The organism is Methylibium petroleiphilum PM1 (assembly GCF_000015725.1).
Classification (GTDB): Bacteria; Pseudomonadota; Gammaproteobacteria; order Burkholderiales; family Burkholderiaceae_C; genus Methylibium; species Methylibium petroleiphilum.
Map to the genome: position 1 here is coordinate 113705 of NC_008826.1, position 105221 is coordinate 218925.

The 105221-nt window shown below is 65.9% G+C and carries 147 protein-coding genes and 2 pseudogenes (2 of these 149 running past the window's edge); 122 read left to right on the forward strand and 27 right to left on the reverse strand.

Going from position 1 to position 105221, the window contains the following annotated elements:
• From MPE_RS24350 to MPE_RS20085, 35 genes are all read left to right on the forward strand, one after another.
• A protein-coding gene (locus MPE_RS24350; RefSeq protein WP_011831519.1) for a hypothetical protein crosses the window boundary here: on the forward strand, positions 1-74 show its 3' portion. The gene continues 97 nt to the left of window position 1, outside the view; the window shows 74 of its 171 coding nt (coding positions 98-171); the start codon falls outside the window, past its left edge; its stop codon occupies positions 72-74.
• Between the two features lie 4 nt (positions 75-78).
• The gene (locus tag MPE_RS19920) at positions 79-510 is read left to right on the forward strand and encodes a DUF6283 family protein (RefSeq protein ID WP_011831520.1); all 432 of its coding nucleotides are present in this window, start codon (positions 79-81) and stop codon (positions 508-510) included.
• 11 nt (positions 511-521) lie between these two features.
• Positions 522-1310, forward strand: a complete 789-nt coding sequence (locus tag MPE_RS22970) for a hypothetical protein (protein WP_011831521.1) — start codon at positions 522-524, stop codon at positions 1308-1310.
• A gap of 23 nt (positions 1311-1333) precedes the next feature.
• Positions 1334-1744, forward strand: a complete 411-nt coding sequence (locus tag MPE_RS19930) for a hypothetical protein (RefSeq protein WP_011831522.1) — start codon at positions 1334-1336, stop codon at positions 1742-1744.
• 23 nt (positions 1745-1767) lie between these two features.
• Entirely contained in the window at positions 1768-2340 is a 573-nt protein-coding gene (locus tag MPE_RS22975; protein WP_011831523.1) for a hypothetical protein, read from the forward strand.
• 43 nt (positions 2341-2383) lie between these two features.
• Positions 2384-3103 carry a hypothetical protein gene (locus tag MPE_RS22980; protein WP_011831524.1) on the forward strand — a complete coding sequence of 240 codons (720 nt, stop codon included), beginning with the start codon at positions 2384-2386 and terminating at the stop codon, positions 3101-3103.
• Between the two features lie 82 nt (positions 3104-3185).
• Complete coding sequence (locus MPE_RS19945; protein WP_011831525.1) at positions 3186-3473, forward strand: YlcI/YnfO family protein; 288 nt, start codon at positions 3186-3188, stop codon at positions 3471-3473.
• The gene (locus MPE_RS19950) at positions 3470-3781 is read left to right on the forward strand and encodes a type II toxin-antitoxin system RelE/ParE family toxin (protein WP_011831526.1); all 312 of its coding nucleotides are present in this window, start codon (positions 3470-3472) and stop codon (positions 3779-3781) included. Before MPE_RS19945 ends, MPE_RS19950 begins: the two co-directional genes overlap by 4 nt.
• Positions 3782-3930: 149 nt before the next feature.
• Positions 3931-5511, forward strand: a complete 1581-nt coding sequence (locus tag MPE_RS19955; RefSeq protein WP_011831527.1) for a methyl-accepting chemotaxis protein — start codon at positions 3931-3933, stop codon at positions 5509-5511.
• A 22-nt stretch (positions 5512-5533) separates the two neighbouring features.
• Positions 5534-6154: a hypothetical protein gene (locus MPE_RS19960; RefSeq protein WP_011831528.1), complete on the forward strand. Its 621-nt coding sequence runs from the start codon at positions 5534-5536 to the stop codon at positions 6152-6154.
• A 4-nt stretch (positions 6155-6158) separates the two neighbouring features.
• The gene (locus tag MPE_RS19965) at positions 6159-6605 is read left to right on the forward strand and encodes a hypothetical protein (protein WP_011831529.1); all 447 of its coding nucleotides are present in this window, start codon (positions 6159-6161) and stop codon (positions 6603-6605) included.
• Positions 6602-6868, forward strand: coding sequence for a hypothetical protein (locus tag MPE_RS19970; protein ID WP_011831530.1), 267 nt, complete (start codon positions 6602-6604; stop codon positions 6866-6868). The genes MPE_RS19965 and MPE_RS19970 overlap by 4 nt, the downstream gene beginning before the upstream one ends.
• A 41-nt stretch (positions 6869-6909) precedes the next feature.
• Positions 6910-7881, forward strand: coding sequence for a thymidylate synthase (gene thyA, locus MPE_RS19975; protein ID WP_148211107.1), 972 nt, complete (start codon positions 6910-6912; stop codon positions 7879-7881).
• A gap of 671 nt (positions 7882-8552) precedes the next feature.
• A complete protein-coding gene (locus MPE_RS19980) occupies positions 8553-8840 on the forward strand; it encodes a hypothetical protein (RefSeq protein ID WP_049820947.1) in 288 nt (95 codons plus the stop codon).
• Positions 8841-8916: 76 nt separating this feature from the next.
• Positions 8917-9258 carry a type II toxin-antitoxin system PemK/MazF family toxin gene (locus MPE_RS19985; RefSeq protein WP_011831532.1) on the forward strand — a complete coding sequence of 114 codons (342 nt, stop codon included), beginning with the start codon at positions 8917-8919 and terminating at the stop codon, positions 9256-9258.
• Between the two features lie 99 nt (positions 9259-9357).
• Entirely contained in the window at positions 9358-9552 is a 195-nt protein-coding gene (locus MPE_RS19990) for a hypothetical protein (RefSeq protein ID WP_011831533.1), read from the forward strand.
• An 8-nt stretch (positions 9553-9560) separates the two neighbouring features.
• Positions 9561-9809 (forward strand): hypothetical protein, encoded by a 249-nt coding sequence (locus tag MPE_RS19995; RefSeq protein ID WP_011831534.1) that lies wholly within the window; start codon positions 9561-9563, stop codon positions 9807-9809.
• 12 nt (positions 9810-9821) lie between these two features.
• Complete coding sequence (locus MPE_RS20000; protein ID WP_011831535.1) at positions 9822-10337, forward strand: hypothetical protein; 516 nt, start codon at positions 9822-9824, stop codon at positions 10335-10337.
• Positions 10338-10399: 62 nt separating this feature from the next.
• The gene (locus tag MPE_RS20005; RefSeq protein ID WP_011831536.1) at positions 10400-10981 is read left to right on the forward strand and encodes a thermonuclease family protein; all 582 of its coding nucleotides are present in this window, start codon (positions 10400-10402) and stop codon (positions 10979-10981) included.
• On the forward strand, positions 10978-11250 hold the full coding sequence (locus MPE_RS20010; protein WP_011831537.1) for a hypothetical protein: 273 nt from the start codon (positions 10978-10980) through the stop codon (positions 11248-11250). Before MPE_RS20005 ends, MPE_RS20010 begins: the two co-directional genes overlap by 4 nt.
• 1 nt (position 11251) lies before the next feature.
• Positions 11252-11857, forward strand: coding sequence for a hypothetical protein (locus MPE_RS20015; RefSeq protein ID WP_011831538.1), 606 nt, complete (start codon positions 11252-11254; stop codon positions 11855-11857).
• A gap of 8 nt (positions 11858-11865) precedes the next feature.
• Positions 11866-12138, forward strand: a complete 273-nt coding sequence (locus MPE_RS20020; RefSeq protein ID WP_011831539.1) for a hypothetical protein — start codon at positions 11866-11868, stop codon at positions 12136-12138.
• Positions 12135-13058: a hypothetical protein gene (locus MPE_RS20025; protein ID WP_011831540.1), complete on the forward strand. Its 924-nt coding sequence runs from the start codon at positions 12135-12137 to the stop codon at positions 13056-13058. The genes MPE_RS20020 and MPE_RS20025 overlap by 4 nt, the downstream gene beginning before the upstream one ends.
• Positions 13055-13396: a hypothetical protein gene (locus MPE_RS24115; RefSeq protein ID WP_041930361.1), complete on the forward strand. Its 342-nt coding sequence runs from the start codon at positions 13055-13057 to the stop codon at positions 13394-13396. The genes MPE_RS20025 and MPE_RS24115 overlap by 4 nt, the downstream gene beginning before the upstream one ends.
• On the forward strand, positions 13393-13590 hold the full coding sequence (locus MPE_RS24120) for a hypothetical protein (RefSeq protein ID WP_148211108.1): 198 nt from the start codon (positions 13393-13395) through the stop codon (positions 13588-13590). Before MPE_RS24115 ends, MPE_RS24120 begins: the two co-directional genes overlap by 4 nt.
• Positions 13591-13690: 100 nt before the next feature.
• Entirely contained in the window at positions 13691-14074 is a 384-nt protein-coding gene (locus MPE_RS20040; RefSeq protein ID WP_011831542.1) for a hypothetical protein, read from the forward strand.
• A gap of 2 nt (positions 14075-14076) precedes the next feature.
• Positions 14077-14304, forward strand: coding sequence for a hypothetical protein (locus MPE_RS20045; RefSeq protein WP_041930363.1), 228 nt, complete (start codon positions 14077-14079; stop codon positions 14302-14304).
• A 169-nt stretch (positions 14305-14473) separates the two neighbouring features.
• Positions 14474-14665: a hypothetical protein gene (locus tag MPE_RS20050; RefSeq protein WP_041930364.1), complete on the forward strand. Its 192-nt coding sequence runs from the start codon at positions 14474-14476 to the stop codon at positions 14663-14665.
• Complete coding sequence (locus MPE_RS20055) at positions 14665-14898, forward strand: hypothetical protein (protein ID WP_011831543.1); 234 nt, start codon at positions 14665-14667, stop codon at positions 14896-14898. The genes MPE_RS20050 and MPE_RS20055 overlap by 1 nt, the downstream gene beginning before the upstream one ends.
• 10 nt (positions 14899-14908) lie before the next feature.
• Positions 14909-15103, forward strand: a complete 195-nt coding sequence (locus MPE_RS20060) for a hypothetical protein (RefSeq protein ID WP_041930365.1) — start codon at positions 14909-14911, stop codon at positions 15101-15103.
• A gap of 142 nt (positions 15104-15245) precedes the next feature.
• Positions 15246-15803 carry a hypothetical protein gene (locus MPE_RS20065; protein ID WP_041930366.1) on the forward strand — a complete coding sequence of 186 codons (558 nt, stop codon included), beginning with the start codon at positions 15246-15248 and terminating at the stop codon, positions 15801-15803.
• On the forward strand, positions 15796-17556 hold the full coding sequence (locus MPE_RS22985) for a DUF2135 domain-containing protein (RefSeq protein ID WP_011831545.1): 1761 nt from the start codon (positions 15796-15798) through the stop codon (positions 17554-17556). Before MPE_RS20065 ends, MPE_RS22985 begins: the two co-directional genes overlap by 8 nt.
• A gap of 288 nt (positions 17557-17844) precedes the next feature.
• On the forward strand, positions 17845-18561 hold the full coding sequence (locus MPE_RS20075) for a hypothetical protein (protein ID WP_011831546.1): 717 nt from the start codon (positions 17845-17847) through the stop codon (positions 18559-18561).
• A complete protein-coding gene (gene rnhB, locus MPE_RS20080; RefSeq protein ID WP_011831547.1) occupies positions 18561-19157 on the forward strand; it encodes a ribonuclease HII in 597 nt (198 codons plus the stop codon). The genes MPE_RS20075 and rnhB overlap by 1 nt, the downstream gene beginning before the upstream one ends.
• 7 nt (positions 19158-19164) lie before the next feature.
• Entirely contained in the window at positions 19165-19494 is a 330-nt protein-coding gene (locus tag MPE_RS20085) for a DUF4031 domain-containing protein (RefSeq protein ID WP_011831548.1), read from the forward strand.
• A 3-nt stretch (positions 19495-19497) separates the two neighbouring features.
• On the opposite strand, the gene MPE_RS20090 is transcribed toward MPE_RS20085, so the two are convergent.
• Positions 19498-19698, reverse strand: a complete 201-nt coding sequence (locus tag MPE_RS20090; protein WP_041930367.1) for a hypothetical protein — start codon at positions 19696-19698, stop codon at positions 19498-19500.
• Positions 19699-19948: 250 nt separating this feature from the next.
• Here MPE_RS20090 and MPE_RS20095 point away from each other — a divergent pair, with 250 nt between their 5' ends.
• From MPE_RS20095 to MPE_RS20175, 17 genes and pseudogenes are all read left to right on the forward strand, one after another.
• Entirely contained in the window at positions 19949-20209 is a 261-nt protein-coding gene (locus MPE_RS20095) for a hypothetical protein (RefSeq protein ID WP_041930368.1), read from the forward strand.
• Positions 20210-20722: 513 nt separating this feature from the next.
• Positions 20723-21730, forward strand: coding sequence for a hypothetical protein (locus MPE_RS20100; RefSeq protein WP_011831551.1), 1008 nt, complete (start codon positions 20723-20725; stop codon positions 21728-21730).
• 250 nt (positions 21731-21980) lie between these two features.
• Positions 21981-22787 carry a hypothetical protein gene (locus MPE_RS20105; protein WP_011831552.1) on the forward strand — a complete coding sequence of 269 codons (807 nt, stop codon included), beginning with the start codon at positions 21981-21983 and terminating at the stop codon, positions 22785-22787.
• Positions 22788-22947: 160 nt separating this feature from the next.
• The gene (locus MPE_RS20110; RefSeq protein WP_011831553.1) at positions 22948-23655 is read left to right on the forward strand and encodes a L5-gp82 domain-containing phage-derived protein; all 708 of its coding nucleotides are present in this window, start codon (positions 22948-22950) and stop codon (positions 23653-23655) included.
• 287 nt (positions 23656-23942) lie between these two features.
• On the forward strand, positions 23943-25067 hold the full coding sequence (locus tag MPE_RS20115) for a hypothetical protein (protein ID WP_041930369.1): 1125 nt from the start codon (positions 23943-23945) through the stop codon (positions 25065-25067).
• Between the two features lie 11 nt (positions 25068-25078).
• Positions 25079-25720 (forward strand): hypothetical protein, encoded by a 642-nt coding sequence (locus tag MPE_RS20120; RefSeq protein WP_011831555.1) that lies wholly within the window; start codon positions 25079-25081, stop codon positions 25718-25720.
• Positions 25720-26658, forward strand: a complete 939-nt coding sequence (locus tag MPE_RS20125) for a hypothetical protein (protein ID WP_148211109.1) — start codon at positions 25720-25722, stop codon at positions 26656-26658. The genes MPE_RS20120 and MPE_RS20125 overlap by 1 nt, the downstream gene beginning before the upstream one ends.
• The gene (locus MPE_RS20130) at positions 26655-27044 is read left to right on the forward strand and encodes a hypothetical protein (protein WP_158304637.1); all 390 of its coding nucleotides are present in this window, start codon (positions 26655-26657) and stop codon (positions 27042-27044) included. The genes MPE_RS20125 and MPE_RS20130 overlap by 4 nt, the downstream gene beginning before the upstream one ends.
• A gap of 116 nt (positions 27045-27160) precedes the next feature.
• A complete protein-coding gene (locus MPE_RS20135; protein ID WP_011831558.1) occupies positions 27161-27709 on the forward strand; it encodes a hypothetical protein in 549 nt (182 codons plus the stop codon).
• Between the two features lie 102 nt (positions 27710-27811).
• Positions 27812-28348 (forward strand): hypothetical protein, encoded by a 537-nt coding sequence (locus tag MPE_RS20140; protein WP_011831559.1) that lies wholly within the window; start codon positions 27812-27814, stop codon positions 28346-28348.
• Positions 28349-28371: 23 nt separating this feature from the next.
• A complete protein-coding gene (locus tag MPE_RS20145; protein ID WP_148211110.1) occupies positions 28372-29028 on the forward strand; it encodes a hypothetical protein in 657 nt (218 codons plus the stop codon).
• A gap of 29 nt (positions 29029-29057) precedes the next feature.
• A pseudogene (locus MPE_RS20150) lies at positions 29058-29417 on the forward strand (dCTP deaminase); the annotation flags it as partial.
• Positions 29418-30167: 750 nt separating this feature from the next.
• Positions 30168-30950 carry a hypothetical protein gene (locus tag MPE_RS20155; protein WP_011828776.1) on the forward strand — a complete coding sequence of 261 codons (783 nt, stop codon included), beginning with the start codon at positions 30168-30170 and terminating at the stop codon, positions 30948-30950.
• A 10-nt stretch (positions 30951-30960) separates the two neighbouring features.
• On the forward strand, positions 30961-31512 hold the full coding sequence (locus tag MPE_RS20160; RefSeq protein ID WP_041929559.1) for a hypothetical protein: 552 nt from the start codon (positions 30961-30963) through the stop codon (positions 31510-31512).
• Between the two features lie 105 nt (positions 31513-31617).
• Positions 31618-32553: a DUF4007 family protein gene (locus MPE_RS20165; protein ID WP_011828778.1), complete on the forward strand. Its 936-nt coding sequence runs from the start codon at positions 31618-31620 to the stop codon at positions 32551-32553.
• A 4-nt stretch (positions 32554-32557) separates the two neighbouring features.
• Positions 32558-35890 (forward strand): hypothetical protein, encoded by a 3333-nt coding sequence (locus MPE_RS20170; RefSeq protein ID WP_011828779.1) that lies wholly within the window; start codon positions 32558-32560, stop codon positions 35888-35890.
• Complete coding sequence (locus MPE_RS20175; protein ID WP_011828780.1) at positions 35890-36732, forward strand: phosphoadenosine phosphosulfate reductase family protein; 843 nt, start codon at positions 35890-35892, stop codon at positions 36730-36732. Before MPE_RS20170 ends, MPE_RS20175 begins: the two co-directional genes overlap by 1 nt.
• 286 nt (positions 36733-37018) lie before the next feature.
• Here the strand turns inward: MPE_RS20175 and MPE_RS20180 are convergent, their stop codons facing one another.
• Genes MPE_RS20180 through MPE_RS20195 form a run of 4 tightly spaced genes read right to left on the reverse strand, consistent with a single transcriptional unit; the run spans position 37019 to position 48185 of the window.
• A complete protein-coding gene (locus MPE_RS20180) occupies positions 37019-39358 on the reverse strand; it encodes a DUF262 domain-containing protein (protein WP_011828781.1) in 2340 nt (779 codons plus the stop codon).
• A gap of 12 nt (positions 39359-39370) precedes the next feature.
• On the reverse strand, positions 39371-44794 hold the full coding sequence (locus MPE_RS20185; RefSeq protein ID WP_011828782.1) for an FtsK/SpoIIIE domain-containing protein: 5424 nt from the start codon (positions 44792-44794) through the stop codon (positions 39371-39373).
• A complete protein-coding gene (locus MPE_RS20190) occupies positions 44791-46308 on the reverse strand; it encodes a methylation-associated defense system protein MAD7 family protein (protein ID WP_011828783.1) in 1518 nt (505 codons plus the stop codon). The genes MPE_RS20185 and MPE_RS20190 overlap by 4 nt, the downstream gene beginning before the upstream one ends.
• Complete coding sequence (locus tag MPE_RS20195; protein WP_011828784.1) at positions 46305-48185, reverse strand: DEAD/DEAH box helicase family protein; 1881 nt, start codon at positions 48183-48185, stop codon at positions 46305-46307. Before MPE_RS20195 ends, MPE_RS20190 begins: the two co-directional genes overlap by 4 nt.
• Before the next feature lie 384 nt (positions 48186-48569).
• Between MPE_RS20195 and MPE_RS20200 the strand changes: the two genes are divergently transcribed.
• The 3 genes from MPE_RS20200 to MPE_RS20205 all read left to right on the forward strand — a co-directional run bounded on the left by MPE_RS20200 (position 48570) and on the right by MPE_RS20205 (position 50315).
• Entirely contained in the window at positions 48570-49151 is a 582-nt protein-coding gene (locus MPE_RS20200) for a hypothetical protein (RefSeq protein ID WP_011828785.1), read from the forward strand.
• Between the two features lie 89 nt (positions 49152-49240).
• Positions 49241-49615 carry a hypothetical protein gene (locus MPE_RS23525; protein ID WP_148210900.1) on the forward strand — a complete coding sequence of 125 codons (375 nt, stop codon included), beginning with the start codon at positions 49241-49243 and terminating at the stop codon, positions 49613-49615.
• A 55-nt stretch (positions 49616-49670) separates the two neighbouring features.
• Positions 49671-50315, forward strand: coding sequence for a class I SAM-dependent methyltransferase (locus MPE_RS20205; protein WP_011828787.1), 645 nt, complete (start codon positions 49671-49673; stop codon positions 50313-50315).
• Here MPE_RS20205 and MPE_RS20210 read toward each other — a convergent pair.
• Positions 50312-51340, reverse strand: coding sequence for a hypothetical protein (locus MPE_RS20210; RefSeq protein ID WP_148210901.1), 1029 nt, complete (start codon positions 51338-51340; stop codon positions 50312-50314). The two genes, MPE_RS20205 and MPE_RS20210, sit on opposite strands and share 4 nt — an antisense overlap.
• Here MPE_RS20210 and MPE_RS20215 point away from each other — a divergent pair.
• Entirely contained in the window at positions 51324-54080 is a 2757-nt protein-coding gene (locus MPE_RS20215; RefSeq protein ID WP_237706375.1) for a DNA phosphorothioation-associated putative methyltransferase, read from the forward strand. The two genes, MPE_RS20210 and MPE_RS20215, sit on opposite strands and share 17 nt — an antisense overlap.
• 36 nt (positions 54081-54116) lie before the next feature.
• Here MPE_RS20215 and MPE_RS20220 read toward each other — a convergent pair whose 3' ends face one another.
• The 6 genes from MPE_RS20220 to MPE_RS23530 all read right to left on the reverse strand — a co-directional run bounded on the left by MPE_RS20220 (position 54117) and on the right by MPE_RS23530 (position 59989).
• Positions 54117-54626: a hypothetical protein gene (locus MPE_RS20220; protein ID WP_041929561.1), complete on the reverse strand. Its 510-nt coding sequence runs from the start codon at positions 54624-54626 to the stop codon at positions 54117-54119.
• Positions 54627-54709: 83 nt separating this feature from the next.
• Positions 54710-55902 (reverse strand): IS3-like element ISMpe1 family transposase gene (locus MPE_RS20225; RefSeq protein ID WP_085984391.1). Its coding sequence is split into 2 segments (ribosomal slippage): positions 54710-55647 and positions 55647-55902, totalling 1194 coding nucleotides; the frame shifts between segments, so codons are not numbered across the junction.
• Positions 55903-56029: 127 nt separating this feature from the next.
• Positions 56030-56908: a plasmid partitioning protein RepB C-terminal domain-containing protein gene (locus MPE_RS20235; protein ID WP_011828790.1), complete on the reverse strand. Its 879-nt coding sequence runs from the start codon at positions 56906-56908 to the stop codon at positions 56030-56032.
• Positions 56905-57804: a ParB/RepB/Spo0J family partition protein gene (locus MPE_RS20240; protein WP_011828791.1), complete on the reverse strand. Its 900-nt coding sequence runs from the start codon at positions 57802-57804 to the stop codon at positions 56905-56907. Before MPE_RS20240 ends, MPE_RS20235 begins: the two co-directional genes overlap by 4 nt.
• Positions 57801-59366 (reverse strand): recombinase family protein, encoded by a 1566-nt coding sequence (locus tag MPE_RS20245; RefSeq protein WP_011828792.1) that lies wholly within the window; start codon positions 59364-59366, stop codon positions 57801-57803. The genes MPE_RS20240 and MPE_RS20245 overlap by 4 nt, the downstream gene beginning before the upstream one ends.
• 197 nt (positions 59367-59563) lie before the next feature.
• Positions 59564-59989, reverse strand: a complete 426-nt coding sequence (locus MPE_RS23530) for a hypothetical protein (protein WP_011828793.1) — start codon at positions 59987-59989, stop codon at positions 59564-59566.
• Positions 59990-60059: 70 nt separating this feature from the next.
• On the opposite strand from MPE_RS23530, the gene MPE_RS20250 reads away from it, so the two are divergent.
• Positions 60060-60986 (forward strand): HNH endonuclease, encoded by a 927-nt coding sequence (locus tag MPE_RS20250; RefSeq protein ID WP_011828794.1) that lies wholly within the window; start codon positions 60060-60062, stop codon positions 60984-60986.
• Between the two features lie 110 nt (positions 60987-61096).
• On the opposite strand, the gene MPE_RS20255 is transcribed toward MPE_RS20250, so the two are convergent.
• The 3 genes from MPE_RS20255 to MPE_RS20265 all read right to left on the reverse strand — a co-directional run bounded on the left by MPE_RS20255 (position 61097) and on the right by MPE_RS20265 (position 63159).
• The gene (locus MPE_RS20255) at positions 61097-61288 is read right to left on the reverse strand and encodes a hypothetical protein (RefSeq protein WP_041929562.1); all 192 of its coding nucleotides are present in this window, start codon (positions 61286-61288) and stop codon (positions 61097-61099) included.
• A gap of 51 nt (positions 61289-61339) precedes the next feature.
• A complete protein-coding gene (locus MPE_RS20260) occupies positions 61340-61630 on the reverse strand; it encodes a hypothetical protein (RefSeq protein WP_011828796.1) in 291 nt (96 codons plus the stop codon).
• A 629-nt stretch (positions 61631-62259) separates the two neighbouring features.
• Positions 62260-63159: a replicative DNA helicase gene (locus MPE_RS20265; protein WP_011828798.1), complete on the reverse strand. Its 900-nt coding sequence runs from the start codon at positions 63157-63159 to the stop codon at positions 62260-62262.
• 223 nt (positions 63160-63382) lie between these two features.
• Here MPE_RS20265 and MPE_RS23540 point away from each other — a divergent pair, with 223 nt between their 5' ends.
• Positions 63383-63616, forward strand: coding sequence for a helix-turn-helix domain-containing protein (locus MPE_RS23540; protein ID WP_011828799.1), 234 nt, complete (start codon positions 63383-63385; stop codon positions 63614-63616).
• 175 nt (positions 63617-63791) lie between these two features.
• Complete coding sequence (locus tag MPE_RS20270; protein ID WP_011828800.1) at positions 63792-64355, forward strand: deoxycytidylate deaminase; 564 nt, start codon at positions 63792-63794, stop codon at positions 64353-64355.
• Here the strand turns inward: MPE_RS20270 and MPE_RS23545 are convergent.
• From MPE_RS23545 to MPE_RS23555, 4 genes are all read right to left on the reverse strand, one after another.
• A complete protein-coding gene (locus MPE_RS23545; RefSeq protein WP_148210903.1) occupies positions 64300-65541 on the reverse strand; it encodes a site-specific integrase in 1242 nt (413 codons plus the stop codon). The two genes, MPE_RS20270 and MPE_RS23545, sit on opposite strands and share 56 nt — an antisense overlap.
• A 73-nt stretch (positions 65542-65614) precedes the next feature.
• Entirely contained in the window at positions 65615-66253 is a 639-nt protein-coding gene (locus MPE_RS23550; protein WP_011828802.1) for a hypothetical protein, read from the reverse strand.
• 1 nt (position 66254) lies between these two features.
• Entirely contained in the window at positions 66255-68414 is a 2160-nt protein-coding gene (locus MPE_RS20280) for a hypothetical protein (RefSeq protein WP_011828803.1), read from the reverse strand.
• A 43-nt stretch (positions 68415-68457) separates the two neighbouring features.
• Complete coding sequence (locus MPE_RS23555) at positions 68458-70347, reverse strand: hypothetical protein (RefSeq protein WP_011828804.1); 1890 nt, start codon at positions 70345-70347, stop codon at positions 68458-68460.
• Positions 70348-70414: 67 nt separating this feature from the next.
• Here MPE_RS23555 and MPE_RS20295 point away from each other — a divergent pair.
• The 30 genes and pseudogenes from MPE_RS20295 to MPE_RS23000 form a co-directional block, all read left to right on the forward strand.
• Positions 70415-70642, forward strand: a pseudogene (locus MPE_RS20295) (dCTP deaminase); the annotation flags it as partial.
• A gap of 12 nt (positions 70643-70654) precedes the next feature.
• Entirely contained in the window at positions 70655-71119 is a 465-nt protein-coding gene (locus MPE_RS20300) for a hypothetical protein (protein ID WP_011831566.1), read from the forward strand.
• A gap of 6 nt (positions 71120-71125) precedes the next feature.
• Entirely contained in the window at positions 71126-71353 is a 228-nt protein-coding gene (locus tag MPE_RS20305) for a hypothetical protein (protein ID WP_011831567.1), read from the forward strand.
• Positions 71354-71360: 7 nt separating this feature from the next.
• Positions 71361-71717, forward strand: coding sequence for a hypothetical protein (locus MPE_RS20310; RefSeq protein ID WP_011831568.1), 357 nt, complete (start codon positions 71361-71363; stop codon positions 71715-71717).
• On the forward strand, positions 71710-72147 hold the full coding sequence (locus MPE_RS20315; RefSeq protein WP_011831569.1) for a hypothetical protein: 438 nt from the start codon (positions 71710-71712) through the stop codon (positions 72145-72147). The genes MPE_RS20310 and MPE_RS20315 overlap by 8 nt, the downstream gene beginning before the upstream one ends.
• A 6-nt stretch (positions 72148-72153) precedes the next feature.
• Positions 72154-72483: a hypothetical protein gene (locus MPE_RS20320; protein ID WP_011831570.1), complete on the forward strand. Its 330-nt coding sequence runs from the start codon at positions 72154-72156 to the stop codon at positions 72481-72483.
• 372 nt (positions 72484-72855) lie between these two features.
• Complete coding sequence (locus MPE_RS20325; protein WP_041930370.1) at positions 72856-73122, forward strand: hypothetical protein; 267 nt, start codon at positions 72856-72858, stop codon at positions 73120-73122.
• Positions 73122-73514: a hypothetical protein gene (locus tag MPE_RS20330; RefSeq protein ID WP_011831572.1), complete on the forward strand. Its 393-nt coding sequence runs from the start codon at positions 73122-73124 to the stop codon at positions 73512-73514. The genes MPE_RS20325 and MPE_RS20330 overlap by 1 nt, the downstream gene beginning before the upstream one ends.
• Positions 73511-73831: a hypothetical protein gene (locus tag MPE_RS20335; RefSeq protein WP_011831573.1), complete on the forward strand. Its 321-nt coding sequence runs from the start codon at positions 73511-73513 to the stop codon at positions 73829-73831. Before MPE_RS20330 ends, MPE_RS20335 begins: the two co-directional genes overlap by 4 nt.
• Before the next feature lie 32 nt (positions 73832-73863).
• Positions 73864-74484, forward strand: a complete 621-nt coding sequence (locus tag MPE_RS22990; protein ID WP_158304638.1) for a DUF3850 domain-containing protein — start codon at positions 73864-73866, stop codon at positions 74482-74484.
• 4 nt (positions 74485-74488) lie between these two features.
• Positions 74489-75352 (forward strand): transposase, encoded by an 864-nt coding sequence (locus MPE_RS20345; RefSeq protein WP_011831575.1) that lies wholly within the window; start codon positions 74489-74491, stop codon positions 75350-75352.
• A gap of 11 nt (positions 75353-75363) precedes the next feature.
• Positions 75364-75633 carry a hypothetical protein gene (locus tag MPE_RS20350; RefSeq protein WP_011831576.1) on the forward strand — a complete coding sequence of 90 codons (270 nt, stop codon included), beginning with the start codon at positions 75364-75366 and terminating at the stop codon, positions 75631-75633.
• The gene (locus tag MPE_RS20355) at positions 75630-75830 is read left to right on the forward strand and encodes a hypothetical protein (RefSeq protein WP_011831577.1); all 201 of its coding nucleotides are present in this window, start codon (positions 75630-75632) and stop codon (positions 75828-75830) included. Before MPE_RS20350 ends, MPE_RS20355 begins: the two co-directional genes overlap by 4 nt.
• On the forward strand, positions 75824-76228 hold the full coding sequence (locus MPE_RS20360; RefSeq protein WP_011831578.1) for a YoqU family phage-derived protein: 405 nt from the start codon (positions 75824-75826) through the stop codon (positions 76226-76228). Before MPE_RS20355 ends, MPE_RS20360 begins: the two co-directional genes overlap by 7 nt.
• The gene (locus MPE_RS24125) at positions 76228-76719 is read left to right on the forward strand and encodes a hypothetical protein (RefSeq protein WP_041930372.1); all 492 of its coding nucleotides are present in this window, start codon (positions 76228-76230) and stop codon (positions 76717-76719) included. Before MPE_RS20360 ends, MPE_RS24125 begins: the two co-directional genes overlap by 1 nt.
• Entirely contained in the window at positions 76716-77384 is a 669-nt protein-coding gene (locus MPE_RS20370; protein WP_049820949.1) for a hypothetical protein, read from the forward strand. Before MPE_RS24125 ends, MPE_RS20370 begins: the two co-directional genes overlap by 4 nt.
• Positions 77385-78236: a transposase gene (locus tag MPE_RS20375; protein ID WP_011831580.1), complete on the forward strand. Its 852-nt coding sequence runs from the start codon at positions 77385-77387 to the stop codon at positions 78234-78236.
• Positions 78233-78559, forward strand: a complete 327-nt coding sequence (locus MPE_RS20380) for a hypothetical protein (protein WP_041930373.1) — start codon at positions 78233-78235, stop codon at positions 78557-78559. The genes MPE_RS20375 and MPE_RS20380 overlap by 4 nt, the downstream gene beginning before the upstream one ends.
• Positions 78556-80229, forward strand: a complete 1674-nt coding sequence (gene pyrG / locus MPE_RS20385; RefSeq protein ID WP_011831581.1) for a CTP synthase — start codon at positions 78556-78558, stop codon at positions 80227-80229. The genes MPE_RS20380 and pyrG overlap by 4 nt, the downstream gene beginning before the upstream one ends.
• A complete protein-coding gene (locus tag MPE_RS24355) occupies positions 80229-80405 on the forward strand; it encodes a hypothetical protein (protein WP_158304639.1) in 177 nt (58 codons plus the stop codon). The genes pyrG and MPE_RS24355 overlap by 1 nt, the downstream gene beginning before the upstream one ends.
• Positions 80406-80473: 68 nt before the next feature.
• A complete protein-coding gene (locus MPE_RS20390) occupies positions 80474-80725 on the forward strand; it encodes a hypothetical protein (RefSeq protein WP_041930374.1) in 252 nt (83 codons plus the stop codon).
• Complete coding sequence (locus MPE_RS20395) at positions 80722-80970, forward strand: hypothetical protein (protein ID WP_011831583.1); 249 nt, start codon at positions 80722-80724, stop codon at positions 80968-80970. The genes MPE_RS20390 and MPE_RS20395 overlap by 4 nt, the downstream gene beginning before the upstream one ends.
• On the forward strand, positions 80967-81389 hold the full coding sequence (locus MPE_RS20400; RefSeq protein WP_041930375.1) for a hypothetical protein: 423 nt from the start codon (positions 80967-80969) through the stop codon (positions 81387-81389). Before MPE_RS20395 ends, MPE_RS20400 begins: the two co-directional genes overlap by 4 nt.
• Positions 81390-81393: 4 nt before the next feature.
• Positions 81394-82173 carry a dihydrofolate reductase gene (locus MPE_RS23560; RefSeq protein ID WP_011831584.1) on the forward strand — a complete coding sequence of 260 codons (780 nt, stop codon included), beginning with the start codon at positions 81394-81396 and terminating at the stop codon, positions 82171-82173.
• Positions 82174-82289: 116 nt separating this feature from the next.
• A complete protein-coding gene (locus MPE_RS22995; protein ID WP_011831585.1) occupies positions 82290-83645 on the forward strand; it encodes an SAM-dependent methyltransferase in 1356 nt (451 codons plus the stop codon).
• A gap of 130 nt (positions 83646-83775) precedes the next feature.
• Positions 83776-84123, forward strand: a complete 348-nt coding sequence (locus tag MPE_RS20415) for a hypothetical protein (protein ID WP_011831586.1) — start codon at positions 83776-83778, stop codon at positions 84121-84123.
• 14 nt (positions 84124-84137) lie between these two features.
• The gene (locus tag MPE_RS20420; RefSeq protein WP_011831587.1) at positions 84138-84416 is read left to right on the forward strand and encodes a hypothetical protein; all 279 of its coding nucleotides are present in this window, start codon (positions 84138-84140) and stop codon (positions 84414-84416) included.
• Positions 84417-84529: 113 nt separating this feature from the next.
• Complete coding sequence (locus MPE_RS20425) at positions 84530-84874, forward strand: hypothetical protein (RefSeq protein WP_011831588.1); 345 nt, start codon at positions 84530-84532, stop codon at positions 84872-84874.
• 11 nt (positions 84875-84885) lie between these two features.
• Positions 84886-85113: a hypothetical protein gene (locus tag MPE_RS20430; protein WP_011831589.1), complete on the forward strand. Its 228-nt coding sequence runs from the start codon at positions 84886-84888 to the stop codon at positions 85111-85113.
• Positions 85114-85247: 134 nt separating this feature from the next.
• Complete coding sequence (locus MPE_RS23000) at positions 85248-85751, forward strand: hypothetical protein (RefSeq protein ID WP_011831590.1); 504 nt, start codon at positions 85248-85250, stop codon at positions 85749-85751.
• A 7-nt stretch (positions 85752-85758) separates the two neighbouring features.
• Here the strand turns inward: MPE_RS23000 and MPE_RS24130 are convergent, their stop codons facing one another.
• Positions 85759-86676 carry an XF1762 family protein gene (locus tag MPE_RS24130; protein ID WP_049820950.1) on the reverse strand — a complete coding sequence of 306 codons (918 nt, stop codon included), beginning with the start codon at positions 86674-86676 and terminating at the stop codon, positions 85759-85761.
• Positions 86673-86987, reverse strand: a complete 315-nt coding sequence (locus MPE_RS20445; RefSeq protein WP_011831592.1) for a hypothetical protein — start codon at positions 86985-86987, stop codon at positions 86673-86675. The genes MPE_RS24130 and MPE_RS20445 overlap by 4 nt, the downstream gene beginning before the upstream one ends.
• Positions 86988-87046: 59 nt before the next feature.
• Between MPE_RS20445 and MPE_RS24360 the strand changes: the two genes are divergently transcribed.
• From MPE_RS24360 to MPE_RS20500, 12 genes are all read left to right on the forward strand, one after another.
• Positions 87047-87208 carry a hypothetical protein gene (locus MPE_RS24360; RefSeq protein WP_158304640.1) on the forward strand — a complete coding sequence of 54 codons (162 nt, stop codon included), beginning with the start codon at positions 87047-87049 and terminating at the stop codon, positions 87206-87208.
• 54 nt (positions 87209-87262) lie between these two features.
• Positions 87263-87421 carry a hypothetical protein gene (locus MPE_RS20450; protein ID WP_310733890.1) on the forward strand — a complete coding sequence of 53 codons (159 nt, stop codon included), beginning with the start codon at positions 87263-87265 and terminating at the stop codon, positions 87419-87421.
• Between the two features lie 2 nt (positions 87422-87423).
• A complete protein-coding gene (locus tag MPE_RS20455) occupies positions 87424-87960 on the forward strand; it encodes a hypothetical protein (protein WP_011831594.1) in 537 nt (178 codons plus the stop codon).
• Between the two features lie 9 nt (positions 87961-87969).
• The gene (locus MPE_RS20460) at positions 87970-88257 is read left to right on the forward strand and encodes a hypothetical protein (RefSeq protein WP_011831595.1); all 288 of its coding nucleotides are present in this window, start codon (positions 87970-87972) and stop codon (positions 88255-88257) included.
• A 9-nt stretch (positions 88258-88266) separates the two neighbouring features.
• A complete protein-coding gene (locus tag MPE_RS20465; RefSeq protein WP_011831596.1) occupies positions 88267-88584 on the forward strand; it encodes a thioredoxin family protein in 318 nt (105 codons plus the stop codon).
• A gap of 18 nt (positions 88585-88602) precedes the next feature.
• Positions 88603-89400 carry a 5'-3' exonuclease gene (locus MPE_RS20470; RefSeq protein WP_011831597.1) on the forward strand — a complete coding sequence of 266 codons (798 nt, stop codon included), beginning with the start codon at positions 88603-88605 and terminating at the stop codon, positions 89398-89400.
• Between the two features lie 8 nt (positions 89401-89408).
• On the forward strand, positions 89409-89597 hold the full coding sequence (locus MPE_RS20475) for a hypothetical protein (protein ID WP_041930376.1): 189 nt from the start codon (positions 89409-89411) through the stop codon (positions 89595-89597).
• Positions 89560-89856, forward strand: coding sequence for a hypothetical protein (locus tag MPE_RS20480; protein ID WP_148211111.1), 297 nt, complete (start codon positions 89560-89562; stop codon positions 89854-89856). The genes MPE_RS20475 and MPE_RS20480 overlap by 38 nt, the downstream gene beginning before the upstream one ends.
• A gap of 95 nt (positions 89857-89951) precedes the next feature.
• Positions 89952-90437: a hypothetical protein gene (locus MPE_RS20485; RefSeq protein ID WP_011831599.1), complete on the forward strand. Its 486-nt coding sequence runs from the start codon at positions 89952-89954 to the stop codon at positions 90435-90437.
• 3 nt (positions 90438-90440) lie between these two features.
• Positions 90441-90971 carry a hypothetical protein gene (locus tag MPE_RS20490; RefSeq protein WP_011831600.1) on the forward strand — a complete coding sequence of 177 codons (531 nt, stop codon included), beginning with the start codon at positions 90441-90443 and terminating at the stop codon, positions 90969-90971.
• A 66-nt stretch (positions 90972-91037) separates the two neighbouring features.
• Positions 91038-91226 (forward strand): hypothetical protein, encoded by a 189-nt coding sequence (locus MPE_RS20495; protein WP_011831601.1) that lies wholly within the window; start codon positions 91038-91040, stop codon positions 91224-91226.
• Positions 91227-91350: 124 nt separating this feature from the next.
• Entirely contained in the window at positions 91351-91752 is a 402-nt protein-coding gene (locus MPE_RS20500; protein WP_011831602.1) for a hypothetical protein, read from the forward strand.
• 43 nt (positions 91753-91795) lie between these two features.
• On the opposite strand, the gene tmk is transcribed toward MPE_RS20500, so the two are convergent.
• Both tmk and MPE_RS20510 read right to left on the reverse strand, forming a co-directional pair.
• The gene (tmk, locus tag MPE_RS20505) at positions 91796-92470 is read right to left on the reverse strand and encodes a dTMP kinase (RefSeq protein ID WP_011831603.1); all 675 of its coding nucleotides are present in this window, start codon (positions 92468-92470) and stop codon (positions 91796-91798) included.
• Complete coding sequence (locus MPE_RS20510) at positions 92467-93429, reverse strand: recombination-associated protein RdgC (protein ID WP_112183018.1); 963 nt, start codon at positions 93427-93429, stop codon at positions 92467-92469. The genes tmk and MPE_RS20510 overlap by 4 nt, the downstream gene beginning before the upstream one ends.
• A gap of 118 nt (positions 93430-93547) precedes the next feature.
• On the opposite strand from MPE_RS20510, the gene MPE_RS20515 reads away from it, so the two are divergent.
• Genes MPE_RS20515 through MPE_RS20545 form a run of 7 tightly spaced genes read left to right on the forward strand, consistent with a single transcriptional unit; the run spans position 93548 to position 97887 of the window.
• Positions 93548-93787 carry a hypothetical protein gene (locus MPE_RS20515; protein WP_049820952.1) on the forward strand — a complete coding sequence of 80 codons (240 nt, stop codon included), beginning with the start codon at positions 93548-93550 and terminating at the stop codon, positions 93785-93787.
• A complete protein-coding gene (locus tag MPE_RS20520) occupies positions 93787-94140 on the forward strand; it encodes a hypothetical protein (RefSeq protein ID WP_011831605.1) in 354 nt (117 codons plus the stop codon). Before MPE_RS20515 ends, MPE_RS20520 begins: the two co-directional genes overlap by 1 nt.
• A complete protein-coding gene (locus tag MPE_RS20525; RefSeq protein WP_011831606.1) occupies positions 94137-94640 on the forward strand; it encodes a hypothetical protein in 504 nt (167 codons plus the stop codon). Before MPE_RS20520 ends, MPE_RS20525 begins: the two co-directional genes overlap by 4 nt.
• A gap of 1 nt (position 94641) precedes the next feature.
• The gene (locus MPE_RS20530; protein ID WP_011831607.1) at positions 94642-95298 is read left to right on the forward strand and encodes a hypothetical protein; all 657 of its coding nucleotides are present in this window, start codon (positions 94642-94644) and stop codon (positions 95296-95298) included.
• 36 nt (positions 95299-95334) lie between these two features.
• Positions 95335-96063 carry an iron-containing redox enzyme family protein gene (locus tag MPE_RS20535; protein WP_011831608.1) on the forward strand — a complete coding sequence of 243 codons (729 nt, stop codon included), beginning with the start codon at positions 95335-95337 and terminating at the stop codon, positions 96061-96063.
• Complete coding sequence (locus MPE_RS20540) at positions 96060-97010, forward strand: crotonase/enoyl-CoA hydratase family protein (protein ID WP_011831609.1); 951 nt, start codon at positions 96060-96062, stop codon at positions 97008-97010. The genes MPE_RS20535 and MPE_RS20540 overlap by 4 nt, the downstream gene beginning before the upstream one ends.
• 34 nt (positions 97011-97044) lie before the next feature.
• A complete protein-coding gene (locus MPE_RS20545) occupies positions 97045-97887 on the forward strand; it encodes a ferritin family protein (protein WP_041930496.1) in 843 nt (280 codons plus the stop codon).
• Positions 97888-97900: 13 nt separating this feature from the next.
• On the opposite strand, the gene MPE_RS20550 is transcribed toward MPE_RS20545, so the two are convergent.
• The gene (locus MPE_RS20550; RefSeq protein ID WP_148211112.1) at positions 97901-98287 is read right to left on the reverse strand and encodes a hypothetical protein; all 387 of its coding nucleotides are present in this window, start codon (positions 98285-98287) and stop codon (positions 97901-97903) included.
• 54 nt (positions 98288-98341) lie between these two features.
• Here MPE_RS20550 and MPE_RS24135 point away from each other — a divergent pair, with 54 nt between their 5' ends.
• Genes MPE_RS24135 through MPE_RS20575 form a run of 5 tightly spaced genes read left to right on the forward strand, consistent with a single transcriptional unit; the run spans position 98342 to position 99959 of the window.
• Positions 98342-98569 (forward strand): hypothetical protein, encoded by a 228-nt coding sequence (locus tag MPE_RS24135; RefSeq protein ID WP_041930380.1) that lies wholly within the window; start codon positions 98342-98344, stop codon positions 98567-98569.
• Positions 98566-98775, forward strand: coding sequence for a hypothetical protein (locus MPE_RS20560; protein ID WP_041930381.1), 210 nt, complete (start codon positions 98566-98568; stop codon positions 98773-98775). Before MPE_RS24135 ends, MPE_RS20560 begins: the two co-directional genes overlap by 4 nt.
• 1 nt (position 98776) lies before the next feature.
• Positions 98777-99004, forward strand: a complete 228-nt coding sequence (locus MPE_RS20565) for a hypothetical protein (protein ID WP_011831613.1) — start codon at positions 98777-98779, stop codon at positions 99002-99004.
• Positions 99001-99318 (forward strand): hypothetical protein, encoded by a 318-nt coding sequence (locus MPE_RS20570; protein ID WP_011831614.1) that lies wholly within the window; start codon positions 99001-99003, stop codon positions 99316-99318. Before MPE_RS20565 ends, MPE_RS20570 begins: the two co-directional genes overlap by 4 nt.
• A complete protein-coding gene (locus MPE_RS20575; RefSeq protein WP_011831615.1) occupies positions 99315-99959 on the forward strand; it encodes a uracil-DNA glycosylase in 645 nt (214 codons plus the stop codon). The genes MPE_RS20570 and MPE_RS20575 overlap by 4 nt, the downstream gene beginning before the upstream one ends.
• Positions 99960-99963: 4 nt before the next feature.
• Here the strand turns inward: MPE_RS20575 and MPE_RS20580 are convergent, their stop codons facing one another.
• Entirely contained in the window at positions 99964-100500 is a 537-nt protein-coding gene (locus tag MPE_RS20580) for a site-2 protease family protein (RefSeq protein WP_011831616.1), read from the reverse strand.
• Between the two features lie 11 nt (positions 100501-100511).
• Entirely contained in the window at positions 100512-100961 is a 450-nt protein-coding gene (locus tag MPE_RS20585) for an A1S_2505 family phage non-structural protein (RefSeq protein WP_011831617.1), read from the reverse strand.
• Between the two features lie 226 nt (positions 100962-101187).
• On the opposite strand from MPE_RS20585, the gene MPE_RS20590 reads away from it, so the two are divergent.
• The 6 genes from MPE_RS20590 (at position 101188) to MPE_RS20615 (ending at position 103017) form a co-directional block, all read left to right on the forward strand.
• Positions 101188-101553 (forward strand): hypothetical protein, encoded by a 366-nt coding sequence (locus tag MPE_RS20590; protein WP_011831618.1) that lies wholly within the window; start codon positions 101188-101190, stop codon positions 101551-101553.
• A complete protein-coding gene (locus MPE_RS20595) occupies positions 101550-101738 on the forward strand; it encodes a hypothetical protein (protein ID WP_041930383.1) in 189 nt (62 codons plus the stop codon). The genes MPE_RS20590 and MPE_RS20595 overlap by 4 nt, the downstream gene beginning before the upstream one ends.
• A 75-nt stretch (positions 101739-101813) precedes the next feature.
• Positions 101814-102104, forward strand: coding sequence for a hypothetical protein (locus tag MPE_RS20600; protein ID WP_011831619.1), 291 nt, complete (start codon positions 101814-101816; stop codon positions 102102-102104).
• Between the two features lie 10 nt (positions 102105-102114).
• Complete coding sequence (locus MPE_RS20605; protein WP_011831620.1) at positions 102115-102336, forward strand: hypothetical protein; 222 nt, start codon at positions 102115-102117, stop codon at positions 102334-102336.
• A gap of 148 nt (positions 102337-102484) precedes the next feature.
• Complete coding sequence (locus MPE_RS20610) at positions 102485-102799, forward strand: hypothetical protein (protein ID WP_011831621.1); 315 nt, start codon at positions 102485-102487, stop codon at positions 102797-102799.
• 14 nt (positions 102800-102813) lie between these two features.
• Positions 102814-103017: a hypothetical protein gene (locus MPE_RS20615; protein WP_011831622.1), complete on the forward strand. Its 204-nt coding sequence runs from the start codon at positions 102814-102816 to the stop codon at positions 103015-103017.
• Between the two features lie 103 nt (positions 103018-103120).
• On the opposite strand, the gene MPE_RS20620 is transcribed toward MPE_RS20615, so the two are convergent.
• On the reverse strand, positions 103121-103363 hold the full coding sequence (locus MPE_RS20620; RefSeq protein WP_011831623.1) for a hypothetical protein: 243 nt from the start codon (positions 103361-103363) through the stop codon (positions 103121-103123).
• Positions 103364-103536: 173 nt separating this feature from the next.
• Between MPE_RS20620 and MPE_RS20625 the strand changes: the two genes are divergently transcribed.
• From MPE_RS20625 to MPE_RS20635, 3 genes are all read left to right on the forward strand, one after another.
• Entirely contained in the window at positions 103537-104043 is a 507-nt protein-coding gene (locus tag MPE_RS20625) for a hypothetical protein (RefSeq protein WP_011831624.1), read from the forward strand.
• Positions 104044-104184: 141 nt separating this feature from the next.
• Entirely contained in the window at positions 104185-105027 is an 843-nt protein-coding gene (locus MPE_RS20630; protein WP_011831625.1) for a hypothetical protein, read from the forward strand.
• 141 nt (positions 105028-105168) lie between these two features.
• Positions 105169-105221 carry the 5' portion of a hypothetical protein gene (locus tag MPE_RS20635; protein ID WP_011831626.1) on the forward strand. 370 nt of this gene lie beyond the right edge of the window, so only the first 53 of its 423 coding nucleotides appear in the window; the start codon lies at positions 105169-105171; its stop codon lies off the right edge, out of view.

Sequence of the window (105221 nt, forward strand, 5' to 3'; positions counted from 1 at the left end):
CCGAGGACGCCCGGGACACCGACATCACGTCGCGGGTGTTCGACCCGCGGTTCCGACTGGACAAGGACCGCTGAGCCCATGTCCAAATCGACCCCGAAGCTGCTGCGCGTGCGCCCGGCCGGCCCCGACCACCAGGTCGTGACGGTGACGAGCGCCTCGAAGGCCTACCGCCGCCAGCCGTGCCCGTCCTGCCCCTGGCGCGTGGACGCCACCGGCACGTTCCCGGCCGAAGCCTTCCGCCACTCGGCGGAGACGGCCTACGACATGTCGCAGCATGTCTTCTCGTGCCACGAATCGGGCCAGAAGAAGCCCGCCACCTGCGCAGGCTTCCTGCTGCGCGGCGCCACCCACAACCTGGCCGCCCGCCTGGGCTACCTCAATGGCCGCTACGGCCATGACGTGACCGACGGCGGCCTGGACCTCCACCCGAGCTACGCCGCGATGGCCATCGCCAACGGCGTGCTCCCCGACGAACCCTGCCTGGCCGCCTGCCGCGGCCCGAACGACTGATCACGCTGACGATGCCCGCCCCGAACGCTCTGGCCCTGACCGCCGCCCCCCGATACTTCGACCAGCCCGCCTGGCGCCGCCTGTGCACCGCCGCCTGCGACACCGCGGCGCGCGCCTGCGGTGCGTCGGACACGGTCTTCACCTCGCTGTACAGCGCCGCGATCGACGCCGCGCTGCGCGACGTGCCGGCCGCCCAGCAGCCGCTGGCGCTGGCGATCGCCCGCGAGCTCGGCGACTACGCCACCGCCGAGGAGATTGCCCGCGACCGCGCCGAGATGCTGGCGCAGGGCTGGTGCACGCACGGGATCGACCCGAACGCCTGCCCGGCCGGCTGCGGCGACCTGGCGGCCGAGCGCGACGGCGCCGCCAACGAGGATGTGGAGCAACCGGCCGAGGAGCAGAAAGGTGCCGACCCGCACGACCTCGTGCTGTGCTGGTCGTTCCTGCAGAGCAAGCAGTGGGCGCTGGAGGCGCGCGGCTTCGCGGCGGACCTGGCCCGCCGGCCGGCCGTGGAAGCCGGCAGCGGCGCACGCCTGGTGTTCACCTGGGTGCCGGGCGAGTGCTCGCCGCTGACGAGCCGGGCCTCGCGCGAGTACGCGCTGGAGATCTCGCTGCCGGCCGGCGCCGGCGACGTGGTGGCGCGTTTCGCCGGCTGCGGCCTGGACTGCGCGCGCACCGAGCGCCGCGCCGGCGCCGACGCGGACCTGGACGCGATCCTGACCCAGTGGTTCACCGAGTTCCAGCACGCGACGCGCATGGCGCACGACGTGTGGTTCGTCCACGCCACGGGCCGGGCCTGAGCCACGAGACGAGCGAGCGCGCGATGCCCGACTTCACCGACACCCTGATCGCCTGCCAGCAGATGAGCCTGCTGGGTGCGGACCCGGCCGGCGCCGTCGAGCAGGCCAAGAGCGACTTCGACCTGGTGGGCGTGGCCGCGCACCTGACCCAGCTGCGCATCGAGATGCTCGAGCACGGCCACCCGGCGACGCTGGCCGCCGCCGAAGACTGCACCTCGGCCAAGCTGACCTGGCGCCTGCCGGGCGCGCACCACCCGCGCGACCGCTACACGCTGGCCATCGAGGTGGCCGCCGGCGGCGCGACCGCCCGCTTCGTGGGGCCGGCGCGCAGCACCGCGCTGATCCTGCAGACCCGCAACTTCAATCCCGACGCTCTGCACCGCTGGAGCGCGACCTTCATCGAATGGGCGCTCACCTCGCGCGAGGCCCGCTGAACACACCCTGAATCTTGTCACCCATGCTCAACACCATCACGCGTCAACACGCCTTCCTTTTCCTGGACACGGAATTCACCAACTTCAAGGACCGCAAGCCGCTGTCTGTCGGCCTGGTCGACCACAACGGCCGTGAGTTCTACGCCGAACTCGCCGATACGCCGACAGAAGAGGCGTCGCTGTTCGTGCGCGAACGCGTCCTGCCGCTGCTCGGCGCCGAGGGCACGCTGATCGCACCGCGCGCGGCCGTCGCCGCCCAGCTGCGCGAGTGGATGCGCGCCTACACCGGCCAGGCCGTGGTGCTGGTGCACGACTTCTTCGCCGACCGCGAGATCGCCTTCGACCTGCTGTCGGGCCTGCCCGGCGCCGGCGCACAGGTGGTGCGCAGCCAGCGCGAGCGCGATCACTTCCGCGGCCTGGCCAACGAGCTGGGCCTGGCCGAGCTCGTACCGATGGACGTCGGCAACCAGTTCAACGAGGCCGGCTTCGACAGCTGGTTCGACAGCCGCCCCGAGGCGCTGCGCAGCCACGCGCTGCACGACGCGCGCGCCCTGGCGCACTCGTTCAAGCGCCCCGTGCTCGCCGCGGCCGCCTGACCCCTTCCATCCCCACCGCTCCACCCTTCGACGAGATCCCACCATGGCCAGCGACGACCTGATCCGCATCGTCTACCGCTCCGCACGCATCAACGCGGCCGCCGGCGCCGGCACCGCGCGCAGCCCGAAGGCCACGCCGCGGCGCAACCGGACCTCGATCTCGATGGACCCGGACCTGTACCAGACCTTCTGCCTGATCGAAGGCGACGTGCGCGCCGCGCGCGCCAAGCTGCGCCAGTGGGCCACCGAGGCCGACGGCGAGCGCCAGGCCAGCGCCGAGCCCACCGGTGTCTCGCGCCTCGTGCACAAGCGCATGCTGGCTAAGATCCGCGAGGTGGTCGAAGCCGGCCTGACGGTGCTCCAGACCAAGGGCGCCACTGCCACCGGCAAGGCCAAGCCGGCCGCCGACGACGCCGGCGCCGAGTGGGACAACTTCCAGGGCAGCAGCTCCGGCCGCGAAGCCAAGAAGGCGATCAAGAAGGCGGCCACGGCCGCCAAGAAGGCACCGGGCAGGAAGGGGAAGGCGCAGGCGGTCGACGCCGAGGTGACCGGTTCCGGGGCGAAAGCGCTTGCGGACGACGCGCCTGGCGCGGGCGGCGGCGCGGCGGCGGATGCTCAGGTGACCGTTTCCGGGGCGACGGGCGAGGGCGGCGGCGCCGATTCGCTGGCAGCCCTGCCCGAGGCCGGCGGCCTGGTGAGCGGCGCGGCCGAGTACACGCGCGAGCGCCTGGTCGAAGATGGGGTCGATCCGTTCATGGGCTGATGGCGCGCGCCCACCGGGCCGACCGTCGTTGCGTCATCGGCGCAGGTGGCCCCCGCAACGCAAAAGCGTTACACTGACTGTCATGAAGTCCGCTGTCCTGCCCCAAGTTCGAATCGAGCCTGAGCTGCGCACGGAGCTCGAGTCCGTCCTGGCCGAGGGCGAGACCCTGTCGTCGTTCGTCGAATCCTCGGTCCGCCGGGCGATCGAGCACCGGCAGGCCCTGCGCGACTTCGACGCGCGCTGTGACGCCTCGCTCAAGCACTTCCTGGCCACCGGCCAGAGCCACGGCAGCGACGAGTTGCTGGCCGAGCTGCGCCAGCGCACCGAGGCGCGGCGCGCGCAGCTGCAAGCCGCGGCCGGCTCCGCGTGAGTTTCCAGGTCCGCTGGAGCGCGGCAGCCCGCGCCGACTTGCTTCGCCTGCACGACTTCCTGCTCGATCGCGCCCAGACCGTTGAGGACCTGGGCGCCGCCGACCTGGCGATCGCCGCCGTCGAGCACGCGGTGGCCAACCAGCTGTCCCGGACCCCGTTCATCTTCCGCCGCGTCGGCGCCTCGCTCACGACGCGCGAACTCATCATCCCGCACGGCACCACCGGCTACGTCGCGCGCTACGAGATCCTGCCCGAGATCGTCCTGATCCTCGGCGTGCGGCACCAGCGGGAAGAGGACTACCACTAGCCCGACCCGACCCGGGCAAGGCTGCGGGGCCATCTCCGCCGCACGTGCGGATGTCACGGCGGTGCGATAATGGATACAGTGCACGTATTGTGACGTGTTATAGTCGACGGATGTTGACCACATCCTCGCGCGCGCTGTCCCGCTGAAACATGAATCTCTCTCGCACGAGCATCAAGACCAAGCTCATCCTCGCCTTTGCCCTGCTGGCCGCCATCGTCGCGATGGTGTCGCTCCAGGCGCTTTCCTCCCTCTCCGGCGCCAGTCACCAGTTCCGCGTGTTCGTCGACGGCGTGTCGCAGCGCGAGGCGCTGGCCAACCAGGTCATGGACGCCGCTGCGCAGCGCGCGATCGCCGCGCGCAACCTGGTGCTGGTGACCTCGGATCAGGACCGCGAGATCGAGAAGGCCGCGGTGGTTCGCGCCCACGAAGAGACCGGCGCCGCGCTGAAACGCCTCAACGGCGCCGTGCACGCCAAGGGCTCGGACGCCACCGCGCGCGATCGCGAGCTGCTGGCAAAGATCGAGGAGGTCGAGCAGCGCTACGGCCCGGTGGCGCTGGCCATCGTGGACATGGCGCTGCACGGCCGCAACCAGGACGCCATCGAGAAGATGAACGCCGAGTGCCGGCCGCTGCTGGCCGAGCTGTTGAAGGCGGCATCGAGCTACATCCAGTACAGCGCCGAGCGCAGCGATGCGGCGGCGAAGGCTGCCGAGGCGGCAGTCGCGCAGGACCGTCTCGTGCTGACGCTGGCCAGCGTGGCCGCGGCTGCCGGCGCCATCTTCCTGGGCTGGATGCTGAGCCGCTCCATCACCAGCCCGTTGCGCCGCGCCGTCGCGCTGGCCGAGGCTGTTGCCTCCGGCGACCTGACCACGCGCATCGATGTGGATCGCCAGGACGAGACCGGCCAGCTGCTGGCGGCGTTGCGTCGCATGAACGAGAGTCTCGCGGACATGGTGTCGCGCGTGCGGGCCTCGGCCGACGGCATCGTCACTGCCTCGGAGCAGATCGCCAGCGGCAACCAGGACCTGTCGACCCGCACGGAGCATCAGGCCGGCGCCCTGCAGCAGACCGCTTCGTCGATGCAGGAGATGACCGACGCGGTGCAGGTCACTGCCGTGAGTTCCGGCCAGGCCAGCCAACTCGCCCACGACGCCGCGCAGACCGCGGGCCTCGGTGGCGAAGCGGTGCAGCGTGTGGTGTCGACCATGGGCGAGATCACCGAGTCCAGCAGGCAGATCGCCGAGATCGTTGGCGTGATCGACAGCCTGGCCTTCCAGACGAACATCTTGGCGCTCAACGCCGCTGTCGAGGCAGCGCGCGCCGGCGAGCAGGGCCGCGGCTTCGCGGTGGTTGCCGCCGAGGTGCGCAGCCTCGCCCAGCGCAGCGCCCAGGCCGCCAAGGAGATCAAGGTGCTGATCGGCCGCAGCGTCGAGAAGGTGGAGGCGGGCGAGGCGCAGGTGGCCGAGGCCGGCCGCACGATGACCGGCCTGGTCTCCGGCGTGCGCCGGGTCAGCGACTTGATCGCGCAGATCAACGAGTCCGCGCGCGAGCAAAGCGGCGGCATCCGTCAGGTGAACCAGGCCGTGGCCTCGCTGGACAGCGGCACGCAGCAGAACGCCGCGCTGGTCGAGGAAAGCAGCGCCGCGTCGAGCAGCCTGCTCCAGCAAGCCGGCGCGCTGCAGCAGGCGATGGCCTTCTTCCGCACGAACGCCGAGCCAGCCGCGGCCTGATCAATCGAGTGAGACCCACAGAATGAACCAAGAAACCCCCGACAACGCAATCTTCATCATCGAGAGCGGCGCCGCGCTGCAACTCGTGCGCGACTACATCGCCGACCGCGGCCGCGTGGCCACCGTCGTCGCCGGCCTGGCCAAGGAGCTGGGCATCTCGCGCGCGACGACCGATCACCGCACCGGCGTGCTGCAAGGTGTCGTCTTCGACGGCGAGATCCACCCCGACTTCCGCAAGCCCGACCGCCGCGGCGTGAGCTATGCGCGCAAGGGCTCGCCGTGGGCCAAGCGGCTGAAGGAGCAGGTCGGCCACGCCGACCAGTCGCAGCTGATCGCTCAGACCTTCGGCATCCCGCTGTCGATCGGCTACACCGGCCGCGGCGCCGGTGGCGAGGAGTACGAGGGCTGGCGCTGCATCGGCTCGCCGCTGTCGGAGTGCGGCTTCCTGTGGATGAGCCACGACGGTCCGTTTGCCATGTGGACCCCGGACGTGCCGGCGATCGTCGCCGCGGCGCGCGCCGACAACGAGACCGTGGCCGAGCCGGCCGCATCGTTCAAGCTCGAGTTCCCCGGGTGCCGGCGGATCCGCAAGGAGGAGTGGGAGATCATGGTCCTGCAGCACAAGCTGCAGAAGGCGGCCTGATCCCATGGACGACCGGATCAACGACGTCGATTCGAACTGCGCGCTGCAATATGCCCTGTACGTCCTGGGCCAGCGGCACCAGGAGCTACTGCTCTGCCATCGCGACCTGCACAAGGGCATCAAGGGGAGCCAGGCACCACTCGCCGCGGCGCACTACAAGCTGAACAACGCGGCGATGATCCTGCTGTCGCAGCTCCTGCGCGAGCGCGGCGCCGAGCAGGTGGGCTTCCTCGACTGCTTTGGCGGCAGCGAGGCGTTCGATCGGAACGAGGAGCCGCTCCCGGCGCACCGGCTCTGGTCGCGCGACATGGCCGACTGGCTGCACCAGTTCGAGGTCATCTCGCAGGCGGCTTCGAGCGTCGGCAACCACAGCACAGATGTCGCCAAGTTCATCTGCGACCGCATCGGGGTCGAGTACGCTGGGTCTCGGGGCACCGAGCAGAAGGGATGAGTTTCCATCCCCCTGATCTACGTCTGGGCGGCCTGGCGCACCAGGTCTCCTCCATTTGGCGCAGCCACTCCATCACGGCGACCCGCGGCGAGTTCCTCTGGCGCGAGATCGCCGCGCGGCGCGAGATGTGGGACCGCCATTGGCTGATGGCGGGCTACCTGGAAGATCGGCCAGTTGACTTCACCGGCTTCGAGCTGCTGGTGCGCGCCGACCCCGCGCCGGCGTTGTCTGTTCCTGTGGCGCATCTCGCCTCTACCGACTAACCCGGCGGCCGCAAGCTGCCAACCAACCTGCGAGAACCCACTTGACCACCAAACCCCACCCCATGCAGCAGTTCCACGACATGCTGCAGCACATCCTCGATCACGGCTCGCGCCAGCTCAACGCGCGCACCGGCGAGGAGGTGCTCTTCGTGCCGGGCTACACCCTGCGCTTCGACATGGCCGACGGCTTCCCGGCTATCACGACGAAGCAGCTGTTCTTCAAGATGGCCAAGGGCGAGCTCTTCGGCTTCTTCCGCGGCTTCACCAGCGCGGCGCAGTTCCGCGAGATCGGCTGCACCGTCTGGAACGACAACGCCAACAAGACCAAGGCCTGGCTGGCCAATCCCTACCGGCAGGGCGAGGACGACCTCGGTCGCTTCGGCTACCTGCAGTGGACGGACTGGCGCGACTGGCGTGAGGCGACCACGCCGGCGCAGCGCGACGAGATGCTGGCCCAGGGCTACGAGGTGAGAGCGCACGACGCCGAGCGCGGCGTGTGGATCTTGCGTCGCAGCATCAACCAGCTCGAGACCAGCCTGCACGCCGTGATGACCAACCCGAGCGATCGGGGCATCATCCTGAGCGGCTGGAACCCGGCCGAGATCGACCAGGGCGCGCTGCGCAGCTGCCACGTGAGCTACATGCTCCAGGTCGACGTCGCCACCGGCACGCTGCACCTGACGCTCTGGCAGCGCAGCTTCGATGCGCCGCTCGCCTACAACGTCGCCATCGGCGCGATGTACCTGGAGATCATGGCGCGCCTGGCGGGCCTGAAGGCTGGCACGTTCACGCACTTCATCTCGGACGCGCACATCTACGCCAAGCACATCCCGGGCGTGAAGGAGATGCTCGCGCGCGAGCACTTCCCGCAACCAACCCTGGACCTGGGCAACATCCCGACGCTGACCTCGGCCGCCGAGATCCCCGGCATCTTCGCGACGCTCGATCCCAATCAGGTGAAGCTGGTCAACTACCAGCACCACCCGAAGATCGCATTCGAGATGACGCCGTAACGCCACCCGGCCACCAACCCCCAGCCCGCGCGCTCGACTTCGGTCGGCCGCGGGCTTCTTCTTTGCGGCCATGACTGATTTGCTCAGCCGAATAAGGGGGTGAGGATTGCCTTTGAGTCTGCTCTTTGACGCCCGTCGCGTTGCTCGGTGTATTTGCGAAACGGGGTGTACCTTGTTCTGAGAGCTACTCAATCCTCGCAACCTCTGAAATTCGAAATGAAGCTCACTTTCTCTGTCCGCTGGCTCCACCTTGCCCGAATTGCCCTAGCGATCACGATGACTCTCGATGCGTCGGTGAGCGCGATCAACCTGCTCGATCCATCTCCGCCTCCGGCGTCAACACGCGCAGTACCGCTGTGGGGCGCCGCCACATCGGAAGACGACACGCAGTGGCCTTCCTGCACTCTCCCCGATCGGTACGTTGATGCCGCTTCCGGGCCCAATCCCGCTCTTCCCCCGAAGGACGGCGGCTCCCCGGTTCTCTTCGTTATCCGCGCAATCAAGGATCTGGCGCTGATCCTGAAGGCACTTCTTCCCTCTGGACCTCCCTCACGGCCGGCCCCCTCGCGGCCCCGCGGCCGTCTGCCATGCAGGTGTCAAAGGAGACATCAAGGGCGACGGTCGTTGCGCCGCGGGCGCGATATGAGGGCGCCACCGGCGAATGGTCCATCGTGGTCTGCTCGAACAAGGACTACATCGAGTCGCTTCCGCCCAAGGCCTCGCGCTGGCTGCGCGCGCATGCGGACTACGACGACGATCATCCCTGGGAAGCACTCGATGTCGTCGCGACGCTGCTCGGCCACAACCCTCCCGCAGAGGTCGTCGACGAGGTGCGCCGCGCCATTACGCGCAGCTTCAACTACATGGAACTGGCGCTGGATGGGGCGATGAAGGCCATGAACCCGGCGGGCCAGTCGGCCAACGACTCACAGCTGGGCGAACTCGCCGAAGCCGCCTGAAGCCGCGCGTCCTGCGCTCGATTGCATGCCGGTGTGAGTCATCCCGCGGGGTACAGCCAACCCCAAAGGAGAACCCATGGAACCCGGTGACATCGTGCTGATGCTGTTCCCCTACGGGGACGGCAAGGCTGACAAAGTGCATCCTGCACTTGTCTTGGAAGTGGAAGAGCACGTGGTCTATGTCGCCTACGGCACCTCCAAGAGGGTGACCGAGGCGGCAGCCATCGACACCGCGGTGTCCATCTCGGACCCTGCGGACGTTCACGCAAGCGGCCTGCTGCGCCCGACCGCATTCCACCTGGAAACGCGCGCTCGCTTCCCGAAGAACAAGGTGCTGCGTCGCATTGGCGCAATTCCGCACCACAAGTACCGCCAGCTCTACCGTGCTGCGGTCAAAGTCGGCTTGCTCTCGAGCTAGGCCACAGGACCCGGACGCACCATGTGCTCCGGGTCTCTTTCTTTCCCGCTCCCGGCGCATTGCTCTTTCCGCCGTCGACCGATATACTCCATAACACGTATGCATAACAACACCCCGACCACCACGCAGCCCGCCGAGGACGACGACTCCGGCCTGGAAGCCTTCCAGGCGGCGCGCCGCGAAGCCGAGGCCGCCGGCATCCCTCAGGACGGCCCGCTGGGCCAGAAGGCGGCGGATCTCATCCGTTCGCGCGCCGGCGCCGACGCCCAGGGCGAAACCCCGGCCAAGCCGTAGAGCGCATCGTGCTGCAGGGATTCCTCGCGCGCTACGCGCAGTCCTGCCACCTGGCGGACCGCAGCGACCCGGCCACCATGGCCAACCTGCGCGCGATCCTGGCGCCGCGACTTCGCGGCCACATGCGTGAACTGGTCACCAGCCTCCGCCGTGACCGCCGCAGTTCCCGGCCGCTGCCCGGCGACGTGCGCCGCGATCTCGTGCTCGAGGCCCTGGAGTGCCGGGAGGCGATTCGCGCTGCGCAGAAGGTGATCTAGCTCCGAATCGTCATGCACGCCACTGTCTCGGCGCCGCAGTCTGTCGGCCCCGTACTCTCCGCCGGCTTCACGCCCGCTTTGCTTCTCTCGATGGCACAGGAAGCAGAGCGACGCTACCTGGAGTTGCTTTCGCAGCACCCGCCCGGCACGTTCCACGAGGGGCGCAACGAGCAGCGACGCCTGATGGAGCAAGCCCTGGCCTGTGCGGCCTGGATGGAGCGGAAGGGTCTGGACCGTCTGCCCTATGTGGGTCCGTTCGGGACTGTGCCCTTCACGCGCGGCATGCGCGTCCGTGTTCCCAAGGGTGCCTTGGTGTACGGATTCCGCTCCGACGAGCAGCGCGCTGGCCAGCCGGCCAAGATGACCCACGTCGTGACAGCGTTCTCGGTGGATCCTGGGTACGTGTGGCACGACGGCCCCAATGGTGCTGATGCGGTCCACCAGCCGAAGGTGCACTGGGCAGGCGCCGGCGGGTACTGGCGTTGGGCGTACGCCGCCGACCTCGAGATCGCCGCGCCGGCGAACTGATCGCGTCGCAGTGTGGTTCAAATAGTCGTGCATAACACGTATGCATACGCTACACTGTGCGCATGCAATCCAACAGCCCATTCACCAACTTCTTGTCGCGTCCGCTCGCGACGATCCTGATCGCCTTCCTCGCCGTCTTCTTCGCTGCCTACGCGCATGCCGCCCAGGCCAGCGCGATGCAGGGCAAGGTCGTCTACGTCGACGACGGTGACACCGTGGTGCTGCTCACTGCGGCCAACGAGCAGGTGAAGATCCGCCTGGCGTCGATCGACGCGCCGGAGTCCTCCCACACCAACAAGGAACGCGGCCGGATCGGCCAGCCGTTCTCGGACAACGCGAAGCGCTACCTCGAGCAGCTCGTGAAGGGCCAGACCGTGGACGCGCAGTGCCACGACGTCGACCGCTACAGCCGCCACGTGTGCACGCTGACGGTGGGCCGCGTGGAAGTGAACCGCGAAATGGTGCGCGCCGGCTGGGCCTGGGCCAACACCGCCTCCGGCGGGCGCTACCTGCGCGACGCCGGCCTGCCGCAGCTGCAGGCGCAGGCACAGGGTGCGCGCCAGGGCCTGTGGGCCGGCTCGAACCCGGTGCCGCCGTGGGAGTGGCGACGCCAGTGCTGGGAGTCGGGGAACTGCCCGCAGTGAGCGCGCCGCTGTCTCTCCTGCGCAAGGCTGCGCCGTGGCTGTCGGTGTTCGCACTGGCCTACATCGCCCTGGGCACGGCCGCGCTCTTCTACTGGAGCAAGCCGCTGACGATCTGGATGGGCTACGGCGAGCTGCTGTCGGCCGACGCGATCCCGATCCCCGTGCGCATGCTGTGGGCCGTGGCCGTCTTCTTCCCCGCCGGAATCCTCTTCAACCTGGGTCGCTGGCTCGCGCTGCGCGCCGGCCCGCTCGCCTTCTACCGTCCCTGACATGACCTTCTCTTTCCTGCGCCGTCTGGCGCGCGCCTCTCTGTGTTCCTTCGCACTCGCCGCCGCGCTGCCCGCGCTGGCGGGCGACGCGGTGGTCCCGCGCGGCCTCAAGGGCCTGGACCTCGGCCTGCCCAAGGCCGCCGCACTGCAAGTCGTCGAGCGGCTCCAGCTGGGCTCGCCCTTGAAGTGTTCGGCGAACTCCGCCGGCGAGGAGCACTGCCAGGCCGGGCCTCTCCCTGCTTCGGCGGGCTTCACCTTCGCCCGCGAGCGCGTGCACTACCTCGCCTTGTCCTTCACGTCCTCCGGAGTCCTGGACCAGGTGGCGCTGACGATGGGCCAGGAGATCTCGCCGGCGCGCGTCGACGCCTTCGGAGAGATCGCCGAGACGCTCGCCGCGGCCGCCGGCGCCAACCCGCAAGTCTTCGCCGGTGGCTCCATGGGCGACGTCTGGTTGCGCTGGAAGGACGGCAAGGGCGAGTTGCTGCTGACCATGTCGCAGTTCCAGCGTGGCGTCCAGGTGCAGGCCTTCCTGCGCAGCGCGGCGCGCGCCCCGGATGCGTTCACCAAGCGTTCGCGCGGCAACGAACGGTTCCTTGGCGACCTGTGATCGAAGGGATGACCGTGCGAGAGGAAGCCAAACCCACGAAGCGATTCGGCAAGTCGGCGGCGCTGGCTGCGCTGGACGCGCGCGCGGCGCGCATCGCGGCCGAGCAGAAGTTCGACCGGAGCAACGGCACGTCGCAGCTGCGCCCGCCTGGCGCGCGTGACGAGATCACCGACGAGATCATCAACCGGGCCGTCGAGTACGGCCGCATGCGGGCCTTCGAGCAGTTCGCCGAGGCGATCGAGGAAGGCTTCCGCTTCGAACCCAACCAGGAGTCCACGTGACATCCACCACCACCGAACCCCTGGCGCGCGCGCTGCTGCTCGCCGTCATCAACTGCGGGCACGAGATCGACTCGTCGCGCGTCCTGCTGCACTTCGACGCCAAGCAGGAAGGGCACAACGCCCTGAACCAGCTGTCGCGGCGCATCGAAGGCGTCCTGCAGGCGCAACCCGCTGCGGCGGCACCTGCCATCCGCTGGTCGCCGATCGAGACCGCGCCCAAGGACGGCAGCGTGATCCTGGTCGACGACAACGCCGGCGGCGGCGCGCCGTGGGCGGCCGCCAAGTGGCTGGCCGGCGAGGAGTGGTCGGGCTGGATCTACGAAGACGACGTGATGAACGACAACCAGCCGCTCGGGCCGAACCCGACCCGCTGGCTCGAGGGGCTCGACGCGAGCGTCAATGTCGCGAAGGAACAAGCGCCGGTGCGGCCGCCCGTGTCCGAGTCGCCGGAGCGCCTGGCCGAGCTCAAGGCGCAGCTGGACCTCGCGCTGCAGGCGAACGCCGACGCGCGCCGTGCCGGCCGGGCCGAAGCGCTGGCCATCCTGATGGGCACGTCGGCCGAGGACTTCCCCGAGATCTACATCGGCGAGCACACGGTGGGCGAGGGCGACGCCCTGTCGTTCCACTGGCGCGAGGACGCCCTTCGGACCCTCCTTCTCCTGACCGGTGCGGATCCGGCCGGCGCCCTGATCGAGCGGGTGACGGACGCCTGGTGGAGCCAGGAGCACATGATCGACGAGCTGCGCGATCGCCTGCGCAACGGACCCAGGAAGATCAACAACCTGACGGAGTTCTTTGCCGAGGCGAAGCTGCTGGACCTGCGCGCGAGCGACCTGGCCCCCAAGCTGGCCGCGCGGCCCGAGTTCGCAGCCGAGGCGGCGATCGCGCGTGCCGCCGGCACGCAGGAGGATCGGGCTTGACGGAGTTTCTGCTGGGAGACATCCCGCACGGCGTGACACGCTCCGCGCAGGACGAGGCGTTCCGCGGCGCGAAGGTGCGCTGCGAGAACCCGTACTGGAGCCGCCACCTGCAGCTCGCGCTGTTCGAGTCGCTCGGGTGCACCTGGCCCGCCGTCCGTGTGGTGCCGTGGAACACGCGCCGGCCGCTGCTGGTGATCCAGCAGTCCCCTGTTGGCGCGCACCGTTGGTTCTTGTCGTGGGCGACCGAGCCCGACTTCGAGACCTGCCCGCTGCCCGAATACTCGGCCAAGGCGCTGGTGAAGGCCTACCGCAAGCTGTCCTCAGGAGCCGCGTCGTGAGGGTGTCGCTTGGCTTGGTGCTGTGCGCGGCGGCTCTGCTGCTCGCGCTGCCGGTGATTCGACCGATGTTCGCCGAGCTCGAAGCGACGGAGCGCGATTGCGTTCGAACACCGCCCGAGCGTCGCACCGAATCCCAGCGCGCGCGCTGCAAGCCGCAGGGCCCGGCAGGCCTCATCATCCCCGGCGTGCTCTGACCGGCGTTCGCCAGGCAAAGGCGGACAAGATGCGCAAACCGGATACACGCGACGTATCGCGCCGTGTTATGCTTTCGTCGCCTCAACCACAAGGAGCGACATGAGCACACTCACCGGCGGCGCGCCGCCGACGACCCCCACCCACCCGAAACACGACCTCTACGCCAACGCCGCCACGTTCGTCGCGTCGGCGATCACCATCTGGTCCGGCCTGCAAGAGCGTTCCGCCTTGCTCGCAGTCCTGGGCGCCGTCTTCCTGATCTGGAGCGCGTTCTCGCTGTTCCGTCCGCGCAAGGGTGGTGCCGGATCGGTGGCGCACCAGTTCGTGCAGACGCACGCGCGCCGGCTGAGCCTCGCGGCCTTCGTGGTCGCGGCGGCCCTGACCTGGTATGCGTTCGATGCCAACCTGATGCTGCCGTCCGTGATGGGCGGCCTCCTGCTGGTGGCCACGGCGTTCAAGCTGTTCGGCAAGAAGGCGGCCTGACCATGGTCGTGAACGTCGCCGACATGACCAGCTACGAGAGCGGCCGCCGGCTTGCCCAATGGTGGATCGACAGCGGCGGCGAGCTCGACGTGGACGGCCCCTACTTCGGCAGCGAATCGCTCTACGAAGGCTTCATCCATCGTCTGGACCAGGAGCGTCGTGCGCGCGAACAGCGCGCCGGCGAACCCGGCCCCACGCAGGCGGTCGATCTGGAGCTGGCCTTCGCGTAGCTGCTGCTTCCTCAACCAACCTCGACGGGCCCCTTGTGGGCCCGTTTTCCTTTCTCGCTGTGTTCGTCCCCCCAGATCTCCACCTGCCTGTTCGGCATCTCCGGTGGCAAGAGAACAGGCATCCGCCTGCCCACACCCCGGCCAACCGGCCGCAACCAACGGAGAAACCATGACCAATCCCACCTCACTCTGCCCGCAAGGCGCGACCCTGCTGCGCGAGGCGCAGAAGCTGCTCGCCGAGATCGACAGCTGGGGCGGCACCGTGCACGAGAGCCATCTGGCCGGCCTGCGTGCGGCCGTCCGCCAGGCCCAGGGCGACAGCACCGGCGTTCCGGCGAACACCACCGCGGAGGCGCAGTGATGCTCGCTGTTCAATCGGCACAAGAAGCCCAAGGCTTCATGCTCGCCGCCAAGGACCTGGACAAGGCGCTGGCCATCGGTGCCGGCTTCCTGAGTGCCGGGTCCGAAGCGGAGCTGCGCGCGCGCCGCGACGCGCACCTGGCCGGCGTCGCCGCCTGGGTGTCCGAGCAACCGGACCCCGTCGCTGCCGGGCATTACGCCAGGCGGGACTTCGCCGCTCTCGCCAACGCCTAAGGAGGCCGCCGTGATCACGATCCACGAGTTCGGCACCGCGCCGCAGAACGTCCCCACCGGCTACAGCCTGAAGCAAGAAGCGCACGGCACCGCCGAGCAGTTGCAGCAGCAGTTCGACGGCCAGGATGTCGTCCTGGTGCGCGGCGCCAACGTCCACGGACAGCCCGGCGTCTTCGTCGTCGGCGTCTTCGCTCCGAAGGCCTGACCCAACCCTCCCAGCCCCGTGCTCGACTTCTTGTCGGCTCGGGGCTTCCTTCTTTCGTGTAGTTGTTGTGCAACTCCGATACACACAATCTTATCGGTACGTGTATAGTATGACTATGCACTCAAACAGCCGACCCCACTTCTTGCGCCGGCCGCTGCTCATCGCGGCCGCCGCCTCCCTGACCCTCGCGCTCGCCGCCTGCGACTTCGGCGGCGGTGGCTCGGACGGCCCCTCGCAGCCGACCGACAACACCCCGGTTTCGCTCAGCGAGCGCATCACTCAGCTCGAGGCCAGCGGCCAGCTGCCGAGGTTGGACCGTTCGACGGATCTGCTGGGCTCGGACGCGAACGCCAACGGCGTGCGTGACGACATCGACACCTGGATCGCCGGGCGTGCCCTGAGCGCGCAGCGCACCAAGGCGCTCACCCGTGCAGCGAAGACGGCCCAGGCCGCCCTCACGGTCAATCCGGCGGATTCGTCCGCCGTCCGCGCCGTCGCCCGTCAAGGCGCGCGCGACATCAACTGCATCTCCACCGTCTTCGCCGGCGACACGGCCAGCAACAACGGCTTCGAGCTCCACAAGGCCATCGAGAAGTACACGTTCAACACCAAGCCACGTGTCCTCGCCTACATCACCTTCAACAAGGCGCTGTCCGGCGCCGTCCTGAGCCTGCCGTCGGGGGACACCTGCGATGAATAAGCGATTTCTGACCGCGGCGTGCGCCGCTCTGGCCGTCGTCACGGCCGCCCCGACCTTCGCTGCCCCCGCGCCCACGCCCTCGGCGTGCGGTGACCAGGGCCTCTACGTCGGCTTCTACAACGGCGTCTGGAGCACCAGCGCCGATGCCCTGCGCGGCATGGGCGCGCTGCGTGCGCAGCTGGGGGAGACCTATCGCGGCGAGCACATCCGCTACGAGCTCATGTACAACCCGACGAACGGCTGGGAAGGCATCGCGCAGGCATTCGATCAGCGGCTGGCGCAAGAGAACGCCGTGCTGACCAACCGATGGGAGTCGTTCTGGGACACCCTGCAGGGCCGCGGCCCGGGCGGTGCCGGCTTCCTCGCCACGCTGGGGCAGACCTTCAGTTCGATGGCCAGCCTGGCCAACGACCTGCGCGCCATCGTGACGACGGCCTCCGTCAACTCGGTGACTTCGCTGGCGGCCAACCCGCCGACGGCGCGCGACTACGCCGAGCAGAACACGCGTCTGGACACGATGACGCTGGAAGGCAGGAAGCTGCTGCTCGTCGCGCACTCGCAGGGCGACCTGTTCCTTGGACAGGCCTACCAGCACCTCGACGCCGGCGTCGCCGCCGGACGCGTGACGGCCGGCTCCTATGCCGCGCTGCGCATTGCCCCGGCTGGCTCCTATGCTCCGGCGCGCAGCCAGCACGTGCTGGTCTCGCAGGATCAAGTGATCAACGCTCTGCGCCAGGCGGCGAACGTGCCGGCCAACAACGCCACGGTGCCGACCTACCAGGAGCAGATCGCCCTCGGCGTGTCGGACCCCGACATCAGCGCTGACCTGCTCGCGGAGACGTACCTGAACGCCATGTTCACCGGTGCCGGCGCGCCAGCGCCGATGATCAAGTCCGCGGCTTACCAGCTGATCGACGGCCTCACGACGCCTTCGCAACTGGCGCGCTCCGGCTTCTTCACCGCCACGCTCAACTGGGACCGCAACGGCGACGTGGACCTGCACGCCTTCGAGCCGAACGGCGCTCATGTCTTCTACGGCATGCCCAACGGCCAGTCGGGGATGCTGGACTACGACGACACGAGGACGACCGGCCCCGAGCACTACACGACCACCTGCGATGCGAGCCAGCTCGCCGAAGGCACCTACACGATCGCCGTCAACAACTTTGGCGCCCCGGCCGGCACCCAGGCTGTCGTTCAGGTCGCCACATGGGCCGACGGTCCGCTGCTGACGGCGCCGGTGCTCACGTTGGGCCAGCAGGCAGGCAGCGCCGGCAACGCGAATCCGACGCCGGTGATGACCGTCACCGTGGCCAAGGATCCGGCGACCGGCCTGTTCAAGGTGACGGCGGCCGCGGCCAACGGCGATGGCCCCGTGACCGGAACCCCGCAGACGCTCCAACTGGAAGTGCAGATGGTTCCGCCGGCCGGAAAGGAAGCTCTCTGCGGAACCGCATCCGCCTACCAGATCCGTGACTTCACGAGCGACTTGGGCGGGCAGAGCTGGAACTGCACGCCGACGACCTGGAACATGCGCTTGACGAACACGACGTCGTCCACGATGGCGATCGGTTCCTTCGCTAAGTCGAGCATTGCCTGGACGACCGCATCCAACAGTTGCGGCGCCACGCTGGCGGCCGGCGAGAGCTGTGTTGTCGCCATCAAGTCGCCGACGTTCACGGCCAGCGAATCTTCCGGCATGAACGTGAGCTGGCCGACCGTCGGCATCCAGAAGTACGTCTACATCTACTGATCCGACGGCCTAAGCCGATCCCAGCCCCGTGCTCGACTTCCATGTCAGCGCGGGGCTTTCTCACTCAAAGAATCGAAGCGATACGCAGCGCGTATGTGCATGTGTTAGAGTACGCACATCACCGATCGGCGAACGGGCTTGGTGTCCGTACCCGGCAGAGACTTCAACGGCCGCACGGCCGGCGCGGACCACCGCTTGAGAGTAGCGAACTAACGGGGTGAGAGGGGTTCGAGTCCCCTGCTGATCGCCATCCAACAGCCCATCGATTCACCGGCGTTGCCCGCTTGCATGAACCAGTACGCGTCGATCTCTCGCCGCAGCGCGGTGTCCCTTCTCGCGCTGGCAGGCCTTCCCGCGATCGCCGCCGAGCCCGTCTTTGTCAGTCCAGAACGATGGGCGATCTACAACGAGCGGCAGGCAGCCAGGGCCAGGGAGATCCTCTCCCGGGGGCCCACCGAGGCTGAGCGCAGGGCGGTCGCGCCGTTTCTTCGTGACGGCATCTGCAGCGCCGCGGCTCTCTACACCCTCTTCCCGCGCGGGCACGAGAAGCCGTTCGCGCAGGTGGTCCGTCGCCTGTATGACCACAAGTTCCTGATGCCAGGCGGCATGTGGATGACGAACATCCTGGAGGTGCTCCGCCAGCTCCAGATGCCGGCGACCCAGTACGGCCGATCGAACCTGGACTTCGACGCGCTGGTGCAGGCGATCGACAGTGATCGCGCCGTCTTCCTTGCCGGCCCGACCAGGAAGCTGATCGAACTTCAGCTCGAGCCAGGCGAGAAGCTCACCGACCCGTCGAGCTTGAACAATAGCTATCACGTTGTCCGGCTCTCGGCGCTCCGGCGAGACACCCGCGGCGCGCTCTCGCACGTCGCCCTTTACGACGTGAATCGCGACAGCGTCGGGTGGGTTCCCGCCCAGGAGCTTGCCGGGATCTACTCGTGGTTGCCGTGGGACGCGCGCGGCTATGGCGCGATCGTGACCAACGCGCCGGTGCCGTTCTGATGCAGTCGCTTCACCTCGAACTGACCGCCGGCGTCGACGAGGCCGGCCGCGGCCCGCTCGCCGGTCCCGTCGTGGCCGCCGCCGTCATCCTGGACCCGAGCCGCCCGATCGATGGCCTGAATGACTCGAAGCAGCTGAGCGCGAAGAGGCGCGATCGCCTGTTCGACCTGATCATCGAGCGCGCCGCGGCCTACTGCATCGCCGAGGCATCGGTCGAGGAGATCGACCGCCTGAACATCCTGCAGGCCACCATGCTGGCCATGCAGCGCGCCATCGCCGGCCTGAGCGTGACGCCCCAGCTGGTGCTGATCGACGGCAACCGGTCGCCGCTGCTGCCCATGCGCTCCGAGGCGATCGTCAAGGGCGACGCCAGGGTGACCAGCATCGGGGCGGCGTCCATCCTGGCCAAGGTGCACCGCGACCGCCTGTGCGCCAAGCTCCACGAGACCTTCCCTTTGTACGGTTTTGCTGTGCACAAGGGGTACGGCACGGCCGATCACCTGGCAGCCTTGGTCCAGCACGGGGCCTGTCCCGAGCACCGTCGCACGTTCTCACCGGTTCGCGCCGCGCTCGCGCGCGCAGCTGCACACGCCTGAGGCTGCCTTGGCCGTCTACGTCGACGACATGCGCGCGCCCTACCGGCGAATGCTGATGTGTCACATGCTGGCGGACACCGACGACGAGCTACACGCGATGGCGGCGCTGATCGGTGTGGCGCGGCGCTGGTGGCAGAGCCCGGAGAAGACAAGCGGCAGCCACTACGACATCTGCCTGACGAAACGCGCACTGGCGGTGAAGGCCGGTGCCGTTGAGATCACCCTGCGCCAGGCCTCGGCGATGAACCTGCGCCGACGGGCCACGGGCGAACTGGGCCCGCCGGAGGAGGCGCTGCCTTGGCGGGAGATGTTCCGCGCGAACGCGCGGCGCGCCTGAGTCTCAGCGGCGCGGGCCGCTCGGAACCCGGCTGGTGTCGATCTTCGATGTCGGGATCGTGCCGTCCACCAGGTTGGCACGGACTGCCTCGCGCAGATCGTCCTCCGACTCGCTCGGGCGCACCGCGAAACCGAACTCCTCGAGCAGCGTCTTGAGCTCGCTGTAGCCCATCCAGTTGAGCGCCGTGTGAATCGCCTGTTCCATGTCGTTCTTCTCCTGGGCTCCATTGTCGCCCGAGAGCCAGCCCCCGCGGCGAAGCCGCACCGTCCAAGGAAGAGCCTCTGACGTGTAGGCGCGGGTGTGACCGACCCCGCCCGCTGGCCATGCCGGCGGGTTTCTTCTTTCGATGAGCGTACAGGCCCGCGTGACGCATCACGCCCTACCACGCCAACACCAACCGGTACGGCGGGCGCCCGCAAGGGCTCACCTCATAACTCGAAAGGAGATTCATCTCATGAAGAAGAAAAACCTCACCATCCTGGCCGAGTTCTTCGGCCACATGCTCACGGGCGCTGCCATGTTCGTTGGAATGGCGCTGCTGGCCGTCGGACTCTCGCGGTTCGTCGACTGGCTGCCGTTCCTGCACAGCTCGAGCCTCGCGGCCGGGTTGCTGCACGGAGTCGAGCAGTGCATACTGTTTGCCGATGCGGTGTTCTTCGTCTGGTGGCTGATTTACAGCACCTACAAGGCACTCAAGGAACTCATGAAGGACTGACATGACGTCGCTGTTGAGGACATTCTGGAACGCTTGCAAGGAGACCCCCCGCGGTTTCTTTGCTCCGGCGATCGCGCTGTGGACACTCTTTCGCGACACCGCGGATCGTGTGACCACGGATAGGAAACAAGGTCTGACGCAGTAGCCGTCAAGACGAACCCCAGAGGCCCCGCTCAGCTTTGCTGACGGGGCCTTCTTCTTTCCGCCGCGATGTCGCGCATCTCCGAAGTGCCACGGCAATCCGGCCGCGGCATTCAACATCAACCCAGGGACCGTAAGATCGGCCCCACGAAAGGAAAGAGCCATGAAGCACACCGCTTCGGCCGCTCGTTCCTGATTTCCCGCCCGGCTTCGGCCGGGTCCGCAGTAGCAGCCCTTGTGGCTTCCTGAATGCGGTGACCTACACCTCAATTGCGAGGTTCGGACAACGTCCGGTAAGCGGTCTGGGCCCCACAGAGTCTGGGGACTCCCGGTTGGCCGGGTGCGCGAGCACCTACCCAACTTGGAGTAATCATGAACCAGAGTGGCAACACCACTGAGACCTTCTACGTCAACCCGACCATCGGCGCCTGGGTCCTTGTCCCGGCTGATCCACAGCACCACCCGCTGCTGCTGCAGCTGGTCGGCGGTGAACGAGAGTTGATCGGGCGACCGATCGACGCCTGGGATTCGCTGGCCGATGGCATCGAGCGCATCCGGCGCACCGGCGCCGAGCGCGGCCTGGTCGTCACCGTGTGCGGCAATCTGCATCGGTCCCCGACCGTGCTGCTGCGCGCCGCGCGACCAAAGCCAGTCGAACCTGCTCCGACCCGCGTATTCGCGGGCCTGAAGGGGATGGACGCTGCCAAGTGGGGCGTCTCTGACTTCTACGACGACAACGCCGAGGCGCTGCGCTGCGCGATCGCAACAGGCAACCCCTTCGACACCGGCTGGTACAGCGTGAAGAAGGAGATCCAGTCCGCGCGCGTCAGCCGCGCACGGCGCAATGGTCCGATCACGATCGAGGTCTCGGCCAGTATGGACGAGGCAAGAGATCTGCTCGACACGGCGTTCTGGAAGGCTGCCGGCGGCAACGCGTACTGCAGCTCAGGGTGGGACGCGCTGACGAAGATCGGCCTGAAAGAGGATGAGATCGACTCGCTCTTCGACGACCTGGCAGAAGGGTGCGGCATCGGTGAGAACAACACCGAGTCCGACTACCGCAGCTTGCACTGGCGAACTGGGTTCGACGGCGTCTGCCGCGCGCTCGACGCGTTGGCTGGCGACCTGGAGGCGCAGCTCGAGAGCATCTTCCGCGGCGTCGTCGGCGCATGCGAGGAACGCTTCAAGGGTCTGAAGCGCGACAGAGGCGCGTCCTGCAGAAACTGCAAGCACTTCGATCCGGCGATTCCTGAGTCCAGGAGCCACCCGGAAGATCCCGCCACCTGCGCACACCCGAAGTACCACGCGATCCTGAGCGTCAACAAGCACTTCCCGTTCGAGAACGGATGCAAGTTCTGGGAGGTCAAGCACCGCCCGTAACCCCCTCCGCCCGCCGCGTTCCTCATGGACCGGCGGGCTTTCTTTGCTCGACTCCGCACCGGCTGGTGCTTGCTCGGTGTCGGATGTAGCATTGCGCGTTAGGCGCTTGGACGGCGCCTGCTGTCCGCTTCTGCATACCCCGTTCGCGGGGCGTCCTGTTCCCAATTCGATCACCACGTTCGGCCATTGGCTCGGATGTCGAGGGCATGCGGACACCTTCGGTATCCGTGCCGACACGGGTGGAACGAACATGGACATGATCAAGACCACGGCGACTGCCGTGGAGAAGCTGCGCCGCCAGGCGCGTGAGCTCAGTCGCGCCACAGGCAAGTCGCTAACGGAGTGTCGTGAGGCTGTCGCGCTGCAGGCTGGCTACCAGAACTGGAAACACGTGACGGCATGCCTAGCTGCTTGCGCTGCCGCCGCATCTGCAGCGCCTGCAGCGAGGCGAGGGCAGCCAGTGCGGGTTGAGTTTCTGGATGAGGCTGACGCTGATCCGCACACAGTGCGCGCGTCGGCCACCATCGACGGCTCGGACGCCTACTTCAAACTCCTGGAGGAGAGCGAACTTGCGCCGGTTGTGCACCATCCGCTGAGGGGCGACTTCTTCATCGACCTGACCATCGAAGGGCGAAGATTTCGAGCAGAGGTGGTCGGTCCCAACCCGATCCTCGAGGAACATGGTGGCCTGCATTGGGTGCAGCTGGGCGCCTGCTCAATCAACCGAGCCAAGCAGGACTACCCGCGCCCAAGTAGCGAGTTCGAGTGGTTTGTCTGCAAGTACGACAACCAGCCGCGAGTGAGCCTTGCCGGTCTCTCTGACGCGGGCATCCGCCGACTCGCTTTGGAATTCGGCCTGGTCATCGAAAAGCCGATGTCAGCCTTCTCCTATCGTGTGCACCTGCCCGCCGAGAAGTTTGTCTTCGAGCGGTCTCGCGCGTGGCTGGCGCTGAAGGAATGGGGGCGCAAGCATCCCAGAAAGCTCGCGAGACGTGAGCTCGGCGACTACCTTGGCGATTGGCGCGGAAGAATCGCGGGTGAGCTGAAGAAGGAGTAGGCCGCCTTCCCCTGTGCGGTGCCGTTCAGGGACAAGCGAGCGCGACAAGGGGGAGGAGGGTGGTGGTTCTGCGGCCTTTTCATGCCCTGCTCGTCTGGCCGCGTGTGTCGCATCCCGAGCTACCAGGCGCACTCCCGCGCCGTTCAGCAGGAGATCCGACATGCAACACCACATTCCCGCCCTCAGCGGGCGCCTTGCGATCCTCTCGCAAGACAGCCCGCTCTTCGACGTGCGCGCGCTCCAGCTGGAGACCGCAGAAGAGGTGCGGGCAGCACTGAACTCCGACGCCACCGCGCGGCGGATTATGGCCAAGGCTTGCCAGCCCGCCGCCGGCGAACTCGTCGGCGTGCGGCTGAACCTCAACATCATCAAGAGCACCGGCGTGCGAGTCCACTCGATCCACCGCGGCACCACCCACGGCGGGCACGCCCGCGGCAAGGGCTTCTACCGAGGCGAGGTGATCAACTACAGCCAGGTCGTGACGCTCCGGCATGCGTGGTTCAACGTGCACCAGGCAGGACGAGAGCAGATCGCCGAAGGCGGCAACAAGGGGCCGATGGCCAGCGTCGACGGCGAGTTCGTTGTTCCGATGGGGCGAGTGAGCTTCGACGGCGTCGAGATTCGCTTCAACCCGCGGGACGTACACCTCTTCGTCGACCTGGAGAACTTCGCGGTGCAGTACGCCGAAGAAGTGACGTTGGCTGGTCATCGGGCATACGCCCGCGGCCTCATCGTCTACCACGATGCGAACAGCGCACCTGCGCGGGCCGGCAACACGCCGAGCATCGCAATGTTCCGAGCGCCAGCCAGGCACTCCGAACCGGTGACCCGATACCAGCCAGCGACTGACCTGGCGGCCGTCGCCTGAACCCCTCCGCCCGCCGCGATCCTTGGATCCGGCGGGCGCTTTCTTGGCGGCAGGAGAAACCCCAACTCAAGCCCAGTGAGTTGCCGCCGAAATGTCCCGATGGCGCGAGTAGCTCGGGCCAAAGACAGGCCCAGGGCTGTCGGCCGCAAACGCGTCGGCTGCGTTTGTTGTATTCGCGCACATCCTATAGCGTATCGGGACGTGTTATGTATGATTCAACGAACCGCCTAGAGCGGGTTCCCCACAACAGGATCAACACCCAACACCCCAATCAAGATCAGAGCCGAATGAACCGAACCATCAACCGTTTCGCGGCCGTGGCCGCAGTTGCACTCGCCGCCTTCTCGCCCGCCAGCCACGCCCAGCTCCTGGGCATCTTCAACGGCGTCACCAGCATGGTGAACCAGGCCACCGGGAAGATCGGCAACAAGCTCACCGGCGGCGAATCCGCCAAGGATCTCCAGGCCGAGCGCGACAAGTTCTTCGCGCAGTTCGAGCAGCAAAGCGCCGGCATGGACCCGGCCGCCAAGGTCCAGCTGCGCGGCACGATGGAGAAGTCCTGGGGCATGGCCGAGAACGCGCTGCTGATGAGCAACGCGCAGGCTCAGGCGGCCAAGGACGCGCCGCTGGTGGACTTCAAGAAGGTGGCCGCCGACTCGATGGGCGGCTTCGCGACCCAAGTCGGCATGAACTCCGTCTTCGGCGGTGCAGGGCTCGGCGACGTGCTCAGCTCCGCGACCATGGACGGCGTCATCAACGGCATGGGCGGCCAGTCCGGCAGCGCCCAGGCAATGGCTTCCCGGGCCGGCTCGCCGGGTCTTCTGGGTACCGCCGACGTCGGTTCGGCCGTTTCGTCCGGCGTGACCGCTGGCGCAACCCGGGCCGCCGCCGGCACCGTGACCAACAGCGTCAGCTCGGCCGTGGGCGGTTTCATGGGCAAGCTGGGCTTCGGCGGCCCGCGCGAGTTCGAGGCCACCGACGCGGTTCACCCGCTGACCTTCTTCGGCAAGCACCCGGGCGAGCTCGATGCGAAGGACCTGTACCGCGAGAACGGCTTCCTCGGCTGGAAGCGCATCGACGCGTCCGCCGATCTCGGCGCCGAGGCCTATGCGCCGATCACGGGGCAGGGGCCGGCGAAGGCATCGGTATTCAACTTCGACAAGGCGACCGGCAAGGTGATCGTGGCGTTCCGCGTGCTCGCGGTCGCGCCCACCGACTTCTCCAAGGTGATCGAGGCGTACAGCAAGCAGCTGGGCGCCCAGCCGCGCTACGCCAGCACCGGCTCGGTCCTGCGTGCGGTGTGGGAGAGCGGCGTGTTCGTCGCTGCCGACTCGACCAAGATCAGCGCCGGCTGGTCGCACCTGGTTCCGCAGGCCTACGCCGCCGCCGGCACGCCGGTGGCCGCGAACTGAGCGAGGCGCACGTGAGGCAGGTGCTGCTGACGACGCTATTGGCGATCTCGGGCGCGCTGTTCGGCCCCTCGGTCGCGCAAGCGCAAACCTGCGGCCTGCTGGCCGACCCGAACAACCCGGCCTGCAAGGGCGGTACCGCCTCCCCGGCCACGCCCGGCGCCGCGGCGCCCGCAGCCGCAGCTGCGACAGCGACCGACCCCAGGCAAGCGCCAGGCATGGGCCAGAAGGTGTGCGCGTTCTTCGACACGAAGACCAACCGCTGCCTGACCGTCCGGCCGGACACGAAGGCCTACGACAGCGCGGTGCAGACCGGCATCGAGGCAGCCATGATGGGCATGCAGATCCAGCAGGATGCGATCTACCGCGCAGGCCAGATGGGCGTGCTCGGCGGCTTTGGCCGTCAGGCGCAAGGCCAGGCCGGGGCGCCCCTGCCGCAGATGCCTCAGGGCGTCACGCTGCCGGGCGCCACGTTGCCGGGTGTCGGTCTCACAGTCCCTGGTGCCGCCCCAGAGTCGGCCGCAGCCCGGCAGACCAGCGACAGCCCGCTTGTCGCCTGCGCGCGGCAGCGAATCACCCAGGCCGAGAAGGCTTCAGGCCGGCCTGCTACGCCGGACGAGGTCGCAGCCGCGATGCGCTCGTGCGACACGCCATGATGAGTCTGCTGACCCGGCTTGCCTTGCTGGCGGCACTCATGGTCGCTCCGACGCTGGCGCTCGCCGATGTCCGGCCCGCCGAGTGCGTCAGCCCGGGCCCTGGCACGTGCACGGAGTGGAAGGTCTACACCGCCGAGGGCGCAACGACGACTGACGAGCACGCCTACCTTTCGTGGACGCCAGGCGAATGGGCGAGTGCTCTCGCCAGCTGCAACGGGGCAGGTGGCACCGCAGTGTCGAATGGCGGCTGGCTCTGGATGAACAAGTCGACCAACGTCTCGGGTGGCCTTTGCGGTCGCGTGTTCGCGATCAACAACCTCTGCCGGTCGACGAACGCTGGCGACGGGACGAGGCTGCAATGCGCAAAGTGGGGCCTGAACGAGCCCAGCCGGCCTGGCTGGCTCTCCGTTGCCATGGACAACCGCGAGGGCGTACTGGCGTGCGGCGGCGTTTTCATGGCGATTGGCGGCGACATTGCTCCGGGTGTTCCTGGCTTCTCGGCGGCCGAGCCACCGAAGCTCGCCCCCGTGACCAAGAAGTCCATCGGCAAGCTGAAGGAGAGCCTCACGAGCATGCAAGAGGCGGCCAGAGCCACCGGCGCCAAGGAGAAGGCTCGCAGCTACTACGCTGCCTACAAGTCCTACAAGAAGGCCAAGGATCAGTTCGATGACTCGCTGGAGAACGTGCAGAAGGCATCGGAGTTCGTCGGCATGGTCGCGGATGTGAGCCTGGAAGGAGTCATCTCAATCTCGGCGATTGCTGCCCTTCCGCGCCAAGCAAACTGCATTCGGAACGGCACCGTCATGTCCGGCGGATGCGACCTTCGGCCCGGCGACATCGATCAGCTGCAGCGATTCCAGCAGTACGTGAACGAGACAGATGCAGTGAAGTGCTTCAGCGCGGCGGGAAAGATTGCCGCGGCACTGCAGCGGCAATGAGACTCAAACCCCAGACACCTATGCCCATCCTCAAACGAACCCCCAAGAACGCCGCGATCGCGGTGGCCGGCATCTACGTTCCGATCTTGCTGGTGTCCATGATGGCTCAGCGCGGGCTGCCGTCCGCCGGCGCGCTGTTCGGCGGCCTCCTGGTTTCCCTGATCGTCGGCTTCCTCGCCTCCGGGTACCTCACCGTCATCTCGGGCCCGAACGGCTTCCGCCTCGTCGACCCCGGCCGCACGCCGGAGCAGATGGCCGACGCCAACCGGTCCCTGTCCGAACCGCCGCCACGCCCCTACGAGCCCACCGTCAACGTCGATGGCACGCCGATGATCAACGGCATGGACGCCAACGGGAACCCCTACGGCGTCACGAAGATGGACTGACTTCGCCACCCCCTCCTTCTGCCCGGTGCGCTTGTCGGCCGCGCGCAGGCGAGGGGCCTTCCACTCCCAGGTTGCTCATCTCCTCTGGTACCTCAACCCTCCATAGGAGAACCTGCATGCAACCCAACCCCCTCTCTTCGGCCCTGGCGGCGATCGCCGGCCAGTTCGAGCTGTTCAAGCAGAAGTCCAGCGGCCTGGACGTGTTCCGGGACAAGGAACGCAAGATCCGCGACCTGATCGCGCGTCATCAGCGTTCACTCGAACGCCTGGAGAAGCAGCGCGCGAAGGCGGCCAAGACGGTCGACGAGGCGAACCCCTACTCGTACGCCCGCTACCTGCAGCCGCTGGCCGACGCGGTGCTCGAGCACTTCCCCGGCATGGCCGCGCGGATCATGGGCCCCTACGGCCTGGGCAACACGGCCTCGATCTCGATCTACGACCCGGCCAAGGGCGACACCGATGGCGTGGTGGGCTGGCTCCAGTTCCGCTACGAGTCGAACGACGGTCAGCTGTCCTACGTCGACCTGGACAAGCACTCCGGGCGCTACCCGCCCAACTCGCTCGGCGACATCAACGGCCTGAACTACGAGGCGGTGCCCCTCACCGCTGAAACGACGATGGACGAGCTGGTGCAGCTCTTCCGTCGTGGCGCCGGCGGCGTCTAACCTTCCCCAGCGGGCCGCCTCTTCGGTGGCCCGCTTTCTTCTTGACCGGCGCGGGCGCCAGGTCGATCCTGTATCCCAGAACACCGTGCGGAAGGAGAGGGCATGGGAGCAGCTGATCCTGCGGGGTGCGTCTTCAAGGCGAGCGGCCGCGACGCCGGCTCGGTCGAGGCCTACGCCGATGCGTTCTGGTCCCATCTGCGCGACAGGGTGAGCGGCCTGCCGGCGGCACCGCCCGACGGATGCGGGGTGGCCGAAGCGCCGCGCTGCGCACTGCAGTGGTCAGCGTGCGTGGATCTGGGCTTCCTGGCCGCGGCGCTGCACGACGCCGATGGCAACTCGTGGGAGGCCTTCCTTGTTCCGCATGCAGATGGATGTCTGCGCACCGGCTGGAAGCGGCGCTGGCAGCCCGAGCCGATCCCTCCGTACCCCTGGAAGGCCGCATCGGATCGCCTGGCCGACCTGGCGCGCCTACCGTCCGTCATCGCTCCCGACTTCCTGCTGCTCGCCATCTCCCTGGGGCCATCCCCGCCTTCATCCGCATCCGACCTGGCCGCTCGGGTTGCTGCGGCATTCGACGACGGCGTCCCGCCGGCTGTTGCAAACGACCAGCTCGCCCAACACAGCACTAGACATACATAACACGTGCTGATAAGATGCGCAGCATGAAAGCAATTCCTGCTGCGCCAGCCAAGCCGTCCGCCGGCCTGGCCTTCCTCACTGCCGCGCGTGACGGCATGCCCAGCACCCTCGGTGACCGGGTCCGCATCCAGGCGATGGGCGAGGCGATGCACCTGGCGGTGCGCTGCAAGTTCAGGTTCGACAAGGACGACGCCGGCGCGCTGAAGCCGTTCGGGATCAGAACCAGCGTGGGCGTGTTCCGTCCGATGGACGAGAACTACTACTCGGCGGCCTGCGTTCACGGCGGCACCTACGCGCGGATGTGGGAGGCGTGGGCTGACATGAAGCCCTGGATCGCCCCTCGCGCCATCGCAGGCGGCTACGGCTCCACTCGCGGCGACGACCTGGGCGAGAACCGCGTTGCGCCCGGCGTCGGCGTGCTGCTGCCGCTGACCGAGGCCGACGCCGGCGCCGATGCCGGCCTCTCGCAGACCCGCGACGCACAGGTCTGGTGGTGCACGTCGATCGAGAAGAACGAGATCGTCCTGTGCCGCTACCGCTTCCCCGAGGGCCGGCGCTACCCGTTCGATCGCGACGGCCAGCCGGCGCGCCGCATGAAGCTCAGCCGTGCCCAGTGGGCCGCGCTGTTCCCCGTCCAGAAGAAGCAAGACGAGCAGGCCGCCGAAGCGGTCGCCGCCTAACCCAACACCCCGACTCCATACCCATTCCCATGAGCATCCTCTCCGACAAGCAGATCCGCCACTACGCCGAGCAGCACGGCATGATCGAGCCGTTCGAGCCGCGCCAGGTCCGCCAGGGCGACGACGGCACCAAGCGCATCAGCCACGGTCTGTCCAGCTACGGCTACGACATCCGCTGCGCGCGCGAATTCAAGGTCTTCACCAACGTACACAGCACCGTCGTCGATCCGAAGAATTTCGACGAGAAGAGCTTCGTCGACATCGAGAGCGACGTCTGCATCATCCCGCCCAACAGCTTCGCGCTCGCGCGCACCGTCGAATACTTCCGCATTCCGCGCAACGTGCTGACGGTCTGCCTGGGCAAGAGCACCTACGCCCGCTGCGGCATCTAATGTAGTCAAGAGCTTTCTGAGTAATTTGAGCAAGGTAGACGGGCTGAACTGAATTTCTTCTTGGTCATTGACTTCTAACGGCTGTTTGGCAAGCCCGCGCAGCGGGCGCGTCAGTCCATAGTGTGGGGAACCGGGGAACCGCCCGAAGGGCGGCTGTGCACACCCATGAGGTGTGTACAGCCCGGTTGTCCACACGGGCGAGTGGAATGCTTGGGTTGCCGGCGGGCTTTGAAAGGTGTGGTCCTCCGTCGAGGTCAAGCTCGGCCCGTCTTGGACAACACTTGCCTAGGCGCGGCCAGGTTTGCAGGAAGCAGTTGCCTGCTTCGAGTTGCCTCTCGCCACGAAGGCGAGGGGGATTCTGCGGTCGTTGCTGGACGCAGGCGCCTGAAGTCGGCCGCACGCCCTGACCGTCTACCCAAACGGTCGGCCGGCTTGCTGGTGCGGCATCGTGACGTTGCGGTAGCACCCGGGAACGGCGAAGGACGTCCTCCTGACGATGGAAGACGAAAAGGGGCGTTCGCCAGCGTGATCGTGTGGCGCGGTGTCTGGTAGCGGCAAGGTGCGATCAACAAGTCTCCTGGCTAGCCGCCTCTATGTACTCACGCCGCCGCGGGGCCGACTGGTTACCGAGAGCCGTGATTTTCACCAAAGAAGTCAAAGAAAAAGCCGTAAAAAAAGCACGGCGTTCGCCTTGTTTTGTGCTCGCGCGATCTCTATTGTTCAGGGGATGCAAGCACCCTTGACGCCATGAAGACCGCTGAAGACAAGCGCAAGATCTCGGTGCAGATGTGGGCGCCGCTGCTGCACAAGTTCAACGAGCTGTGCAACAAGGCTTGCCTGAACCGCGATGCCTACTTTGACTTGGTGCTTGACCACGAGGCGCCGATGCTCCTGTCTGAGCTTGCCGGAAGGAAGAACTCCGCGGCGGCGCGCAAGTACGTGAAGCGGTGCCTGCTCGAGCTTCAAGACCTGAGGCCGGTGAGCTTCAACCTTCGACGCAGCACCGCGGAAGCGGTGGATCGGGCCTGCGATGAAGCGAACCTGTGGCGCGACGTGTTCATCAACCGCGTGGCCTATCTGTTGGTTGTCAGGACGTCGAGCTTGGAATCGCAGTGGGACATTGAGTTCAAGCACTACCGGGACGAGATCTTCGAGGACGGGTGGGAGATCAAACGCCTGCTGCTCGGTCCTCGACTTCTAGCGATCGCTGACTTCCTCGGCGACGACCCCTTCGCCGGCATCCGAGCCGTCCTGCGGGCGGCCGATCGCGACACCGGGGGGGGCCTGCACCTGCAGCCTCTTGGCATGCCGGGGGCGGTACGTGAGCAACGAGGCCTCGCGGGTTTCACCACCTATTTGGAGGACGAGTTCGTGCCGGGCACCGAACCGAACGCTGCGCAGGCTCGGATGGTGGAGGTGCTCTTAGAGACCTTGCGCGAAGAAGGCGCCGAACGAAGCGGCGGCACCGCAGTGCGAAAGTCTCCGAAGGCGAAGAGGTCCAAGGGAAGCAGCCGTCGTGTTGGTGCATAAGGAGACGTCGATGACAAGGAGCAGTGAGTCGTTTTCGGCGGAGCGCCTTCTCGCAGAGTTCGATGAGGTGAACGCGGCGATGGCGGCAGCGAACACGTGGATGGCGAGTCTGGAGCTACGACGGCATCAGCTTGCTGACCTTCTCGACACAGCGACGCGGCCGACGACGACGCAGCTCGTCGCGGTCGCGCCGAAGATGGTTCACCGTGGCGTGCTGTTCCGAGGTGACCTTCGGCGCATGTGGAACTTCATCGACATCCACCTGTTTGTGCTGCGGGGGCTGCGGGCGGCGGTGCCTGAAAGGCGGGCATCGATGGCCGCTGCGATGTCATGCCGCGGTACGGCGCGCAGCTACGTGGCTGAGGACAGGCAACGGTTGTTCTTGGGCAAACCGGACGGATGGGTTCGCCGCCACAGCGTCGAGCTGTCCGAGGGGTGGTACGCCGACACGAACCTCAGCGTCGAGCGCATGCGAGTGCTTCTCCCCGTTGCAGTTCGCGCGGCCGGGTGGAGGTGGGGCGACGACGTGCGGGTCTTTTGGCGACCGACTCCGTTGAACTGAAGAAGTCCGGTCAAGATGTATGGTATTCCATACAGTATCGACGCGGCGAGGTGCTGTGGGGGTTGCCGGACTGGTGAAGTCCTCCAGTCCGGCTAAGATGCCCGGATGATTCCAATAATTCCCGGTCTGAAACCACAGTTCTCCGGCCATGAGACCTTCCCTCTGAGGCAGCTTTGGCTGCACAAGGCGGTGCGCGCGGTCGAGGAGAACGGCGCGGCCTCCTCACCCTTCGGCGATGAAGAGGCGATCGTCCGCTTCGGGGTGGGCAAGAACATGGTCACCTCGATCCGCTTTTGGGCGACGGCCTGCCGCGCCATCAGGGAAGAGGGCGACGGCTACGCGCCGACCGGGCTCGGTGCCGACATCTTCGGGCTCGATGGCTTCGACCCGTACTGCGAGCAAGCCGCGACGCCGTGGCTCATGCATTGGTTTCTCGCGAGCACCTACGACAAGACAACTACGTGGTACTTCCTCTTCAACCACGTCACTCAGCAGGTATTCGAGCGCGAGGCCGTGGTCGCCGCACTGCTTGGCGGGTTCAGTGAGCTGACGCAGGCAGTGCCAACTCTCAAGCGCATTTCGCCGGCGACTCTGAAGCGGGACGTCGAGTGCTGCATACGTAGCTACGTACCGCGGCTAGGAAGCGAATCGCCCGAGGAGATGAGCGAGCCGCTGCTTGGTGAGCTTGGCCTCATTCAGCAGAACGCCAAGGGTACGTTCGAGTTCCGGCGAGGCCCAAAGCGATCGTTGCCGGACGGCATCTTCGCCTATGCGCTTCTTGAGTACTGGAAGCGTCAAGCCGCCGGGTCGGTCATGGCGTTCGATCGCGTCGCCCACGACTACGGTTCACCGGGGCGGGTTTTCAAACTGGACGAAGGTGCGGTAGCCGACCGCCTGATGGCGCTCGAAGCGCTGACCGACGGCGACATCCAATGGACCGAGCAGGCAGGAATCAGGCAGGTCACGCGCACGGGGCGGGCGCTCGCGAACATCGACGAAGCGATGACAAAGGTGCTGAGGGCGGCGTATGGGAGGCGCTAAGAAGATGTCCGATGAACAGCTAGTTCCACGGCCACTGTCGGAGGTCGTCTCGATATCTCGGCAGTTCCTGCGCTCCATCCGCCTCGACGCCGATTTCGGTCGGGAAGACGCGTTGTCCGGCTACGTCTGCCAAGGGACGGCTCGATCACTCCTGGAGAGCATGGCCCGGCAACTGGTGTCGACGCGGCAACGGGCCTTCACGTGGACCGGACCGTACGGCGGCGGAAAGTCGTCCCTGGCGCTGATGCTGTGCTCTCTGGTCGGCCCGAACCCGCGACTGCGTGCGCGTGCTCGCGACATCCTCGACCTCCCGGCCGACAGCCCGGTGAGCAAAGCCTTTGAGGCGCGAGGCGAGGGCTGGCTCGTGGTCCCGGTGGTCGGCAAGCGTGCAAGCGTCGTTCAAGAACTGCACACTGCCCTGAACAAGGCGCGAGGAGGCGGCCGTCGAAAGCAAGGTGAGCTTGTCACCGAACTGGTCGCGGCCGCGGAAGCGCACCGCCAAGGCGTGCTGGTCGTGGTCGACGAACTCGGCAAGTTCCTCGAGGCTTCTGCACAGGGCGCCGGCGACGACATCTACTTCTTTCAAGAACTTGCCGAGGCGGCAAGCCGCACCGCCGGCAAGCTCGTGGTGGTGGGCATCCTCCATCAAGCCTTCGATGCGTACGCGACGCGACTGGGCCGCGACGCGCGAGACGACTGGGCAAAGGTGCAAGGGCGCTTCGTCGACATCCCACTGGTTGCTGCCTCCGACGAGGTGATCGAACTGATCGGGCAGGCGATCGACGTCAATCCGTCAGTCGATAGATCCCTGCTGATGCATTGCGTCGAACCCGTAGCTTCGGCCATCCGGACACGGCGCCCCGGCACGCCGGCAAGCCTCGCTAAGAGCCTGGCCAAGTGCTGGCCGCTTCATCCTGTGACGGCATCGCTGCTGGGTCCGATCTCGAAGCGCAAGTTCGGCCAAAACGAGCGCAGCACCTTCGGCTTCCTCGCGTCGCGCGAGCCCAATGGCTTTGCAGAGTTCATCGAGGGCCAGCCAGCGGACTGGAGGTCCATCTACGAGCCGGCGCGCTACTGGGACTACCTGCGTGCCAACCTGGAACCGGCCATCCTTGCGTCACCGGACGGCCACCGTTGGGCTGCGGCGGCCGACGCCGTCGAACGCGCCGAAGCCAAGGGCGAGGCCATCCATGTTGCGGCAACCAAGACCGTCGCGTTGATCGAGATGTTCCGCAATGGCTCCGGTCTCGTCGCGGACGAGTCAGTCCTCCGAGTCTCGGTTCACGCCCGCAACTACGGGGAAGTGAGCAAGGCGCTGCACGACCTGGTGCAGTGGAAGATCCTGATCGAGCGTCGCCACCTCGGGGCGTACGGTGTGTTCGCCGGAAGCGACTTCGACATCGAGGGGGCCATCTCGCATGCGAGAGGTGAGATCGGCGGTCCGTCGTTGGAGCACGTGTCCGCGCTGAGCGATCTGCAACCGGTCTTGGCCAAACGCTTCTATGCGCAGACAGGTACCATGCATTGGTTCACTCGGCGCATCGTGCGACTGGCCGACCTGCCTCACACGCTGGAGCACTTCCGGCAGGACAAGGGCAGCGCCGGCGCGTTCCTTCTCTGCCTTCCCGATGTCGACACGAGCGAACGCACCGCCGAGCGTCAAGTGAGATCGGCCAGCGCCGAGAACCCGACCGTGCAGGCGTTGCTAGGAACACCGGCGAATGCCGCTCGGATATCGGAGCTCGCGCTCGAGCTGGCGGCAGTCGAGCGCGTGATGAAGACGCGGCCCGAGCTCGAAGGGGATGCGGTGGCGCGACGGGAGCTTGGTGGGCGTCTCGCAGCCGTCCGTGGCGCTCTGGAGGACGAACTCGCCGATGCGTTCGTCCTGTCGAAGTGGTACTGGAAGGGAGAGCGGACCGGCGCCGACAAGCACAGCTCGCTCTCGTCGATCGCATCAGACGTCGCCAAGGACGTCTACCGCAAGGCGCCGACGATCTTCAGCGAACTGCTGAATCGCGAGGATCCATCGAGCAACTCGAACAAAGCTCGTAAGGATCTGATGTACCAGATGATCCGCGGCGGTGCCCGCGAGAACCTCGGCTACACAGGCTATCCCGCGGACGCTGGCCTCTACTACACGATCTTGCAGGCCACCGGCGTGCACCGCAGAGACGAGAAACGCGGCTGGGGCTTCTACGAGCCCTATGTGACGAACCCTCGGCTCGAGGGCATGTGGCAAATGTGGACGGCTGCTCGTGAGCGCGTTGCGCAGCCGGCCCACGAGACGACGGCTTCCGATCTGTATGCCTACTGGGGTGCACCACCCTACGGCGTGCGTGCGGGGGTCATGCCGGTGCTGGCGCTTGCCTTTTACCTGGCATACCGGTCCGAACTCGCGATGTACGTTGACGGTGTGTTCACGCCGGACCTCAGCGAGGCGGTGATCGACGACTGGCTGCAGGATCCACAACGGATTCGCTTCCAGTACGTTGCGGCGTCCAAGGACCAGGAAAGCCTGGTCAAGGCGATCGCAGCCAGTGTCTCGGAACAGTCCAACGTCACCATTCCGGCGGCACCACTGGACGCGGCGCGCGCGCTCGTTGGTCTGGTGACGTCCCTGCCAGGCTGGACTAAGCGAACGCTCACGGTATCGCCAGCCGCGCAAGATGTCCGCGCGATGCTTCTCAAGGCGAGCGACCCGCACAAGGTTCTGTTCGCCGATCTACCGACGCTGCTCAAGGCCGACTCACCGAGCGAGTTGGTGCTGCGCCTTCGCGCTGTCACCAATGAGCTGTCGACTGCCTATCAATCGATGTTGGCGCGCGTCCGTGAGCACGTGTTGAAGGCGCTCGACCATCAGGACCGGCCTCTTGAATCGCTCAACCATCGCGCGATCAACGTCAAGGGCATCACGGGTGAGTTCCGACTGGATGCGTTTGCAGCCCGCCTGGAAGTGTTCGACGACACCGACCAGGCTGTGGAGGGGATCATCAGCCTCGCGGTCAGCAAGCCGTCGGCGCAGTGGGTCGACCGCGACATCGATGCTGCGCTGCTTCAACTCGGCTCCTGGGCCATCGATTTCCGTCGGGCCGAAGCCATGGCGCCGTTGCGAGGCCGCCCATCGACGCGGCGCGTCATCGGTGTCGTGTTCGGCGCCGGCAAGGGTCAGGACGCAACCGGCTCTGTCGACGTCGCGGAGAGCGACATTCCCGCGATAGACCAGCTCGTGAAAGAGCTGCTAGCCACCGTCCAACGTGAGCGACGGGAGATTGTTCTGGCCGCTCTGGCAGAAGCGGGAGCAATGTTGGTCAAGCTAGGAATGAAGGAGAAGGCGTGATGGCAGAACACCATGTGCTGGGCCTGTCCGGAGGAAAGGACAGTGCGGCCCTGGCCGTTTACATGCGGCTCCACCACCCGGAGCTCGAGATCAAGTACTTCTTCACGGACACCGGCAAGGAGCTGCCCGAGGTGTACGAGTTCCTGGGGCGCCTCGAGGGCTTCTTGGGCCGTCCGATCAACTACCTGAACCCGCATCGGGACTTCGACTTCTGGCTTCGCCAATATGGCAACTTCCTGCCATCAGCGAGCACTCGCTGGTGCACGCGCAAGCTCAAGCTGGAACCGTTTAAGAACTGGATCAAGCCTTGGCTGGCCGCCGGCGACAGCGTGCATAGCTACGTTGCGATACGGTCGGATGAGGATCATCGGGAAGGCATGGTCGCCCAGCATGAAAACCTTTCGGTGCACCTGCCCTTCCGCGAAGCCGGCGTCGACAAACTCGCCGTGCTTGAGATTCTCGAAGGCTCTGGGCTCGGCTTGCCGAAGTACTACGATTGGCGCTCGCGCAGCGGCTGCACGTTTTGCTTCTTCCAGCAGAAGGTCGAGTGGGTTCGCCTGAAGCAGATTCATCCGGATGAGTTCGAGAAGGCAAAGGCCTACGAGAAGACCGCCATCGAACACGGATCGCCGTTCACGTGGGCACACCGGGAGCCGCTGACCGAACTGGAACAACCCGAACGGATGGCCGAGATCGAGACGGACTTCGAGCTCCGCAAGCAACGCGAGTTGGCGCGCCGCAAGCCCAACCCGCTGCGGCCGGTGACCTGCGAGCCTGTCGACATCGACGACCTCTACCTCGAGGACGAAGGCGGGGGCGCTTGCCTCGTGTGCCACAAGTAGAAGTCATGAGCTCGACGGGCATTGAACGTCGTCACCGATCTGCCGAGGCCGATCAGGCGGGCTTGTGGTGCGACACAAGGCAGCGCCCGAGCACGACGCTGAGCCCTGAGGTCGAGCCAGACCCCAATGCATTTGACTGGCACAGCAGAAAACTGCTTGCCAGCTGTACCACGCCGTGGTGTCTCACCTCGAGATAACGGAACAGGAACAATCCGACGAACTGCACTGGATCCTCGACCAGGTGCGTGCGGAACTCAACGCCAGATCTAAGCGACGTGACTAGCTGCTAGCGCAGCCAGCCGTCGAGCTTGTCAAAGATGCGCTCACACAGGTGCTGAGACCGCTGCTCGATGAACGACGCATCCCACTTCGCGCCGACAGTTCCGCGCAGGGCCAACGGCGCCAAGTGCGGCACGTGTTGAGTCCCTGCACTCAGCGTGCTGAGGCTCGGTGGTAGCGAAGCGATCCCCAGGCTCGCCATGAGGGCACCGGAACTCGGGCCTGCGGCGGTACTGGTTGGCGTGGTCAGGTGCCAGTAGTAGAAGGCCTTGTCCGGCCACTCCGAGTACACCGACGAGTTCACCGGCATTGACAGTAGGGTCAGGTTGCCAATCTTGTCGACGATGGACGTGTTGCCCGGGTAGATCGCCGGATCGAACATCGCAGGAAACGTCAACTTCTTGGGCTGGTCACGTGTCGCCACGTGCTCGATCACCTCGAAGGCTGAAGCGTGCCAAGCCTTTGAGGTCAGCATTGGCACCGAACCGGGCTTGCCATCGACGTAGAAGCCCTCTCGTCCAGCGGCGAGATCGACCCCAACGTCGTGCGCTGAGACGAACAACCCGAACTTGCATACGGTCTTTCGCTGATACCACGGCGAACCCTTCGCAGCGTTCACCCAGAGCGGGCGAGCTGCGATGCTGCTGGTCGCATCGTAGATCCCCTGGCCAGCGAGGGCCAAGCGGAGGGCACCCTTGAGGTAGGCGGCTGTCTGGTTGGCAGCGCCTCCCTTCAGGGACATGTTCGGCGCATGCTGGTCGAAGAGCTTGCGGTAGTCCGAATCAGGGAATCGCCCTTGCGACGCTCCCATCCAAAGGGTGAAGAACGCCGCGACCGCCTTCGCGGCTGACAGAAACTCTGCCGATGCGCCAGCCAATGCCACCGGGTCGCCCTTGGCCCGAAGAAGCTTGGCGTAGAACAGGCTGAGGACAGAGTGCGCCATGGCATGCTGTGCATCGCGAACGAAGTAGATGCATAGGGCCGCCAGGTCCGCATCGTCGAGCGGCATGCCGAGCTGCTGGAGGTGCGTCACCAAGCCCAGGTTGGTCGAGTTCTTCGGGGATCGCCGTGGCTTGACGACGACATCGAAATACTCCGCTTGGTCAGCTAACGCCTGAACGAACGTCGCAGCCAAGGCGCTCGGCGGCGCTGGCAGCGTGGCCGTCAACCAGTCCCGTTCTTCGCTGAAGCGCTTGCTCAGCTCGGTCCCGTCATACACCAACGCGGTCGACACAATCACCCGATCGGTGAGGTCCTCCTTCCGATCAGCGGTGCTCTCTTCATCGAAAACGCGCTCGATGCGATCCACCTGCGGCTTGATGCCCGTTGAGTAGTTGGCTCCCCAGGCCTTCACGACGGCCGGCTTGAACACCTCAAATGCGGTTAGCGGAGTGCCGGTGGCATTGAGCGACTGGAACATGTCGAACGCCAGACTCTCGTCCAAGCATTCGATCACGACAACATGACACCCTTTGCGCAGATAGATCGAAGCCGCGAGCAACAGCACCGCCGAATAGAAGCACTTCTGCTCTGGTGCTCCCAAGGCTCCGATCTTCGTAAGGTCCGGGGGGTATCCGGTGAAGCGTTCAAGCGCGCTGCCTTCCATATCGTTCGCGACAAGTAGGCGCGAGGCCAGCACCTGGTCCGCAGTCTCAAGCTGCGAATCAATGGTATCGATGAACTCTTCGACGACCGACTTCAAACGATCATCCAGCGCCAAGTCCGCCAGCTTGACCCCATTGATCGCATTCGCCAGTAGCGATGAAGTGTTGGACCGATAGAACGCGTCGATGGCGCCGGCCAACGTCCATTGGTCCGAGACGGGGTTGCTGGTCACGTCACCGGCGCGAATGACGATGGGCTTGCGGCTCGGCTGGGCCCCCCCCTTGGTCGTCTCCACGGAAAAGAACTCGCGAATCAGACGGACCTCGTCGGTCAGTTCGTTCGCCAAGCTTGCGAACTCGGCATGGGCGCCGCCGACCGTGGTCAGCTGGCTCGCCAACCGTCCCGCGTACTCAGCAAACACGCATGCGAGGATGGCTAGGGACGTGATGCGCTGCTGGCCGTCGACCACGTTGGAAACTTTGGTCAACAGATTCGGCGTGTCGAAGTGGGTTCCCAGCTTCGGATTCTTTTCGTCATGAAGAATGACCGTGCCGAGGAACAGCGCATGCGTGGGCTTAGAGAGCGTGCGGCGAACGGCGGCGAAGATGTCCGTGATGAGCTTCTTCGCGTTTTCGTCATCCCATGAGTAGTTCCGCTGGTAGTAGGGGATGTAGAAGCCCCTGCCCATCTGAGAAAAGAAGCCATGCAGTGCTTCGGCGCTGTGGGTAAACGGCTGAGCCAACGTTCTGTCTCCCTAGTTGTCGTCGTTCACGATCGCGGCTACTGCGGCGGCGATGTCGTCGTCATTGAGAAAGGGCGCCTGGCCGAACACCAGGCCTTGTTCGCCCGCAAGCTTGGCTGCGAGATGCCCCTTGCCGAGCAACAGTTCGGCCCCTGGACGATCGAGCGCGATCTTCGAAGTGGCTTCACTGGCCACCTTCAAAATGAGCCGGTTGCCCAGGTTCTCTCGTAGCTGCATCGGCATAACGTCCTTGTCGGGACGCTGCGCAGCGAAGACCAAATGGATGCCAGCCGCGCGTGCCTTGACGCCCAGGCGAGCCACTGCCGCACTCACCACGCCCTTGTAGTTGTCGTCGAGCATCCAGTCCGCGAACTCGTCGTGCACAAGCACGATCATCGGGAGTCGGCGATCTGGCGTGATTTTCGAGTTGAAGGTTGGCAGGTCCCGGGCTCGGACTTCCGCGAACTGCCGGTACCGCTGGTCCATTTCTTCGACGAGCGCCTTCAGCACCTCGATGGCCCGCTCCTGCGTCGTGATGATCGGCTCGCGTAGGTGCGGTAACGCTTCGAGCGCGGCATAGTCGACCCCCATCTTCGGATCGATCAGGACGATCTTGGCAAGGCGGCTGGGGTTGGTCGCGGCAATGTCCAGCAGCAGCGACTGGATGAGCACCGACTTGCCGCTGCCCGTCGCGCCGGCGACCAGAGAGTGCGGCTCGTGCTGCGACAGGCCGCCAAAATCGCCGCCTAGATTCAGGTAAAGGACGTTGCCATTGAGTTCCTGCAGGCCGAGTGCGAACGAAGTATTGATGCCCGCCGCGTTGCGCTTGAGTTCTCGCCGTGCCCAGACATCCCACAGCGAAACCGCCTGGCGCTTCTCGCCGGCGATCGACACGATGATCTCGCCCGGCTTGGGCTGGACGGTCACCAGCTGCAGGCTGTGGGTCGTGAGCAGCTGCATGCGCTTCGACTCGATGTCTTCGACCCGAAGCCGATCGGAACCGGCCAAACGCACGAGGCAGCCGTTAGGTGTCAAGCGCGTGCCGATGACGTTGGCCTGCAGGCCATAGCTGTTCAGCGCCTTCTTCAGCGCCGCTGTCATCTCGCGGGCCCAGGCCTCCCTGTCGTCAGTCGCGGTCGAAGCGGACCCGGCGTGGCTTCCGATGAGCTGCGTCAACGCCGGACCGTAGGCCGCAGCTGGCTGCGGCGCCGCTACGTCCAGTGGCGCGGCGACGGCCAGCGGCACCGCAGGTTCGAGGGGAACCGCTGGCTCCGGAGCGGCTGCAGCAGGTTCCTCTCCCGGCACGACGGCCGCCGGGGCTTCCGGTGCCGCAGGCGCCGCGGCGACGGGCGGCGGTGCAGTGTCACCCACCAGCTTGCCAATCATGTCGGTCCAGGTGACCCGCGCAGCGGGCGCATGGGCGTCGCTCAGCTGCCATGGCTTGTCACCACCGATCGACTCCCGGACCTCGGTCGGGTCGCGTTCCTGTGCATACGCCTCCGCGATGCGCCGCAGGGCCGTTCGATCGAAAACCTCCTGGAAAGCGATCGCGGGAGCGCTGATTTCCACGGGTGCACGCATCGACTGTGTATCTGGCTGGCCGGCATCTGCGCTGTGAAGGAACACGTGGGAGTAGCCGCGCAATGACAGCTGCACCGTTCCTTTGCGGATCTCATCCCGTGCGCGCTCGAGCAGGGCGGTCTGGTCTGGGGGGATGACGGCATCGATCAGGAGGTCAGCCAGGCGCGCGAGCCAAAGGTCTCTGTCCAGTCTGCCAGGGTCGCCGAACAGCGCCTCCCTCAAGGTGGTCAGCGTCGCCAGCAACTGTGCCCGGGAGCCGCGCTTGGCGTCCGCGGCGGCTTCGGCGGCGACGTACTTCGACTCGACAACCGCCAGGTGCAGACGGATGCCTTCCGACGACTCCTCGATGCAAAGTCCGAGCAGGTCGGCAATGCGGCTCTCGCGCTGCGCCAGCCAGCTCGCGTAGTCGTCAAGAAGGAAGAAGACCTGCACCGGGCTCTTCTGCGGGCTGCCGCACACACGCCAGAACTCGTGCTGAACGAGGTAGCGGCTGAGCGTCAGGCCCAGCATCTCGCCGGCGGACACGCCGCGCTTCGCGGCGCGCAAGACGATGTCGCCCGATACCGCCAGCGCGTCGCGGATGACGCGATCCGCGGCCGCGTCGAGCCGGTCGACAGGCACGTTGAGACCCAGCTCGTCAATGCGGCGACGCGCGAGGACCTTGAGCAGGCGCAGCTCGGACGTCGAGCTGACGATCATGTTGCGCCCGTTGGTCCTGTGACGGCGGTATCGCACCACCTTGATGTCGTTGGCCAGCAGCTGCCGCTTGTCGAGCAGCTCGTCGTAGGTGGCCACCCACTCAGCGATCTGGTGCGCATCCCGGAAGATGTCGCCCAGGCGCTCGTTCTTCAGCGAGATCTGGCGTGCCGGAACCAGGTGGTGGCCGGCCGGGGGATCCTGCTGCCGCACCACTGCGCCCACCATGTCGACGTAGGCACGTCCGGACGCGGTCTGCTGTGGGCAGGTCAGAAATGTCGTCGACTTGAGCTCGTTCTCCCCGGACACGCTGCGGTATGACCAGCGTGACGGCGCGTGCTCGAGCGAGTCACGGTCGTTGAGCCAGTGTTGAGGCACCCACTCCGGTGAGGCGGTTCGTGCGACGACGTCGTGCAGGAACGCGATGTCGAAGGGGCGGAAGCCGTGCGCGGACTCGGGGAGCGAGCCGCTGGTGGGGACGACGGAGATCCTCAACTTCGACATGAAGTTGTCCGAGGTCTCGCTGACCACGGGAACGTCAGGGTCCGCATCGGACTTGCTCACCAGCTCGGCGTAGAGCTTGCGCAACTTGCCTGGGTCCGTGTGGCGCACCGCCACGTTGCACTGGAGGTCCGACTCCTCGCTCTCCAGGTCGGTGAGAGCCCGAACGGTGGCCAGGGGCAGCGCGGCCGCGTCGGCGTTGTACAGCACGACCGACATGCTGCTCGCCTCGTGCCGCTGCAGGCCGACGTAGCGTTCGATGAGCTCACGCACTTGCCGTGCGGCTTCCGTGGGGCTCACATCGGTCAGCTCATCGTCGCCCGATTGCACCGGCTGCTCCATCAGGCTGTAGCCGTTGACCGTACTGGACTCAGCTACAAGCACGGGCGCCCCGTTGCGGTCGGCGACGGCGACCTCGGGGTAGAAGGGGTGGGCCAGCTCTTCGGTGAACTCCTGGAAGAAGATGTTGCGGTCCCCGAAGTCGATGTGCTCGGAAGACAGCAGGTGGTTGATCAGGCCGGCCGTGCGCCTGAGCTTGACAGCAAGTGCCTTCATCCGCTCGGGATGCCACGGGGGCACGACGAGGCTGGGCTGGTCGCCGGTGACAACAACGGTCCCGGCACGCAGGATCAGGTTGACCAGCTTCGATCGCGCGACATCGCCTCGGGCGTTGTCTTTGAGCAGCCGCAGCAGCGCCGCAAAGTGCTCGGCCTGCTGCATCACCGCATCAGTGTGCAGACCGCGGCCGATCATGTCGCCGAGGGCCTGCTGGTACGTCTCCTGGAAGCGATCCCAGGCCTCGACGATGGCCTTCGCCTGCTCCGGGGTGAGGCGCTCCTGCTCCTTAAGCTGCTTGATCGCTTGCGACACTTCGCGGCCGAGGTTGCGGATCTTCGCGGGCTGCGGGACCAGGGAGCCCGCGTCGCGTCCGAAGGTAGCCTCCAGCGTGCTCACATCGAGCAGAGAGACCGACTGGATGCCGCCCTTCTTGCTGACCAGCCGACGCGGTACTTCGGTGCAGGCGATCGTGCCCTTCTGGCGCAGCCGCTGCACGTCGTCCAGGAGCTGCAGGCCGATGGCCTCGGGCTGCCCCCACCAGATCAGGTGCGTCTTGTCCGCCGACACGACTTTGTCGCCCTGGCGGATTTCCAGTGCGACCTCGAACTTGAGCTGGATCTGCTGACGCGCGACGGAGATCACCGGCTTGGCCGACTCGGGTTTGCGCGCGCGCTCGAACTCCAGAAAGGCCGGGAAGTCGAACAGCGGGTCCGGCAGCCCGGGGTAGTTCGGCACCGAGCGCTCGAACGACACGCGCTCTTGCAAGAGCACCCGCAGCGCCCGGTACATCGTCGAGAAGTAGTTCCCGATGTCGTGGTTGAAGCGCTCGCGCCAATCCTTGCGGCCGCGGGCGACCTTGATCCGGACTCGTCGATCACCCACGGCGCTGGCTTCGGCCGCTGTCAGCCGTTGGATGGCGGTGACCAGGCCCTCCAGGAAGTCCGTGCAGTCGATGGGCTTCCCAAAAAGGGCCTTCTCCCACCTTGCCTTGAGCTTCGGATGTTGGTCGAGGTAGGCGCGATGAAGGTCGAAGAACTGCTCGTCCTCATCGGTCCACTCGTTGCGCTTCTCGCGGGTCCTGAGATCGACCAGGTGAGCTTCCCACTCCGGCGACAGGACATCTGTGTCGTTGCAATCTTCCTTGAAGAACTCGGTCGTCTCGTCGGCCAGGCCTCGCTTCTTCTCCTTCGGTCGGTCGAACAGCAGGTGGATGCCATCGGCCTCCCACTCGAAGTCGCACAGCGCCCGCGCCACGTCGAGGTCCCCCGGCTGCGCGGCGATGAAGCCGCCAATGACCGGCCGCGCCTCAAGCTTGATATTGGCCTCGTTCTCTTCGAACCGGTCGCGGATGTCCGCGCCATCGATCGTCTGGCCGTTCTTTCGCTGCTTGACGACCAGCGGGGCCCGTTCGTTGAAGAGCTTCTCGAACGCCTTGCGCCATGGCGTGATGGCAATGCCATAGGTGCGGCTGTTTGTGAACAGCGCCGTATCGCGGGGCAAGCGCAGTTCCGGCAGCGCACGGCCGATGGCCGCGCGGATGGGAAGTCCTTCGGACTTCGAGGCTTGGCCAATCGCCGCACAGAACGCGGCCAGCTGGTGGAGCGAAAACTCCTCGGCGGCGAGCAGGCCACGGAGGGCTGCGATGAAGACCTGATGGTCATCGTCGGCCAGCAGTAGCCCGGTGCCGAGGATCGTCGCCTCGACCCACTCCGCGGCCTGGCCGTGAAACTCGGCTGCGCCGATGGGCGTGACATGGCCCAGGGTGTCTTCGAGGTTTGGCTCGAGACCGTTGGCCGTCAGCATCGCCGCCTTGTCGGTGGGCGTGTTGCGAACGGCTCCCGCGTTCTCTTCGGTTAGCAGGTCGGGATGCAGGGTCTCGTTGACGACGAGAGTCCTGGGGATGCGCACGTCAACCAGCGCCCGGAGCGTGGTGTCGCTGTGGATCTCACGAACGATTGCCGCGATGTGGCCGCTGCTCAGACGGTCAAGACGAAACAGCGCCGGCGCCTCGGAGGCGCCGTCAGCTTGCTTGGCAGTGGCAATGCGCTGGCGAAGGATGGCCGCGCCCACGCGGCCGACAATGATGTCTGCGATGCTCACTGGGCACCTCGGCGGGTGAATGGGTTCTCCACGAAGGCGCACGAATCTGACAGGCGCCGCACCAGACCGAGGCCGAGGAGACGAGTCTCCAGGTGGGCCGCGTTGTCCATCAGCGCGGCCTGGTCCACCTGGTGGCTCTCGATGTAGCGGGCGCCTTCTACGTGCCCGACCACGATGCCGTAGCGCCGGTAGATCTCGGCCAGGAACTGTGAGTACTCCATCGTGTCGTCGACGACCGTGACGACGAGTGCCTTCAGCAGCCTGTCGCTTGGCGCATAGCGGACGCGCCGGCTCAACCGCCGTGAACTGAGGCCAAGTGCCCGAGACCATGTGCCATGGATGCGGGCAACGTGCTGTTCGTGCCGGTTGAGGGCGCGCTCGAGGAGCCGGCCGAGCAACTCGGTGGGTGCCATGTTGGTCAAGGGCACCTCGTCGTCCTTCTCGTACTGGAAGTGCTCCCGCACGAGGGCGGCGCAGTTGCCCGTCGGGTCTTCGGAAGCCAGCGCTTCCAGCCATGCCGGTGTCGTTTGGAACCGCTTGATGAGCGCTTCGATGGCACGAACAGACATGCCTTGGTTGGTCTGGAAGCCAGCGATCGAGAGCGCGCGAACCTTCGTCCGTTGCTTCGACACGATCTCGCACAGCAACTCCACCGGCTCTTCAGCGCCGATGGCGTCCCGGGCTTGCTCAAGGAAGTACAGCAGGAGGTTCAGGCCGGTGATGGTGATGAGGTGGTCCAGGCCGTCGTACAGCGGCATGTCGCGCGACAGCACGGCCAGCCAGTCGTCGCACAGGCGATCAAAGCGTGGGGCGCTGGCCAGGGGGAGGTAGCCGACTTCCTTTTCCTTGTCCGCAAGATGCGGCGGGCCCTGCAGGGAGGCGACCAGCCGGTCCATTTGCGATTCGGACTGGAACATGCGTCGCACGAGCTCGGCGCCGAGTTGCGGACTGCGCACCGCCCGGCTCAGCATCAGGTAGAGCAGTTCGCCTGTGCGGGCGAAGAAGCGGCGATCGTTGGACGCGTTGCCACTCGCGTCGAAGCGCAAGTCTTCGTACAGCGCGGCCGGCCCGAACGGGAAGACGAAGCGCGAACTCCAGCGCTTGTTGCTCTGTCCCTCGAAGGCAGAGGTGCGCAGCAGCTCGACAGCGCGCGCGAAGTCGTCGAAGCTCGTGAATCTGCGCTTCAACTCGTTCACATACCGTTCCGGCGGATCCGTCGCGTCCTCGCGAAATAGTTCGACCCACCGTGCCCACTTGGCTTCGTCGGAGCCGGTGGTGGAGCGCACGACCTCGATGTACGGGTTGTTGAAGAGGATGTTGCGCAGGCGGACCTGGTGCTGCGGGCGGTAGCGCACGCGGCCTTGGGCCGGTTCCCGCAACGGGTTGCTGAGGTTCGACTGCAGGACGTTGAAGAACTCGAGGACTGCCAGATGGGGAAGCTGCTCGTCGTACAGCCGGTGGCCCCAGATCTGCTCGTCGACGACGAATGAGACTTCCTTGATGGTGGGTGTCATGCACCGGCTCCCACGGTCACACGCTTGAGAAAGCCGCTGCCGTTTTCCTCGATCTCGATGAACGCGAGCTGCAGCTCGCCAGCGTCGGCGGTGGGTTCGCCGGGCTCGCTGTCATGTTCTGTCATCTGCTGCTGCCGCACGTGTTCCGCCTTGCGCAACAGTCGAACCTTGAACGCCAGCAGGTCTTCGTAGCACTCGTTGGAGAAGCTGCTCGGCAACGCGCCCTCAGCCACCCGGCAGATAAACTCGAATCGAACCGGCGTCAGGTCGAACTTGACCGATGCGGCCGCACCCGGGGCGACGTGCACCTCGATGGCCGGCCGCTGCGTGATCTGATCGAAGCGCAGGCGCAGCCCGGCCCCGTTGCCGACTCGCTTGGCAGGCACTTCGGTGTCGCACAGCACGCTGATCTTTGACTGGCTGAACCCGCCCGAGCTCGCGATGAAGATCGTGTCGGTGTTGTCGAGCAGAAGGCCCGTCATGACTCGGTTCAGGCCACGCACCATGCGCCCGCGCACGTGAGGCGACACCGCAAGGTTCTGTTCGCAGCACCGCTGCAGCGCCAGGTAGTCGCCTGCGAAGCGGAACATCGACAGGCTCCAGAATGGATAGGCTGCCGCGTCCTCAGCTGGCAGCGTGAAGAACAGGCGCTGCCGTTGGTCGCTGAGGCGCTGCACGAAGGCCGCGGCGGTCTGCTCTTCGCGCGCCGACTCGTCACCTTCCAGGTATTGGGCCTGCTGGGTGAGGTACCCGGCGCCGGCGCCGTAGACCCGGTCGTTGGCCACCAGTCTGTCGAAGTCGATGCGCAACGATTGGTCGTGCTGACCGTACACGAGGAGGCCGTCGATCGTGTTGGTCGACTCCTCGCCGATGCCGAAAGAACCCAGGGTGCGGAAAACCGTCCGCGCCATCGCGCGACGATGCCCAAGATTTGCACCGAAGACGTTCCGGTAGATGCTGGCGCGATCGGTCAGCCGCTCCTCCTGCAGGCGCGCGACGTCGCCGCACGTCATCAGGTTGTCCTTCGCATCCGGGTGACCAAGCAGCATGTTGGCCACTAGCGCGAGGAGGTCGCGCATCGGCAGGTGGGCGCCGTTCAGGCGGGCGAGGTCGATCAGGTCCTCAAGGCGACTGATGAACAGGCCGGCATCATCGGCGCCCATCGCGCGCCGACGGTTGGCGGCGATCGGACACTGACGGTCACCGGCGTTCAGCTGGCATCCATCGCAGTGGCTCCAGTCGGGGTGTTCGGTCACTGCCTTGATGACCGCGCGGAAGGAGTGGCGCTGAGTCGCGCCGCCGAGGTCGTTGAGCATCAGCCCAGGGATCGTTCGGCCCGGCTCAAGGAAGGCTCGCTGCACGTCATCGAGGAGCCGAGAGGCCGAGCCGTCCGCGGGCGAGCGGAAGGTGCGCAGCCGGTCGAGGATCTGGCCGTGGTTGCAAGCGATGACGTAGCCGACCGGGTGGCCCGGCTCAAGCGCGGACGACTCCAGCCCGGCCAACACGGCTAGGCCCTGCTCAGGGGTCAGCTCGCTCAGGTCCTTGACGAAGGTCAGGGCACGACCGCCGGCGAGTTCCAGCGTCTTGGTCTTCTCGTGCCGATCCCATCCTTTGGGGTCGCCACCCAGCCGCTCCCAGAGCTTGCGTGCGTGGTACGTCTTGCCGTCACCGGCGGTGCCGGCGATCAGGATCGACCGCACTTCGCCGGCGGCCACCTTCTCGGCCATGGCATCGACGGAGGGCGTCGGAAGTTCGATGGGCCGCACCTGCGCCCGCTTGAGCGCGGCGTTGATGTGCTCGTCGAACAGGTTGCCGTTGGTCGGCAACGGTCCGTAGTTGCGTAGAAATCGAATCCAGTGTGCTGCGGGTGGCGTCACGGCCCCCTCCCCTGTGTTGCTCCGTGCCCGTTCCCGGCCGGCGGTTGGATTGCTGGGTTATTTTCGCCCTTGGCAGGCCAGGACTTTCTAATACAGCGGGAAATGTCGCTCCTTGTAAACCGAACGCGACACGAGCGGGCGGAGTGCAGATGCTCTGTGCCGCAAGCGGGGCAGCTTGGGGTAGGGAAAACGCGGACCCGGATCTGAGAGGGGTTCGAGGCGGCGTAGCCACCAGGAACGTCACCCGGGCAGGTCGGCCCCTACCGGTGGCCCCTTACGGGTCAAAGGGGGCGGCGGTTTCGTGTGCCGCGCTGAAGTAGGCAGCCGGCATGCCAAGCGCATCGGCGACACTTCGACCTCCAGGTCAATGGCAGCGGGGGCACGATGGGCATTGCAGAGGGCTTCTATGCCAACGTCACGCTGACGGATGTGCTCCTGGCGTCAGCGTACTACCCGATCCTGGTGGACTTGGCCAAGCACAAGCATCGTCTCACCTATGGCGAACTGGTCGAACGCGCGAAGGCCGAGTATCCGGAGAGGCCGGTGGTGCAGAAGGCCATTGCGGTGTCCACTGGTCGCCGGCTCGATGTGGTCCGCATGTTCACGAGCGAACGAGGTCTTCCGGACCTGACTTCCCTCGTCATTAACAAGGGTTCTGGCGAGTGCGGCAGTGGCTTCACTCGCCACTTCGATCCAGTCGCCGCCCGCGAACGAGTTTTCGAGTTCGACTGGAGCACGGTGAGCCTGGACTTCGCCTGCTTCGTCAAGTCGACCGAGGTCGCGGTGCAACCGCGCAAGAGGGTGAAGGAGCCGCGCGCTCGTGAGCTAATGGCGATCTTCTACCAACAGCACAAGGCGACGTTGCCGCCGGCCGTGCGCGATCGCCGCGAGGTGATCGTCGAGCTGATCATGGAAGGCTTTGCAGAGCACGAAGCCTTTGCGCTGGCCATCCGAGACGTCGGATAGCAGTCGTATGGCAACACTGACAATGATCGTTGCACCTGAGGCGTGGCGGTAGTGCGGTGCTCGATGCGGAGGATCGTGGAGGCTGCCGGATGAAGTTGGAATCGGGGAGAGCATCGATCGTGATTCGCACCGGTACCCCTGGAACGGTGGTTTTCGAGGTGATGGGTTCGACTGGGGAGGTGCTGGCGAAGAGCATGCCGTTTCCCACGATCTGCCGCCTTGAGGCGGCGTTGGCAAGCATGGGCGCCGCGGTCGATGGGACATGGCGGGCCACGTGTGGTCCGGAAGGAGGGACGTTGCTGCTGGTCGGTCGTCGGCGAATCCCACTTCATGGAACGCCTTCGGAGGCCGAAGTATCCCTTGCCATTCAGGTCGTCGCGGAAGCGCGGATCATTGACCTGCGCCCGGAAGGCCGAAGAAGACAGGATCTGACCGGGCTGCGATGTGACCTTTCCGATGGATAGGTGGCTCACCTCCTGAGCCAGTGGGCGTACATACTCTCTGTCGAAAGGGTCGGGCATGAACAATCTCGAGCAGTCCATCGAACGAAAAGGCGTGCCGGTAGTGGCAGCGACAGACGCCTTCTACCGGGAGAACGCGCAGTCGTACTTCGACCGGACCTTCGGTCTTTCCATGGTCCATCTCTATCGCCCGTTCTTGGAGGCGGTCGGCGAGCATGGCCGGATCTTGGACGTTGGATCCGGTTCAGGCCGTGACGTCAAAGCCTTTCGGGCATTGGGTTACGACGCCTTCGGTATCGAGGCGTCGCCGGAACTTGCCACCCTAGCGTCGCGCCACGTAGGGCCGTACTTCACGGTCGCGCGCGCGGAGTCCTTCGAGACGAACGAGCGGTTCGATGCAATCTGGGCATGCGCTTCGCTTTTGCATTTGCGTCGTTCAGAGCTTTACGGAACCATCAGAAGCTTGCGAGATCTGCTCAGACCCGGTGGAGTCTTCTTCGCAACAGTCCAAGTCGGCGTCGGCGACCAAGTGCAATCGGACGGGCGCCGATACACGTACTACAGCGCTGCAGAGTTCGAGGATGCGATCACGGAAAGCGGTCTTCAGGTGCTCCGGTCCTGGGAAAGCAAGGATGTGATGCGGCCGGACGGTCCGCTATGGATCAACGTCCTCGCTCGCCGTGGAGCTGAACCGTCCCGCTAAGCTGTTGGCTGGGCAACTGAAGGTTTCGCCAGCTCGGCAAGAAGCTCATCGGCTCCTGCCCGGACGAGTCTCTGAATGCTGTTTGGAAACGCGGCTGCTTCCCTGACTTTGAGGGGAGCTCCGATTGCGACCTTCGCCTCGTCTTGAGGCTCTTGCGCCCCTGCATGGAGTTCCTTTAGGACCTCAAAGTGCGCCAGGTACTTTCCGAAGGAAGCCAAGAGCTCGGCGTGGTGCGGCATCACCAAGCCAGCCTTCTCCCCTATTAGCTTTGAGATGCTGCTGCCGATGTCGACAATCCTGTCGAAGTAGCCATCGACACCGAGGCCGCGGCCGTAGACGATGCTCCAGTCCATGATCGTTCGGAACTTGCGCCAGGCTCCTGTGGTCTCGTCGTAGATCTCAAAGAATCGGCCATCTGGATCGACCTCCTTCAGCTGATCGGCTTCGCCGGAAAGCGTCAAGTCCCGGAAGCGGTTTGGGTCCTGACTGATGAGAGCTTCATTCATCCGACGGTAGACCTCATTGGACCCGTCGAACAGCGCGCGCAGAGGTCCATACAGCTCCATGAACTGCCGCACTCGCCAATCGAACAGCGTTTGCCGGACTTCGTGGTTCGCCTTCTTGTCGGCCAGGTTCTCATCCAGGATCGCACGCTTGGCGGCCTGCTGATCCTGATGCTCGAGCAGGCGTGCTTGCATGAAGTACCCGATGCCACCTGTGATCAGTCCGCCGATCAAGACGGAGATCAGCGTGGTCAAAGGTGTCGTCCACCACGCTGACGGCAGCTTTCCTTCGATCCGGGCGACCGCTGATTCAAGGCCAGTCAGCGACTTCGTTAACGCAGCTTCATCTGGTTGCGATCCCTTGCCGTGGCCTGTCGCTGCGGGCGCTGGTGGAGGACTGACCTGGGTCGTTATCACTGGCGCCACCGCCGCGGAGTCAACGGCTTTCGGTGGGGGCGTCTGCTGCGCGCTGGCCAGCGTTGTCACGGTGGCCAAGGCAAACGCGATGAGCCATGTCTTCATGTTCCCTCCGGAGCGCGTTGATCGCGAATTGTGCCGCCATCGGAAGGCAGCCACCGCTCGTGCGGCCGACGTGAAGAAGGGCGCTAACATGATGCTGCCGTGCTGGAATGTTGCGCACGGGCAGACCGCCTGGAGCGACGCAGCGGTCGAGTTAAGCGGTGCACTTGGAGAGGCCTCGATGCGCAACGGCGCGGGGAAGCGGGTCGGCGACGACCTCTACGTCCATCTCGAGTTCGTTGACGATCTCGCGGATTCGTCGCAACGCGCGATCATTCGGAATGCGCTTCAGCGGCTCGACGATGGAGGGCGAGCGTTGGCCAACGTCGCGAAGATCAACACCCGCTCACAGCGCGTTTCACTTCTCGCCTACCCGGAGTTCGATGACGAGCCGTTTCCAGCCCTTGCTTTGAGCTGGTCCCCAGGGAGGAGCGGCAACAGCGAGCCAGTGCTACGGTCCTATGTCGAATCGCTGAACCCACCGATCCTGCACAGGAAGGAGCTGCTGGTGTCGGATCGGCATCCTGCGCGGGAACGTTGGTGCGCGATGACCTCACAGGCCGAAGCGCTCGGCTTGTTCGACGATCCGCTGTCAATCGGCTTCCGAATGAACTGGGAGCGACACATTGCGGCAAAGGGATATCAGCTGCTCGGTGGCCAGCTCGCGCCGTTGGGCAACGCCATCGACGATGTTGATGGGCGGGCGAACCGGGTAGGGCAATGTGTTCAGCGTCACCTGACCGCGCTCGGGCGGTCGGCGCTCTCGGCACCGGTCCAGACTTTGCTGCGGTTGGGTTTGCTAAGCCGCGAGATGTCATTCTTCGACTATGGCTGCGGACGAGGCGACGACCTGTCAACGCTCAGTGGCGAAGGTTTCGCTGCCCAAGGCTGGGATCCTCACTACGCGCCGAACAGGCCGCTCTCCACTGCCGAAGTGGTCAACGTCGGCTTCGTGATCAACGTCATCGAAGATCCCGCGGAGCGCGTCGACGTGCTCCACCGCGCTTTCTCCCTCGCCCAGCGCGTGATGTCCGTGGCAGTGATGCTGTACGGACCGGAGAACGCTGGAAAGCCATTCGGCGATGGCTTCATGACGTCGAGGGGCACGTTCCAGAAGTACTTTCAGCAGGCGGAACTGAAAGACTACCTCGAGCAGGCGCTGCACCAGGAGGCAATCCTTGTTGGGCCAGGCATGGCATTGGTCTTCAAGGACAAGGATTGGGAGCAGCGATACCTCGCCGGCCGATACAGACGGCGCGACGTGACGGAGCGCCTGCTTGCTGTCCGGCCGAGGCCGCCCAAGCCAGTCAGGGAGCAACCTGTCCGTGAGATCGCCGCGCCACGGACGCCTGAACCGCCACATCCACTGCTCACGGAGCTGTGGCGTGCAACCCTTGACCTGGGCCGATACCCAGAAGAGGCTGAGATTGACAGGCTGCCGGAACTCATCGACGTCTTCGGCAGCTTGGGCCGAGCCATCAGGAAGATGGTCCGCAGCTTCGATGGGGCTATGCTGGCGAAGGCGCAGGCGGCGCGCGCCGACGACTTGCTGCTCTACTTCGCGATCCAGCAGTTCAGCAAGCGCCCTCGGTATCGTCAGCTGGAGGTCCGCCTACAGCGAGACGTCAAGGCGTTCTTTGGTGACTATGCGAGTGCCCAGGCGGCCGGTATGGAACTGCTCACTCGTGCGGCTGATGGAGATGCGCTGCTCACGGCTTGCCGAGAAGCGGTGACTAGCGGGCTCGGCTGGCTGGACGCCGACAAGCTGCAGCTTCATGTCTCGCTGGTCGAGCGGCTCCCGATTGTCTTGCGCGCCTTCGTTTCGTGCGGCCTCCTGGTCTACGGTGACCTGGGCAAAGTGGATCTCGTCAAGGTGCACTGCGGCTCAGGGAAACTGACGCTGATGCAGTTCGAAAACTTCGATGCACAGCCACTGCCGCTGATGACCAGGCGCATCAAGGTGAACGTACGCCGCGCCGACTACGACCTCTTCGTGTACGGGGCCGAATACCCCAAGCCGCCTCTCTATCTCAAGGGTCGCTACATGCACGAAGAAATGGCGCACTACGAAGAGCAGGAAGCCTTCGATCGGGCACTGGAGGAAGCTGGTGTCCTGGGCAGCGCCGAACATGGACCGACCTATGAGCAGCTGGAGAAGAGCTTGGCAAGGCGCAGGCTGGAGGTCAAAGGCTTTTCCCTTCGCCGCAGCACGACCATCCCATCGCTCGACGAAGCGTGTGGCGCGACGCTTTCCTACCGCAGCTTCATCGAGTGCGGCGAAACCCAGGCGCGGCTGCGGCTGCCCAACACCCCGCTGAATCCGGAGAGCTATAACGCCTTGTACGACTTGGCCGTGAAGCTGCTCGATCCGATCGTGGAGTACTTCGGCGCGATCCGCTTGACCTATGGCTTCTGTTCCCCTGGTCTGGGCGCGCACATCAAGAGGCGGGTGGCACCCGACTTGGACCAGCATGCGGCACATGAACTGAACCGGCGCGGCCAGCCGCTTTGCGAGCGCGGTGGCGCCGCATGCGACTTCATCGTCGACGATGAGAACATGGAGGAGGTCGCCGATTGGATTGTCGAGAACCTCCCTTTCGATCGGCTCTACTACTACGGGAAGGACAGGCCGATCCACCTCAGCTATTCGCCTACCGAGTTGGGAGAGGCGATCGAGTTGCGGGCTGGACCTTCCGGCCGCCTGGTGCCCCGGCGCTACAAGTCGGCAGGAACTCCCAAGTGAGCTGTTCGAGACGACCTGCCGCCGGACGAAAAGCCACTAACCCCCGAGCTGTTCGAAGACGTAGAAGCTGATCGAGTCTGGCGCAATCTTCACCCGCAGCGCTTCCCTGCCACGTCGCCGCGCCTTCTCCTTCGCAGCTGCAAAGGACTCAGCAGAATCGGCGACCCCCATGCGGGCGGCATCGACACTGGCTCCCTCATCCAGGGCGTAGGCGCAGTCAACGACCAGCAGATCTGCTTGCTCACCGACTTGTGCGAGGCCGAGTGGGTTCGCGCAACTTCTGCCAAAGAAGTCGTTCAGCCGAACGTCGACATCGACGTGGTTACGAAGTGCCGCGCACAGTTGCTCGTGCTGCTCGCGCTCGCGCTCGCAGTACGGCGCACCAAGATCGTCCCTTGCAACGCAGACCAACTTCCCGGCTGTGCGCGCTGAATTGATCTTGCTGCGTGCCTCGGTCTGGGAAAGGTGACGCTTCTTGACGGTACCGATCGGGAAGTTCGACAGATCAACGTCCCAGAACGAGAGATAGGTGATCGGATCATCCATGGCGTTTTGTGCCTCATGGCACGCGGGCGACCTCGACATTATGGTGACCTTGCCCCTGAATCCCGTAGCTCTTAGCATCCTTGTTACGCGGCCTTGTTGAGCTGTGCCGCGACCCAGCGCTCTTCATACTGCCTGGGGCTGAGGTAGCCCAGCGAGGAATGTAGCCGGCGGTGGTTGTAGAAGGCCATCCAGTCGATGACCTCGTCCATAGCCTGCCTCCTGGTGGCGAACTTACGCCCATGCAGTCTGCCGACCTTCAGGCGCCCCCACAGGCTCTCGGTCGGCGCGTTGTCCCAGCAGTCGCCCTTGCGGCTCATCGACGAGCGCATCCCGTACCCGGTCAGCGCCTTCTGGAACTCGTCGCTGCAGTATTGGCTGCCGCGGTCCGTGTGCACGATCAGCCCCGGCGGTGGCCGACGCCGGAACCACGCCATGCGCAGCGCGTCCGTCACCAGGCTGGCGCGCATGTGGGGCTGCATGCTCCAGCCCACGATCATCCGACTGTGCAAGTCGATGAAGGCCGCCAGGTACAGCCAGCCTTCGTCGGTAGCGATGTAGGTGATGTCGCTCGTCCACTTCGCGTTGGGGCCGTCGGCCGCGAAGTCCCGCTGAAGCAGGTCTGGCGCGATCGGCAGGTTGTGCTTGCTGTCGGTGGTGACGACGAACTTGCGGCGGCCCCGAGCCTTGATGCCGTGCTGCTGCATCAGGCGTCGAACCCGTTCCTTGCCGACGCGGTGGCCCCGGGCGCACAGCTCCTTAGTCATCCGCGGCCATCCGTACTCCTGACGGACCTCGGCGTGAATGGCACGCACGTGCGCCAGCAAGGCCTCGTCGCTCAGACGCCCCGAGCCCGGCCGGCTCGGCTGGCGTCGATACTGGCGGCGTTGGTGCTCGAAGTACCCGCTGACGCTCACGCCCAGCACCTCGCAGCTCAGGCTCACCGGCCAGCTCTCCTTCATCGTCCGGATCCAGGCGTACTTTGCAGAACATCCTGCGCAAAGTACGCCGCCGCTTTTTTTGCGATGTCGCGCTCCATCTTCACGCGCGCCAGTTCCGCCCTCAGCCTGGCCAGCTCCATCTGCTCTGGCGTCACCGGCCGGTCGCCAGCGCCACCAAGCTGCCCCTGCTCACTGGAGCGCACCCAGTTGCTCAGGCTGGCCTTGGGAATGCCCAGCACCTTCGCCGTCATCCCCACCGACTGGCCTGCCCTGACCAGCCTGACGGCCTCCAGCTTGAACTCCTGCGTGTACTTCCCACGCACTTGCTTGTCATTCATCTCGTAGCTCCTGTCTCTGATTCCATCATCAGCCAAGAACTACGTTTTTCGGGGGCAAGGTCATGGAGTCCACGCCACGCGCGCGGCTGGCGCACTGCGGCTCGAACAGACCGCGCTTTCCTCTGGCCTACTCCAGCGCTGTGGCTTCCACGATCGCCGCAAACTGCTCCAACATCTCCGGCTGCTGCTGCTTCAGGTACTTCGCCACCTTCGCGTTCTCAAGAAGCTTGGCGAGGTAGCCCCTGGCCAAGACAAGGTTTAACACGTCCTGCCCGTACGACTGCTCGACCAACCGATACTGGCCCTGCAGGTTCGCCATCTCGCGCTCCATGCGCGCCATCTGCTCGGGCGTCACGCCGCTCACTTTCCGTGGCCGCATTCCGTCCACCAAGGCCGACGCTGAAGTCGCGACAAGCAGCGCCTCGGCATAGGCCACAGTGAGGTTGTTCGCGGAAATCATCAACTCCGCGCACTCCACCTGGCGCGTCGGCTTCATCTTGCGGATCACCCGGCCCAGCTCAGCCGAGAACTGCCGGTCCTTGAAGAGCTCGACAGCCTCCGGGCAGATCCCGTCCAGGAGGTTCACCTTCTTGGCGATATGGCTCACGTCCACACTGAGCGCGCTGGCCAACCGTTCGGGTGAGACACCCCGATCGATCGCGCGTCGGATCATGTAGTGCTCCTGGATCGTCGACAGGCGGTTGATCCGGTTGTTGTAGGTGTAAGCCTCGTCGTCGGTGGCGACCAAGCAGGGTGCGTCCTCCTGCCCCAGGTCGCGCAGCACCACCAGCCGCACGTGCCCGTCTAGTAGAAGGTGCTGGCCCGTGCCGGCGTCCATCGCCGCAACGGAGAGCGGCTCAATCAGCCCGATCTCCTGGATTGACGCCCGGATCTGCCTGAACTTCCGCGACGTCGCCAGACCAGCCGGCACCTTGCGCGAAGGCAGGATCCGATCCAACGGCACCACCAGCGGCGCCGGCACAAAACCCAAGGCAACACCAGTCATGCCCGCCGCCCGTCGGTCCACACCCGCTCGGCGAGGTACTTCGGCAGGGTGTCCAGCCCCTCGGCCCGGAGCAAGTTGACGAAGTTCTCGTCCTGAAAGAGTTGCTGCAACGCACTCACCGCGAAGAGCAGTCGTTGCTGTGCGAACGTCGCCTTTCGCACCATAGCCTTCTGTCGCTCGACCTCCTTCTGATAGGTGCGTACCAGGCTCGAGGTCGTCACGTCTGCGGCCTTGCGCGGCATGCACTTGCCGACCGATCGCCCGAGGACGGCACGCCGCTCAAGCACACGCCGAGCGTCGATCAGTCTGCGCCCCCGTAGCGTGCCCGCCTCGTAGGCGTCCTGCAGTGCGGTCTGCACGGCTTTGTTGTCGTCGCCTGCGCCGACGATGGATAGAGCCGCATTCAGTGGCAGGTCACCCTTCTCGACGGCGACCAGCAGTCGCTGCTCACCTCGCTGGATCAACGTGAGGATGCCTTGGACATAGCTCAGCGTTAGCCCGGTTTTGGTGGCGATCTGCTTCGGCGTGTACCCCCGATCTCGGAGCTGCTGGATGCCGGCGAGCAACTCCAGCGGCCGCCACTGCCGCCGCGCGATGTTTTCAGTCAAGCTCATGATGAACGCGTCTTCGTCGCCGACGACAACGACCAGCGCAGGAATCGTCGCCTCGCCCAGCGCCTTGAAGGCCTTCATGCGCCCCTCGCCGCACACGAGCAGGTAGCGTTCGTCGCCATTAGGCCCACGCCGCGGTGTCACGACGATCGGCTTCTTCAACCCGATGGTCTTGATGTTGCCGACGATCTCCCCAAAGGCCCGGCTGTTGCGCTCGCGCGGGTTGAGCACCTCGATGCGATCGATCGGGATCTGTCGAAGCTCCTGCTGGCGATCTGCGCTCACGCCGCCACCCGCAGCCGCGCCCGGGCGGCCATTCCATAGAGGTAGTCGAGCGTCTCGAAGCGATAACTCTCGAGCTCAGCGGTGTTCTGCTCGGCAAGGCTGATGCGCGACGGGCCGAAGTCAACCCGCGGGAGGAGGTAGAAGTCCCGCACTGCCTGGTTGCCGTCATCGAGCCGGGCCGCCACGGAGATGTCCGGCGCGAGGCTGGTGTCGAGTCGAATCTTCCAACGGTTGTGGCCACTGTCGACGGCGTGGCACCGTGCAAGGACGATGGACACCGTGAACTCGCGGTTCACCCACAGCACGTCGGTGGCCGGGTCTCGCTCGAAGGAGCCGCCGAGGTTGGCGATCTCGCGCTCGATCTGCTGCACCAGGTCAGGGTGCATGCGGCGCAGCTGGCGGTTGATCTCCACGTATCGGTAGTCGCGGTCGGGTGTATAGCCCACCAGCTGATAGGCACGGACGAGGCTGCCGAAGCGGTGCGCATAGACAGCGGCGCAGGGCATGCCTTCGGCCTCGTTGATCACCAGTCCGGACAGGAAGCCGCGGTTGCGATACAGACCGCGCAACCGTTCGATCAGCTCCTCGTCGGTGTAGCGACGCGCCCGTGCCCGGATGATCCCCTGGGCGGTGTAGAACACGTCGGGCGGCACGATGCCGGTGAACGCGCCCTCCCGCCGGATCCACATGTCGGGCGGATTCACCACCCGCACCTTCTTCAGCTTGAACGAGACCCGGTTGTAGATGTTGTGGCCGACGTACTTCTCGTTGGTCAGCACCTCGTGCACCGTTGCCCGGGTCCACTCGCGGCCGAGGTCCGTGCGCAAGCGCATGCCGTTGAGCCGGCCAGCGATCTCCGATTCAACCAGACCGTCGTCAATGAACCAGCGGTAGATCTGGTTGACGATCCGAACCTCTTCTTCGGGGCCGGGCGTCAGGATGACGCGGTCGGTCTGCAGGCTCTTCTGCTCCCCGCGGGAGAGCTCCGTCTTAGCCGCCCCCTGTACATCAACCAGCGTGCGGCGCAGGCCGTACCCGGCTGGCCCGCCCTGACGAAAACCCAGCTCGATCAGTCGGCACTGGCCAGCAAACACTTTTGCCGAGAGCTCGCGGCTGTACTCGCCAGCCATCGCCCGCTTGACACCCTTGACGATCGTCGACACCGGCGAGCCGTCGTTCTCGAACTGTTCGGCGCAGTAGGCGACTTGGATACCAGCACGCCGGCAGATGTACTCGTAGTACGCGCTCTCGTCGGCGTCCTGGAAGCGTCCCCAGCGGCTGACGTCGTAGACGAGGATGATCTGGAAGTCGGCGCGCTTGTTCTCCACGTCATGAATCAGGCGCTGCAGCGCTTGGCGTCCGTCGATGCGCAGCCCGCTCTTACCCTCGTCTGCGTAGGTCGCAACGATCTCGATGCCGCGCCGCGCGGCGTACTCGCGGATCTTGTCGCCCTGGTTCTCGGTGGAGTACTGCTGGTGCTCGGTCGACATGCGCACGTACTCGGCCGCGCGCATGCGGATGGGCACCTCCTGCCCTTCGGTTCGTGGGACGTCCGATTGCATGTACGGCCTCCACCAGGTCAACGGGCCAACGGGCCTCACCGGCAAGGCACCGGTGGCGCAGGCGACGCCGTCGGTCGATGCGGGCCTGATGGAAAGGTCGTGCGTCGGCGCTCGGCGGTCGTGTTCGCCCTGCCAAGGTAGCAGCGAAGCTATGGCGCGTCGATCGAGTAGGCTGTTTGCAATCAGCTGCGAAGACGCTAAGTGCCTGACAGCAAAGTTATTTTGACGATCCACGCGTCCATCTTTGCAATCTCGCCCTTTTCGGCCGGAGTGAGGTGGTAAGTGCCTGAGGCCAAAGGAGAAACCTGCGGGATCGCGTCCATCTTTGCAATCAAACCTGGTTGACGCATGGCGTTGCGAACCTGTTGTTGACGGCGGTTGCGCTCGACGTAACCGGGGTGCTCGGCCCGGTACTGCTGCCAGTAGTCGGTGTGGCTCTCGCGCCAGCGACGCTGGCACTGGAGTTGGTTGGCGCGGTAGTCCCCGTCGGCGTGGCGTTTCTCCCGTTGCCAAAGCTTGCGGCGCTCTCGCTGGCACTCGGGTCGGCTGCAGTAGTTCTGTGTCGGCACGCGTGCTGATGTCTGGAAGGCGTCTGCGCACGCGAGGCATCTCTTGAGTCCCATGGAATCCTCCCTGCGCGAAGGGCGTGATAGCCCGGTGGCAGCGGCAGGGCGCCGCCGCTAAGCTGGCGCGATGGACTCGGACGAACGTCAGTCGCTGATGCGCATCGCTGCGTTCGGCCAAGTCCGACGTCTACTCGAGACTCACGACCAACTGACGGCCACCGACCTGGGCGCCGGGTTCACCTTCGAGGGCGAGCGTGTGCCGCTCGTGAACCCGCAACGCGGCATCTTCAAGCCGCAGCAGATGCAGCACCTGCTGTCGATCAAGACGGTGTTCCCAAAAGCTGGCGCCAAGGTCTGGTACGACGACCAGAGGCACGTCCACCGCCAGATCTACGAGGGTGAAGAGACGATCGACTACGCGTTCATGGGCACCGACCCCGACGTGGCCGAGAACCGCTGGCTGCGCGAGGCGATGGAGCAGCAGGTGCCAATCATCTACTTCCTCGGTGTGTCACCCGGGCGCTACCAGCCGGTCGTGCCGGCGTTCATCGTGGGTTGGGACGCGCAGGCATCCAAGGCGAAGGTGGCGTTCGGTGACCCGTTGTCCCTGGCTGCCAAGCCCCCGGGGGACCGTGCTGAACGTCGGTACGCGCTGCGCATGGTGCAGCAGCGCTTGCATCAGGCCTCGTTCCGCGACGCGGTTATCACCGCCTATCGTGGGCGGTGTGCGCTGTCAGGCTTGCCAGAGCCGCTGTTGCTGGATGCGGCTCACATCGTGGCTGACATGGACGAGCGGCTTGGGCAGCCGATCGTCCCGAATGGCATTCCGCTCTCGAAGATCCATCATGCGGCCTTCGACGCGCACCTTATTGGGGTCGACCCGGATTATCGCGTGCATGTTTCGGAGCGGCTACTTGGGCAGAACGACGGTCCCATGCTCGAGGCTTTGAAGCGACTTCACCGCGGCGAGCTGCACTTGCCTTCCCGATCCCAGGACCGACCTGATCGCGAACGCTTGGCACGTCGGTTTGAGCTTTTCAAGGCAGCGGCATAGCGCGCAGCGAAGCGAGTCGACGTGCAAGCTACTGTTTTCCTCTTTGGGGTTGGCCTGTGCTAGAGATCTCGCCCCGATGCCGCGCGCAGCGCGGGCGCGTATGGCGCAGGCTAGCTTGGCAGGCCGCCGCTCTTCTCGGTGGGCACCAGCTTGGCGTCGGACAGCACCTTGCCCTTGGGCAGATGCTCGGCCGCGTCCGCCTTGATCGCCGCAAGTTGACGAGCGGTCAGCGGCTCGTCATCGGGCTCGTAGCACGAGGGCCGCATCTTCTCGCCTGATCCAGCCAGTAGCGCGGCCAGCAACTTGCTCTCGTGCTCAAACTGCTGCGCCGGTGTGCTCGAAGCGAGGTCAGCCTAGCCGCGCTCGACGGCGACGCGCATCTGCTCGGCGAGCTCTTCGGGCGTGCCGGCAAGGCTGAGGTCGCGAGCGTCGAAGACGCTAGCGCTTGGCTGCTTGTGCTTTGTGCGGCCCACCTTGGCCTTAGCTGCGGCGATTCGTGACCGCGCTTCTTCTTCGGTGAAGCGCGGATTCCACCGAATGAACTCCGCGACCGTCATGCCCGCCAGGTCCTGCTCGAAAGCGACCTCGTACGCGACCGACGCAGGCGTGCCACCGGTGCCGGGCTGCTTGTTCTTCCTGTTCATGGTTTATCCGTCAAAGTCTAAGTGGACGGTGATGCAGAACGCGCGAGCGTACTGATCCAGGCCGCCGCCTTTGTAGCGCCGGCGAGGCGGCCGCCAGCGCTGGATCGAAGGCGCCAACGCGCGCGCGATAGTCCTCTTCCATCAGGCGCTCGAAGTTAGGACTGCCAAACTCGCGCCTGACTGGCTGCATCTGATCCCAAAGGCGGTCCTCGAGCGAGCCGAGCGCCACGCGTCGAAGGATGGTCCGACAGATCGCGGCCTTTCGCTTGCGCAGCGATGTCAACCAACGCGCCCCTCGCGGTCGCTCCTGCTTTCGAGGTACTCGATGAGCCGGTCGAGCTGGTGCCGGAAGAAGTAGAGCACCATCATGAGAATGGCGAAGGCGACCAGCGCCAGGTAGTGCGTAGATCGGGAGTGTTAGCCACCCCAGCCTGACAAGCCAGTCCACGAGCCATGGCTCCAGGTCGTCGGAGACGAAGACTTGCAAGCCACTCAGCAGCCGCTCGTACGCAGGCGTTCGCACAAACCGCTTCAGACAGTCCAGCAGGGCGCGTCGTTGAATGGCAATGTAGGCGTCGACGTTCGTCGTCACGATTGAAGACGGTGGATTCAGGCTACGACCACATCGGTCATCCACGACTCGAGCCGTAAGGCGCGGCGAGGCTTTCAAACGTTGTCAGGGGCCCCACGAACATCAGCCGTACCGTTCCAGTCGGTCCGTTGCGCTGCTTACCAACGATGATTTCGGTCAGTCCTGTGCACATGCTGGCCGCCCGTGTGTAGTCGTCGCGGTATAGAAGGACGATGACGTCGGCGTCGCATTCAATGGCTCCTGAGTCGCGCAAGTCTGCCAAAGTAGGGCGTTTGTCGGAGCGCGACGCGGGAGATCTTCCTAGTTGCGACAACGCGACCACGGGACAACCGAGTTCTCGAGCAAGTCGCTTCAAGCCCCTCGAGATCTCTCCGACTTGGCCAGCCCGTGTCTCGATGTTGGAAGTGAGTCCTCCGGCCATGAGTTGCATGTAGTCAACGACAACTAGGCCGAGCCGCCCCATTGCGTCTGCGCGTTTGTTCGCCCGTGCGATCAATTCGTTGACTGACAGCGACGGCGTGTCATCGATGACAAGGGGGGCGTCGGACAGCAGATTGAAGGCTTCGATTGCATGACTCCAGTCGTCATCGCTAAGCTGTGCCATTCTCACTCGTTGCAGATCGACTCGACTGATCGAGCTGACGAGTCGGTCCATGACATGGCGGCCGTCCATTTCCATTGAGAAGATGAGGACTGGGGTCCCCTGCTGGATGGCTACGTGGGTGGCAACGTTCAGTGCAAGCGCGCTCTTCCCGATCGACGGACGACCGGCGATCACGATGAGATCTCCCCGGTGCATACCCGTCGTGAGTTGGTCGAGTTCGCGGAACCCGGTTGGCAAGCCAGATGGATCTTGCGTCTGTCCGCGATCGTGCCGATCCGACAGCCGATCGATGAGGTCGGTCAAGAGCTCCCGTGCGGAGGCATCGAGCGACATCGGTACACCTTGTGTGTCACCGCCGCCCGTTGACCGCTTGCAGCTGTGAACAGTCACATCGCATGCGCGCGACCGTGAGTTGAGTCTGTCCTGAGCCATGGCTCCCATGCCGTCGGCCATTCCCCGTGCTACCGAGCCAGCGCACGGTCTCGAGGTCTCGCAGACCTAGATGCTACTCTAAGTCTGTAGACGCATAGTCATCGCACACGCAACCTTCCAGCCCATGTCACGGGGGAAGGTTGCACATGAATCCGCGCGCGCCCGTTTGGCGCGCCATCTACGCGGCGAGCGTGCGTTGCGTGGCCTGTCCCAGGAGGCGCTTGCTGACCTTGCCCTTCTGCACCGAACCTATGTGGGCTCGATTGAGCGCTGCGAGCGCAACGTGTCGCTTGACAACGTCGAACGACTCGCGCGGGCGTTGAATGTCGACATCGCAGATTTGCTTGCTGCCGACTGACGGAGACTAGGTGAGTCGACCCAAACGGAAGGGCGCGCCGCGTGTCGACAACGAGTACGATGTCCGACGAACCGGGCGAGCGCGCGCTCGTGGGCTCGGGTGCGCCTGCAGCTAGACTCTTACGGCGCGCCAGCGCGTAGCTGCGCCGAAGTCCTCGGTCAACACGCACGTTCACATGCACAACACCCCGCTGATTGACTGGCACTCGATGTTCATGGGCGTCGCCATGCTCGCGGCTGCTCGGTCCAAGGACGCGAGGAAGCGGAACGGAGCCTGCATCGCGAGCGCCGACAACAAGATTCTTGGCGTCGGCTATAACGGGCTGCCCCGCGGGTGCGACGATGACGACCCTTCGTACTGGGCGGACGTCGACGACGATCCCGTTCAGTCTCGACATAGCTACATCGTCCATGCTGAAGTGAACGCAATACTCAACTGCGTGGTTCTTCCGCTGACGGGAAGTACGATCTACACGACGCAGTTCCCCTGCCCGAGGTGCGTACAGTCGATCATTCAGGTGGGTATCAAGCGGGTAGTCTTCTTGGACAAGAAGACTCATCAAGTCGCACTCAACAGTGCCTCGGACAAGATGCTCGTAGACGCAGGCATCGAAGTCTTGTCCTTGGAAGAACTGGAGTCGACAGCAAGCCGATGGTGCGAGAAGCTCGACGAGTTTGTTCGAACTACAGGGCAGGAGATGCCTGTCGCGACTGCTCCTCTGCCTCCGAGCGGGATTTAGCTTCATACGCCGTGCGCAAGCGTTCATTCTCCGCGCGGAGATCTGCAATTGCTCGCGCTTGCTCTGCAAGTTGCGCCTCTGCCTTGCGCAGGCGTGCCTCGTCCCGAGATGAAATCTGACAGCCGAGTCGGTCTTGGGCGACAAGCACGTAGGGCTCAAGAGATCTGGGATTGCGGTGCCCTACTTTGATTGCAACCGCTGCAGCTACAGAAGCGGCAGAAGTATCAAGACCAAGCGCGAGCCGTTCCATCAGTTCTAGAAGAATCTGTACATTGACGAAGCGGATTCGCAACGCGTGGAATGACGTTCCCTTCTGAGCACCAATGGAACGCATGAGCTTGGAGAAGATCGTCGTGATTGACCTGTCCTCCAACGGGGTGCAATCGCGTGCCGACAGGAATAGCCCTTGCGGCGGCCGCGTCACTTGCTTGCCTACCAAGAGCTGTGATCGAGGGCCGTCGATGAAGTCACAGATGCGAAGCAAGATCGACGTCGGCAGTTCATAGGTAATGCCGCGATTGAACTTCTGCCGTATAGGGCGGATCAAGACGGTCGCACCAGTATTCGGTCCAATCAGCGAGCGCTTGAACTGATCCACTTGGAAAGAGTTGATCGAACCTCGTCGCAGCCCTGTTTCCAGACCGATGTCAAGTAGCAGGGCGTTTCGCTGCCTTACGTAGACAGACTGCTCGGACGTCATGATCGCGTCCAACACGTCGTCGCGGTCTTGATCGCTCAAGAGGTGCTTTCGGAGACCACGGTCACCTGCAGTCGTCACGCGAAAGAGCGCGGGGTACGTCCGAGTCGAACGACGATTGCCAGACGAGCCTACGCCAATCCCGCAATCAATCTGCGTGCCATTTGGACCGACAGCGTGGTCTGCGATCCGCTTGGTCTTGCGAAGCCAAAGAAACCAGCCGTACACGCAAAGCAGCTTCTGGTTCACAGTGCCGCGAGCGATGCGCTCGTCCCCTTTCGACGCGGGGTTGGCAAGAACGAGCTTCAGCTCAGCGTCTCGAAACTGCTTGAGCGTGGTGTCGCTGGCAGAGACTGGATCAATGCCTACTGATGCGCAGTGTGCCCAGAAGCTCACAACGTTCAGCACCTGCCCATGCACTGTGCTGAGAGCCAGCTGGCAGTAGTCAAGCTGGTGGAACGCGAAGTCAGTGACATCGTCGACCAGCATGCCTCGGTGGGTGTCGTAGACAAGGATGGCATTCAAGTCCTGCCGCAACCGAACTTGCAATTGGTTCCTCACGTCAGCCTCTTGCCCGGGGTGGACGTGGCGGCGAAGCGCCTGTGGTACCCGGCTTGACGAGTCTTGCCAGCTTTTCGCGCAGTTGCTGGATCTGTTTCTCCTTGCGCTGGAGTGCATCGGCCGACGCGTTGCTGAGCGAATCCAGTTGAACGCGCAACCGGCGAACTTCGTCCTGCAGCGTCTGATTCTCGCGAAGCGCGATCACCAGCCTCGCTTCCGCCGCGCTCTGAAGCTTCTGCACAAGCAGGGTCTGTTTCTTGACGGCGGAGATCTTTTCCCCAACTTGCTGGGTCCTCCGCGATCGCTCGGTCCTCAGCAAGCGAACGGCTGCTAGGAGTGCCGTGGCACGCGCTGTGGAGCTCGCACTGGCCCGCAGTGTCTGCGATGCGTTTCTACCGAATTGAGGTAGTCCCGGCAACGCCTGCGTGAGGTGACCGGTCTGCCAAGCGCAGAACTGGCGCAACGAACTCGGCAGTTCGCCAATCAGGACTTCGGCTGTTGCATCACCGGCCCGGGTTTTGATTGACTCGATCACACCAGCCAGCGCGTCAAGCTTGGCCTGCAGATTCCGCGCGGCCTCGGCTTGGGTGAGGAACGCTACTGCAGGCTTGGGACCAGAGGATCTCTTCTGCCGGCTCACGCTAGCTGCTCCCGGGGCGCGCTTGTGCGTCAGCGACCGCTTGCTCGAGTTCCGTGATCTCTGCCGTCATCTGCTTCCACAGCTTGCCACCGACCGGCAGCTCAGACAGGCGACGGCGCAGGTTGGCAATCCCGAGCGTCATGGCTTGCGCGTGGATCGGCGAGCGTGCGTGGAATGGACACTTCGAGCAGGTCTTGGGGGATGCGTTCTCGCGCCTTGGCCTGCCTGACCCACGTGAGCACTTGGCCGTCGCGCTGCGTGCGTCAGACGCGCAGCAATCGCCGTGGCGAAACGGAACCACCTTGTGGCCCTTACGCAGGAGAGCTTCCGTGAGGAGGTCAGTCGCCGCGCGAAGGTCAACGTCGTCGTACGTCATTCTTGAGGCGATGCGTGCGTGGAGGCGGTTGACGAAGACTGTGAATCCACCATAGAGGCTGTCGGTGCCGCGCACGATGGAGTTGACAATAGCTGCCAGTCGTTCGCGAGCTGCATCGGCAACAGTCGCTTCCAGGTCAGCAATGACCTCGGCAGGCGGCAAGCGTAAGCGACCAAAGCCTTCCAGTTGGTCTAGGGTGTTTCCGCGCATCGGATCGGACAGGTAGATGTTTGTGACGTCCAGACGGCCGTGATGGTCATATTGCTGTGAAAGCGCCAGGAGTGACGGGCTCGAGTAGCGGTTGATCATGATCAAGCCGTAGGCGCGACGGCCCATGTGCGATGCGTAAGCCAGTCGCTCGGCGGACGCTCCAAAGGCTCTCCGAAGCAGGCGGCGCGCACTGCGTGACCTGCTGAACTGAAACGTTCGGCTGGTCAAGGGATGCTTCGCGCGCACGGTCGGCACACGAAACAGCGACCGTCCAGTGCTCGGTCCGTGTCCTTGGTTGAGCCGGCGTTCGACGTCAGAAGCGGAGTGCAGCACCCGAACAGCAGCCACCGTCGCGTCGTTCACGAAGAAGTCACGGTAGTCCTTGGTGAACTTCTCGAGATAGAAGCTGCAGACGTAGAGGTCCAATGTCACATCGAATGGCCGCAACGAATCGTCCTTGAGTCCAATTACGGGATGTTGGATCTCGTCTTTGCGGCGAGCGTTGAAGAAGGCAACGGTGACAAAACACGCAGACATCAGGCAATCGATGGCTTCACTGAGCGTGCACTCGGTCGGGTTCTGGGCGACTCGACAGCGAATGTTGCGGATCCGCATGCCCGATAGCTCTTGAAAGCGCGCCGCGTCAGCCGACTGTGCCAAAACCTTGGCGACAAGGTCGGCACGAGCGCCAGAGTCTTTTGGGGGACTTCGACTGAGTTCGTCTGCAATCGTGTTCAACAGAGCGACCAGGGGTTCCGCCAGGGTATAGATCCAGGCGAAGCACTCCTTTAGAAGAGTCCCAACATGTTCCGGGCGCATGTTGCGCGTGCGCCCATTGGGAAGTCCAAGCTTGTTGGAAAGTACGAACGGATCAGGGAAGGGTACGAATGTAAGGCCCCGTCCCTCGGGAAGGTCTGACGCAAGATTCACAACGTCAAAGATCGCAAACAGCGTGCTGCTCTTGAGCTGATGGCCCCCTATGTCCCGAGTGCTCGGCTGGTCAAGCCGTAGGACTTTCCGAATTGCCCGTCGCACAGCTGCGGTCTCTGGCCCGGAGCAGTTCGTTCCCAAGTGACGCTTGACGCGATCGGTTATGCAGATGCCGTCGCGGATCTTAGGCTGCGATGTCATGCTCTGGATCGCACGCACGCCGAGCTGCTTCGCAAGGCCCAAGGTCCTCTCTTGGAGACGGAGGGCCTCGGACCAGCCGCCTGCAACTAGTTTGGTCAACAGAATCCTGATTGTCTCCTTGTCGCATTCGGAGGGAGCGTAGATTCCCTCGACATACAGGAATTCAATGAACTTGACGATGGTCCTGATTTGACCTGCGACGTCTGTCGCCTTACTCTTCGACTTCTTGCGGCGCCGGCAGATCAAAGTCACTGCATCTAAGACGAACGCTGAAAGGCGGGGGTTCTGGGCGATAGGCTCCACCTTGGAGAACGGAGTTGCCGGTAGCCACATCTTGTTGAGATCGACTTTGATGGGCTTGTCTGGTTGAAACTCGTCCGGCAGCAAGATGACGCCATCGACGTAGTCGAAGAGCTTGGACGAGGCTGCTACACGAGTCGTCATCGTTTGAGTGTGAGTCTTGCTGGACACACTTCGCGCGGCGCATCTAGCTCAGTGGCGGGAATGCTGGTGGATCGACAGGCCCTTCGGCCAGTGCCAGGTACCTTCGATAAGGTCCCTGCGCGACAATTTCTCGAAGGCCGAATGTGAACAGCATCGTAGGAAGGTGGTGCTTCTCGAATGCTTCGGCGTTCTCATCGAGGAGCGCCTTCCAGTGACGACTGTAGAACCGGTGCGTGCACGTGAGGTCCCTGAGTGCATCGGTGTCGATGACGATTCTTCTGTTGGGGCACCCGGCGCCAAGGTGGCATTCGTGTGCTTCGCAAAGCCCGTCGACGAGCATATCGAGCCTCGGTGGTGTTGCAGGGTCAGCGCACGAACTTCCATCGCCCACCGGTGAGAAAAGCCTGCCCGTCGGGCATGGTTGACCTTCGATGGCGAACTGCACAGAGCGTTCTAGCTCGCGCTGGTAGGCCAAATTTATTGACGAGTTAATGGCCCGAAGGATGGGTTGGTCCAGGTAACGCGCCGTTGTGGTTGACGTAGCATGTCCGGCCTTCCGTTGCGTCGCCTCGATACTCGCGCTCTCGAGATCAAAGGCATTGATCGCTTGAACTCGAACCTGGTCCAGTGAGAACTGAGGCAAGTCATGTCGAGAGATGAATCCCGACAGGACGTAGTGCCAGTTGGCATAGGGACGGACTACGCCGCGCCTAGCTACGTGCGTGTTGAAGAAGAGGCGGTCCTCACCGCTCGCGACCCAACCGAGCGCTTTGACTTCGCCAAGATTCTCTTTGAGTGTGCGCAAGGCCCGCAGGACTTCGTGATCTCGAGGTGATACGACCAGATCGGGAGCAGTTTGATTCGTTCGTCCCTTCAGTGAAGTCACGATGAACCCATTGCCGTTAGGAACTATTCCCTTCGTGGTGAGGGCTACGACAGTCGTGAAGTTCCATCGTGACGCGCATTGAAGAATGAGCGCGCAGGCAAGCATTTCCGTCTGAGTCAGGACCGTTGGGGTCAGGAGTCGATATGCTTTGTTGCGATCGATCTTCACGCCGTAGTCACGGGCCAGGGCGCACATCGCTTCGCCGCCATACACGGTTGGAAGTATTGGTACACGTGCCTCTCGCCGCCACTTTTCGATGACCTGGGCGTATGCGGTCAAGACCGTTTGGGGGCTAGCCACGCGCACTATCTCAGGCACGAACTTATGCCGCAGGTGCGCGTTGGACTCAATGAACAACTTGAGTTGCTCGAGCTCGCTTCCGTGGCACTCGCTCCGCGCAAGGTCTGCGATCGTCAACTGCAGAGTGGCGAATGCGTCAAGATCCTTGACTGCTCCCTCGACGACTCTGGCGAGATCGGTGTCGAGCGTCTGCCGTATTTGGGCCTTGAGGTCAGCTAATGACTCGTGGGGCAGTGCACCCACAGGGTAGCGATGAACAGTGTTCGCGCCGTCCGGTAGTTCGCTGAACAACTTTCGATTCTGAGGCGCGACGCGATCGAACCGGCTGACGAAGTGGCGGCTCAGTCGTTCTGGGTCGATGTTTGGCGGAAAGAGCTTGTGCTCTAGCAGCCAGCGCCTAGTCTCATTTGAACGACTGAACTTCTGAGCTTCTGGCCAGCTGGTCTCGGCAATAGAGTCCTCGAGCGCGGCCAGAGCTCGAGCAATGTCTGTGAGTCCTACTCGACCGACAGGTATCGACGCAGCCGCGAGCCACTCGGCGTTCTCCGCCGCTGCGGAAAGCGCCAGCCAAACGGAGTCCGCCACGCTGGTGTGTTCAGGTGTCGACTCGGCGCGTCTGGCACGCGCACTGAGCACTTCAGCAACCCATCCAGGAGCGCCCAACTGCGTGTCGAGCTTGCGGAACAGCTTACGGCCGGTGTATATCGCACCGTAGCGGTTCAGACGGACTGCGATGCTGATGTCCATTACCGTACGCGTGAAGACTAGACACTGCCGGGAAGTAGCTCGGCAAAGCTACGTTGCGCACCGTCTCTATACTACATTAGGGATCATCGTGAACGTGACCCCATTCGAGCCCGAGTGGGAAGGCTACGTGACGCTGGAGTTCAGCAACACCACGCCGCTGCCGGCCAAGATCTACGCCGGTGAGGGCTGCGCCCAAGTGCTGTTCTTCGAGGCGAGCGAGCCGTGCGAGGTGAGCTACCGCGACCGTGGCGGCAAGTACCAGGGTCAGCACGGCGTCACCCTGCCTCGCGCTTGATGGGGCGGCCTGATGAAGATCGCGTCCGCCGTCGAGTCGTTCTGCCAGCAGGTCAACCGAGCCTCGGCGCCGCGCCGGCGCCTGTGCACGATGATCGCCCTCGCCGCGATCGCCGCTGGGCTTGGCGTGCTCCTGCTGGTCGATGCCGGCTGGCTGCAGCACCTGGCCATCACCTCCGCCGCCGCCGTTGCGTCGTTCGCGCTGGCGCTGCGCCCGTGGTCCGTTTCCTGGTCTCGCCTGCGCCGCGGCGTCGTGGCCAGTGACTCGCTGCTGCAGCATCTGGCGCGCTCGAGCCGGCTTCCGGACGAGGCCAAGGCTGCCATCGCCGGGCGGGTTCAGGAGCGAGGCTTCGTGACCATCGGCTTCCTGGCGGACCTGGACGCTCAGCTACGCCGCGCGGGCCGTGCGGCTCGCCCCGGCCGCCGGGAGATCCTGCGCTTCGCATCCAAGGGCGCCGGCGCCACGGCGGCTGCCTGATCCTGCATGTCCCGCCTGACCGTCATCATCTGGGACAACGCAGGCGTGCGCCGCACCGAGCCGGCCGCCGACCGCAAGGAGGCGCTCGCCAAGGCCGCGGCCGCCCGCAACCTCTCGAACCGCACCGTCAAGCTGGCGGACTCCGGCGGTTCCACAGACCACTGGTCTCGCTCGACGCATCTGGCACGCAACCACTGGTGCTGCCGTGCTGTCGCAGACGAGTATTTCCTCTAGGACAAGCATGATTCTCGAAGCCTTCTGGTTCGGCGCCTTCACCGTGTTGGCTGCCTCCTGCGCGTACCTCTCCGAAGTGGCGAAGTCGGCCATCGACTTCGATCTGCAGTGGGCATGGCTGTGCGCGCTGGTGTGTTGTGGCGCCGGGGCGCTCTATGTCTCGTGGCCCGCCGTGGGTGCGCCGCTGCTGGTGTTCGTCAGCTCGTTGCTGCCCCAGCGCGGCACCTGGGTCCATGACTTCACGGCCTGCTTCGTTCTCACGATGATCTGGGTGGCGTATCTCGGCCTGGTCTTCGCCGCCGGCGCCTGCGCCACGCCTCGGCTGTTTCGCCTGGCCCTGCGCAGATCGAACGCGCATGCTTGAAACCACGGCGTCCCGTTACCGCTACGCGCTGGAGCGGTCGTTGCGGAACTTCCCGGCCGACAAACTGCCGCCGGCTGGCCAGGTCGCCGCGCGCTTCATGCTGAAGGCGATCACCTACGCCGGCACGCGCTACTACAACAGCGCCTCGCGCCAGCATGCGCAGCAGACGGACCTGGAACGGCTCGTCCTGGAAGATCTCACGCGCCGCGTGGCCGGCGACGGCGCCCGCTATCTGCTCGAGATGAGCTTCGACTGCCTGGACCCGGACGACGCCGAGCTCGATGCGCTTCCCGTGAAGGCACAGCTGCCGCGCCGCGCGGCCGCGATTGCCGACTTGATCCAGGCCAAGACGCTCTGGATGCCGATCGACGCGGCGCGCCGGTGCGCACCTCCGCTGCTGAGCGACCTTGACGACTACTGCCCCTACTGAGCCTCCATGCCCGACGACCTCACCCCGACCGAGCGCGAGGCGATCGCCAACGCCGATGCGCACCTGACGAACGCCGGCCTGCCGGGCTACTCCGACCTGGTCGCGCTGCTCGGCTCCATCCGCGCGCCGCGCTGGCGCCATGTGCGCCGCGGCAGCGAGTACGCCGAGATCGGCCGCTTCGAGGTGCAGTGCGCCAGCCCGATCGCCGAGGGCGACACCGTGGTGGCCTACCGGGGCGTCGACGGGAAGGGATGGGCACGTCCCGAGATCGAGTTCCTGGATGGCCGGTTCTCTCCCTTGCGTGGTGCCCCAGGTGGCGCAGATGCGCAGGGGTGACCGGTCGGCGCCGCCGGCGCGCTGGATCTGGGCCGCGGCCGCAGTCTGCGTGGCGCCCGTGACAACCCACTGCCTGACGACCATCTGGCCCCACTTGGTGGCGGCCCTGACCCGGTAGCCGACCCCGCCTCGTCTCCCGCCTGATCAGCCGCGCGTGTCGCGGCTTCTTGTTTTGCGCGAACAGCAGTGGCGCTCATCAGGAATCTTGGGCCCTGTTTCGCCCGAGTTGCCTGGCCATTGCATCGCATTGCCATGGCGATGCCATCGCTTCGCCATCCCACTTGCGTTCCGCAGGTGGATTCCGTGTCTGTTCGGCGCGCATGCTGCGCAGATACACTAGCAATATCAGCACGTGTTATGTATGATTGCGGCATGAGCAAGAAGGCCCGCACCCCCCTCGAGTACAAGACTGCCACGGTCAGCCTGAAGGCACCCGGCCGTGGCGCCCCGAGCTTCACGTTCGACGTGGACTACACGAACCAGCTCGGCCCCGACATCTTCGAGCCGCAGCGCGTGCGTCTGCATGTCGGGGACCAGCGCGTCGACGTCTCGGCCCTGTTGAGCGACGAGTTCTGGGGCGGCGTCGAACTGGCGCTCCCGGACGCGGTGCAGGCCGCCAACGCTGCGGAGGTCGCCTGATGATCTCCCTGTACGGAAGCGAGCGCGCGGTGTTCCTGCGCCGCCGGCGCCTGGCGGTGGAGCGTGCGCTGCGCAGCGGCCGGCCGGTGGCCGATCGTGCTGCAGACATCGCGATGGAGCTTCTGGAGGACCAGCCCGGCCAGGATCGCAGCGACGACCGCGCGGCTGCCGCGGCGGGTCTCGTCCTGGTGCTGACCGAGTCGAGCCCCCAGACCGTCGTCAGCCTCGCGGCTGCCGTGCTCAACCAGATGGAGAAGGGCAACAAGACGGCGCTGGGCGGCGTGTACGGCCGGCTGATGGAGGCCGTGCTGGCGATCCGTCGCCGCGACTTCCACGCCCCCGAACCGGTCAGCCGCCCGGCTCCCTTGCGTGTCGAGGAGGCCTACGCTTGAAGCGCCTGGATCATCTGCTCTGGGTGCTCTCGGAGGAAGGTGGTGAAGTCGGCCACCGCGCAAGCAAGGCGGCTCGATTCGGCCTGGACGAGATCCAGCCCGGACACCAGCTGACGAACGCGCAGCGCCTTCTCGGCGAGTGGTTCGATGCGATCGCCGCGATCGAGATGCTGGTCGAGGACGGCCACCTGACGATGCCTCCCGAAGAGGAGATCCGCGCCGCCGTGGCTGCCAAGAAGGCGCAGGTGGAGCGGTTCCTTCTCTACTCGGCGCAGGTGGGTCGACTGGATCAAGCGGAGGAGGGCTGCGCATGCTGAGCGCTCTCTCGCCGCGCGCGCCGTCGACGCACGTGCTCAAGACCGATCCCGATGCCTTCGACAGCGTCGCGCGCGGCCTCAAGACGGTGGAGATCCGCCGCCGCGACCGCGACTACCGCGTCGGCGACACCTTGCTGCTCCTGCGCACCCGCTTCTCCGCCTCCGAGATGGCTACCGGCCAACCGCTGGACTACTCCGGCGACGCGCTGGCCGTGCTGGTGACCCACATCCAGACCGGCTACGAGCTTCCGGACGCGCTGTGTGTCATGTCGATCCTCCCGGAAGACCAGCTGACCCATGCCGTGCTGCAGTCGGCTCCCATCCCCGATGCGCAGCGCGATCTCTTCATGGCCGTGCGTCGCCCTCGGGCGATCGACGACCTCGACGGCCGGCGGCAGCAGTTGATGGCCGCCGCGTCCGCGCTGCGCCAGATGAGCGCGGACGAGTGCGCTGCGGCGCTGCGCTTTCACGAGACTGCGGCCGACGACGGCTCCTACGACATCCCGGACGCCATGCGCAAGCGCCTTCGGGAGCTGGGCTTGATCCGGCACGCCGGCGGCAGCCGCTACGCGGAAACCGATCTGATGCTCGCGGTGCTCGAGCTGCTCGAGGATCGGCGTGATGCGGCGCTTGTGACGTCTGGACAGGAGTGACGTGATGCGCGACTACTTGCACGGCCCTTCCAGTCAAGTCAACGGTGCGCTCTCCTTCGCCTCTGACGAGGTCGGACCGAAAGCGCGCAGGACGCCCAAGAGAGAGCGCCGAGTGCAGCTTGGGCAGGTGTTTGGACTGCTGACCGCGATCGAGGATCTCGGCGGCGATCGCGCCATGGCCTATCGCTGGAAGTGTCGCTGCGCGTGCGGCGGTGAGACGGCGAGCAGCGAGTATTCCCTCATCTACGGCAATGTTCGCAGCTGCGGCTGTATCGGCTTCGAGAACATGTACAAGCGCCGCCTCGCGGCGGCGCGCGAGCGCTTCGTCGGCAAGACCTGGGGCTGGCTCACCGTGACAGAGATCCTGCCTCCTGCCGGCAACGATCGCAACTTTCGCTTCGTCGCCTCGTGCGCATGCGGCGCTCCCAACTTCAAGATCGGGAACACGGCCAGCCTGCTGTCCGGCTGGGTGAGTACGTGCTGTTCGCCGCGGTTCAGCATGCAGTCCAAGAACACCCTCTTGCTCGACGTCCTGCGCCAGATTCATGAAGGAGCAACGCACTACCCGCGCAACTACCGGGCCGTGAAGCTGCTCACCGAGCGTGGCGCTCTCCACAAGCGCACCGGGGCCGTCACCAACCACGGTCGCAAGTGCTTGGCTACGGGCAAGTTCTCCAGCTTGCCGGTCGCCGCACCTCGGAAGGACTGGACGGACGAGCAGAGACTCGCCATCGTCTTGAGCAGCTACCGAGGTGAGGTTCTCCATGCCGAGTTCGCGGCCAAGGTCGGCATCTCCATCACCACGCTCTACAGGTGGCGCAGCAAGTTCCGCAAGAGCAGCCTTCTCGGCCCCTCTGCGCTGCGTTGATGGGTACGGCTATGGAACGAGTAGTTTTCGAGCAGAAGGGCGACTTCGCCGCCTCGAACGCGGCCGAGGCCTGGTGCGCCGAGCGCGGCATCTCGGTGGGCATCATGGAGCGCGGCATGCCGCGCGGCTTGCTCTATGGCGACTTCGAGATCGCGAAGTGGCACAACTTGAACCGCGCGGACCGCGCGGCGCTGGACGGCCGGATGACCGGCGACATGCGTCACGGCCCCGTCGCAATCGAGATCGCGCCGGCGCGCCCGGCCTCCGGAGGTGCGGCATGACGCACGCGCATCCTTCGCCTTGCCCGTTCTGCGGCGCCGAGCTCGAGCGCACTGGTGACGGCCAGCAGTGGCGCCACCCCGGCAGCCTGATGCTGCCCGATGGCTGCCTGTTGCGCGGTCGCCGCATCGACGACGACGAGCAGTCGCTCGCCCAGTGGAACCGGCGCGTGCCGGCGGCGGAGGCCCAGGCATGCTGAGCAAGAGAGAGCGGGCCGAGAAGGTCAACGCATTCCTCGCGGTGGTCGGTGACTGCGGCCGCCGCTTCTTCCGGCATGACGAGCGGCGCGCCAGGATGGAGGTCGACGCACGCGGACACGTCTGGTTCGTCGACGACTACAGCCAGAAGCGGATCTACACGCACCACGAGGGCCGCTGGAGCGGCTTCTCGCACGGCGGCACGCTGCGCGACCTGGTTCGCGCGCTGCGCGACCACATCCGCACGGGGCAATACCTGCCCGCGCACTCGCTCGGCCCGTGGCCGTCCTGGTACAGCGGCGGTGACCCGTGGGCCTATGGCGACGACATGGTGCAGGTGCGCCAGGCGGCGATCGACCAGGGCCTGCTGGCGCCGCCGGCGGAAGCGAAGGCGGCTTGATGTACGACGCGGATCCTGCCGTCGAAGCGCTGGTGCGGGCTGCGCCCGAGTCCCTGCGCGCCGCCGATCCCGAGGGCCTGGAGCGCTACGTCGTGCGCTACTTGTTGCGCCAGCACGAGAGGCGCCCGTACCTGTGGGCCGACTTCGTCGCCGAACGCCCCGATCTCGAGCGCATCCGGCCGCTGGTGTACGACCGCCCCAGCGGACTGGTGTTCGTCGGCGGGCACGCGGAGCACGAGCGGCTGAGCGCCGAACTCTTCCACCTGCGCACGCTCGACGCGCGCGCCGCCGGCCGGCTCGAAGCCGAACACTTCCAGCTCATGACGAACTACGCCGACGCGGCCGACGCCTTCATCCTGCGGGGTGTCGGCATGCGCGTGGGCAGCCCGAGCGCCCAGATGGGGCGGCGATCCCTGCTGATCGGCTCCGGCGTCATCATGACCGAGGCGGAGTCTCGTGCATTCGCCGACTACCGACTGGTGCGGGTATGACGGCGCCGGGCTCCATCCGCATCGTCGGACCGCGCGATCGTGGCCGCCTGCCGGCGTCGACGCTGCTGATCAACACGACCAGCCACTCCGCGTCCGAGTGGACGACAGAGCTGTCCCCTTTCCACCTCGGCCCCTGTCGCGTCAGTGGCGGCCACGAGGCGCGCCGCATGGAGAACGCCTGGCAGTTCTCGAAGGTCTGGCCCGATCAGGTCGGCGCCGACGGCAACCCGACCGAGGCCTACTGGACCTGGGCGAAGGCCGGCTGGCGCAACGACCGACCTGTGCGCTACCCGCGCGGCAAGGGCGCGAAGCCGGCCTACCTCTGGTGGCACGGCGAGAAGCTGGCCTACGTCCCCGGGCGCCTGCGCGCCTATTGGCCGCTGTACCGCGACGCGGTGCGCGAGACGGCTGCTTTCGCGCGTCTGCGCGAGCTGGTCGCCGGCGGCCAGGACGTGGCGCTCTTCGACTTCGATGGCTACGACCACGACAGCGCCGGCGTGCCGTTGCGCGCCGTGCTCCTCGACGAGACGCGCCCGATGGGGCATGCCTTCGTCCTCAAGGCCCTTCTTCTGTTCGGTGATGGCGTTGCTCCGGAGCAAGTGCTCGAGACCGCCGACCTCGCGCCCGTTGCCGCGGCTGCGTCACCCCAACTGTCTTTCTTCTGAATGAACCTGATGTCGAATCCCCCAACTCCCCGAGCCGCCGAAGAGCGGCCCCCCGCGAGCGCAGGACGCCCCCGCGGCGCACGCCGCATCAAGCCGGGCGAGAAGTACGGCCGCTGGCTGGTGCAAAGCGATGCCGGCGGCGATCGCGCCCTGGCGTATCGCTGGAACTGCCGCTGCGACTGCGGCACCGAGCGCGCCGTCCTGGAGTACGCGCTGCTGTACAACGAGACGCAGAGCTGCGGGTGCCTGGTTCCGGACAAGATCTTCGAGAAGCGCATGGCCGCCGCGCGCGAGCGGTTTGTCGGTCGCGTGTTCGGCTGGCTCACCGTTGCGGACGTGCTGCCGGCCACGGGCGCGAGTCGGAGCTACCGCTTCAGGGCGTACTGCGCCTGCGGGTCCGAAACGCCCAAGGAAGGCGTCCTGTCCAACCTCGCTTCCGGCCACGTGATCTCGTGTTGCTCGCCGGCGCCGCATACGGAAGCCAGCCAGCGGATGTTGCTCGGCGTGCTGGCGCAACTGCGCGATGGCGCCACCCACTACCCGAAGTACCACCGCGTGCTGCGGGTTCTCGCGGAACGTGGCGCGTACGACCTGGATACGCAGACCGTCACGGACCTGGGCCACCGATCGCTGGCTTCGGGCCAGCTGCTCGGCTACATCGAGTCCAACCGCCGCGCCCGCGCACCGCGTTCACGGAGCGAGAAACTCGCTCTCGTCAGGGAGACCTTCCGCCCGGGCTGCACCGTCGACCAGGTGGCGCGTGATTCCGGCGTCGCCAAGAGCCTGCTCTCCCGCTGGCGCACCCAGTTGCGCGACAGCGTCGCTCCCACCGAACAGGGGGCGGCGGCATGAAGCGCTCGGTGACAGAGCTGTCCGTGGATCAGCTGGAGGGCCTGCTGGCGCTGTACGCCGCGCTGACGCCCGACGGGCGCAGCACGCCCGAAAGCCTCGCCGCGCGCCGCGCGGCATTCGACACCCAGATGGCCAAGCGCCGCACCGAGCTGGGCCTTGTCGAGAAGGAGTCCGACGAGTTGTCGGTGCTTCTCGAACTCAACCGCCGCATGCACTGGACATCGATCCAGGCGCAGCAGCGCATGGCCGCGGCCGCCCAACCCAGCGCGCGCCCGGCCGCCGAACCGATTTCCGACAACCTCCCTGCACAGGCACAAGCATGACCAAGTTCGTATTCGTCACCGGGGGCGTCGTCTCCTCGCTCGGCAAGGGGGTCGCCGCGGCCTCGCTGGCCGCGCTCCTGGAGTCGCGTGGCCTGAAGGTCACCCTCATCAAGCTCGACCCATACCTGAACGTCGACCCGGGCACCATGTCGCCCACCCAGCATGGCGAGGTGTTCGTCACCGACGACGGCGCCGAGACCGACCTGGACCTGGGCCACTACGAGCGCTTCATCGACACGCGCATGCGCCGCGCGAACAACTTCACCGCCGGCCAGGTCTACAAGACCGTCCTGGAGAAGGAGCGCCGCGGCGACTACCTGGGCAAGACCGTCCAGGTGATCCCGCACGTGACCAACGAGATCCAGGAGTTCGTCAAGCGGGGAGCCGGTTTCGGCACGCCCGACGCGGTGGACGTGGCGATCGTCGAGATCGGCGGCACCGTCGGCGACATCGAGTCGCTGCCGTTCCTCGAGGCGGTGCGCCAGCTGAGCCTGCACCTGGGCCCGAACAACAGCGCGTTCGTTCACCTGACCTACGTCCCCTGGATCGCGGCCGCCGGCGAGCTCAAGACCAAGCCGACCCAGCACACGGTGCAGAAGCTGCGCGAGATCGGCATCCAGCCCGACGCGCTGCTGTGCCGGGCCGACCGCCGCGTGCCGGCCGAGGAGTGCGCCAAGATCTCCCTGTTCACCAACGTGGCGAAGTGGGGCGTGATCTCGGTCTGGGACGTGGACACGATCTACAAGGTGCCGCGCGTGCTGCACGAGCAGGGCCTGGACGCGCTGGTCTGCGACAAGCTGCGCATCCCGACGCCGCCTGCCAATCTGACCCGCTGGGACAACCTGGTGCAGGCGCTGGCCACGCCGGCCAGCCAGGTGCGCATCGCGATGGTGGGCAAGTACACCGAGCTGTCCGACTCGTACAAGTCGCTCAACGAGGCCCTGCGCCACGCCGGCATCCACAACAACGCCGGCGTGCAGGTGACCTACGTGGACGCCGAGACGCTGAGCCCGGACAACGTCTCGCAGCTGGACGCCTTCGACGCGATCCTCGTGCCCGGCGGCTTCGGCAAGCGTGGCATCGAAGGCAAGATCCTGGCCGCGCGCCGCGCGCGCGAGCAGCGCATTCCGTACCTGGGAATCTGCCTGGGGATGCAGGTGGCCACGATCGAGTACGCGCGCCACGTGGCCGGCCTGGCCGGCGCCAACTCCACCGAGTTCGAGCCGGACACGCCGCACCCGGTCATCGCCATGATCGACGAGTGGCAGGACCGCGACGGCACGATCCAGCGGCGCGACGCGAACTCCGACCTCGGCGGCACGATGCGCCTGGGCGCCCAGAGCTCGGACGTCGTGCCCGGCACGATCGCGCACAGCATCTACGGCGACGTGGTGACCGAGCGCCACCGCCATCGCTACGAGGCCAACGAGCACTACCTGCAGCGCCTGCGCGACGCCGGCCTGGTGATCAGCGCCATCACCCAGCGCGAGAAGCTGACGGAGATCGTCGAGCTGCCGCAGGCGGTGCACCCGTGGTTCGTCGGCGTGCAGTTCCACCCCGAGTTCAAGTCGACGCCCTGGGGCGGCCACCCGCTGTTCAAGGCGTTCATCGCGGCGGCTCTCGGCGACTCCGGCAAGGTGCGTCCCGCGCAACTCAAGCGCGCAGCGTGATGCCGGTCGCTGCCCTGGCGTGGGTCGCGCAGCTGGTGTCTCGGCGGCACGACAGGGCCCTGCACAGCCTGTTCTGCGACGAGCAGGCGAGCGAGCACTACGGGCTGGCCGCGCGCGGCGCCGCGCACCTGCTTTGGCGCGTGCGCGTGTACGTCCGCGGGTTCCTGGTCGGGTGACAGGATACGGGGTGAATCCGTTTCGCCAGCCTTGACGTTATCAGTGCGTATTATGTATGATTCCAGTCATGCAGACAACGACCCCCTCCGGCGCCGCGCCCGCCGCCACCGGCGCAGACGGCTATCCGGTGGACCTCGATGGGCTCATCGCTCAGGCGACCGCGCTGCGCGCGCAGCACGGCAACATCCCGCTGGCCCTGTCGACCTCAGGGGGCTGGCTTTCGACGCTCAGGCTGAGCGTTGGCCGCCTCGGCCGCGGCGGCGCCCGCAAGCTGGTCTCGCGCGGCGGAGATCCGGTCCTGGTGGTCTCCGGCCGATGAACGCGGTCCAGCGCACGTTCGCTCAGCTGACCGACGCGCAGCTCTGCCGGATGCTGGGCGAGCTGAAGCAGCTCGACGCCGACGGCGTCCTGCCCGATGGCGAGACGCGCGCGCTGGCCACGCGCTTGGCGCGCGACGCCGGCATTGCGCACGGCGAGGCGCTGAAGCTGGCGATGTCCGAACCCCTGCGCGCTGCCGCCTTCCGCTGGCACGCGCTCCAACTCCATTCTTCCTCACGCACATGAACACGAAACGCAACCAAGGTAGTCCCGAGGGCCGCGCGGCCTACGCTCAACTGGTCCAGGTGAAGACCGCGGCGCGCGCGCGCATGCGGCTCATCTTCCGCATCTCGATGGCCGTAGTCGCCGCGCTCGGCGCCGGAGCCGCATTCCTCACCAATGGCTCCTTCCTGTTCGTCATGCCGGCCCTGATCTGCGGATTCCTCCTGTTCGCCTCGCTGCTCTTCGCTGGCAACGACGCGCCGAGGCTGAAGCGCGAGGAGTACGTCGCGCTGCCCGGCGCCCAGGGGCCCGATGGCGAGCACGCCTGCATTGCCTGCGGCCATCGCGGCATCTACCGCCGCACCGTCTACAAGACCACGACCACGCTGGCCGACTGCTCGAAGTGCGAGCAGCCGCTGTGGGCGTCCAACGTCGGCGCCTGACGCAATGGACCTGGCGATCATCGCGGCCTGTGCGCGCAACGGCGTGATCGGTCGCAACAACGACCTGCCGTGGCGGCTGCCCGAGGACCTGGCGCACTTCCGGTCGACCACCGGCGGTTGGCCGGTGATCATGGGGCGGCTGACCTGGGAGTCGCTCCCCGCCCGCTTCCGGCCCTTGCCCGGGCGGCGCAACATCATCGTCTCGCGCGGCGGCGTGCGCGGCGTGCCCAAGGGCGTCGACGTCGTCGCCTCTCTGGAGGCGGCGCTGGAGCTGGTCCAGGCCGAGCGGCGCGCGTTCGTGATCGGCGGCGCGCGTCTTTACGAGGCGGCGCTGCCACTAGCCGACGAGTTGTTCCTGACGGAGATCGACGAGGACTTCGAGGGTGACGTCTACTTCCCTGAGTTCGATCGCTCCGCCTTCGTCGAGCACCACCGCATGCGCCGGCAGGCCGAAGCGCCCAACACCTTCACCTACTCGTTCGCTCACTATCGCCGCAAGCTGCCGGCGCGCTCGGGGCCGTTGCTCGAGGTCGAGATGACGCCGGCGCAGTGCAAGGAGACCGTGCTGCACTACCAGAGCTCGGGCCTGCTGCTGGACATCCGGATCGAGGCCCGTGGCAAGCGCCTGATCGGCGTCGCCGCCGGCATGTCCGAGCTGATCAAGGTGATCGAGGCGGACTACGACCACGAATACGGGCTGACCGAGACCCCCGCCCCGACGCGCAGCGCAATGCTGCGCCTGGCGCGCCGCATCCGCGCGGCAGTGCCGCGTACGCGCTCCTGACGAGCATCACCGAGGGATAAGACCCCGCGGCCGCCCCTGGCCGCACTCCCTATCCCAACCCCGCGGGTGCCGCTCACCCGCCAAGGGTGACGGCTCCGCTCTCTCAGGAGCCTCCAATGATTGACCTTTTCGCACGTCCGGTGGCGTGTCTGCCCGACGAAGCAATCCCCCTCATCCTCGGCAACCTCCGCCTTGGCGGCGGTGGCTGGGATGACAAGCGGCAGCAGGGTCGCCTGTGGCTGCGCGTCTCCGACGAGATCCGTGCCCAGATCTACCTGCTGGCCGGTCTGGACCACAAGGAGCTGCAGCGCAACAGCGTCTGCCCCAGCTTCTCGGTGGACCTGTTCCCGGAACTGAAGCTCGCCATCGGCGAGAACATGATCTACAGCCAGGTCGACGATCGCTCGTACTACCTGGAACTGTTCCAGATCGCCAACGGCGACGAGTACCGCCTCTACGCCAAGTACCAGCAGATCATCGGCTCGCGCCTCATGGCACGGCCGGCGAAGTCGATGGTGACCGCGATCTGCATTGCGCTCGCCGCGCAGCTGATGGAGCAGGCCAAGCAGGCCGACTCAGCCCGCAACGCCCCCGCGCCGCTCGCGCTGGCCCGCAAGGCCATGACCGAGCAGGAGGAGATCAACCTCCTTCTCCTGAGCGGTGATCGGATCCAACTGCCCGAGCAGCACCTGCGCCACTACGCGCGCATCAAGGCGCGCATCGAGAAGGCTGGCGGTTCCTACAACGCCGGCGGCTACTTCGAGTTCCCGGCCGGCCTGAACGCCGGCGAGGTGCTCGAGCAGCTGAAGGGCGGCAAGGTGGTGAACCCCCGGAAGGACCAGCAATTTTTCGCGACCCCGCCCGAGCTCGCGCTCAGCGTGATCGCGGCAGCCGGCCCGCTCGCTGGGAAGCGAGTTCTGGAACCCTCCGCTGGTGACGGCGCCTTGGCAGACCTTGCCCGGGCGGCAGGCGCCGAGGTGGTGGTGATCGAAAACTGGACGGTCAACGTCCTGAAGCTCGAAGCCAAGGGCTACGAGGTGATGGATCGCGACTTCCTGACGGTGACCCCGCAGGAGATCGGCCTGTTCGACGCCGTCGTGGCCAATCCGCCGTTCACGCGCGGGCTGGATATGACGCACGTGGAGCACATGTGGAAGTTCCTGAAGCCGGGCGGCACCCTCACGGTGCTCACCTCGACGGCATGGGACGACGGCACGCAGCGCAAGCAGCAGGCCTTCCGCAAGTTCCTCGCGGACAACAACGCGGCGATCCGCCGCATCGATCCGGGCGCCTTCAAGGCCTCGGGAACGGGCGTGGGTGCCATGCACCTGGTGCTGATCAAGACCGGCAAGGCGATCGATGACGACGCCGACGAAGCCTTCGACGGCATCAACGGCGACCGCTGCAGCGAATGCGACGTGGTGAGCCCGAGCGGCGCGCTGCGCTGCGTGTGCTGCGCCGAAGCGCTCTGACGCTAACCCCCTGTGGCCCGGCTCTCTTCTGAGACCGGGCCCTCTTCTTTGCCGCGCCGCTTACCTGTGCCCGTGCCGCATCTCGGCATACCCACAACGCGGCTTGCCGCACTTTTTCCGAAGGAACTACATGTTCTCCATCACCCCCATGCCCAACGGCAACCTGCAGGTGTGCGCGGACAACGCCGCCCGCGCCTGGATCAAGGAAGAGCAGCAGCTCGGCCGCGGCAGCGACGACATCCTGCACGGCGGTACCGAGCACTACTGGACCAACGGTTCGTTCGAGCCCTTCGACGCCGGCCAGGCCAACCCGTTCGTCGGGCTGACCAGCGCGCCGTGCATCGCCGAGCACATGACCGTCCGCGACGACGGCGAGCGCGAGATCGACGGCCGCCTCTGGTGGTACCCGAACTACGCGATCACCGACCCGATGGAAGTGCTCAAGCGCACCGGCTCGGTCGAGTTCCAGGCCGCCTGAAGGGGAGATTCACCATGAATGCTCACCAGTCCCGAGCTGGCGCCGGCTTCAACCGTCGCCCGTTCCAGGTCACCCGCGGCGGCATGCTGATCAACGGCCGCCTATACCTGGGCGTCGTGATCGACAAGGCGCTGACCGAAACGCAGCTGGAGGAGGCCACGGCCGCCACCAACGACCGCTTCGAGCGGGTCCTGTTCTTTGCCGAGGAGCTCAGCGCCTTGAACGCCATCAAGTACCAGGCTGTGATCGACAGCTTCGTCGAGCGCATCGTCCTGCCGGCCTGCCAGGCCTAACCCCATCGAGCCCGCCCTCTTCGGAGGCGGGCTCTTTTCATTGCCGCGTCGCCTGGCTCGCAGTGTCTGTTGCGCATCTCCCGTGGTCCCGACAACCCTTTCAGGAGATCCACATGATCCAACTCAACCTCCAGGACCCCGCGGTCCAGGCGGCACTCATCAGCGCCGTCGGCAGCATCGTCACGGCGGCGATCGCGGCCATCTGCGCCGCTCTCGTTGGCCAGCAGATTGCCGGCCGTCGGCGCCTCGCCGAGAAGCTCGTGGTCGCCCAGAAGGACATCGAGTTCCTTCTGGCGGTCGAGCAGCATCACTGCGAGGTGCACCAGGCGCGCGAGGGCGCTTCCCAGAAGCTCCGCATCCGCAAGACGGTGAAGGACCACGGCTACCTGTGGTCTGGCCGGTTCACGCCCGGGCGCTTGCAGCACCCGGAGTTCGCGCACCGGCACGCGGGCCACTGAGGAGGAACGGCATGCCCCTCCAATCTCAGCTCCCCGTCAAGGCGATGGCCTGTGGCAACTGCGGCCACGGCCTGTTCCGCGTCTTCTCGTACGAAACCGACTTCGTGATGAAGCTCGTGACCCAGTGCGAGAAGTGCGATTCCACCTCGGTGATCGAGCCCGTGCCCGCCACTCTGCGCATCGAGTTCGGCGAAGGCAGTGACGGCAGGCTCTGCCGCATGGACCCGAAGACACCCTGACTCGCGTCGACCAACCCCTCGGCCCGGCCTCCCTCGTGGAGCCGGGCCGCCTTCTTTGTGCGCATGCAGTTCCATGTGCGGCATCTCGCCTGGTACTTCAACGCGGCACCGCCGCACCAACCCAAGGAGATCCCATGGATTCGAAACGACAAGAGGTGGCCGACAAGGCCTACTCGAGCTACAACTTCGGCCAGGGCGTCGAAGTCGAAGACGCCGGCGGCTGGGAGCGTGTCACGCCCGGCAGCGAGTGGAGCCGTCCGGTGTTCGTCCGCACCGACGACGACGCCCCTTCCAGCGACACCACGCGACTGACCTTCGTGGTCAGCTTCCAGGCCGACACCGACCGTGTCATCGATGCCTTCGCCATCGACTCGAATGGCCGGATGTGGGGCTCGAAAGGCACTGGCGGCGGCGAAACCCGCCCTGTCAAGGTCATCGTCCTCTGCCGCAACAGCGAGGGCGCGCCCGAGTTCCACACCTGCGCCCCGGAATGCACCGAGGATCAGGTCGAGAACGGTGAGCACTACGAGCTGGCCAAGGAGAACGCCGGCTTCAACGGCTACGAGGAGCCGATGATCGCCTTCGACGCGAACGACCCCGCTGCGCGCCAGCTCGGCGAGGTCCTGGCCTGGCTGTGACCTTGGCCTAACCCATCGCCCCGCTCGTGACTTCGGTCACCTGCGGGGCTTTCTTCTTTGTCGCTGCATCTTCGGCTGCAGGAGCGCGCCGGCGCGGGGTACGGAACTTCTCGAGCAGCGAGTCGATGTCGACGGGGAGAGGGGTCTCGGGGCCGCCTCGCACCAGCGTGCGACTCCAGCGGATCTTGTCGACGATCTCCATGCGGTCCTCGCGGGGCCGAGACGGCGTGTTCCAGCTGCGGCCGCGCACGCGCGCCTCTGGGATCCACCCGGCCGCGCGCAGGCTCGTGCCGGGCTCCGTCACCAGGGTGTACGTGATGATCCGATGCGCGCCTCTCCGCTTGGCCTCGCGCGCCGCCCATCCGTAGGCGAGCGAGCACGCGTTCCACTGCAGCCCGTCCGCGATGTCCTCGCGGATGCACAGGCGGTTGACCTCCATGACCTTGGTCTGGTTGATGGCCTTTGCCACCGGACGGCCGACCATCACGACGCCGATCACGCCGTCGTCGCCAGGCCCGTTGCGGATCGCGCCGCCGAACTTCCAGCCTGCCGGAGGAGGGCAGTGCCTGTGGTGCGCGCGCACGAACGCCTTCGCGTCGCGTTGTTCCACCGAGACCATCTGCAGGTTCCAGTCGATGACCAGGTGGCCGCAGCCGTCGTCGATGATGCGCCGCGCGCCGCCGGTGGAGATCGCGGCCAGCCCCTGCTCGTTGAGCCAGCGCGCCGCGCCCTTCGGGTCTTCGTTGAGGAACTCCACCACGGCCTGGTGCATGCCCTCGCAACAGGTGTCGACCATGAACTCGCGTGGCCCCCAGACCTCGTGCAGTTCGGCGTGCTCGGGCTGGCCGCAGAAGAGGCACGCCTGCGCTTCCTCGCCCCCCAGTGCGCCCCAGATGGCCTCCAGTTCTGCCGCTGTGGAGATCATCGGCAGGCCTCGGGCGGAATGTCGTCGTGGCCTTGCGGCGCGAACCACCATTCCTGCTGGACGTGGGCGAACTCCTTTCCGGCGCGGATCCGCTCGAGCCCTGCCACGAGCATCCCGAAGCCGGCTACGGTGACCACGCGGGCCTCGCTCATCGCGCTCCCGGCACCACCGGGCATGTGGAAGGTGGCGTCGTTTTCCGCCCGGCCCGACAGCGGCGGCCCGGGCAGAAGGTTGAAGTCACCGTCGCCGACGCGCTCCAGCTTCTCCAGCCGGACGCCTCGGTGAAATCTCTTGTAGATCGTTCCTTTCATGCTCGCTTTCTGTTTGGATGCTCTTGCGGTATCGACACGTGTTATGTATCATACACGCCATGAGCACACAAACCAATACGAGCGAGCCGCGGCTCGGCGTGGTGGCGGCCGCGGAGCCCGAGCGTGATCTCGAGCTGCCTGCCGCGTTCCGGCCCGGCGTCCCGTTCACCCTGAGCGACCGGGCGCTGGACAGGCTCCTGGCGGACATCCTGAAAGGCTGATCCATGGCAATGCCCGCGACTTCCCAAGGCTGCTACGAACTACGGTTTCGGAGCTTGTTCAACGAAGGACGCGGGCTTGCGTTCCCCTGCGGCGAGGACGGTCAGATCGACCTCGACTCGCTCAGCGACAAGGCCCGCAACAGCTACCTCGGCGCGCGTGCGCTGATCGGCCGCGAGTACGCCTACCCCGTGGTCATCCAGTCGACCCAGTGAACATGCAGTCCCAGACCTTCGATGCAGGCCGGCCCGGCCGCGAAAGCGCCGCGGTCCTGACCCTGGCTGCGCATCTGCTGTGCGCCGACGTCGGCAGCGGCCAGTGCGACGCCGAGTCGGTCGCGAGCATGGCGCGCGCGATGCGCTCCTCGTACAGCGGCTTCTCCCTGGCCCGCGCGCTGGAAGGCGACGGGTGGGACGTCGACGACCATCTGCTCGAACGACTGCTGGAAAGCGACAGCTACCGCAGCACCGCACATCGAGCGGCCATCGCCGAGTGGGTGACCCAGCGCGGGATCAAGCCTCTGCGCGAAGTCGGCGAAGCCGTCTCGTTCATCTACCGCGGCGCGACCGTCTCCGGCGAGATCGTCTCCATCGACCTGCCGCAGGCGACCTACACGGTGTTCGTTCCCTCGATGGGGCATGTGCGTGCGGGCCTGGGCGTGCACGGAATCATCATCCCCTACGAGCAGGTGCACAACCTGTGCCCCGGGCCGGAGTCGTTCCGGCTGGAGGCTCAGGACGCCGCCCTGGTCTGAGGCGCCTCGATGGACCTGGCGCAAGACCCGAAGTACCGAGCCGTCGACGGCGCGATCGTCAACCGCGAGACCGGTGAGGCGATCCCGGCCGACGAGCCCGTCTTCATCTTCCGCGCGCGCGACGTGCACGCGCGCGAGGCCCTGGAGGCCTACGCCTGCGTCCTGGAGCCTGGTGAGCACCGAGACGCGGTGTGCCAGCGCGTCGCCGACTTCGCGCGTTTCGCATACGCGCACCCCGACCGGATGAAGGCGCCAGACTCGGCGCCGCCGGCGGCCCCCGAACACACAACCACTTGAGGACCTGTCATGGCCAAGATCGTCACTCCAGCCGAGCTCGAGCAGCTCATCGCCTCCGGCAAGCCGGTCGTCGCAGATTTCTTCGCCGACTGGTGCCAGCCGTGCAAGATGATGGCGCCGACGGTCGACGCCGCCGCGGAGGCCTTCGCGGGCCGCGCCGAGGTGGTCAAGGTGAACATCGAAGCCGACGATGGCCTGATGCCGAAGTACGGTCTGCGCGGCGTTCCGACGTTCATCGTCTTCCGTGGCGGCAAGCAGGCGGCCGCCAAGTCTGGCGCCCTGGGCCGCTCGGCATTCCTCGACTGGGCCGGCGCCCAGATCGGCTGATCCCGCGCCAGGCGGAAGATGTCCACGCGACCCAAACTCCTTCTCCTGGACGGTACGAGCGTCGTCAGACGCGTGTATGAGGCTGTCCCGGGGGATGACGGACCGGCTCGCGTGGATGGCGCGATCACGGCGAGCATGCACTCGATCAAGCGCGCGCTCGGCGAGCACCTGCCGACGCACTTCCTGGCCGCCTTCGACGATGGCGGCCCGACATGGCGCCATCAGCTGCTGCCAACCTACAAGTCCACCCGCAAGCCTATGTACGAAGGCCTGCGCGCAGCGCTGCCGCGCCTTTACCGCGACATGGAGTCACTCGGCTTCAGCTGGGTCTCCCCGCCGGGCGTGGAGGCCGATGACGTGATCGGGACCATCGCGCATCGCGCGGCCGCCCGTGGCTTCGAGGTCGTGATCGTGTCGAACGACGTGGACATGTGCGCTCTGCTTTCCGCGAATGTGCGGGTCTACAACCACTTCGCGCGCGAGTGGCGCGACGAGACCTGGCTGGCCAGCCAGATCGGGATCACGCCGGCGCAGGTGTCCGCCTACATCGGCCTGGTCGGCGAGGAGAAGAAGTCCGTCCCCGGCGTGGCCGGCGTCGGCCCCAAGACAGCCGCCAAACTGCTCGCGCAGCACGGCGACCTGGACGGAGTGCTGGCTGCCGCGGCCGAGATGCCCGGCAAGATCGGCGAGCGGCTGCGCGCTGGCGCCGAGGCCTGCCGGCTCTCCCAGGCTCTCGGCACACTCAAGCTGGACGTCGACCTGAGCATTCGCCCTTCACAGCTCGCCCTACCCAATCGCAACCGCCTAGCCGCATGAGGCACCACATGACCGACACCAGCGCTCCAGGATCGCCATTCGCCGAGCAGAGCCCGGCGCACACGCAGGTCGTGCTGCTGCGCGCGCGCTGGGAGCCGGTCGACGAGCCGGCCTGTCTGCGCTGGATCGACCCGATCTCGAAGCGCGAGATGCACTGGCGTGACGCTGTCGATCTGCTCGTTCGGCGCAGCGGCTAACCCTACTGGAACTCCTATGCCCATTTCAGTCTACGTCCCCACCGACCTTCCCGAACTGCATCCAGATCCGCTGATCAACGCTCAGCTTCTGGTCGAGGAACTCTGCGGGAAGCTGAATGCCGCTCGCCAGGCTTGCGACCGCGTCCTGGACCTCGATCTCGTCACGCCGCGCGGCCTGGCCGCCAAGTCGCACGTGCGGCACGCGCTCGCGGAAAGCGATCCGGCCACGCTGTCCGAACAGCACTGCAACTGCGGCTGAGCCGCTGGCGGCGCTGGTAGCGCCCTGTGTTCGCCATCTCCCCAGGGCCTAGACCCCGCGGCCGCAAGCCGCATCAACCCAAGGAGAATGGAAACATGGACCAATTCAGCTACCTGATCACTGCGGAAGTCCCCGCGCGAGGCCCGATCGAGGCCCTCGCTGCCGCGCTGCAGCAGGGCTACGACAACGGCGCCGAGGGCCGCTTCCAGGTCATCGTGACCACGCAGCCGACCTACCTCGTGATCTTCCTGCGCACGACGGCGGAAGACGATGCGGACTACCTGCGCGCGACCGCGGCCAAGCACGGTTGCGGCATCGAGCAGGCCGCCGCGCTGCAGCTCGCCGCGGAACTGGCCGACCAGGTGGGCGAGATCGCCAACCCGGTGGTCGACGTGCTGCGCAACGGCGACGTCCAGATCGTCGACTTCAACCGCGTGCTCAGCCAGGTCCTCGCGCCCGGCAAGTGCCAGCGTTGCGGCAGCGCACTGGCCGACGGCCTGTGCACCGACGCCACGTGCCCCTTCAGCGACGTCCCCCAGGACGACCCCGCTGGCTGGGCCGGCCACCCCGAGAAGGGCTGAGCCATGGAGCAGACTGCAGCCGTCATCGACTGGAACCGCACCCCGGTGCAGATGATCGAGTCCGTCCTGCGGGCGAACATGTTCCGCATCGCCGGGCGCTACTACAACCGTCTGCGCGAGACGCTCGCCGAGCAGAAGGCCACCGCGCAAGGGAAGGAGGTCGAGACGATCACCATCCCGGAGCTGGCCGCTTCGCTGGCGCGCCGGATCAAGCCGGTGCTCGATGTGCTGAACCCCGTGAAGGACCAGGACAGCTGGAAGCTGGCCTCGGACGCCATCGAGCGCTCGCTGGTCTCCGAAGGCGCCTTGACCATCCCGGCCGAACGCCACCACGAGTGGCAGAGCTTCAGCGGCGAACAGATCCGCCGCCTGATGCGCCAGAACGACATCTCGATCCGCGAGCTCGCCGAGCGCATGCAGATCACTATGATCCGCGTGCGCGAAGTTCGTGAGCGTGGTGTCACTGGCAACTGCTACTGTCGCGACTGGTACGAGGCGATCACCTCGACCGGGATCTACACGGCCCAGCGCTAACCCTCAGCCGCCCATGTCACATCGACTGGGCGGCTTTTCTTTTCCCTGAGCGACAAGGAGTCTGCGATGGCCACGATCTCTTCACGCGACCGTCACCTGGTGGAGCCCGCGTCGTTCGACCTTCTCTGGGAGCGCTTCGTCGCCGCGATGCGCGCGGCCGGCGCGCTGGACGAGGACACCATCGCGTATGCCAAGCTCGACGACGTGCGCCAGGCGCTGCTGCAGGCCTCCGTCATCCCGAAAGGGGCGCGATAGCCGCTGATGTGGATTGCGCATTCCACCTGCAAGCAGCACAGCATGCGGGGTGTGCGGCGCGCGTGATCACGTGTAGATTGCTGGTGCTCAAGCGAACTCTGCATCAGGATCGAGGACCGCCGTCGTGAAGCCCAGTCGTTTTGTCGCATTCGGCCGTGTGGCCTCGACCTTCTATGTCTCCTCGGTCAGCCTGCTGGTCGGCCTGTTCGTCGCGATCGCCGCGGCGTGCGTGAGCCCGATGGTGGAGCAGGTGTTCGCGCGCTACAGCGTGTTGTCGGTGCTCTTGGTCGCCGCGCTGACGCTGTGCCTTCCGTTCTTCCTCGCGTCGCTGCTATTCGGCTTCCTCGGTCGCTGCCCGTCGTGCGGCCAGCCGTTCGTCCAGTTCAGCTTCCTGCCCGACCAGCGCAAGCCGACAAACCTGCAGTCGCTCGTGCGCTGCGCGCGCACGGCCGCCGGCCTGGAGTGCCGCTGCCTGGCCTGCAGCACGGACGCGCTGAAGCGTCCGATCCTGCCGACCTCGGAATGAGGAAAGGGGCCCGCGGGCCCCTTCGTTGCTGATCGATCTTCTCTCAGGCGGCGCGCTCGAGCCGCGCGGTTTCTCTCAAGGTCGACCTGACGAACTCGTCCAGGTGTGCGATCACCTCTTTGCGCACGACTCCCGGCGCGACGGCCGCGTCGATCACCCGGAACCGCTCGGGGTCCGCGACCATGCGCTCGAAGTAGCCCTGGCGCACTCGGCCGAAGAACTCCAGATCCTGGCGCTCGAACCGGTCAGCCTCGGCGCCGCGGCCCCGCCGGCGCGCCGCTGCCACGACGGGCTCGATGTCCAGCAGGAACGTCAGGTCCGGCCTCCACCCGCGCAGGACCATCTTCTCCAACGCTTCGAACTCTGCCCGCGCCAGGCCGCGACCGCGCACCTGGTACGCCCACGAGCAGTCCACGAAGCGATCGCAGACCACCCAGCGGCCGGCCTGCAGGGCAGGGCGGATGACCTGGGCCAGGTGATCCTGGCGCGCGGCGAAGAAGATCATCATCTCGGCCACCGGGTCGATCACGTCGCCGTGCAGCACCAGCTCGCGCAGCCGCTCGGCCACCGGTGAGCCGCCGGGCTCGCGGGTGACCACCACCTCGATGCCGTAGTAGTCGCGCAGCCGCTCGACCACGGTTTGCACCTGCGTCGACTTGCCGGCGCCGTCCAGCGCCGACAGGGTGATCATGCGGCCGCGCGCGGGCAGAAGGCTCATGCCTCGGCCGTCTCCTGCTCGCGCTCTTCGCTCTTGGCCTCGCGGGCGCCTTCGCCCGACTCGCCGGTGAACTCCAGTTCGCCGCCCAGCGCTTCGATCAGCTGCGGGATGAGCTGACTCAGCTCGCCGGTGACGATGGCCGCGTTCGCGTCGAACGGATCGTCTCCGCCGGCCTTCTTCTTCATGAGCGGGGTCTCGAGGAAGGTGACCTTCTTCAGGGCCATTGCGTCGGTGAGGGTGAAAGAGACCCTGTCGGTCCAGGTCATGGCCAGCTGGGTGGGCGTCTTGCCATGCGTCAGGTGCTGCTTGACCTCGTCGATGTCCAGCACGTGGCGCGAATACTTCACCGCGCTGCGGCTCTCGTCGCTCGACTTGAGCTCGCACTCGCGCTCGACGCCGAAACCGTCCGGCGCCTCGCCGTCCATGAGCCACTGAGACATGCAGGTGCCCGGCGACATCTGGGTCTGGATCAGCCCGATGGCCAGGCCGTCCAGCGTCTTGACCAGCGCGGACGTGGCCGTGTCGCACTTCGACTGGCTCGCGGTGTCGATCGCCACGAGCTTGTTCTTGCGGTCGATCCAGACCGAGATGTGTTCCTTCTTCGAGAAGGCCTTGGGCAGCAGTTCGAGGATGACCGCTTCCTTGATCTCCCGGACCTCCTTCTTGCCCGGTCGGCGCGCCTCGCGCTGCTTGATCTGCTCGATGCGTGCGTCGACGTGCTGCTTGATGACGCCGGCGGGCAGCAGCTTGGTCTGGATGCACAGGGTGAGCATCCACTGATCACCGACCGCCTCGACGAGCGGGCCGTGCTTCTCGCCGCGAGGTTCGACCCAGCCGGCCGAGATGGCCTGGGTGGCGCCGCATTCTGCGAAACGGAACTTCTGCAGGCTCGCTTCGGCTTCGGCGATTGCCGGGTGCCAGTCGCCCTGGATTCGGTAGACGGAGAGGTTCTTGAACATGGGGGGTGTGGTTGGGGTGAGCTTGCTACGCCTCATGATAACTCATACCCAACACGTGCGCATACGGCAGCAGCATCCGAAGTTGACTTGGATAACACAGGCCGATAAACTGCGCAGCATGAATTCGAAACCACAAGCGCCGGAGCGCCAACTCGCTGCATCCCAGGGGCCCGAGGCGCTGCCGGCGGCCGCCACGATGGCGTGGTTGCGTGAGGTCGCTTCCGGCGTCGAGTCCTCGCTGCGGTTGGCTGAAGAGGCGGCTGCAAAGTTCACGCGGGACGAAGACGCCGAAGACGTCGACCGCATCGTCGCGGAGCTGAAGTCCGTCTCCCAGTTGCTGCGTGGTGCCGGCCTGTGATGGTCGGCGCCGTCGGATCCACGGCCCGCGGCAGATCGGTGCCTCTGCCGCCGGCGCTCGACGCGGCGCGGACCTTCATTCGCGAGCACATCGGCGCCTGCGCCGGCGAACTCGTCACCTGGCTGACCCACGGCTCCGAACCCGGGCCGACGCTGCGGGAGGCAGCGAAATTGGTGGCGCTCCAACTTCCCGAGGGCGCGAACGCGCTCCAAGTGGTCCATCGCCTCACCGAACTCGCTGCGCTGTCCTCCGTGGCTGAACTCGTGGCCTGGCGTGAGCAGTTCCCGAGGCACGCCTACCGCGAGAGCGACGGCCGCGTGCTGCTCGACCTTTCGCCCCCGCTCGCCTCATGAACGCTACCGAAGCACTCAACGGTCTGGACATCCAGGCCGTGCGCCCGATTCACTCGAAGTTCAGCCCGAACCTGTACGCGTGGCTGAGCGACCGCCGCCGGCCGCGCCGGCGCACTCACAGCCGCGTCTACCGTGGCGCCGATGGCGTGCTGTGGATCGGCGAGATCGACCAGCCGGACGGCGGCCATGCGTGGTTCACCGGCGCCCGCCTTCTCGGCGTGCTGTGCAACGGCTCCGCCGAGGAGTCGTTCGCCCATGCCGGCCTCGCTTCTCAACTGACCGAGGTGGCTGACTTCTGGCAGCGCTACGTCACCGACGGTCGTTGCGCCATCGACGCGACGCACACCTCCTACTTCGTGGGTGACGACACCCGCTGGAGCGTGAACGCACGCGGCACGCGGCGAACCTGCCTGTGGTGCGGCAAGGCCTCCCAGCGACTGAAGCGCTGGACTGAGCGCGTTCGTCGCGAGACGTGGATGGACGACGTCAAGGACGACTGAGATGCACACGAACACCCATTGGCGCGAAGGCGCGCCGCCCGAGGGTATCTCCAGCGCCTGGCTGCGCATCGAGACCCCGTACCCCGATCACGACCCGCAGATCAGTGCGCTCCTGGCGGTGCTGGATGACGGCATCTGGTACGAGGCTGCCGACTGGAAGGCTCGGGACACGCTCGACCCGATCGAGGGCGAGATCACGCACCACATCCCGTACGAGTGCCCCCGAGCCGCGCTGGTGGCCGGCGGCCCCCGCGGTCCGTTCTCGGTGTACGGCGACAGCGACATCGCAGATGCGCACGGCCACGTGGCCACGGCCGAGAACGCCGGCCTGGCCTCGCTGATCTGTCACGCCCTCAATGCGCAGGCGGAGCAAGCAGCCGACGCCGGCGTCTACCTGGTCAGCTTCGCGCACCGGTCGACCGGCTTCGTCCAGTTCTGGCGCGCCGAGAACGCCGGCTACACGCCCTACGTCGACGAGGCGGGAATCTATCGCCGCGCCGACCTCAAGCCCGGCTACCACGATGCGCCGGATGTTGTTCCCGTGCCGGTGCACATCGTGCAGGCGCTGAGCCTTCGCTGCATCGACCGCGGCCGCACGTCGGCCTCGATCTTCTCTTCGCCGGAGGCGCTGCGCGCTGCGCTCGCTGACGGCCTGTAACCCTCACCTTCACCCAACTCTCTAAGGACCCTCAACTTGATCCCCTTCTTCCTCGACCTGGTTTCCCGCACCGACGAAGCGCGCCGCGCGTTCGAGCTTCATCCCGTGGTCACCCACGCCGCCGCGAACGGCATGACGCTGCAGCGCTACCGCCGCCTGCTGCTCGAGCTGTACCACGTGGTCTGGCACTTCAACACCGTGAGCGCCGCCGGCGCCAGCCGCCTGCAGGACACGCACAAGCAGGTGCGCTACTTCCTCTACGAGCACATGCACGAGGAGAGCGGCCACGAGGAATGGGTGCTCGCCGACCTGGAGCAGATGGGCGTGACGCGCGACATCGCGCTGAACCACCGCCCCTCGCACTACACGCTGGCGCTGGTCGGCTACTACTACTACGCCGCGGACCGCAAGCATCCGGCGTCCGTGCTGGGCATGCTGTACGCACTCGAGGTGATCGCTTCGGTGTACGGCGGCACGCTGACCTCGGCCGTCAAGGAATCGCTGCTGCTCGACGACGAGCGCGGCGTCTCGTTCATCAGCAGCCACGCCACCCTCGACGCGGAGCACATGGCCGACCTGAAGACCGTGCTGGACACGATCGAGGACGACGAAGCCAAGGACGCGATCGAGGAAGCCGTGCTGCTGACCTTCAACCACCTGACCCACATCATGGTGGAAGCGCACCTGGAGGAAGGTGACATCTCCGGCGCGCCGGCGGTCAACGCCGAGCACTTCGCGATCTCGGCCGAGAAGGCGGCGGCATGAGCGGCGCGCCGATCGACGTCTTCGGCGGCGGGCTGCCGCGCCTGAAGTACCTGCGGTTCGAGTGGGACGCGCAGCAGCGCACCCTCACGGTCCGCATGAACGTCAAGCCGATCCAGTGCTACAGCCTGGCGGTGATGGCCGAGTACAAGAAGTTCTTCGCGTACGTGGACAGCTTCCCCGGCCTGGTCCGCAACGTCGTGCTGGTGTCCGATGTCGCCGGCGTCTTCAACTTCGGCGGCGACCTCTCGCTGTTCGCGCTGCTGGTGCGCGCCAAGGACCTCAAGTCGCTGAAGATGTACGGCCACCTGTGCCTGGACCTGGTCTGGTGGCTGGAGACCGCCCCTGGCCGCGGCATCCACACCACGGCGCTGGTCCAGGGCGATGCGCTGGGCGGCGGCCTCGAGTCCGTCTTGCCCTTCGGGCACGTGATCTTCGAGCGCAGCGCGCAGGCCGGCTTCCCGGAGATGCTGTTCAACCTGTTCCCCGGCATGGGCGCGTGGAACTTCACCGCTCGGAAGGCGGGGTTCCAGGTGGCCAACGAGATGGTGCTGAGCGGCAAGCTGTTCTCGGCCGACGAGCTGCACGCCAGGGGCGTGGTCGACCAGGTGGTCGAAGATGGCGAGGGCCCGGCCGCAGTGAGCGCGTTCCTGCGCTCGCTCGATGGGCGGCACCGCGGCACGATCGCCGCGCTGAAGGCCCGCCGGCGCATGGCACCGGTCTCCGAGGAGTCGCTGCGCGGCATCGTCGAGGACTGGGCCGAGGCCGCGCTGCAGCTGGAGGATCGCGATCTGCGTCTCATGGAGCGCCTAGCGCGCGCGCAGCTCAAGAAGGTCGGCGGCGGCGCGGACGGCGCGGTCGAGGAGATCAAGCGCATCGAGCTGGAGGCCGCCTGGGCCGAGCAGGGCGGCGCAGCACCCGCGTCGGCGGCCATGCCGCTGGCGGCCTGACGCGGAGGCCGGCGTGCAGCAGCCCGAACCGACCATGCTCTACGTCGAGCTCTTCCAGCAGCTGGAAGCGGTTCGCTGGAACATGGAGCGCGACATCCCGTGGAGCCAGTTCGACGCGAGCAAGCTGAGCGACGAGCAGGCGCAGACGATCAAGATGAACGCCATCACCGAGTGGGCGGCGTTGCCGGCCACCGAGATGTTCCTGCGCGACAACCGCGACGACAGCGACTTCAGCGCGTTCATGAGCATCTGGTTCTTCGAAGAGCAGAAGCACTCGCTCGCGCTCATCGAGTACCTGCGCCGCTTCCGGCCGGACCTGGCGCCGACGGAGGCCGAACTGCACGAGGTGCGCTTCGAGTTCGACCCGGCGCCGCCGCTGGAGACGCTGATGCTGCACTTCTGCGGGGAGATCCGGCTGAACCACTGGTATCGGCGCGCCGCCGAGTGGCACACCGAGCCCGTGATCAAGGCGATCTACGAGACCCTCGCGCGCGACGAGGCCCGCCACGGCGGCGCGTACCTGCGTTACATGAAGCGAGCGCTGTCCCGGTTCGGCGACGAGGCCCGCGTGGCGTTCGCCAAGGTCGGCGTTCTCATGGCCAGCGCGCGCCGCACCGCGCAACCACTGCATCCGACGAACCTGCACGTCAACGCCGCCCTGTTCCCGCGCGACACGGTGCAAAGCCGCCTGCCGGACCCGGCCTGGCTGGAGCACTGGCTGGACAAGCAGATCCAGTTCGACCTCGTCTGGGAGACGCGGGTCAGCGAGCGCATCCTGCACAACCTGAGCCTGCTGATGGGCCGCAGCTTCGCCAGCGCCCAGGAGCTCAACCGCTTCCGCAAGGATCTGTTGCAGGGCGCCGCCGCGGCGGCCTGACGCCTCCGGCCCGTCAGCTGGCCCCTTCGGCGGCCGGCGGCCGGCTCTTCCCAACCAGCTCGGCGACCGCGCAGCGCAGAACCTGCTCATCACCGCTGGCCGCATACGCGTGGACCAGCGTCTTGCCCTCCAGCTCGGCGCGGGGCTCGTGGATCCACCGCTCGAGCCGCCCCGTGTTCTGGTCCGGCTGGTTGATCTCCTCTGGCGTCAGCTCGTGCCCCATCTCCAGCAGCAGCCTGCGCACGATGGCCAGCACGATCAAGCCTGCTTCGGCCGCCATGCTCAGCGCGGCCGCGAGAGGCCCTTTGTTCCGATGGCGAAACAGGCTTCCAGCATCGCGCCCCCTTTCTGTGCGCAGGATGCCGGCCGCTGTGGGATTGGTCAACGCCTCCGGTTGCATGGATCGAGCGTCTCTGTACAATACATAACACGTCAACATACCGCCGGTGAATCCATGTTCCTGTACGACAACTACGAGCTTCACGTCTTCCTGCTCATCGCGGGCTGGATTGGCTCCGCCTTCGGCTTCGTCTTCTACCTGGCGCCGGCGCTGTCGCATTACATCGCGGTGAACACCACGCTCGGCGTTGTCGCGATGTCGGTCTTCTTCGGCAAAACGCTGTGGGACGTGGTACGCCGCGGCCCGCAGAGTGACGCCCCCCTGGTGGTCGAGCAGCAATGAACGAGCACTCGCGCAGCAGCAAGATGCGCCGCAAAGCCGGCGACTTCACCGTCGCCGCCGCGCTTGCCGTCGCGATCCTCGGCACCTGCTTCCTCTCCTGGACGGTGCCGGCCGCAGGCCTGAAGGACAGCACCGTCACCCCCGCTTTCAACCCCCAACCGCATCAGGTCGCCTCGATCGGTGCGCACGCCTTCACAGAGGTCTAACATGAGCCGAGAAGAGGCCATCGAGCACGAGTACACCGAGAGCCGTCTCACGCTCGCCGTCATGATCGTCGTCCTGACCGTCGTCGCGCTGCTCGGCTCCCTGTTCGAAGGGAGCGCGGATGCCGTCGCCTTCGAGGTGCTGCTCATGGGCTCCCTGCTCGTGCTCCTGGGCGTCGCTGCGGCGGCGCCGGCGCTGCGCGCGCATTTCGGCTGGCGGGCTGGCCAATGACGGACGCAGTTCTGACCACCGACGCGAAGGCTCGGCTGTTCGACCAGCTCGTGCGGCACGAGCAGTTGCTCGTCGACGGCCTGACGCTTCTGGCGCGCGACAAGGCGCGTGCGCTGATCACGCTCCACAAGTCCGGCCTGCGCCCCGGCGGTCGCGCTTACGGGCAGGCCGACTTCGGTCTGCCGGAGATCTCCGCGGTGCACGAGATCCTGACCGGCGAGCCCCTGAACGTGGACGCCCTGGTCGAGGAGCAGCGCCTGCAGCTCGAGCACGAGATCGCCACGCCCCACGGCGACCCCGCCGCCACGGAATGAGCCTCGATCTCGCGCGGGCGCTGGCGGCGACGCTCCCGGAGGGCGTCGACGGGCTCTTCAACCCGTACCGCGACCGGTGCGAGCTCGATGACCCGCGCAGCCCCGAGGGCGGCCCGGAAGGCCGGCTCCAGCGCCTGGCCGCGCATCTCAGCCGCGCGCCGCGGCTGGTCCTCTGCGGCGAAGCCCCCGGCTACCAGGGGTGCCGCTACAGCGGCGTCGCCTTCGTGAGCGAACGCCAGCTGCTCGATGGCGTGATCCCGGGCATCGATCGCCTGAGTGGGCGCCTGACGACGCGCGACAAGTCCTTCGCAGAGCCGTCCGCAACGATCGTCTGGAAGGCGCTCTTCAAGCTCGGCGTCGCCGAGCAGGCCATCACCTGGAACGCGCTGCAGATGCATCCGCATCGTCCGGGCAGCCCCTGGACGAACCGCACGCCGACGAACGCCGAGCTGGCGCACGGCCGCGCGGCGCTGCACCTGCTTCGTGAAGCGTTCCCCGGCATGGCCTTCGTGGCAGTGGGACGCAAGTCCACCATGCTGCTGGCCGACGCCGGCATCGAGGCAGCAGCCACGATCCGACACCCCGCCAATGGCGGCGCCGTCGAGTTCAACAACGGCCTGGCAGCGCTCCTGCAGCGCTGAAGCCTCAGATCACCACGGCGATCGCGATGATCGTCACGGCGCCGATCACCAGCAGGCGCTTCCGCTCCTGGGCGTTCAGCACGACCCCGCGCTTGGCCAGGAAGTGCTCCGCGACGGTCCAGCCGTCCAGCGGCGGCAGCGGGATGATGTTGGTCAGCAAGAGGATCACCGAACCCTGCACGCACGCGCGCATCAGCCAGTGGTCCGTGAAGGCCCACGCCGTGTAGAAGATCAACCCTGTTGCGGCGGTCGCCGCGGGGCCTGCGAGCGCCACCCACGCGCGGCGGTTGGTGTCGGAGACCTCGAAGTCCTTGCTGACGCAGTAGGCCAGCACCGGTGCCAGGCCGAACTCGTAGGTGAGCCCACGCCAGCGCAGGGAGCCGACCTTGAACATCCCGAGCACGACATTGTCGATCCGCATGCCCAGGCGGCGCATCGCGTAGATGTGCCCGTATTCATGCAGCACCAGCAGGCCGATGATCACCGCCCAGGTGACGAAGCACGCGAACAAGAAGAAGAGGAACGAGGCGAACGATTCCATGCTGAATCGGCTCAGGCGGTTGCGACGGCGCGCGCGGCGTCGACGTATCGCTTCCACTCTGCTGGCAGGGAGCAGTTCGCCGGGGCGCCGGCGAAGGCTGGGCCGATCTCGTCGTCCTTGAACCCGGCGAGGCCGCAACCCACTCGCGTCACGAAGAACCGCGCTTCCGGATTCGATCTCGCATACGAGATGAACTGTTCGATGTGGCCGCGCACGACGGCCAGCGGCAGGATCTCGGCCGGCCTGGACAGGCTGCCGCCCGATCGTCCGTCCTTGGTCGGGATGGCGTAGGCGCTCCCCGTTCGGCCGACGCCGACGCCGTACCGGGCGCCATAGCGCTCGCGTGCGGCCTTGGCTGAGCCAGCGCCATGGCGGCCTGCCAGGTTCGAGCCGAACACGAAGATCCAGCCGGCGCCCGGGCTCTCGCCGTCGCGGTGGAATGAGGGGAGGGGAGTGCTCATCGGTGCGTCCAGATGGCGCCGGCGCTTGTTCGAGCCGGCGGCGTTTTCATGCCTCAGTGGCCTTGCGCAATCATAACACGTCGGTATAATCTGGACGAATCGAATTGAGCCTGGCAGCACCATATTGCCACAGGCGACCACCCCACCAACACCCCTCATCCAACCGCTTGATCTCGAACCTCCATTCACACCGCGCATTCCTTCTCGCCTTCCGCGGGGTGCGCGCATGACGCAACACACCCCGGGCGTGCCGGCACCTCGCGTGACGCTGGATCTGCGCCGGCCGCTCTACGACAGCATGGGCCACCTGCACTCGGTCATGTTCTGGAGCGGCTTGCAGCTGCTGACCGGGTCGCGCGGCTTCTTGTTCGTCTGGGACATGTCGGATGGCAGCTGCCTGATCCGCGGCCTGGCGCAGATGCGGCTGAGCAACGAGCGGCGTCGCTCGATGCTGTCGGCCGAGCCTGTGGGCGAGAGCGAGCGCCTGACATGGACGGAGTCGACCACCGTGATCGACCAGGCGCGTGCGCGCGCCGCCGCCATCCTGACCGCGCGGCGCGGCGCAGCGGCCGACCCGTCGAGCGCCTCGTGAGCGACGCGCCTTCCAGTGGATCGAGCCCGGCGGGCTTCGCCCTCGGCTTCTTTTGCGGGGCACTGGTGGCACTGATCCCGTTCGCGCAGCAGTTCGCAATCCACAGCGACCTGGCGGCCTATGGCGTGCTGTGCGCGGTGATCGCGCCGGCGACCGGGGCGCTGGGCTCGGCGATGCTGGGCTGACCCGTAGCCGCAGCTGTTCGCCATCCCCTTTCGCTAAGCGAAGGCAATCCCGCCTCCGTACGTGAAAGGACTCACATGAATTCGATTCAACCCGCCGCCGCGGCGCGTGTTCCGGCTTCCCTGCGGGCGTTCTTCGTGACGCCCTACGACCAGCACGCCGACCGCAACGGCCAGGAGATGACGCTCACCCGGGCGATCACCGCTCCCGACGACTCCCACGACCTCGAGGTCCTGCCGATGTTCGCGGCGCGCTTCGACGACGGCTTCGAGATCGAGGTCTGGCCCGAGGAGATCTCGTCCGGCGAGGTGGACGTGCAGGACTTCCTGCGCGCAGCCACCCAGGCCGCCGAAGCCATCCAGCTCTGAGGAGCCTGCGATGGTCATCGGCGCCTACGAGGTGACGACGGAGGCGCGCGGCTTCATGCCGTGCCGCTGGGTCGCCACATCCCCCAAGAAAGCAGAGCAGCTCGCGCACGACCTGTCGGTCAAGCACGCCAGCGACGATCGCTACCCGAACCCGTTCTGGTGCTCCGACGGTTCGCGCAACCTGGCCAAGTTCTACCGCGGCCAGCGTTTCGCCCCCGGGCAGACGATCTAACCCCTCCAGCCCCGCCCGTCGATGACGCGCGGGGCTCTTCCTTTTGGGGGATCGAGCCGTGGCGCGTCATCACCCGTGTTCGCCATCACCACTCGCAAGGCTCTCGCAAGGAGCCCTTTCCCCCCAACCTTTCCACTAGGAGTGACTCATGACCTACGATTTCGTCGGTTTCCTGTTCGGAGTGATCGGCGCCATTTTGGTGGCGCTCAATCACCCTTCGTCGTCCCGCTGGGGCTTCGTGTTCTACCTGGGCTCGAACGCGGCCTGGATCGGCTTCGCCCTGCACCGCGGCGAGAGCTGGCTGCTGCTGCAGAACGTCCTGTTTGCAGTGACCAGCCTTCTCGGTCTCTGGCAGTGGGTCGTGAAGCCGCGCCTGGCGCGGTCGCGAGGCCTGCGCCGCGCAACGGTCCATGACGTGACTTCGGTCGTGTTCAACCCGGGCGTGCTGCGGCGCGCCGGCTGAAGGAGGAACCCGAGATGGCCCTCATCGACACCACCGTTGCTGCACTGCGCCGGCGCCTCAGCGCCCCCGCTCTCGCACAGCTGTGTGAGGCCTATGGTCTGCACCCTCAGTACGAGGACGGCTCCACGGAGCTGCGCCTGACGCTGAAGGAGCTGACCGACCTCGGCTGGCGCCCCGCCAGCAAAGCCCTGGCCGACGAGCTGCCCATGGCAGCCTGACGGCATCGCCCACCTCTTCGGAGGTGGGCTTTTCTTTTGCGCCGCGCAAAGAAGAAAACCCGCCTCCGAAGAGGCGGGTTGGGTGAGGTTGTCTCGGGATCGATCAGTGGATGATCTCGAGGATGACGGGCTCGATCGACACGTCCTTCGCGGTCTGGCTGACCCATTCCCAGTAGCCGGCCGTCGTGACCTGGTGCGCAACGTCGTTGCGCCAGTGGGCCTTCGTGAGAACCGGGTGCTGTCCGCCTCCGGTCGGGTTGTACTTCTCGTCGAGCTGGTCTGCGTTGAGCCGCATGTCCTCGGCGTCGATGTGATCGCTGGACACGACGGTGCGTTGTGTGCGCATCGTTCTCCTTTCATGGTCGCGGGCGGGATTGCCTCGCCACCGGTGATGGTTCACACCCACGCGCACACCCCAGCTACTCGCACATGTTTCGCATATCCGTGTGTCAAGTTGACGCCACCGGCATACACATACGTGTTATGCTGCTTTGTAACCCTCAAGGAACCTCACAGACCATGAAACCCACCACCATTTCCGGCAAGATCGTGTTCAGCGGCGAAGGCACTGTCGACGGCGAGCTGTACAACTACGGCCCGCTGGAGATCCAGACGGCCGACGGCCTGGTCGAGCTGCCCCAAGTCGTGGTCCACAAGACCGTGCAGCGCGCGCTCACCGTCGGCTCGACGGTCGCGCTCTCGGTGAGCGAATCGACCGACAAGCAGGGCAAGCCGATGGCGCTGATCTGGGGCGCCTACGACTACAGCTCGAAGCGTGCGTTCTTCAACGAAGAAATGACCCAGGTCGCCAGCAGCTTCAAGTCGCAGCTGGCTTTCGGCATCGTCATGACGCTGGTCGGCCTGCTCTTCTTCGTCGTGCCCGGCCTGCTCATCGGCTGGCAGGTCTTGAAGGCCATGGACAAGGCCAAGCAGATGCCCACCGCCGACGAGATGCGCGCGCACGTCAACGAGCTTTCCGCGACCCCGCAACCGTCGATCGGCGCCAAGGAACCCGTGGCCGCCTGACCGACCTCCCGCAACCACAGAGCCCCGCGCACGACCATGTCGTGCCGGGGCTTCTTCATTTCCTGCTCGGTGTGGGGCATCTCGGCATGCCCGGACTCGCCCGCATGCGGCCCGGATCCCCCAACCCACAAGGAGATTGAAATGCTGACGAAAGAAGACGCCAAGTCCTGGCTGAAGACCGTGGTGTCCGCCCACGTGCCCTCGAACGCGACGAGCTACCGCTTCAAGATCTACACGGAGCAGGCGAGCGAGAACGCGACGCTGGGCATCCAGGTGGACTTGTCGCCCCAGGAAGGCAAGGTGGTCGAACTGACCGAAGACTGGTGCCTGGTCAAGACGGCCCGGACCGAGTTCTTCGTGAGCGCGCGCCACCTGCTGGCCAGCGTTCCCGAGGTCGGCTCGACGGTCAAGATCACGCCCTACGCGCGCCGCCAGTTCGACGGCCGCCGGCTGGACGAACCGGACACGACGGTCCGCGACGGCATCGTGTCGCAGGCCTTCCACATCGGCCGCACGAGCTCGGAGCTGCCGATCGACAAGGCTTCGCTGCGGTGCGAGCACCTGGTGGAGATGATCCGCCAGGTCGAGGAGATGAAGTCGCCCGACGGCGTGCGCCGCCTCAGCCAGGTCCTCATCGACGCCGGCGCCCTCACGGGCCCGGTGGCGTACAAGGATCCGGTCGAGGAGGACATCATCGCCATGCCGCCAACGCTGCAGTTCCGGGTGGCCTCGAAGAAGTTCTCTGGCCAGCTGAACATCGTCTACGACCGCGCCGGCGATGTCTACCGCGTCCAGCTGGTCGATCCGAACACCGCCGCGGTGGTGAAGGAAGTGGACTTCGTCTGCTTCAGCAACCTCGCGGAGACGGTGTTCGACCTGGTCGACGACGGCAGCTGGAAGATCGCGCAAGTCGAGATCCTGAAGCCGGCACCGAAACGCCGCGCCAAGAAGGCCGATTCGGACGAGCTGCAACAGGCCGCCTGACCAACCTCTCGTAACCCCACGCCCGCCGCGTTCCACATGGACCGGCGGGCTTTTCTTTGCCCATCACGTACGCGTCGGAGTAGCGCATCCCCGGGGTACCAGGCCGCGCAGAGGCCTTTCTGCAACCCCAAGGAGATCCCCATGTTCCAAGTCCCCAACGCACTGACCCGCCCGGCCTCGAAGGCGCAGTTCCA

Coding starts and splice junctions, on each gene's coding strand:
- MPE_RS24125 (WP_041930372.1), top strand. CDS start 76,228: ATGTACGACGCGGATCCTGCCGTCGAAGCGCTGGTGCGGGCTGCGCCC.
- MPE_RS20490 (WP_011831600.1), top strand. CDS start 90,441: ATGGAGCAGACTGCAGCCGTCATCGACTGGAACCGCACCCCGGTGCAG.
- MPE_RS20530 (WP_011831607.1), top strand. CDS start 94,642: ATGCACACGAACACCCATTGGCGCGAAGGCGCGCCGCCCGAGGGTATC.
- MPE_RS20015 (WP_011831538.1), top strand. CDS start 11,252: ATGACCTTCTCTTTCCTGCGCCGTCTGGCGCGCGCCTCTCTGTGTTCC.
- MPE_RS20355 (WP_011831577.1), top strand. CDS start 75,630: ATGACGCACGCGCATCCTTCGCCTTGCCCGTTCTGCGGCGCCGAGCTC.
- MPE_RS23530 (WP_011828793.1), bottom strand. CDS start 59,989: ATGGGACTCAAGAGATGCCTCGCGTGCGCAGACGCCTTCCAGACATCA.
- MPE_RS20420 (WP_011831587.1), top strand. CDS start 84,138: ATGAATGCTCACCAGTCCCGAGCTGGCGCCGGCTTCAACCGTCGCCCG.
- MPE_RS20605 (WP_011831620.1), top strand. CDS start 102,115: ATGGTCATCGGCGCCTACGAGGTGACGACGGAGGCGCGCGGCTTCATG.
- MPE_RS20040 (WP_011831542.1), top strand. CDS start 13,691: ATGAGCACACTCACCGGCGGCGCGCCGCCGACGACCCCCACCCACCCG.
- MPE_RS20415 (WP_011831586.1), top strand. CDS start 83,776: ATGTTCTCCATCACCCCCATGCCCAACGGCAACCTGCAGGTGTGCGCG.
- MPE_RS19920 (WP_011831520.1), top strand. CDS start 79: ATGTCCAAATCGACCCCGAAGCTGCTGCGCGTGCGCCCGGCCGGCCCC.
- MPE_RS20615 (WP_011831622.1), top strand. CDS start 102,814: ATGGCCCTCATCGACACCACCGTTGCTGCACTGCGCCGGCGCCTCAGC.
- MPE_RS20305 (WP_011831567.1), top strand. CDS start 71,126: ATGTCCCGCCTGACCGTCATCATCTGGGACAACGCAGGCGTGCGCCGC.
- MPE_RS20460 (WP_011831595.1), top strand. CDS start 87,970: ATGGACCTGGCGCAAGACCCGAAGTACCGAGCCGTCGACGGCGCGATC.
- MPE_RS22975 (WP_011831523.1), top strand. CDS start 1,768: ATGCTCAACACCATCACGCGTCAACACGCCTTCCTTTTCCTGGACACG.
- MPE_RS20610 (WP_011831621.1), top strand. CDS start 102,485: ATGACCTACGATTTCGTCGGTTTCCTGTTCGGAGTGATCGGCGCCATT.
- MPE_RS20110 (WP_011831553.1), top strand. CDS start 22,948: ATGCAACACCACATTCCCGCCCTCAGCGGGCGCCTTGCGATCCTCTCG.
- MPE_RS19965 (WP_011831529.1), top strand. CDS start 6,159: ATGGACGACCGGATCAACGACGTCGATTCGAACTGCGCGCTGCAATAT.
- MPE_RS20345 (WP_011831575.1), top strand. CDS start 74,489: ATGCGCGACTACTTGCACGGCCCTTCCAGTCAAGTCAACGGTGCGCTC.
- MPE_RS20545 (WP_041930496.1), top strand. CDS start 97,045: ATGCTCTACGTCGAGCTCTTCCAGCAGCTGGAAGCGGTTCGCTGGAAC.
- MPE_RS20020 (WP_011831539.1), top strand. CDS start 11,866: ATGACCGTGCGAGAGGAAGCCAAACCCACGAAGCGATTCGGCAAGTCG.
- MPE_RS20090 (WP_041930367.1), bottom strand. CDS start 19,698: ATGGAACAGGCGATTCACACGGCGCTCAACTGGATGGGCTACAGCGAG.
- MPE_RS20245 (WP_011828792.1), bottom strand. CDS start 59,366: ATGCAATCGGACGTCCCACGAACCGAAGGGCAGGAGGTGCCCATCCGC.
- MPE_RS20250 (WP_011828794.1), top strand. CDS start 60,060: ATGGACTCGGACGAACGTCAGTCGCTGATGCGCATCGCTGCGTTCGGC.
- MPE_RS20045 (WP_041930363.1), top strand. CDS start 14,077: ATGGTCGTGAACGTCGCCGACATGACCAGCTACGAGAGCGGCCGCCGG.
- MPE_RS20430 (WP_011831589.1), top strand. CDS start 84,886: ATGCCCCTCCAATCTCAGCTCCCCGTCAAGGCGATGGCCTGTGGCAAC.
- MPE_RS20005 (WP_011831536.1), top strand. CDS start 10,400: ATGCAATCCAACAGCCCATTCACCAACTTCTTGTCGCGTCCGCTCGCG.
- MPE_RS20510 (WP_112183018.1), bottom strand. CDS start 93,429: ATGTTCAAGAACCTCTCCGTCTACCGAATCCAGGGCGACTGGCACCCG.
- MPE_RS20265 (WP_011828798.1), bottom strand. CDS start 63,159: ATGTCGCTCGATGCCTCCGCACGGGAGCTCTTGACCGACCTCATCGAT.
- MPE_RS19930 (WP_011831522.1), top strand. CDS start 1,334: ATGCCCGACTTCACCGACACCCTGATCGCCTGCCAGCAGATGAGCCTG.
- MPE_RS24135 (WP_041930380.1), top strand. CDS start 98,342: ATGTTCCTGTACGACAACTACGAGCTTCACGTCTTCCTGCTCATCGCG.
- MPE_RS20260 (WP_011828796.1), bottom strand. CDS start 61,630: ATGAACAGGAAGAACAAGCAGCCCGGCACCGGTGGCACGCCTGCGTCG.
- MPE_RS22970 (WP_011831521.1), top strand. CDS start 522: ATGCCCGCCCCGAACGCTCTGGCCCTGACCGCCGCCCCCCGATACTTC.
- MPE_RS20170 (WP_011828779.1), top strand. CDS start 32,558: ATGTCCGATGAACAGCTAGTTCCACGGCCACTGTCGGAGGTCGTCTCG.
- MPE_RS20330 (WP_011831572.1), top strand. CDS start 73,122: ATGATCTCCCTGTACGGAAGCGAGCGCGCGGTGTTCCTGCGCCGCCGG.
- MPE_RS20270 (WP_011828800.1), top strand. CDS start 63,792: ATGCACAACACCCCGCTGATTGACTGGCACTCGATGTTCATGGGCGTC.
- MPE_RS20525 (WP_011831606.1), top strand. CDS start 94,137: ATGAACGCTACCGAAGCACTCAACGGTCTGGACATCCAGGCCGTGCGC.
- MPE_RS20280 (WP_011828803.1), bottom strand. CDS start 68,414: ATGACGACTCGTGTAGCAGCCTCGTCCAAGCTCTTCGACTACGTCGAT.
- MPE_RS20105 (WP_011831552.1), top strand. CDS start 21,981: ATGGACATGATCAAGACCACGGCGACTGCCGTGGAGAAGCTGCGCCGC.
- MPE_RS23555 (WP_011828804.1), bottom strand. CDS start 70,347: ATGGACATCAGCATCGCAGTCCGTCTGAACCGCTACGGTGCGATATAC.
- MPE_RS20390 (WP_041930374.1), top strand. CDS start 80,474: ATGCAGACAACGACCCCCTCCGGCGCCGCGCCCGCCGCCACCGGCGCA.
- MPE_RS20000 (WP_011831535.1), top strand. CDS start 9,822: ATGCACGCCACTGTCTCGGCGCCGCAGTCTGTCGGCCCCGTACTCTCC.
- pyrG (WP_011831581.1), top strand. CDS start 78,556: ATGACCAAGTTCGTATTCGTCACCGGGGGCGTCGTCTCCTCGCTCGGC.
- MPE_RS20585 (WP_011831617.1), bottom strand. CDS start 100,961: ATGAGCACTCCCCTCCCCTCATTCCACCGCGACGGCGAGAGCCCGGGC.
- MPE_RS19955 (WP_011831527.1), top strand. CDS start 3,931: ATGAATCTCTCTCGCACGAGCATCAAGACCAAGCTCATCCTCGCCTTT.
- MPE_RS20455 (WP_011831594.1), top strand. CDS start 87,424: ATGCAGTCCCAGACCTTCGATGCAGGCCGGCCCGGCCGCGAAAGCGCC.
- MPE_RS23540 (WP_011828799.1), top strand. CDS start 63,383: ATGTCACGGGGGAAGGTTGCACATGAATCCGCGCGCGCCCGTTTGGCG.
- MPE_RS20095 (WP_041930368.1), top strand. CDS start 19,949: ATGAAGAAGAAAAACCTCACCATCCTGGCCGAGTTCTTCGGCCACATG.
- MPE_RS20515 (WP_049820952.1), top strand. CDS start 93,548: ATGAATTCGAAACCACAAGCGCCGGAGCGCCAACTCGCTGCATCCCAG.
- MPE_RS20315 (WP_011831569.1), top strand. CDS start 71,710: ATGCTTGAAACCACGGCGTCCCGTTACCGCTACGCGCTGGAGCGGTCG.
- MPE_RS23000 (WP_011831590.1), top strand. CDS start 85,248: ATGGATTCGAAACGACAAGAGGTGGCCGACAAGGCCTACTCGAGCTAC.
- MPE_RS20215 (WP_237706375.1), top strand. CDS start 51,324: ATGAGCCATGTCTTCATGTTCCCTCCGGAGCGCGTTGATCGCGAATTG.
- MPE_RS20445 (WP_011831592.1), bottom strand. CDS start 86,987: ATGAAAGGAACGATCTACAAGAGATTTCACCGAGGCGTCCGGCTGGAG.
- MPE_RS20630 (WP_011831625.1), top strand. CDS start 104,185: ATGCTGACGAAAGAAGACGCCAAGTCCTGGCTGAAGACCGTGGTGTCC.
- MPE_RS20375 (WP_011831580.1), top strand. CDS start 77,385: ATGAACCTGATGTCGAATCCCCCAACTCCCCGAGCCGCCGAAGAGCGG.
- MPE_RS22995 (WP_011831585.1), top strand. CDS start 82,290: ATGATTGACCTTTTCGCACGTCCGGTGGCGTGTCTGCCCGACGAAGCA.
- MPE_RS20620 (WP_011831623.1), bottom strand. CDS start 103,363: ATGCGCACACAACGCACCGTCGTGTCCAGCGATCACATCGACGCCGAG.
- MPE_RS20540 (WP_011831609.1), top strand. CDS start 96,060: ATGAGCGGCGCGCCGATCGACGTCTTCGGCGGCGGGCTGCCGCGCCTG.
- MPE_RS24130 (WP_049820950.1), bottom strand. CDS start 86,676: ATGATCTCCACAGCGGCAGAACTGGAGGCCATCTGGGGCGCACTGGGG.
- MPE_RS20400 (WP_041930375.1), top strand. CDS start 80,967: ATGAACACGAAACGCAACCAAGGTAGTCCCGAGGGCCGCGCGGCCTAC.
- MPE_RS20210 (WP_148210901.1), bottom strand. CDS start 51,340: ATGAAGACATGGCTCATCGCGTTTGCCTTGGCCACCGTGACAACGCTG.
- MPE_RS20565 (WP_011831613.1), top strand. CDS start 98,777: ATGAGCCGAGAAGAGGCCATCGAGCACGAGTACACCGAGAGCCGTCTC.
- MPE_RS19945 (WP_011831525.1), top strand. CDS start 3,186: ATGAAGTCCGCTGTCCTGCCCCAAGTTCGAATCGAGCCTGAGCTGCGC.
- MPE_RS19990 (WP_011831533.1), top strand. CDS start 9,358: ATGCATAACAACACCCCGACCACCACGCAGCCCGCCGAGGACGACGAC.
- MPE_RS20475 (WP_041930376.1), top strand. CDS start 89,409: ATGACCGACACCAGCGCTCCAGGATCGCCATTCGCCGAGCAGAGCCCG.
- MPE_RS20125 (WP_148211109.1), top strand. CDS start 25,720: ATGAGTCTGCTGACCCGGCTTGCCTTGCTGGCGGCACTCATGGTCGCT.
- MPE_RS20160 (WP_041929559.1), top strand. CDS start 30,961: ATGACAAGGAGCAGTGAGTCGTTTTCGGCGGAGCGCCTTCTCGCAGAG.
- MPE_RS24360 (WP_158304640.1), top strand. CDS start 87,047: ATGAGCACACAAACCAATACGAGCGAGCCGCGGCTCGGCGTGGTGGCG.
- MPE_RS20560 (WP_041930381.1), top strand. CDS start 98,566: ATGAACGAGCACTCGCGCAGCAGCAAGATGCGCCGCAAAGCCGGCGAC.
- MPE_RS20115 (WP_041930369.1), top strand. CDS start 23,943: ATGAACCGAACCATCAACCGTTTCGCGGCCGTGGCCGCAGTTGCACTC.
- MPE_RS20360 (WP_011831578.1), top strand. CDS start 75,824: ATGCTGAGCAAGAGAGAGCGGGCCGAGAAGGTCAACGCATTCCTCGCG.
- MPE_RS23545 (WP_148210903.1), bottom strand. CDS start 65,541: ATGCTGGTCGACGATGTCACTGACTTCGCGTTCCACCAGCTTGACTAC.
- MPE_RS20425 (WP_011831588.1), top strand. CDS start 84,530: ATGATCCAACTCAACCTCCAGGACCCCGCGGTCCAGGCGGCACTCATC.
- MPE_RS20300 (WP_011831566.1), top strand. CDS start 70,655: ATGAAGATCGCGTCCGCCGTCGAGTCGTTCTGCCAGCAGGTCAACCGA.
- tmk (WP_011831603.1), bottom strand. CDS start 92,470: ATGAGCCTTCTGCCCGCGCGCGGCCGCATGATCACCCTGTCGGCGCTG.
- MPE_RS20370 (WP_049820949.1), top strand. CDS start 76,716: ATGACGGCGCCGGGCTCCATCCGCATCGTCGGACCGCGCGATCGTGGC.
- MPE_RS20075 (WP_011831546.1), top strand. CDS start 17,845: ATGAACCAGTACGCGTCGATCTCTCGCCGCAGCGCGGTGTCCCTTCTC.
- MPE_RS20200 (WP_011828785.1), top strand. CDS start 48,570: ATGGGCATTGCAGAGGGCTTCTATGCCAACGTCACGCTGACGGATGTG.
- MPE_RS20575 (WP_011831615.1), top strand. CDS start 99,315: ATGAGCCTCGATCTCGCGCGGGCGCTGGCGGCGACGCTCCCGGAGGGC.
- MPE_RS20145 (WP_148211110.1), top strand. CDS start 28,372: ATGAAAGCAATTCCTGCTGCGCCAGCCAAGCCGTCCGCCGGCCTGGCC.
- MPE_RS20140 (WP_011831559.1), top strand. CDS start 27,812: ATGGGAGCAGCTGATCCTGCGGGGTGCGTCTTCAAGGCGAGCGGCCGC.
- MPE_RS20220 (WP_041929561.1), bottom strand. CDS start 54,626: ATGGATGATCCGATCACCTATCTCTCGTTCTGGGACGTTGATCTGTCG.
- MPE_RS20165 (WP_011828778.1), top strand. CDS start 31,618: ATGATTCCAATAATTCCCGGTCTGAAACCACAGTTCTCCGGCCATGAG.
- MPE_RS20625 (WP_011831624.1), top strand. CDS start 103,537: ATGAAACCCACCACCATTTCCGGCAAGATCGTGTTCAGCGGCGAAGGC.
- MPE_RS20205 (WP_011828787.1), top strand. CDS start 49,671: ATGAACAATCTCGAGCAGTCCATCGAACGAAAAGGCGTGCCGGTAGTG.
- MPE_RS20320 (WP_011831570.1), top strand. CDS start 72,154: ATGCCCGACGACCTCACCCCGACCGAGCGCGAGGCGATCGCCAACGCC.
- MPE_RS20235 (WP_011828790.1), bottom strand. CDS start 56,908: ATGACTGGTGTTGCCTTGGGTTTTGTGCCGGCGCCGCTGGTGGTGCCG.
- MPE_RS20100 (WP_011831551.1), top strand. CDS start 20,723: ATGAACCAGAGTGGCAACACCACTGAGACCTTCTACGTCAACCCGACC.
- MPE_RS20350 (WP_011831576.1), top strand. CDS start 75,364: ATGGAACGAGTAGTTTTCGAGCAGAAGGGCGACTTCGCCGCCTCGAAC.
- MPE_RS20050 (WP_041930364.1), top strand. CDS start 14,474: ATGACCAATCCCACCTCACTCTGCCCGCAAGGCGCGACCCTGCTGCGC.
- MPE_RS20395 (WP_011831583.1), top strand. CDS start 80,722: ATGAACGCGGTCCAGCGCACGTTCGCTCAGCTGACCGACGCGCAGCTC.
- MPE_RS20175 (WP_011828780.1), top strand. CDS start 35,890: ATGGCAGAACACCATGTGCTGGGCCTGTCCGGAGGAAAGGACAGTGCG.
- MPE_RS24355 (WP_158304639.1), top strand. CDS start 80,229: ATGCCGGTCGCTGCCCTGGCGTGGGTCGCGCAGCTGGTGTCTCGGCGG.
- MPE_RS22985 (WP_011831545.1), top strand. CDS start 15,796: ATGAATAAGCGATTTCTGACCGCGGCGTGCGCCGCTCTGGCCGTCGTC.
- MPE_RS23560 (WP_011831584.1), top strand. CDS start 81,394: ATGGACCTGGCGATCATCGCGGCCTGTGCGCGCAACGGCGTGATCGGT.
- MPE_RS20310 (WP_011831568.1), top strand. CDS start 71,361: ATGATTCTCGAAGCCTTCTGGTTCGGCGCCTTCACCGTGTTGGCTGCC.
- MPE_RS20380 (WP_041930373.1), top strand. CDS start 78,233: ATGAAGCGCTCGGTGACAGAGCTGTCCGTGGATCAGCTGGAGGGCCTG.
- MPE_RS20590 (WP_011831618.1), top strand. CDS start 101,188: ATGACGCAACACACCCCGGGCGTGCCGGCACCTCGCGTGACGCTGGAT.
- MPE_RS22980 (WP_011831524.1), top strand. CDS start 2,384: ATGGCCAGCGACGACCTGATCCGCATCGTCTACCGCTCCGCACGCATC.
- MPE_RS20600 (WP_011831619.1), top strand. CDS start 101,814: ATGAATTCGATTCAACCCGCCGCCGCGGCGCGTGTTCCGGCTTCCCTG.
- MPE_RS20485 (WP_011831599.1), top strand. CDS start 89,952: ATGGACCAATTCAGCTACCTGATCACTGCGGAAGTCCCCGCGCGAGGC.
- MPE_RS19960 (WP_011831528.1), top strand. CDS start 5,534: ATGAACCAAGAAACCCCCGACAACGCAATCTTCATCATCGAGAGCGGC.
- MPE_RS19970 (WP_011831530.1), top strand. CDS start 6,602: ATGAGTTTCCATCCCCCTGATCTACGTCTGGGCGGCCTGGCGCACCAG.
- MPE_RS20520 (WP_011831605.1), top strand. CDS start 93,787: ATGGTCGGCGCCGTCGGATCCACGGCCCGCGGCAGATCGGTGCCTCTG.
- MPE_RS20135 (WP_011831558.1), top strand. CDS start 27,161: ATGCAACCCAACCCCCTCTCTTCGGCCCTGGCGGCGATCGCCGGCCAG.
- MPE_RS23525 (WP_148210900.1), top strand. CDS start 49,241: ATGAAGTTGGAATCGGGGAGAGCATCGATCGTGATTCGCACCGGTACC.
- MPE_RS20550 (WP_148211112.1), bottom strand. CDS start 98,287: ATGCAACCGGAGGCGTTGACCAATCCCACAGCGGCCGGCATCCTGCGC.
- MPE_RS20130 (WP_158304637.1), top strand. CDS start 26,655: ATGAGACTCAAACCCCAGACACCTATGCCCATCCTCAAACGAACCCCC.
- MPE_RS20570 (WP_011831614.1), top strand. CDS start 99,001: ATGACGGACGCAGTTCTGACCACCGACGCGAAGGCTCGGCTGTTCGAC.
- MPE_RS20465 (WP_011831596.1), top strand. CDS start 88,267: ATGGCCAAGATCGTCACTCCAGCCGAGCTCGAGCAGCTCATCGCCTCC.
- MPE_RS20580 (WP_011831616.1), bottom strand. CDS start 100,500: ATGGAATCGTTCGCCTCGTTCCTCTTCTTCTTGTTCGCGTGCTTCGTC.
- MPE_RS20055 (WP_011831543.1), top strand. CDS start 14,665: ATGCTCGCTGTTCAATCGGCACAAGAAGCCCAAGGCTTCATGCTCGCC.
- MPE_RS20155 (WP_011828776.1), top strand. CDS start 30,168: ATGAAGACCGCTGAAGACAAGCGCAAGATCTCGGTGCAGATGTGGGCG.
- MPE_RS20495 (WP_011831601.1), top strand. CDS start 91,038: ATGGCCACGATCTCTTCACGCGACCGTCACCTGGTGGAGCCCGCGTCG.
- MPE_RS20190 (WP_011828783.1), bottom strand. CDS start 46,308: ATGACACCCACCATCAAGGAAGTCTCATTCGTCGTCGACGAGCAGATC.
- MPE_RS20325 (WP_041930370.1), top strand. CDS start 72,856: ATGAGCAAGAAGGCCCGCACCCCCCTCGAGTACAAGACTGCCACGGTC.
- MPE_RS19985 (WP_011831532.1), top strand. CDS start 8,917: ATGGAACCCGGTGACATCGTGCTGATGCTGTTCCCCTACGGGGACGGC.
- MPE_RS20470 (WP_011831597.1), top strand. CDS start 88,603: ATGTCCACGCGACCCAAACTCCTTCTCCTGGACGGTACGAGCGTCGTC.
- rnhB (WP_011831547.1), top strand. CDS start 18,561: ATGCAGTCGCTTCACCTCGAACTGACCGCCGGCGTCGACGAGGCCGGC.